General features: G+C 37.6%; 106 protein-coding genes, 2 tRNA genes, 10 pseudogenes and 2 other annotated features (1 of these 120 only partly in view). Of the genes and pseudogenes, 15 read left to right on the top strand and 103 right to left on the bottom strand.

The features are described 5' to 3' along the window. The 8 genes from lacG to SMA_RS05735 all read right to left on the bottom strand — a co-directional run. Positions 1 to 1,055 carry the 5' portion of a 6-phospho-beta-galactosidase gene (gene lacG, locus SMA_RS05700; protein ID WP_014294661.1) on the bottom strand. Its footprint begins 352 nt before the window's first position, so only the first 1,055 of its 1,407 coding nucleotides appear in the window; the start codon lies at positions 1,053 to 1,055; the stop codon falls past the left edge of the window. 102 nt (positions 1,056 to 1,157) lie between these two features. Next, complete coding sequence (locus SMA_RS05705; RefSeq protein ID WP_014294662.1) at positions 1,158 to 2,858, bottom strand: lactose-specific PTS transporter subunit EIIC; 1,701 nt, start codon at positions 2,856 to 2,858, stop codon at positions 1,158 to 1,160. Beyond that, the gene (locus tag SMA_RS05710; protein WP_014294663.1) at positions 2,858 to 3,175 is read right to left on the bottom strand and encodes a PTS lactose/cellobiose transporter subunit IIA; all 318 of its coding nucleotides are present in this window, start codon (positions 3,173 to 3,175) and stop codon (positions 2,858 to 2,860) included. Before SMA_RS05710 ends, SMA_RS05705 begins: the two co-directional genes overlap by 1 nt. A gap of 27 nt (positions 3,176 to 3,202) precedes the next feature. Next, positions 3,203 to 4,183 carry a tagatose-bisphosphate aldolase gene (lacD, locus tag SMA_RS05715; protein WP_007209213.1) on the bottom strand — a complete coding sequence of 327 codons (981 nt, stop codon included), beginning with the start codon at positions 4,181 to 4,183 and terminating at the stop codon, positions 3,203 to 3,205. 2 nt (positions 4,184 to 4,185) lie between these two features. After that, positions 4,186 to 5,118, bottom strand: a complete 933-nt coding sequence (gene lacC / locus SMA_RS05720) for a tagatose-6-phosphate kinase (RefSeq protein WP_014294664.1) — start codon at positions 5,116 to 5,118, stop codon at positions 4,186 to 4,188. Between the two features lie 11 nt (positions 5,119 to 5,129). After that, positions 5,130 to 5,645 (bottom strand): galactose-6-phosphate isomerase subunit LacB, encoded by a 516-nt coding sequence (gene lacB / locus SMA_RS05725; RefSeq protein WP_014294665.1) that lies wholly within the window; start codon positions 5,643 to 5,645, stop codon positions 5,130 to 5,132. Positions 5,646 to 5,678: 33 nt separating this feature from the next. After that, positions 5,679 to 6,104, bottom strand: a complete 426-nt coding sequence (gene lacA, locus SMA_RS05730; protein WP_014294666.1) for a galactose-6-phosphate isomerase subunit LacA — start codon at positions 6,102 to 6,104, stop codon at positions 5,679 to 5,681. Between the two features lie 243 nt (positions 6,105 to 6,347). Next, positions 6,348 to 7,298, bottom strand: coding sequence for an ROK family glucokinase (locus SMA_RS05735; protein WP_014294667.1), 951 nt, complete (start codon positions 7,296 to 7,298; stop codon positions 6,348 to 6,350). 180 nt (positions 7,299 to 7,478) lie between these two features. Here SMA_RS05735 and SMA_RS05740 point away from each other — a divergent pair, with 180 nt between their 5' ends. Genes SMA_RS05740 through SMA_RS12080 form a run of 3 tightly spaced genes read left to right on the top strand, consistent with a single transcriptional unit; the run spans position 7,479 to position 8,962 of the window. Next, positions 7,479 to 8,240, top strand: a complete 762-nt coding sequence (locus SMA_RS05740) for a DeoR/GlpR family DNA-binding transcription regulator (RefSeq protein WP_014294668.1) — start codon at positions 7,479 to 7,481, stop codon at positions 8,238 to 8,240. A 51-nt stretch (positions 8,241 to 8,291) separates the two neighbouring features. Then, a complete protein-coding gene (locus tag SMA_RS12075; RefSeq protein WP_265653206.1) occupies positions 8,292 to 8,675 on the top strand; it encodes an HAD family hydrolase in 384 nt (127 codons plus the stop codon). Between the two features lie 32 nt (positions 8,676 to 8,707). After that, on the top strand, positions 8,708 to 8,962 hold the full coding sequence (locus tag SMA_RS12080; protein WP_318248505.1) for an HAD hydrolase-like protein: 255 nt from the start codon (positions 8,708 to 8,710) through the stop codon (positions 8,960 to 8,962). Between the two features lie 129 nt (positions 8,963 to 9,091). On the opposite strand, the pseudogene SMA_RS05750 reads toward SMA_RS12080, so the two are convergent. From SMA_RS05750 to rplJ, 8 genes and pseudogenes are all read right to left on the bottom strand, one after another. Then, a pseudogene (locus SMA_RS05750) lies at positions 9,092 to 9,618 on the bottom strand (replication initiator protein A); the annotation flags it as partial. Further along, entirely contained in the window at positions 9,615 to 9,788 is a 174-nt protein-coding gene (locus tag SMA_RS11585; protein ID WP_014294671.1) for a hypothetical protein, read from the bottom strand. The gene SMA_RS11585 and the pseudogene SMA_RS05750, both read right to left, overlap by 4 nt. Positions 9,789 to 10,114: 326 nt before the next feature. Next, positions 10,115 to 11,296, bottom strand: a complete 1,182-nt coding sequence (locus SMA_RS05755) for a tyrosine-type recombinase/integrase (RefSeq protein WP_014294672.1) — start codon at positions 11,294 to 11,296, stop codon at positions 10,115 to 10,117. Then, positions 11,286 to 11,546 (bottom strand): DUF3173 family protein, encoded by a 261-nt coding sequence (locus SMA_RS05760; protein ID WP_014294673.1) that lies wholly within the window; start codon positions 11,544 to 11,546, stop codon positions 11,286 to 11,288. The genes SMA_RS05755 and SMA_RS05760 overlap by 11 nt, the downstream gene beginning before the upstream one ends. A 3-nt stretch (positions 11,547 to 11,549) precedes the next feature. Further along, a pseudogene (locus SMA_RS05765) lies at positions 11,550 to 11,828 on the bottom strand (Rep family protein); the annotation flags it as partial. A gap of 214 nt (positions 11,829 to 12,042) precedes the next feature. Further along, the gene (locus SMA_RS05770; protein ID WP_014294675.1) at positions 12,043 to 15,651 is read right to left on the bottom strand and encodes a type IIG restriction enzyme/methyltransferase; all 3,609 of its coding nucleotides are present in this window, start codon (positions 15,649 to 15,651) and stop codon (positions 12,043 to 12,045) included. A gap of 276 nt (positions 15,652 to 15,927) precedes the next feature. Beyond that, on the bottom strand, positions 15,928 to 16,293 hold the full coding sequence (gene rplL / locus SMA_RS05775) for a 50S ribosomal protein L7/L12 (RefSeq protein ID WP_014294676.1): 366 nt from the start codon (positions 16,291 to 16,293) through the stop codon (positions 15,928 to 15,930). A 79-nt stretch (positions 16,294 to 16,372) separates the two neighbouring features. After that, positions 16,373 to 16,876 (bottom strand): 50S ribosomal protein L10, encoded by a 504-nt coding sequence (gene rplJ / locus SMA_RS05780; protein WP_014294677.1) that lies wholly within the window; start codon positions 16,874 to 16,876, stop codon positions 16,373 to 16,375. A 28-nt stretch (positions 16,877 to 16,904) separates the two neighbouring features. After that, positions 16,905 to 17,040: a sequence feature (ribosomal protein L10 leader region), on the bottom strand. 148 nt (positions 17,041 to 17,188) lie between these two features. Here rplJ and SMA_RS11015 point away from each other — a divergent pair. The 4 genes and pseudogenes from SMA_RS11015 to SMA_RS05795 form a co-directional block, all read left to right on the top strand. Beyond that, positions 17,189 to 17,611 (top strand): annotated as a pseudogene (locus tag SMA_RS11015) (helix-turn-helix domain-containing protein); the annotation flags it as partial. Between the two features lie 448 nt (positions 17,612 to 18,059). Beyond that, entirely contained in the window at positions 18,060 to 20,168 is a 2,109-nt protein-coding gene (locus SMA_RS05785; protein ID WP_014294679.1) for an ATP-dependent Clp protease ATP-binding subunit, read from the top strand. A gap of 107 nt (positions 20,169 to 20,275) precedes the next feature. Further along, positions 20,276 to 20,923, top strand: a pseudogene (locus tag SMA_RS05790) (endonuclease III domain-containing protein). A gap of 108 nt (positions 20,924 to 21,031) precedes the next feature. Next, positions 21,032 to 21,699: pseudogene (locus SMA_RS05795) on the top strand (DUF1275 family protein). 43 nt (positions 21,700 to 21,742) lie between these two features. Here the strand turns inward: SMA_RS05795 and mmuM are convergent. The 6 genes from mmuM to SMA_RS05830 all read right to left on the bottom strand — a co-directional run bounded on the left by mmuM (position 21,743) and on the right by SMA_RS05830 (position 27,852). Then, the gene (gene mmuM / locus SMA_RS05800) at positions 21,743 to 22,690 is read right to left on the bottom strand and encodes a homocysteine S-methyltransferase (RefSeq protein ID WP_014294682.1); all 948 of its coding nucleotides are present in this window, start codon (positions 22,688 to 22,690) and stop codon (positions 21,743 to 21,745) included. 12 nt (positions 22,691 to 22,702) lie between these two features. Beyond that, positions 22,703 to 24,079, bottom strand: coding sequence for an amino acid permease (locus SMA_RS05805; protein ID WP_014294683.1), 1,377 nt, complete (start codon positions 24,077 to 24,079; stop codon positions 22,703 to 22,705). Between the two features lie 298 nt (positions 24,080 to 24,377). Next, on the bottom strand, positions 24,378 to 24,971 hold the full coding sequence (gene yihA / locus SMA_RS05810; protein WP_014294684.1) for a ribosome biogenesis GTP-binding protein YihA/YsxC: 594 nt from the start codon (positions 24,969 to 24,971) through the stop codon (positions 24,378 to 24,380). A 10-nt stretch (positions 24,972 to 24,981) separates the two neighbouring features. Next, complete coding sequence (gene clpX / locus SMA_RS05815; RefSeq protein WP_012962047.1) at positions 24,982 to 26,211, bottom strand: ATP-dependent Clp protease ATP-binding subunit ClpX; 1,230 nt, start codon at positions 26,209 to 26,211, stop codon at positions 24,982 to 24,984. Positions 26,212 to 26,430: 219 nt separating this feature from the next. After that, positions 26,431 to 26,925 carry a dihydrofolate reductase gene (locus tag SMA_RS05825; RefSeq protein WP_014294685.1) on the bottom strand — a complete coding sequence of 165 codons (495 nt, stop codon included), beginning with the start codon at positions 26,923 to 26,925 and terminating at the stop codon, positions 26,431 to 26,433. Between the two features lie 87 nt (positions 26,926 to 27,012). Further along, the gene (locus SMA_RS05830) at positions 27,013 to 27,852 is read right to left on the bottom strand and encodes a thymidylate synthase (RefSeq protein ID WP_014294686.1); all 840 of its coding nucleotides are present in this window, start codon (positions 27,850 to 27,852) and stop codon (positions 27,013 to 27,015) included. A gap of 321 nt (positions 27,853 to 28,173) precedes the next feature. Here SMA_RS05830 and SMA_RS05835 point away from each other — a divergent pair, with 321 nt between their 5' ends. The 4 genes from SMA_RS05835 (at position 28,174) to trhA (ending at position 31,875) form a co-directional block, all read left to right on the top strand. After that, the gene (locus tag SMA_RS05835; RefSeq protein ID WP_014294687.1) at positions 28,174 to 29,352 is read left to right on the top strand and encodes a hydroxymethylglutaryl-CoA synthase; all 1,179 of its coding nucleotides are present in this window, start codon (positions 28,174 to 28,176) and stop codon (positions 29,350 to 29,352) included. After that, on the top strand, positions 29,327 to 30,610 hold the full coding sequence (locus tag SMA_RS05840; RefSeq protein WP_014294688.1) for a hydroxymethylglutaryl-CoA reductase: 1,284 nt from the start codon (positions 29,327 to 29,329) through the stop codon (positions 30,608 to 30,610). Before SMA_RS05835 ends, SMA_RS05840 begins: the two co-directional genes overlap by 26 nt. Positions 30,611 to 30,785: 175 nt before the next feature. After that, the gene (locus SMA_RS05845; protein WP_014294689.1) at positions 30,786 to 31,229 is read left to right on the top strand and encodes a DUF1836 domain-containing protein; all 444 of its coding nucleotides are present in this window, start codon (positions 30,786 to 30,788) and stop codon (positions 31,227 to 31,229) included. Beyond that, positions 31,219 to 31,875, top strand: a complete 657-nt coding sequence (gene trhA / locus SMA_RS05850; protein ID WP_014294690.1) for a PAQR family membrane homeostasis protein TrhA — start codon at positions 31,219 to 31,221, stop codon at positions 31,873 to 31,875. The genes SMA_RS05845 and trhA overlap by 11 nt, the downstream gene beginning before the upstream one ends. Positions 31,876 to 31,914: 39 nt before the next feature. On the opposite strand, the gene fni is transcribed toward trhA, so the two are convergent. From fni to SMA_RS05905, 11 genes and pseudogenes are all read right to left on the bottom strand, one after another. Further along, the gene (gene fni, locus SMA_RS05855; protein ID WP_014294691.1) at positions 31,915 to 32,913 is read right to left on the bottom strand and encodes a type 2 isopentenyl-diphosphate Delta-isomerase; all 999 of its coding nucleotides are present in this window, start codon (positions 32,911 to 32,913) and stop codon (positions 31,915 to 31,917) included. 41 nt (positions 32,914 to 32,954) lie between these two features. Next, positions 32,955 to 33,962 carry a phosphomevalonate kinase gene (locus SMA_RS05860; protein WP_014294692.1) on the bottom strand — a complete coding sequence of 336 codons (1,008 nt, stop codon included), beginning with the start codon at positions 33,960 to 33,962 and terminating at the stop codon, positions 32,955 to 32,957. After that, a complete protein-coding gene (mvaD, locus tag SMA_RS05865) occupies positions 33,949 to 34,899 on the bottom strand; it encodes a diphosphomevalonate decarboxylase (protein ID WP_014294693.1) in 951 nt (316 codons plus the stop codon). Before mvaD ends, SMA_RS05860 begins: the two co-directional genes overlap by 14 nt. Beyond that, a complete protein-coding gene (gene mvk / locus SMA_RS05870; RefSeq protein ID WP_014294694.1) occupies positions 34,881 to 35,759 on the bottom strand; it encodes a mevalonate kinase in 879 nt (292 codons plus the stop codon). Before mvk ends, mvaD begins: the two co-directional genes overlap by 19 nt. Positions 35,760 to 36,050: 291 nt before the next feature. Then, a pseudogene (locus SMA_RS05875) lies at positions 36,051 to 36,761 on the bottom strand (glutathione S-transferase C-terminal domain-containing protein); the annotation flags it as partial. A 2-nt stretch (positions 36,762 to 36,763) separates the two neighbouring features. Beyond that, positions 36,764 to 37,327: pseudogene (locus SMA_RS05880) on the bottom strand (transporter substrate-binding domain-containing protein); the annotation flags it as partial. Positions 37,328 to 37,472: 145 nt separating this feature from the next. Beyond that, on the bottom strand, positions 37,473 to 38,231 hold the full coding sequence (locus SMA_RS05885) for an amino acid ABC transporter ATP-binding protein (protein WP_014294697.1): 759 nt from the start codon (positions 38,229 to 38,231) through the stop codon (positions 37,473 to 37,475). 20 nt (positions 38,232 to 38,251) lie between these two features. Beyond that, positions 38,252 to 38,932, bottom strand: coding sequence for an amino acid ABC transporter permease (locus SMA_RS05890; protein WP_014294698.1), 681 nt, complete (start codon positions 38,930 to 38,932; stop codon positions 38,252 to 38,254). A 9-nt stretch (positions 38,933 to 38,941) separates the two neighbouring features. Beyond that, entirely contained in the window at positions 38,942 to 39,634 is a 693-nt protein-coding gene (locus SMA_RS05895) for an amino acid ABC transporter permease (protein ID WP_014294699.1), read from the bottom strand. 9 nt (positions 39,635 to 39,643) lie between these two features. Then, a complete protein-coding gene (locus SMA_RS05900; RefSeq protein WP_014294700.1) occupies positions 39,644 to 40,522 on the bottom strand; it encodes a transporter substrate-binding domain-containing protein in 879 nt (292 codons plus the stop codon). A 26-nt stretch (positions 40,523 to 40,548) separates the two neighbouring features. Further along, positions 40,549 to 41,553 carry a uroporphyrinogen decarboxylase family protein gene (locus SMA_RS05905; protein WP_180267067.1) on the bottom strand — a complete coding sequence of 335 codons (1,005 nt, stop codon included), beginning with the start codon at positions 41,551 to 41,553 and terminating at the stop codon, positions 40,549 to 40,551. Positions 41,554 to 42,129: 576 nt separating this feature from the next. Here SMA_RS05905 and SMA_RS05910 point away from each other — a divergent pair. Further along, a complete protein-coding gene (locus SMA_RS05910; RefSeq protein ID WP_014294702.1) occupies positions 42,130 to 43,035 on the top strand; it encodes a LysR family transcriptional regulator in 906 nt (301 codons plus the stop codon). Between the two features lie 63 nt (positions 43,036 to 43,098). Beyond that, positions 43,099 to 43,938, top strand: a complete 840-nt coding sequence (locus SMA_RS05915) for an aldo/keto reductase (protein ID WP_014294703.1) — start codon at positions 43,099 to 43,101, stop codon at positions 43,936 to 43,938. A gap of 79 nt (positions 43,939 to 44,017) precedes the next feature. Here SMA_RS05915 and SMA_RS05920 read toward each other — a convergent pair whose 3' ends face one another. Both SMA_RS05920 and SMA_RS11680 read right to left on the bottom strand, forming a co-directional pair. Beyond that, positions 44,018 to 44,644 carry a restriction endonuclease gene (locus tag SMA_RS05920; protein ID WP_044563054.1) on the bottom strand — a complete coding sequence of 209 codons (627 nt, stop codon included), beginning with the start codon at positions 44,642 to 44,644 and terminating at the stop codon, positions 44,018 to 44,020. Then, the gene (locus SMA_RS11680; RefSeq protein ID WP_044563056.1) at positions 44,607 to 44,918 is read right to left on the bottom strand and encodes a DNA methyltransferase; all 312 of its coding nucleotides are present in this window, start codon (positions 44,916 to 44,918) and stop codon (positions 44,607 to 44,609) included. Before SMA_RS11680 ends, SMA_RS05920 begins: the two co-directional genes overlap by 38 nt. 250 nt (positions 44,919 to 45,168) lie before the next feature. On the opposite strand from SMA_RS11680, the pseudogene SMA_RS11025 reads away from it, so the two are divergent. Next, a pseudogene (locus tag SMA_RS11025) lies at positions 45,169 to 45,294 on the top strand (helix-turn-helix domain-containing protein); the annotation flags it as partial. Between the two features lie 278 nt (positions 45,295 to 45,572). Here SMA_RS11025 and SMA_RS05935 read toward each other — a convergent pair. The 19 genes and pseudogenes from SMA_RS05935 to gdhA all read right to left on the bottom strand — a co-directional run bounded on the left by SMA_RS05935 (position 45,573) and on the right by gdhA (position 66,961). Further along, positions 45,573 to 47,228 (bottom strand): type I restriction-modification system subunit M, encoded by a 1,656-nt coding sequence (locus tag SMA_RS05935; protein ID WP_014294704.1) that lies wholly within the window; start codon positions 47,226 to 47,228, stop codon positions 45,573 to 45,575. A 95-nt stretch (positions 47,229 to 47,323) separates the two neighbouring features. After that, entirely contained in the window at positions 47,324 to 48,499 is a 1,176-nt protein-coding gene (locus SMA_RS05940; RefSeq protein WP_014294705.1) for a restriction endonuclease subunit S, read from the bottom strand. A 55-nt stretch (positions 48,500 to 48,554) separates the two neighbouring features. Beyond that, positions 48,555 to 51,641: a type I restriction endonuclease subunit R gene (locus SMA_RS05945; RefSeq protein ID WP_014294706.1), complete on the bottom strand. Its 3,087-nt coding sequence runs from the start codon at positions 51,639 to 51,641 to the stop codon at positions 48,555 to 48,557. Continuing rightward, positions 51,634 to 52,233, bottom strand: coding sequence for a restriction endonuclease subunit S (locus tag SMA_RS05950; protein ID WP_014294707.1), 600 nt, complete (start codon positions 52,231 to 52,233; stop codon positions 51,634 to 51,636). The genes SMA_RS05945 and SMA_RS05950 overlap by 8 nt, the downstream gene beginning before the upstream one ends. Positions 52,234 to 52,881: 648 nt before the next feature. After that, on the bottom strand, positions 52,882 to 54,111 hold the full coding sequence (locus SMA_RS05960) for a sensor histidine kinase (RefSeq protein ID WP_014294708.1): 1,230 nt from the start codon (positions 54,109 to 54,111) through the stop codon (positions 52,882 to 52,884). 8 nt (positions 54,112 to 54,119) lie between these two features. Further along, a complete protein-coding gene (locus tag SMA_RS05965) occupies positions 54,120 to 54,800 on the bottom strand; it encodes a response regulator transcription factor (protein ID WP_014294709.1) in 681 nt (226 codons plus the stop codon). A gap of 29 nt (positions 54,801 to 54,829) precedes the next feature. Next, complete coding sequence (locus tag SMA_RS05970) at positions 54,830 to 55,453, bottom strand: GTP pyrophosphokinase (protein ID WP_014294710.1); 624 nt, start codon at positions 55,451 to 55,453, stop codon at positions 54,830 to 54,832. Between the two features lie 135 nt (positions 55,454 to 55,588). Continuing rightward, complete coding sequence (locus SMA_RS05975) at positions 55,589 to 56,215, bottom strand: ABC transporter permease (RefSeq protein WP_014294711.1); 627 nt, start codon at positions 56,213 to 56,215, stop codon at positions 55,589 to 55,591. Further along, entirely contained in the window at positions 56,208 to 56,981 is a 774-nt protein-coding gene (locus SMA_RS05980; protein ID WP_014294712.1) for an ABC transporter ATP-binding protein, read from the bottom strand. Before SMA_RS05980 ends, SMA_RS05975 begins: the two co-directional genes overlap by 8 nt. 12 nt (positions 56,982 to 56,993) lie before the next feature. After that, positions 56,994 to 57,914, bottom strand: a complete 921-nt coding sequence (locus tag SMA_RS05985; protein WP_014294713.1) for a glycine betaine ABC transporter substrate-binding protein — start codon at positions 57,912 to 57,914, stop codon at positions 56,994 to 56,996. Continuing rightward, a complete protein-coding gene (locus tag SMA_RS05990; RefSeq protein ID WP_014294714.1) occupies positions 57,904 to 58,539 on the bottom strand; it encodes an ABC transporter permease in 636 nt (211 codons plus the stop codon). The genes SMA_RS05985 and SMA_RS05990 overlap by 11 nt, the downstream gene beginning before the upstream one ends. Further along, positions 58,529 to 58,981, bottom strand: a complete 453-nt coding sequence (locus SMA_RS05995; RefSeq protein WP_014294715.1) for a MarR family winged helix-turn-helix transcriptional regulator — start codon at positions 58,979 to 58,981, stop codon at positions 58,529 to 58,531. The genes SMA_RS05990 and SMA_RS05995 overlap by 11 nt, the downstream gene beginning before the upstream one ends. Beyond that, positions 58,971 to 59,905: pseudogene (locus SMA_RS06000) on the bottom strand (zinc-binding dehydrogenase). Before SMA_RS06000 ends, SMA_RS05995 begins: the two are co-directional and overlap by 11 nt. Before the next feature lie 313 nt (positions 59,906 to 60,218). Continuing rightward, on the bottom strand, positions 60,219 to 61,991 hold the full coding sequence (locus tag SMA_RS06005) for an ABC transporter ATP-binding protein (RefSeq protein ID WP_014294716.1): 1,773 nt from the start codon (positions 61,989 to 61,991) through the stop codon (positions 60,219 to 60,221). After that, entirely contained in the window at positions 61,981 to 63,795 is a 1,815-nt protein-coding gene (locus SMA_RS06010; RefSeq protein ID WP_014294717.1) for an ABC transporter ATP-binding protein, read from the bottom strand. Before SMA_RS06010 ends, SMA_RS06005 begins: the two co-directional genes overlap by 11 nt. Before the next feature lie 3 nt (positions 63,796 to 63,798). Further along, on the bottom strand, positions 63,799 to 64,239 hold the full coding sequence (locus tag SMA_RS06015; protein ID WP_014294718.1) for a MarR family winged helix-turn-helix transcriptional regulator: 441 nt from the start codon (positions 64,237 to 64,239) through the stop codon (positions 63,799 to 63,801). Positions 64,240 to 64,414: 175 nt separating this feature from the next. Then, entirely contained in the window at positions 64,415 to 64,825 is a 411-nt protein-coding gene (locus tag SMA_RS06020) for a peptide deformylase (protein ID WP_014294719.1), read from the bottom strand. A gap of 74 nt (positions 64,826 to 64,899) precedes the next feature. Then, positions 64,900 to 65,331: a GNAT family N-acetyltransferase gene (locus tag SMA_RS06025; protein WP_014294720.1), complete on the bottom strand. Its 432-nt coding sequence runs from the start codon at positions 65,329 to 65,331 to the stop codon at positions 64,900 to 64,902. A gap of 277 nt (positions 65,332 to 65,608) precedes the next feature. After that, entirely contained in the window at positions 65,609 to 66,961 is a 1,353-nt protein-coding gene (gene gdhA / locus SMA_RS06030) for an NADP-specific glutamate dehydrogenase (protein ID WP_014294721.1), read from the bottom strand. 430 nt (positions 66,962 to 67,391) lie between these two features. On the opposite strand from gdhA, the gene SMA_RS06035 reads away from it, so the two are divergent. Beyond that, a complete protein-coding gene (locus SMA_RS06035; protein ID WP_014294722.1) occupies positions 67,392 to 67,889 on the top strand; it encodes a DUF308 domain-containing protein in 498 nt (165 codons plus the stop codon). 55 nt (positions 67,890 to 67,944) lie between these two features. On the opposite strand, the gene queF is transcribed toward SMA_RS06035, so the two are convergent. The 49 genes and pseudogenes from queF to SMA_RS06270 all read right to left on the bottom strand — a co-directional run bounded on the left by queF (position 67,945) and on the right by SMA_RS06270 (position 115,300). Continuing rightward, positions 67,945 to 68,436, bottom strand: a complete 492-nt coding sequence (queF, locus tag SMA_RS11685) for a preQ(1) synthase (RefSeq protein WP_014294723.1) — start codon at positions 68,434 to 68,436, stop codon at positions 67,945 to 67,947. Between the two features lie 12 nt (positions 68,437 to 68,448). Next, entirely contained in the window at positions 68,449 to 69,162 is a 714-nt protein-coding gene (gene queE, locus SMA_RS11690) for a 7-carboxy-7-deazaguanine synthase QueE (protein ID WP_014294724.1), read from the bottom strand. Next, positions 69,155 to 69,601, bottom strand: coding sequence for a 6-carboxytetrahydropterin synthase QueD (queD, locus tag SMA_RS06050; protein ID WP_014294725.1), 447 nt, complete (start codon positions 69,599 to 69,601; stop codon positions 69,155 to 69,157). Before queD ends, queE begins: the two co-directional genes overlap by 8 nt. Continuing rightward, complete coding sequence (gene queC / locus SMA_RS06055; RefSeq protein WP_014294726.1) at positions 69,594 to 70,253, bottom strand: 7-cyano-7-deazaguanine synthase QueC; 660 nt, start codon at positions 70,251 to 70,253, stop codon at positions 69,594 to 69,596. Before queC ends, queD begins: the two co-directional genes overlap by 8 nt. A 244-nt stretch (positions 70,254 to 70,497) precedes the next feature. Then, complete coding sequence (locus tag SMA_RS06060) at positions 70,498 to 72,264, bottom strand: ABC transporter ATP-binding protein (protein WP_014294727.1); 1,767 nt, start codon at positions 72,262 to 72,264, stop codon at positions 70,498 to 70,500. 2 nt (positions 72,265 to 72,266) lie between these two features. Then, entirely contained in the window at positions 72,267 to 74,006 is a 1,740-nt protein-coding gene (locus tag SMA_RS06065) for an ABC transporter ATP-binding protein (protein WP_014294728.1), read from the bottom strand. A gap of 77 nt (positions 74,007 to 74,083) precedes the next feature. Continuing rightward, positions 74,084 to 75,955, bottom strand: a complete 1,872-nt coding sequence (locus SMA_RS06070) for an ABC-F family ATP-binding cassette domain-containing protein (RefSeq protein ID WP_014294729.1) — start codon at positions 75,953 to 75,955, stop codon at positions 74,084 to 74,086. Further along, on the bottom strand, positions 75,952 to 77,157 hold the full coding sequence (locus tag SMA_RS06075) for a CCA tRNA nucleotidyltransferase (protein WP_014294730.1): 1,206 nt from the start codon (positions 77,155 to 77,157) through the stop codon (positions 75,952 to 75,954). Before SMA_RS06075 ends, SMA_RS06070 begins: the two co-directional genes overlap by 4 nt. Continuing rightward, entirely contained in the window at positions 77,154 to 77,921 is a 768-nt protein-coding gene (gene dapB / locus SMA_RS06080; RefSeq protein WP_014294731.1) for a 4-hydroxy-tetrahydrodipicolinate reductase, read from the bottom strand. The genes SMA_RS06075 and dapB overlap by 4 nt, the downstream gene beginning before the upstream one ends. Before the next feature lie 19 nt (positions 77,922 to 77,940). Continuing rightward, entirely contained in the window at positions 77,941 to 78,789 is an 849-nt protein-coding gene (locus SMA_RS06085) for a DegV family protein (RefSeq protein ID WP_014294732.1), read from the bottom strand. After that, the gene (locus SMA_RS06090) at positions 78,789 to 79,169 is read right to left on the bottom strand and encodes a DUF1149 family protein (protein WP_014294733.1); all 381 of its coding nucleotides are present in this window, start codon (positions 79,167 to 79,169) and stop codon (positions 78,789 to 78,791) included. The genes SMA_RS06085 and SMA_RS06090 overlap by 1 nt, the downstream gene beginning before the upstream one ends. Positions 79,170 to 79,295: 126 nt before the next feature. Then, a complete protein-coding gene (locus SMA_RS06095) occupies positions 79,296 to 79,964 on the bottom strand; it encodes a glucosaminidase domain-containing protein (protein WP_014294734.1) in 669 nt (222 codons plus the stop codon). Positions 79,965 to 80,389: 425 nt separating this feature from the next. Next, positions 80,390 to 80,842, bottom strand: coding sequence for a low temperature requirement protein A (locus tag SMA_RS12085; RefSeq protein ID WP_230937597.1), 453 nt, complete (start codon positions 80,840 to 80,842; stop codon positions 80,390 to 80,392). Between the two features lie 17 nt (positions 80,843 to 80,859). Continuing rightward, positions 80,860 to 81,081: a hypothetical protein gene (locus tag SMA_RS12090; RefSeq protein WP_223246295.1), complete on the bottom strand. Its 222-nt coding sequence runs from the start codon at positions 81,079 to 81,081 to the stop codon at positions 80,860 to 80,862. Positions 81,082 to 81,166: 85 nt separating this feature from the next. Next, positions 81,167 to 81,340 carry a low temperature requirement protein A gene (locus tag SMA_RS12095; protein ID WP_223246296.1) on the bottom strand — a complete coding sequence of 58 codons (174 nt, stop codon included), beginning with the start codon at positions 81,338 to 81,340 and terminating at the stop codon, positions 81,167 to 81,169. Positions 81,341 to 81,545: 205 nt separating this feature from the next. Continuing rightward, the gene (locus SMA_RS06105) at positions 81,546 to 83,402 is read right to left on the bottom strand and encodes a bifunctional homocysteine S-methyltransferase/methylenetetrahydrofolate reductase (RefSeq protein WP_014294735.1); all 1,857 of its coding nucleotides are present in this window, start codon (positions 83,400 to 83,402) and stop codon (positions 81,546 to 81,548) included. 13 nt (positions 83,403 to 83,415) lie between these two features. Continuing rightward, positions 83,416 to 85,650, bottom strand: coding sequence for a 5-methyltetrahydropteroyltriglutamate--homocysteine S-methyltransferase (gene metE, locus SMA_RS06110; RefSeq protein WP_014294736.1), 2,235 nt, complete (start codon positions 85,648 to 85,650; stop codon positions 83,416 to 83,418). A 216-nt stretch (positions 85,651 to 85,866) separates the two neighbouring features. Further along, entirely contained in the window at positions 85,867 to 87,837 is a 1,971-nt protein-coding gene (locus tag SMA_RS06115; protein WP_014294737.1) for a PTS fructose transporter subunit IIABC, read from the bottom strand. After that, entirely contained in the window at positions 87,834 to 88,745 is a 912-nt protein-coding gene (gene pfkB / locus SMA_RS06120; RefSeq protein ID WP_014294738.1) for a 1-phosphofructokinase, read from the bottom strand. Before pfkB ends, SMA_RS06115 begins: the two co-directional genes overlap by 4 nt. After that, the gene (locus tag SMA_RS06125; RefSeq protein ID WP_014294739.1) at positions 88,742 to 89,491 is read right to left on the bottom strand and encodes a DeoR/GlpR family DNA-binding transcription regulator; all 750 of its coding nucleotides are present in this window, start codon (positions 89,489 to 89,491) and stop codon (positions 88,742 to 88,744) included. Before SMA_RS06125 ends, pfkB begins: the two co-directional genes overlap by 4 nt. A 251-nt stretch (positions 89,492 to 89,742) precedes the next feature. After that, complete coding sequence (locus SMA_RS06130) at positions 89,743 to 90,753, bottom strand: NAD(P)/FAD-dependent oxidoreductase (RefSeq protein WP_014294740.1); 1,011 nt, start codon at positions 90,751 to 90,753, stop codon at positions 89,743 to 89,745. Then, positions 90,754 to 91,266, bottom strand: coding sequence for a GrpB family protein (locus tag SMA_RS06135; RefSeq protein ID WP_014294741.1), 513 nt, complete (start codon positions 91,264 to 91,266; stop codon positions 90,754 to 90,756). 51 nt (positions 91,267 to 91,317) lie between these two features. Then, positions 91,318 to 92,055 (bottom strand): tRNA (guanosine(37)-N1)-methyltransferase TrmD, encoded by a 738-nt coding sequence (gene trmD / locus SMA_RS06140; RefSeq protein ID WP_014294742.1) that lies wholly within the window; start codon positions 92,053 to 92,055, stop codon positions 91,318 to 91,320. After that, complete coding sequence (rimM, locus tag SMA_RS06145; protein WP_012962097.1) at positions 92,045 to 92,563, bottom strand: ribosome maturation factor RimM; 519 nt, start codon at positions 92,561 to 92,563, stop codon at positions 92,045 to 92,047. The genes trmD and rimM overlap by 11 nt, the downstream gene beginning before the upstream one ends. Positions 92,564 to 92,644: 81 nt before the next feature. Further along, positions 92,645 to 92,716, bottom strand: a tRNA-Glu gene (locus SMA_RS06150). A 30-nt stretch (positions 92,717 to 92,746) separates the two neighbouring features. Further along, positions 92,747 to 92,818: transfer RNA gene (locus SMA_RS06155), tRNA-Gln, on the bottom strand. A 191-nt stretch (positions 92,819 to 93,009) separates the two neighbouring features. After that, positions 93,010 to 95,616: a cation-translocating P-type ATPase gene (locus SMA_RS06160; protein WP_014294743.1), complete on the bottom strand. Its 2,607-nt coding sequence runs from the start codon at positions 95,614 to 95,616 to the stop codon at positions 93,010 to 93,012. A gap of 228 nt (positions 95,617 to 95,844) precedes the next feature. Further along, on the bottom strand, positions 95,845 to 96,087 hold the full coding sequence (locus SMA_RS06165) for a KH domain-containing protein (RefSeq protein WP_006531222.1): 243 nt from the start codon (positions 96,085 to 96,087) through the stop codon (positions 95,845 to 95,847). A gap of 24 nt (positions 96,088 to 96,111) precedes the next feature. Continuing rightward, positions 96,112 to 96,384, bottom strand: coding sequence for a 30S ribosomal protein S16 (gene rpsP / locus SMA_RS06170; RefSeq protein WP_014294744.1), 273 nt, complete (start codon positions 96,382 to 96,384; stop codon positions 96,112 to 96,114). A 153-nt stretch (positions 96,385 to 96,537) separates the two neighbouring features. Continuing rightward, a complete protein-coding gene (locus SMA_RS12100) occupies positions 96,538 to 96,744 on the bottom strand; it encodes a hypothetical protein (protein WP_223246297.1) in 207 nt (68 codons plus the stop codon). A 214-nt stretch (positions 96,745 to 96,958) separates the two neighbouring features. Beyond that, positions 96,959 to 97,255, bottom strand: coding sequence for a hypothetical protein (locus tag SMA_RS06180; protein ID WP_223246298.1), 297 nt, complete (start codon positions 97,253 to 97,255; stop codon positions 96,959 to 96,961). A gap of 248 nt (positions 97,256 to 97,503) precedes the next feature. After that, complete coding sequence (locus SMA_RS06185; protein WP_014294745.1) at positions 97,504 to 98,253, bottom strand: class I SAM-dependent methyltransferase; 750 nt, start codon at positions 98,251 to 98,253, stop codon at positions 97,504 to 97,506. A gap of 53 nt (positions 98,254 to 98,306) precedes the next feature. Further along, positions 98,307 to 98,860 (bottom strand): annotated as a pseudogene (locus SMA_RS06190) (TVP38/TMEM64 family protein). Positions 98,861 to 98,944: 84 nt separating this feature from the next. Then, on the bottom strand, positions 98,945 to 100,177 hold the full coding sequence (locus tag SMA_RS06195) for an ABC transporter permease (protein WP_014294746.1): 1,233 nt from the start codon (positions 100,175 to 100,177) through the stop codon (positions 98,945 to 98,947). Positions 100,178 to 100,188: 11 nt separating this feature from the next. Next, the gene (locus SMA_RS06200; RefSeq protein ID WP_014294747.1) at positions 100,189 to 100,899 is read right to left on the bottom strand and encodes an ABC transporter ATP-binding protein; all 711 of its coding nucleotides are present in this window, start codon (positions 100,897 to 100,899) and stop codon (positions 100,189 to 100,191) included. After that, positions 100,899 to 102,128 carry an efflux RND transporter periplasmic adaptor subunit gene (locus SMA_RS06205; protein ID WP_014294748.1) on the bottom strand — a complete coding sequence of 410 codons (1,230 nt, stop codon included), beginning with the start codon at positions 102,126 to 102,128 and terminating at the stop codon, positions 100,899 to 100,901. The genes SMA_RS06200 and SMA_RS06205 overlap by 1 nt, the downstream gene beginning before the upstream one ends. A 244-nt stretch (positions 102,129 to 102,372) precedes the next feature. Further along, positions 102,373 to 105,552 (bottom strand): carbamoyl-phosphate synthase large subunit, encoded by a 3,180-nt coding sequence (carB, locus tag SMA_RS06210; RefSeq protein WP_014294749.1) that lies wholly within the window; start codon positions 105,550 to 105,552, stop codon positions 102,373 to 102,375. Between the two features lie 168 nt (positions 105,553 to 105,720). Beyond that, positions 105,721 to 106,809: a carbamoyl phosphate synthase small subunit gene (locus SMA_RS06215; protein WP_014294750.1), complete on the bottom strand. Its 1,089-nt coding sequence runs from the start codon at positions 106,807 to 106,809 to the stop codon at positions 105,721 to 105,723. A gap of 79 nt (positions 106,810 to 106,888) precedes the next feature. After that, on the bottom strand, positions 106,889 to 107,815 hold the full coding sequence (locus SMA_RS06220) for an aspartate carbamoyltransferase catalytic subunit (RefSeq protein ID WP_014294751.1): 927 nt from the start codon (positions 107,813 to 107,815) through the stop codon (positions 106,889 to 106,891). Positions 107,816 to 107,819: 4 nt separating this feature from the next. Beyond that, complete coding sequence (locus tag SMA_RS06225) at positions 107,820 to 109,082, bottom strand: uracil-xanthine permease family protein (protein ID WP_014294752.1); 1,263 nt, start codon at positions 109,080 to 109,082, stop codon at positions 107,820 to 107,822. A 31-nt stretch (positions 109,083 to 109,113) separates the two neighbouring features. Then, positions 109,114 to 109,635, bottom strand: coding sequence for a bifunctional pyr operon transcriptional regulator/uracil phosphoribosyltransferase PyrR (pyrR, locus tag SMA_RS06230; protein WP_014294753.1), 522 nt, complete (start codon positions 109,633 to 109,635; stop codon positions 109,114 to 109,116). A 254-nt stretch (positions 109,636 to 109,889) separates the two neighbouring features. Continuing rightward, positions 109,890 to 110,786 carry an RluA family pseudouridine synthase gene (locus SMA_RS06235; RefSeq protein ID WP_014294754.1) on the bottom strand — a complete coding sequence of 299 codons (897 nt, stop codon included), beginning with the start codon at positions 110,784 to 110,786 and terminating at the stop codon, positions 109,890 to 109,892. After that, entirely contained in the window at positions 110,770 to 111,243 is a 474-nt protein-coding gene (lspA, locus tag SMA_RS06240) for a signal peptidase II (RefSeq protein ID WP_014294755.1), read from the bottom strand. The genes SMA_RS06235 and lspA overlap by 17 nt, the downstream gene beginning before the upstream one ends. Beyond that, positions 111,240 to 112,157, bottom strand: coding sequence for a LysR family transcriptional regulator (locus SMA_RS06245; protein ID WP_014294756.1), 918 nt, complete (start codon positions 112,155 to 112,157; stop codon positions 111,240 to 111,242). The genes lspA and SMA_RS06245 overlap by 4 nt, the downstream gene beginning before the upstream one ends. Before the next feature lie 221 nt (positions 112,158 to 112,378). Then, positions 112,379 to 112,672: a 50S ribosomal protein L27 gene (rpmA, locus tag SMA_RS06250; protein WP_003065365.1), complete on the bottom strand. Its 294-nt coding sequence runs from the start codon at positions 112,670 to 112,672 to the stop codon at positions 112,379 to 112,381. 21 nt (positions 112,673 to 112,693) lie between these two features. Next, positions 112,694 to 113,029, bottom strand: coding sequence for a ribosomal-processing cysteine protease Prp (locus tag SMA_RS06255; RefSeq protein WP_014294757.1), 336 nt, complete (start codon positions 113,027 to 113,029; stop codon positions 112,694 to 112,696). A 12-nt stretch (positions 113,030 to 113,041) separates the two neighbouring features. Next, positions 113,042 to 113,356 (bottom strand): 50S ribosomal protein L21, encoded by a 315-nt coding sequence (gene rplU / locus SMA_RS06260; RefSeq protein WP_014294758.1) that lies wholly within the window; start codon positions 113,354 to 113,356, stop codon positions 113,042 to 113,044. Positions 113,357 to 113,389: 33 nt separating this feature from the next. Then, positions 113,390 to 113,465 (bottom strand) — a sequence feature (ribosomal protein L21 leader region). 84 nt (positions 113,466 to 113,549) lie between these two features. Beyond that, positions 113,550 to 114,095 carry a GNAT family N-acetyltransferase gene (locus SMA_RS06265; RefSeq protein ID WP_014294759.1) on the bottom strand — a complete coding sequence of 182 codons (546 nt, stop codon included), beginning with the start codon at positions 114,093 to 114,095 and terminating at the stop codon, positions 113,550 to 113,552. Further along, entirely contained in the window at positions 114,086 to 115,300 is a 1,215-nt protein-coding gene (locus SMA_RS06270; RefSeq protein ID WP_014294760.1) for a CapA family protein, read from the bottom strand. Before SMA_RS06270 ends, SMA_RS06265 begins: the two co-directional genes overlap by 10 nt. Between the last annotated feature and the right edge of the window lie 43 nt (positions 115,301 to 115,343).

Raw genomic sequence — 115,343 nt, forward strand, 5'->3', positions numbered from 1 at the left:
TGAGGGTAGATGATCCAGTCCCAATCCGTCCGAGGTACATAGTCAGGAGCTACACGACGTCCAACACCTTTGATTTGGTATTTAGAGCTTCCTTTTTCCCCTTTACCATTGTGGATGATTTCAGTTTCGCCATCAAAGGCTTCCATCCAGTCACTCATGTAGTAGTTAATTCCAAGGAAGTCGTTCAAATCTTTAGCTGCTTCAAGCGCTGCAAAGTCTTCGTCCCGAAGATCCAGACTACCACCATTAACAGACAAAATGTGGTTTACACCTTCCATGGTTGCATCTGAATAGTGTCCAAGGTAGGTTGCATCCAAGATAAATTTGTTGTGGATGATATCTTCCAACTCAGCAGCACGTACGTCTGCAGGATTTTTAGGATCCAATGGATACTTAGTTGGAAGGGCGTGAACAACCCCGATTTCACCTTTGTAGCCTTTGTCTTTGTACAATTTCACAGCACGTGCATGAGAAACCATCATATTGTGGTGTGATTGGAAGACTTTGGCAAGGTCATATTGAATACCTGGTGGGAATTTACCTACTAAGTATTGACCATCACCGATTGGGCCGATTTCATTGAAGGTTGTCCAGTAGTTTACTTCTGGGAATTCTTCAAAACAGAAAGCAGCATAATCTACAAAGTGTTCGATATTTTCACGATTTAAGAAGTCTCCATTTGAGTGAAGAGCTTCAGGAGTATCAAAGTGGTGAAGAGTTACGAATGGTTCTACATGACGTTTATGACATTCTGCAAATAACTTATGATAGAATTCTACCCCTTTTGGATTGACTTCACCATAGCCAGTTGGGAAAATACGTGACCAAGCAATAGAAATACGAATTCCGTTTACGCCATATTCTTCCGCCAACTGTAAGTCTACTGGATATTTATGGTAGAAATCACTCGCTGGTTCAGCAGTATACCAATAGTTGTCTGCTAAATATTTATCCCATGCAACTGGTCCTTTTCCGTCAGTATGAGTCGCACCTTCTGCCTGGTAAGCTGCTGTTGCGCCACCGAAAATAAAATCTTTAGGTAATGTTTTTGACATAAGTTTCCCCTTCTCAATCATAAAATAAAAATAAAGCAAGATGGAGAGGAGTAAGTGAGCAATCCTTCTCCATCTCACTTTAATCAACAGTAAATGTATTTATTATTGAAATTGTTCTTGAACGAATGCAAGAGCGCCTTTACCATCACGAGTCAACTTGATGTATTGAGCTCCTTCAGTCTTAGCCAATTTGATTCCAAGTTTATCTGTTTCAGCCTTCATATCTTCATAGTTTGAAGCTACTTGAGGAGCAAGAATAACAAGGTCAAATTCTGGCAACATTTCACGGTGAGCACCGTAACTACCAGCAGCAGCCTTCACAGGAACATTGTATTCTGCAGCAGCTTTATTCAAAGCGTTGGCAAGAAGTCCACTAGTTCCACCACCGGCACAAAGAACCAATACGTTAGTTTCTTTTGTGATATTGTTTTGAACTGGTTCACCTTCAACACCAGCTTTTTCAAGAATAGCATCTGCTTTTGCAGTGTTAAAGTTTGCAGCAACTTTTTCTTTCAAGCTATCGTTTGATTTACCAGAACGTTCTTCTTCAAGAATTTGTTCATCATAAACCTTCACGAATGGGTAGTAAATGATCACGTCAACTACTACTAATAGCGCAGCAAGGATGAAGGAAAGAACTTGGAAGTTTGTACCAAGGACAATTCCGAGAGGAGCAGGTGTTACCCATGGAAGGTTAGCGGAGAATGAGTTCATTCCCAAGGTATCAACAAAGAATTTGAAGATCCAGACGTTTGCGATTGGAGCAAAGATAAATGGAATGAAGAAGGTTGGGTTCAATACAATTGGAGCCCCGAAGAGAATTGGTTCATTGACCCCAAAGAATGTTGGAACAACTGAGGCACGTCCGATGGCACGGTTACGTTCTGATTTACAAACCCACATGAACAAGAATGGAACAATCAATGTAGCTCCTGTTCCACCCATGGTAACAATAAACATTTGAGTACCAGAAGTGATAACTTTATCTGCATGTTGTCCAGCTTGGATAAGATGCAAGTTGGTATCGATATTGGCATAAGTGATAGCAGCGATTGCTGGTTCGACAATTGAAGGACCGTGGATACCAACAAACCAGAAGAAGGCATAAGCACCAAAGATAAATGTAATTCCAAGGTAACCATCTGCAGCTGAGAAGAGAGGAGCAAGAAGGGTACCGATTGATTCTGCAACGGTTACACCAAGAGTTCCCTTAACAATGAGTTCAAGTCCATAAAGGAGAATAACCGATACAGTGAATGGAATCAAGTCTTTAAATACTTGAGAGATATTTGGTGGAACCTCTTCAGGCATACGAATAGTAACATTATTTTTCACACAGACCTTGTAAACATTAACTGTCACAAAGGCTGCAATAAATGCTGTCAAAAGACCTTTTGTTCCCATGAAGGCTGTCAAGAAGCCTCCTTCTTTTGCAGGCTCAGCTGCCATCAAAAGGAACCCTACCATAGATGCTAGCATCGTAGATAAGAAGTTAATCTGATTGGTCGCAGGTAGGTCACGGTTCATTGAGTCCGTCAAAGCTTTAGCGGTAGTACCACCAACAAAGAATGCTAGGATACCCATCGAATAGCTATAAGGAGTCATCAAGAAGGTCTCAATGTCTTTTGACCAGTGGAATCCCCAAGCATTTGGGACATAGGCAATAAGGATAAAGATAGATGAGAAAAGGATGACTGGCATACCAGCGATAAATCCATCACGAATAGCACGAAGATAGATGTTTCGAGAGATTTTTTCAAAGAACGGTTTCCCTTTCTCAATAAGTTCAATGAGTTTATGCATTATTTTGCTCCCCTTTTATAAAGTTCGATGAGGTGAGGAATCACATCTTTTAATAAGATAGCAGTCATTAAGTGGTCCTGACCATGCATCATGGTAACGCTGTATGGAAGTTCCTCCCCAGAAGCTTCTCGAGCCAACATAGCTGTCTGAGAATTGTGAGCCTCTGCAATACAGCTTCCTGCTTCTACTACAAGACTATCTGCCTTAGCAAAATCACCATTTTCAGCCGCTTTAAGCGCTTCTAAAAGTTTAGAGCGAGCATCTCCAGCATAAGCAACAATTTCAAACCCTAAGAGAGTCATCTCTTCTCTGTTCATAACAATATCCTCCGTTTTATGTTTTTACTATACTTTATCAGTCCATGGACTAGCTGTTTTAACAAGAACTTTGTTAAGTTCATCAATATTTTCGAATCCAGTAGTACGCAACCATTCACGTGCTGCTTTTTCACCTTCTTTGATGTAAGGTTCTACAGATCCTGCCCAAGTAGCACGTCCACAAAGCACACCATTAAACTTGGCACCTGAGTCGTGAGCAAACTGCAATGTTTCTTGGAACAATTTAGCAGATACACCTGCACTTAGGTAGATGTATGGAAGGTTAGTCGCTTCTTCTTGTGCTTTAAAGAAGTCAGCAGCTTCAGCTTTACTGTAAACCACTTCACCATCAGCAAAACCTTCGACATATTTAACGTTAACTGGTACTTCTACTTTAAGAACATCAATGTTAAAGCGTGGATCAGAGAAAACTTTCATCGCTTCAATGACTTTGCGAGGTTTCACTTTTGCATATTCGACAGAACCTGCATCTGAGATTTCTTCATCATAAGCAAGGATTTCCAAGAAGAAAGGAATATCTTCACCGACACATTCAGAACCAACACGTTCAATATAAGCTTGTTTTTGTTGGTTAAGTTCATCTGAGCTGTCTACATCATAGTAAAGTAAGAACTTAACGGCATCAGCGCCTTGCTCTTTGATACGTTTTGCAGACCAAACATCCAAGCAGTCAGGCAAACGTTTTGTACTTGATGTATCATAACCTGTTTTTTCATAGGCAAGAAGAAGACCTGCTTCTTTATCCAATGCTTTTGTTGCTGGAAGTCCATATTCAGGGTCAAGCAACATTGAAGAAGCGTATTTTGTAAGTTCATCAGCAACCAAAACCTTTAGTTCTTCCATTTGAGCTACAGTTGGTTCTGTATCTTGATACTGTGCCATCAAACGTTTCAAAGCACCACGTTGGTCAAATGCCAAAGCTGAGATAACACCGTTTTTATCTGAAATTTTTTCCAAAGATTTGCGTTTCTGTTCTGTAAGTACCATTTTTATACCTCTGTTACTTCTATCTGATTAAATAAACTATCGTAATTATTAAGATTGACATAGCCTGTTAGTGCTTCTTGAGCATTCAACATACCAAGTACATTCGCTTTTTTCAATAAGTCTTTATCATCCTCACCGTGAACTAAAGCTGACGTAATCCCTGCAACAGTTGAATCGCCAGACCCAACAGGATTGACCACTTCAATTTTGGGAATAGATACCTTATAAAAAACATCATGATGTTTTGCAAAGGCTCCTTTTGAACCAAGTGAGACAACCACCCATTCAATCCCATCAAAAAGAGAATTTTCAAGAACTGATTTCAAACTACCAATATCATCTGTTACTTCAATGCCAACTAGCTGAGAAAGTTCCTCAGTATTTGGTTTAATAACTGTCGGTTTATTGTCTCCATCCAATACGCTCAATAGTGCGATTCCTGAGCAATCTAATACAACCGGAATATTATATTTATTACAAATTCCTATCATACAAGAATAAAAGTTTGTATTGAGACCTTTAGGAAGACTACCTGAGATGGCTACAATCTCTAAATCTGGAACCAACTTTTCAAAATAGCTTAAGAATCCTGTTGCTTCTTCTTCACTAATCGTTGGACCTTGTTCAAGAATCTCTGTTTGATGTCCATCATGCAAAATGGCAATACAGTTTCTCGTTTCTCCAGCAATCTTATAAAAGGAGTGTTTCACACTTGACTTATCTAGTTCACTCTCTATGAATTCTCCAATTTTACCGCCTAACAAACCACTTGCAATCACATCATCTCCCAGTTGGGAAAGAACTCGAGTAACATTCAAGCCCTTTCCACCAGGAGTTTTATGCGTTTTAGCAACACGGTTCACGGTATCTAATTTGAAGTGTTCAAGCGGATAAGAAATGTCAACTGACGGATTCATTGTTATTGTCAGAATCATAACCTTACCCCTTAGTCGTGATATTCACCACGATCCCATTTTTCTAGGAATTCATCAAAGAAGTGTGGATCCGCGTGTCCTTGATTGTGCGTTTCAACATGTTGAATTTTTTCAATCAATTTTTTATTTTCTTCTGTTGGTTTATATTCTGCATGGATAAATGCTTCAATAATATCTGTCATCAATAAACCACCAGTGATTTTACCACCAAAACCAATTACATTGGCATTCAATTCTTCTTTGGCGTAGATAGCTGATGTCATATCACGAACAAGAGCAGAGCGAATACCAGGAACTTTATTAACAGCATTGTTAATTCCAACACCAGTCCCACAAATACATACACCAAGGTCTGCCTCACCACTCGCAACTGCCTCACCAACTTTTTTACCAAAAATTGGGTAGTGTGTGCGAATGTGATCGTAAGTTCCGCAGTCAATTACCTCATAACCTTGTGTTTTCAAATAATCTACGACAGCAATTTTATCGTCTGTTACAATATGGTCACAGCCTACAGCAATTTTCATTTGTTTTCTCCTCTAAATCTAACTTTCGAATTCTTAACACATTTTATTCAACATATCAACACGGATTTGGTGGCGGCCTCCATCATAGTCTCCCTCAACAAATCCTTTAGCGATATTTTTAGCAACACCAGGACCAACAATTTCAGAACCAACTGTAATGATACGCGCATTATTATGTGCACGTGTCATATAAGCGGAACGTTCGTCAGAAACTTCCGCAGCAATCATTCCTTTAATTTTTGTTGCAACCATAAAGGGACCAACACCATAAGCATCAATCACTATTCCTAAATTCTCTTCATTTGATGTTACTTCTTTAGCTACTGCTAAAGTTACATCAACGAAGTCTTGACCCTCTTTACTAACATCAACAACTTCTTTACCAAGTTCAATCAAGTATGATTTAACTGTCTCTTTAAGTTCTGTACCTGCTTTATCAGCACCAATAATTACTGCCATTTTCTTTCTCCTGTTACTTTAGAAAATAATTGAATGTAGCTACATCGACGATATTTTTTTGCAAAACTGTTTGAAATAACGCTTTCATTATTTCTACACCATTATAATATCACCATTAAAAACAAAAGTCAACAACTTTATGTTTTTTTTTTTTTTTATTTTAAAACCGACAGTGTTTATTTTGTTTGTTTTGCAAAAAAAAAAAAAAAACACCAACAAACTTAATATTTGTTGGTATAACTATTATAAAACTAGGCTTGCAGCTCCAATCACTCCAGCATCATTCCCTAAAGTAGCCAAAGCCAGTTTAGTAGAATTTCTAACTGTTGGAAAAGCAAATTTATCAAACTCTTCTTTTACTTTATCTAAAAGAAATTCTCCTGCAGCAGAAACACCACCACCAATAACATTATAATTGGGATTAAGTGCATTAGCCAATTGACTCAATGATTTACCTAAATAATTGGCAAATTGCCATACAATTTTTTGGCCAAGAGAATCGTTTTTCTTAGCGTAATCAAAAACATCCTTTGCAGTTACTTGATGTTCTAAAATTAACCTCCTTAATTCACTTGTTTCATCAAATTGACTAGCAAAGCTTTTTGCAATATTGACAATCCCTGTGGTGCTAGCAACGGTCTCCAAACACCCAATGTTTCCACAAGTACATGAAAATCCATCTTCATCAACAACCATATGACCAATCTCACCAGCACTTCCATTGACACCATGAAGTAATTGACCTTGAGCAATAATTCCTCCACCTACACCTGTTCCAAGTGTTACAAAAATAACATCAGGTGCGTTATCTCCGGCCCCCTTCCATCGTTCACCAAGTGCAGCAACATTAGCATCATTATCTATATAAAAAGGACGACCAAATGCTTCTTCAAATTGTTCTCTGATGTTTTGTTCTTTCGACCACCCTAAGTTATAAGCTCCTGTTACTGTTCCTTTCTCAAAATCAATCTTGCCAGGACTTCCCATGCCTATGCCCTTAATATCGCCTAAAGATAAGCTATTTTCTAATAGATATTCTTGAATGGACCTGATAATGTCAGATACAATATTTTTGCCATTATCACTTATATCTGTTGGGATTGACCATTGATATTCTATATTTCCTAAAACATCTAAAATGGCTAATTTTACTGATGTTCCACCTAAATCAACGCCTATTATTTTTTTCGTCATAACTTATTCCTCCTCTGTTACACTTTCAATGACGTTTACAAACATATAATATAATCATTTTTTGTTATATTGTCAACTGTTTTTGTGTTTATTGTGTTCTATTTTGTTTGTTTTTATCTTTTTGTTATGATAAAATACTAACAGATAGTTATTTTATAAGTACAGAAAGGAAATATAGTTATGATAAAGAAAGAAAGGCACGAACGTATCTTAGATATGTTAAATATTGACGGTGTTATTACTGTCAAAGATATGATGAAAGAGCTAAATATCTCTGATATGACTGCAAGAAGAGATTTAGATGAACTTGCTGAAGCAGGATTCCTGACTCGTATACATGGAGGAGCACAACGACTCTATAAAGATGAAGAACCGCACGAAAAAACTCATATTGAAAAAAAGGTACTTCAAACTAAAGAGAAGAAACTTATTGCACAAAAAGCCAATTCAATCATTAAAGATGGTGAAACCATTTTTATTGGTCCTGGAACAACTCTAGAACATCTAGCAGTTGAGTTAAAGACTCGTAATATTCGTGTAATTACAAATAGTCTTCCTGTTTTCCTTATATTGAATAAGAGTAAAACTGTTGACTTATTATTGATTGGCGGAGAGTACAGAGAAATTACAGGTGCTTTCGTTGGTTCAATGGCTACAACCAACTTAAAAACCTTACGTTTTTCTAAAGCATTTGTAAGTGCTAACGCCGTATCAGATAACACTATCGCAACATACAGTGATGTTGAAGGAGAAATTCAACAATTAGCACTAGACAATTCTGTTGAAAAAATCTTATTGGTTGATAGTACCAAATTCAATCGTTATGATTTCTTTAATTTCTATACTCTAGAACAAATTGATACCATTATCACCGATAATCAAATATCCCAAGACCAATTAAATGAATTTGGCCAACTAACAACTATTATTCAAGCTAATTAAACTAACTTATGACTTATAAAAATATCGTTTTTGATCTTGATGATACCTTGTATGATCATCTTTTACCATTCAAAAATAGTATCATACAATGTTTTCCTGAACTTGCAATGTTTTCCTGAACTTGATATTTCTGAAATTGAACTTATCTATAAACGATTCAGGTATTGGTCTGATATTGCTTTTCCAAAATACACTAATAAGCAAATTTCAATTGAAGAACTACGTATTTTTCGTTGTAAACAGATAATAAGTGAATTTGGATTTTTTAGTATTTCTGATGATTTAGCACTCTCTTTCCAAAAAACATACGAAAAAGAACTCAGTTCAATTAGCTTGTTTCCTGAATTAAAAGAGATTCTTGAATACTGTTCTGTAAAAAAGATTCCTATTGGAATCATAACAAATGGTCCAGTTAAACAAAATTATCACAATTAGACGTTCTAAAATACTTTGATAAAGAGAAAATTATCATTAGCAAAGCAACAGGTTTCCAAAAACCTCAAATTGAAATTTTTGATCTCGCTTCTAAGAATTTCAATTTTCTCCCCAATCAAACACTTTATATTAGTGATAACTTTAAAAATGATATTGAAGGAAGCTTAAATGCTGGTTGGAAATCCATTTGGTTTAATTACAGGAAACGCAAACTACCTATTGATACTAAAATTCATGAAGTTCAAACTGCTAAAGACTTAAAAGAACTAGTCTACCGATTACTTTAACTTCAATATAATATTTTTTGACCAGTCAATAGACTGGTTTTGTTTATTCTAGGGAAATATCTCCTTAAAATTCGTTTTCTGTCTGTTTATTAGTATTGAGAATCTTGACAAATATTTCCAACTTCCTATTAGACTTTCTTTCTCCTCCTCGTCCTCAATAACTGACTCACTCTCTTTAATTTCACTAACATCAATCTCACTAACTTCAGTCTCACTAACTTCAGTCTCACTAGTGGCTGATTTTGACACCCCCTAGTTTTTTTGAACACTACCCCCGTTTGAATTTGAGACTGGGGTAGGCTCATGTTCCAACTCCCCCAAATAAATTTTATTGCCATTCGTCCTTTTTCACTGGAAGACTGTTGGACTTCATCTATCAAGCCATACTCTCGTGAGGTTTTCTTAATAGTCAGTAATTTTGACTTGGAACAGCCAAGTAGTGCCATGAGTTTGGAGTTGGAATAGACCAAATAAATAGCCCCGTCTTCATCTATCCAACCTTTACTCAAAGACAACTCTAAACGGTCTTTTAGAACAGCATAAGCAACCTTAACCTCAAGTTTCATGTCCTTGTAGCGTTCGCTGTCAAATAAGAGTTTAGGGAGCTTATAATAACGCTCTGACGTTTGATAGTGATTTGCGGTAATACGTTTCATGATTGTCCCTCCAACACTAACAGACCAACATTCCCCATGTCATCAAACTGGATTAAGCCATCCTCTTCCATTTCAACAACAATCCTCTTTGCTTTCTCAATATCAATTCTCATTATAGCCATGAGATGACACATCACAATTTGTCGTGATGACTGTTCATTCTTCTGCATGATTTTCCTCCTGAAACTAAAAAAGCGAGAACACTCATTAAAATGTTCTCGCTCACATAAAAATATATTCCTAGTAATAAGAATGTTTAAGAAATAGCAACTTTGCACAGTTTATTTATATAAAAACAAAAATCCTGCCAAAGATTTTTTGGCAGGATTTTTGGCAGGAAACCAAATCAAATTATCAGTTTCTTTAAATCGCTATAAGCTATAAAAGACTGGTAAATCGGGCTTCCGCTCTCAAATTGCTATGTGCTTCTTATTTAAGAGTAACAGTTACACAATGCCTATAAACGCTGATATAATCAGGTTTGTCTTGCTCTTATCTAGTTTAGTGGGGTTTTGGTGGGGTTTGATGATACTCCAAACTTATGTAGTGCTTGGGTTATCTCTCTTCCACCACTAGCTTTTTGACTTTCATACAGATGAGAATAGGTATTCAATGTAGTTGCCTTGTCAACTCGTCCGGAACGTTTAGAAACATACAGAACATCTTTTCCCAGTACGTTTATCAAAAAACTGTCGTGAGAATGTCGTAACCCTTTTCCAGTAATTACTTCTACTCCTGCTTTTTTAGCATGCCTTTTGAGAATACGGCTCAAAGTACATTTACTTAATGGTTTTCCAAATCGTGCTAGAACGTAATCATTATCATTGTTTTCTACCTGTACGATTCTCCATTGTTGTAGTACTTCTACCGTTTCATCATCAAGCTCAATCCATCTAAGCCCTGCCTCTGTTTTGGTCTGATTTTTCCGTGTGAAAATGCCATTTCCCTCATACTCAAGTGTACTTTGAACATGAAGCAACTTTCTTTCAAAATCAATATCAGACCAAATCAAACTTAACCCCTCAGATACTCTAAGTCCAGTAAAGAAATATAGCCAAATTGCAGTAAATCTATGTAGTTCCTCGTAGTCCGATAGGTCAAAGGTTGCAATAACTTTTCTAAAGTCATCCAGTGTCCAAAATTTTGTATCTGGTCGTGAACCCTTAGGGTTATCAAGCGATTTACAAGGAAACTCATCTATAATTTGAAGGCGTTCAGCATAGCCCAGACATTGCTTAAATCGAATCCAAACACCTTTAGCATAGTTAGGGGAGTATTTATCAATCAGATAGATTCTAAATTGCTCGCACTCTCTAATCGTTATAGATGATAATTTCTTGTGACCAAAAATTTCTACAAACATTTTATGATGAGTAAGTGCCGTCTTATAGGTAACCGCTTGAACTGTTTGCCTATAATAAGGTAGATAAATTTCTTCCATATATTCAGCAAAGGTCATGTAATCTCCGTTCCTATTTTGGGAGATTTGAAACTCTGCTCTTACTCGGCACAATTCATTATAAGCCTGTTTTTCACTCCTGAATGGATTTCCAAACTGGTCTTTATAGCTTTTCTTTCGTTGTCGCTTACCAGTTAAGTCATTTGCTTTAAACTCTGTTTGATAATAAATTTTGCCTTGTTTATCTCGCGATACTCCACGATATTTTTTAGTTGCCATTCTTTAAGTTCCTTTCTTTATCAAAAGGTAACTCAAAGCCTAGTAATTCTTCTACGATATAAGTAGGGGCAAGGTCAAGTCTTGAATTGTCAAAGGGCGATTTTCTTAATTCTAGCACATTATCCAAAGAATTGCTAGTTTCTTCAAACTTTGCCACTGCAATCGATTTAGCTTGATGAATGATATTCCTTGCTGTATGCTTTGGAAAACCAAGCTCCATTAATCGTTTATGATTTATTGTCCTTGTCAAGATTTATTCCCTCCTTGCATATCTTCTTGAATCCAGATATTTAGCAAAGAAATAGGTTTTATCCATTATCAAGTTAAGCAGTTGAGGATTTTCAGTTCTCGCATACCTAACCAGATTATTAAACTCAGTGAAATTGTGTTCTTCGATAATATCAATTATCAGAGATAAAAATTTATCATGGTTATTGCTAGTGAGAAATTTGTCTAATTCAAATCCGCAACCCGATTCAATATCATTTATATCATAGAGTGTTTTATCTGGATTCTCCGCATGAATAAAAAAATATTTCGGAAAAAGTAAACCAGAATTAATATTTGGAAATGATGCAGAGATAGAAAATACTTTATGTTTCATGTTCCTACAAGTATTTGTCAAAATAATTCCTGATGTTATCTTCTTATTAGCACTCTTCACCATTTTATTCGTTTCTCTAACCAAATTTCTCTCAATACCTCGTAATTGACTTTTTAAACTTTTTGCCATTTATACCTACTTTCTATACCTCAAACTCTCTAACTGTCTGCTTTTCCTCTTCTGTCAATTCAAACAAGTCCATAACCAAGTCGTCTATCGCTAGATTAAGCTGATTGACTTTTTCAGTGTCAGGAGAATCTTTTTTCATCTCCTCCATCAGTTGCTCAACGACTTGTGCTATGTCTTCTTGCTGGGAATCAGTAGCATCTGGAATTGGGAAATCTCCTAATTCATTAACTTTGAACTGTGGGAATAGGCGACGTTGGAATTTATCAAACTTCATGAAAAACCAAAGAGAGATTAAGCGAGAGTTTAAAATACCCAAAAGATAAAACGGATTAACCTGAATATCTGTAATAACCATTGAGTTTCTGTCATTAATAACATCACTGTCAACATAAACCGCTTCTATACTATATTCTATTTTACTTGGAATTTGACGAACTAAAATTCGTGGCTTTTCAAATAACTTAGGGTCACGCATAGCAGCTAAATTTTCACCATACTTGACATATTCACCATTCCAAGTCAGTTTATAGCGTGACACATTCTCGCCATCAAGATAGGGACGATAAGAATCATCTAACTTTTCTCTTGCGTGATAAATGCGATTATCTTTATCTTGAGCGGTCATTTTGGGTTTACCTTTTCCAGTCTCATAAGCCATAATTCCTGCTTTTACAGTCGAAATTTCTGGTCGTCCTAGTATTGGAAAATTGTTGACTTTCCAGAAGATGTCAATCGCCTGACGATACTTGACCATCGAGATTGAAAAGGTAGGGATTTCTCCAAAGAAATCTGGCGCAACTCGTCCGATAGTACTATATTCTCCATGATACAATTCTGCTACTTCAATCCAGTTTGGCGCATTCTTCTTGAAGAAAATGATACAGTTATCCACGCTAGCATCCGCAAAAATCTTATCCAGAGAATTGATCAGAACAACATCACTCGTCTGCTCCGTGATAAACTGACGAACTCTTGAATTGGTCTGAATGGTCAGAAAATTATTTGGAATGATATAGGAGAATGTCCCGCCTTTACGCAAGAGTTGATAAGCCAATTCCATGAATATAGTATAGGTATTGGCTTGGTATTCACTTACTTGATAAGTCCTTGAATAGTAGGCTTTCATCTCATCTGTAAAGGACTGATTACGAGCAAAGATATAAGGCGGATTCCCAATTACAAGGTCAAAGCCGATAAATTCGCCAGCTTCTCCCAAAATCTCAGGAAATTCCATTCGCCATTCCATACCTTTAGCGAATAGTGGATTTTTCAGTCTGTATTCCAATTCCTTTTCAGCTTTTGCTAGTTGCTTATTTAATTCCGCTACTTCTTTAGAGTTTTTATTTTCTTCCTCAAATAAGCTAATGGCACCAGCCTTATTTCGTTCAGATATGAGCCGAGATAATTTCTTTAATTCAGGGCTTGAAGCTGTGTCATCAAAGGAATGTTTGAGCCTTTCGATTTTCTCCCAGATTTCTGCTTTAACTCGTTTATTATTCGTCTCCTTATAGTCTTTAACTAGAGATAGATAGTCCTTGAAATCTGTTTTTCTCATATCAAATTCATAGTCAAATCCAAACTTATGTAAGAGACTATCGCCTACTTTAATATTGATATCAATATTTGGCAAAGTCGTCAAAACAGGTTGGTTGGTATCAGTATCCTGATAGTAATAAGAAGACTTCAAGAGTTCAATCCAGAGACGCAAACGGCAAATATTGACCGAACTTGGGTTAATATCCACTGCAAAGAGCGAATTTTCCAGAATATGTCTCTTCTGGTTGAAAATTGCCTTTTGAATTTGTTCTGACTGCTGATTACCTGTCTGATACAAAAAATTATTTCCAGACATATCTTGAATGACTAGCTCATCATTGATAACATAACATTGAATCAGGTTTCCAATATAGTTGCCATCAGCGTCAAACAAGACATTTAAATCACTTTTAAGAGCAATAATTTCATTCAGGACTGATACGAGGAAGTGACCGGAACCAACCGCTGGGTCACAAACCTTCAAACTGTCAATCGCATCTGATACCTTTTTAGCAATCTGAGCATTACGTATATTAAACTTTATATCTTCGATTGTTTCACACTGCCAGTCGAGTGCCTCATTAACTTTGTCCACTGCTGCTGTACGAATCGCTTTACGTGACATATACATGGTAATATTGCCTGGCGTATAAAAAGAGCCGTCACGGTAGCCGTTGATTTTCTCAAAAATTAATCCCAGAACTGACGCATTGATAAGGTCATTCTTAGATTTCTCATGGTGGCTGATGGAGGTCGAGAAGTCATAAGAATCCAAAAACTCAAAGAGATATTCAATAAAATTGATGTTCCCTTTTTTACGCTTTTTATCTACGCCTTTAAGAGCTGTTTTGGAGAAAATTTCAATATCTCCCTCTGGTAATCTATCAATACCAATCCCATCTCTAGAAATTTCTAATTCTGTTTCTTCAAACAGTGATGAGTTCAGATAAGGGACATAACCGAACTTTTCTTGCACTCGAACATTTCTTTCCGATACTTTCTTAGCAAGTACAGCAAAGAATAAGCTATAAATCTCCTCAAAGTTAGGCAGTTTTTCATAGGTCAAGAACCTATAAGATTCATCTTTGTTGAACAACACCAGCTGAGATTCTAACAGTTTCAAAAATAGAATTCTATTTGTCCAGACAACTGTTAGTTGAATAGCAATGTCTTCCTGCTTTTCTTTTGGAACATCTTTCATCTCCAATTTATCAATGATATTCTCAACAAAAGAATACCGTTGGCGTTTAGCAGGTTTCAAACGTGAAATAATTTTTGAAGTCCCTGACTTCGTTTCTTCTAGCCCCATCAAATAAAGCAATTCATCATAGAAATTCTTATTAAGCTTGTTTGAATCAGTAAAAATCTCTTTATTGAGAAGATTCTCTGCTGTGAAGAATCGATAAAGCTGAGTCAGATTATTTTTCTTGATTTCAATAGACTTACTGGTCTTAACTAGAGCTTGACTAAGGTCAAAGTGAGCAATAACGATTCCCTTTTCAATTGCTTTGTCAATTTCTGGTGCAATAACCTCACTATAAAGGAAATCTGTTTTATTGCTAGAAAGTTGATTATTTCTAAACTTTGTCACGAGGTCAACTAGCTTTTTATTTTTGAAAAAATGTTTTTCAAATTCTTTAGTCTCTATCACAAACCAAGATAGGCCATTTGTGATAATACACTTTTTGATTTCTAAGTTTTTATTAAATAGGCGTTCTTGTAGGTAATAATAAACAACTTCTTGAAGTGCTTTGGAATTGATTTTTTCCGTTGACATCATTTCAGACTTGTTAGTCAAACTCTTGCATTCAAAAAGAATACCTAGTGACGAATTTGCGTCTTTACCATTATAGATAGCAAGGTCTATTCTACTAGAAGTATTTATAAAATTATAAGGCAATACACTTTCTAAAAATCCCTTGAGAAGATTTTTCTGGTATTCCTCTGACTCATCCTCTTTGTCTTTTAAATGAGTCAAATAACTAACCAATTTTTGATTAAACACCTCTTTTTCTTCATCAAGTGGCATAATTGCTTGAACAGAGCGATTCATACTCTCTTTTAATGTAATTCCCTTTATTGCCATGAAATAGACTCCTAAACAGATTAATCTAAGAGCTGATAGTATTAGTCTATTGTGTAAGCAATAGACTAAGGGTACCCTTAGTCTATTGTGTAAGCAATAGACTAAGGGTACCCTTAGCGATATATATACATATTATACCATAAATAAAACCCCACCAAGATTAAATCTTGGTGGGGTTTTGGTGGGGAATAATAACATTCTCCCGATTTTTTATCGCTCTAAGCAATTCTAAAACCTTGATTTACTAGGCTTCCGCAATCAAATTGCGATACTCTATTATTTAAGAGTAACTGAAGCTCCAGCTGCTTCAAGTTTTTCTTTGATTTCGTTAGCCTCTGCTTCTGAAGCACCTTCTTTGATAACTGATGGTGCGTTGTCAACGATAGCTTTAGCTTCTTTAAGACCTTCGCCTGTGATTTCACGAACAACTTTGATAACGCCAACTTTTTTGTCACCAGCAGCTGTCAATTCAACGTCAAATGAATCTTTAGCAGCAGCAGTTTCAGCACCAGCTGCAGCTACAGCTACAGGAGCAGCTGCAGTTACACCAAATTCTTCTTCGATAGCTTTTACAAGGTCGTTCAATTCAAGGATTGAAGCTTCTTTAATTTCAGCAATAATGTTTTCAATGTTCAATGCCATTGTTATTTCCTCCAAATATGTTTTTAATTTAATTAATTTTTATAGTAACACTAGGCTACTTGTTAAAGAGAGCTTAGAATTAAGCCACGTCTTCGTCTTTTGCTTCTGCCACAGCCTTGACAGCGTATGCAACGTTGCGAACTGGTGCTTGAAGTACAGAAAGGAGCATAGATAGAAGTCCTTCGCGGTTTGGCAATGATGCAAGGGCAGCGATTTCTTCTTTTGAAGATACAGAGCCTTCGATTGCTCCACCTTTGATTTCAAGTGCTTCAGCATCTTTAGCAAAGTCACTAAGAATTTTTGCTGGTGCAATAACATCTTCGTTAGAGAAGGCTACTGCAGATGGTCCAACGAAAAGATCTTTCATTTCGTCAATACCTGCTTTTTCAGCTGCACGAGTCAAAATTGAATTTTTGATAACTTTAAATTCAACACCGTTTTCACGAAGAGTACGGCGAAGAACTGTATCTTGTTCAACTGTAAGACCGCGTGAATCAACAACAACGATAGATGCAGCAGCTTTCATTTTTTCAGCAACAGCATCAACTTGTTCAGCTTTTTTAGCAATAATTGCTTCACTCATTAGTTTTACCTCCGTTATTATTTTTGGGCTAGGTACAAAAAAATTCGCACCTAAACCTAGACACGAAAGTACAAATACGTTATTTCATCATTACGTTTTGTGCCTCGGCAGGAATATTATGAGCACGGCTCCCCTGCTGTCTTAGGTCAGTTTCATTACGAAACCTTAATTATTATATCTAACATTTCTCCTTGTGTCAACACTTTTTATAAAATATTTTATTTTGCCGCGTTGTAAAATGAAGTGCAACAAAAAAGGCATGTTCGTCTGATATACTAGAATTCCCCAGCTCAGTATAGAAAGGCGATGAACATGTCCCAAACTCATTCTACCAAAAAGTCTCGTTATTCTCACTTATCGCGCTCTGAGCGAGGTGAAATTAGTGCCTATTTGAAGATGGGGAAAAAGCCTGCTGAGATTGCCCGTCTATTAGGGTGAAATCGTTCGACAATTACCCGTGAGATTAAGCGTGGCACAGTAACACAAGTCCAAAATAAAAATGGAAAACAAATTTATTATCAAACCTATTTCGCTGACAGTGGTCAACGTATCTATGAAGAAAATCGGAAAAAGAGTACCTACCTGAAATTGGAGCAGTGCTCTCCGACTTTCTTTGAAAAACTAGATAAGGCTGTTAAATCCAATGTTCGCCGACATAGTGTAGATACGTTTGTTCACGAATACAAAGAGGAACAGCCAACAGAAACCATTCCTTCAACGAAGACATTATATCGAAGCTATCAACGAGAGACCTAGACGACTTCATCATTAAAAGACTGCAAAATTTCTGTTTGGGCTAGCCCAAACAACCTAACAATGGAATTCTAGCCTATTCAAGAACTTGTTGCACTTGACTTGACAATGTTCTTTTTTTCATTTCTTTTCATGTTTTTAAATATCCTTTAAAGATAGGAAAGTTCAAAAACAGATTATAGTATCGGTTTAGTTTTGTATAAAACGCTTTCTTTTTAAAAAAATCAGATTTTTTGCATATAAATATTTGACTTTTGCTAAAAAATAGTATATTATAGTATCGGAGGATGATTGATAGGAACAATTAAGAAATCTCTTTAAATACGACCTCTCTACTACGATTTGTAAAGAGTAAAGAGATTTAAACTTCCAGGTACTCAATCGTACAATAGTATCATTTTAAAAATATGATTGAAAAGAGGTAATATTTATGGCAAATAATAATTTTTACGGAAGAGATCCTTTTGGAGATATGGATGACATTTTTAATAGACTTATGGCTAACATGGGCGGCTACAATTCAGAAAACAGACGCTATTTGATTAATGGGCGCGAAGTTACTCCTGAAGAATTTGCACAATATCGCCAAACAGGTAAGCTCCCTGGAAACGCGGAATACCAAGAAGGGGCGCCTACTTCTGCTCCTAAAGAAGATGGCATCTTGGCAAAATTAGGAACAAACTTGACCGAACGCGCACGCGCTAACGAACTCGACCCTGTTATTGGACGTAACAAAGAAATCCAAGAAACTGCTGAAGTCTTGTCACGTCGTACCAAAAACAATGCTGTCCTTGTGGGGGATGCAGGTGTTGGTAAAACAGCCGTTGTCGAAGGATTAGCGCAAGCTATTGTCAATGGTGATGTGCCAGCAGCTATCAAAAATAAAGAAATTATTTCTATTGATATTTCTGGTCTTGAAGCTGGCACACAATATCGTGGTGCTTTTGAAGAAAATATCCAAAACCTTATCAAAGAAGTTAAAGACGCTGGTAATATCATTCTCTTCTTTGATGAAATCCACCAAGTTTTAGGCGCAGGGTCAACTGGTGGCGACTCTGGTTCGAAAGGTTTAGCTGACATTCTCAAACCTGCACTTTCTCGTGGCGAATTGACCGTTATCGGTGCAACAACTCAAGATGAATATCGTAATACTATTTTGAAGAATGCTGCGCTTGCTCGCCGTTTCAACGAAGTCAAAGTAAATGCTCCTTCTGCTCAAGATACCTTTAATATTTTAATGGGAATTCGTGATTTATATGAAAAACACCACAACGTTATTCTCCCTGATGATGTGTTAAAAGCCGCTGTTGATCTTTCAATTCAATATATCCCACAACGTAGTTTACCAGATAAAGCTATTGACTTGATTGATATGACTGCTGCTCATTTGGCTGCTCAACATCCTGTAACTGATGTCAAATCTCTTGAAAAGGAAATTGCAGAGCAAAAAGAAAAACAAGAAAATGCTGTAGCTAATGAAGATTACGAAGCAGCTCTCAAGGCCAAGGCTCGTATCGAAGAATTGCAAAAACAAATTGACAACCATACGGAAGGGCAAAAAGTTACAGCTACCGTTAATGATGTGGCAGAATCTGTTGAACGATTAACTGGTATTCCTGTGTCAAATATGGGAGCAAGTGATATTGAACGCTTGAAAGATTTAGCTAGCCGTTTGAAAAGTAAAGTCATCGGACAAGATGAGGCTGTTGAAGTCGTCGCACGTGCCATTCGTCGTAACCGTGCTGGTTTTGATGAAGGTAATCGACCAATTGGTAGTTTCCTCTTTGTCGGTCCTACCGGTGTTGGTAAGACAGAGCTTGCTAAACAATTAGCCCTTGATATGTTCGGCTCAAAAGATGCTATTATCCGCCTTGACATGTCTGAATACTCTGATCGCACAGCCGTTTCTAAATTAATCGGTACAACCGCTGGTTATGTTGGCTACGACGACAATAGCAACACGCTTACTGAACGTATTCGTCGTAACCCATACTCAATTGTTCTTCTTGATGAAATTGAAAAAGCTGACCCTCAAGTCATCACACTTCTTCTCCAAGTTTTAGATGATGGTCGTTTGACAGACGGTCAAGGTAATACGATTAACTTTAAGAATACCATCATCATTGCTACCTCTAATGCTGGATTCGGCAACGAAGCTTTGACTGGTCAAGATGATAAAGATAAGAAAATTATGGATCGTATCGCTCCATACTTCCGCCCAGAATTTCTTAACCGTTTCGACGGTATTATCGAATTCTCTCACTTGACTAAAGAAGATTTGAAACACATTGTTGACTTAATGCTTGACGAAGTTAACAAGACCATTGCCAAGAAAGGCATTGATTTGGTGGTTAGTGATGCTGCTAAACAACACCTTATCGAAGAAGGTTATGATGAAGCTATGGGCGCTCGACCACTCCGCCGTGTCGTTGAACGAGAAATCCGCGATAAAATCACTGATTTCTACCTCGATCACCCAGATGTTAAACACCTTAAAGCTGACATGGTTGACGGAAAACTAGTCATCGGCGAAAAATAATTACTATTTTGAAACACTCCTAATAAGCTCAACTCATAGAAGTTGGGCTTTTTCTATGGTATTTTGATAAAATAGAATAACTAAAAAAGTTTACAAAGGATAATGATATACAACTCACACTTTATAATCCTTATCAAAAAATGCTAACACATATGGGAGCAACGAATTGGTAGCCTGCTGATTCCAAGCAACAAATTATCATTGAGGCTATTCTCATTTAAAACACGACTGAATTAAATGCTACTAGGGCGTCATAACTTATCAGAGAAGCTAGCAAATATGATTTGCAAGTTCTGGTGAGTATGCCTAAAGAAAACTTAGAAGAACTTGTCCGCCCTGCTGGTTTTATGAAAAATAAAAGCAAGGCTATTCAAGAAGTGGCTAGTTGGTATTTGGCGCATGAGGAAAATCCTACAAAAATTGTTCAACAATATGGTAGCTCACTGCGAAAAGTCTTATTGTCTTTGCACGGTGTTGGACCAGAAACTGCTGATGTTCGCATGGCTTATATCTTTGACCAACCGCAATTTATCGCTGATAGATACGCTCGTACATTATTTACACAATTAGGAATTAATGATTTAACTGACTATAACAGCTTAGCAATGTTGCTTGCAGAACTTCCGCAACCATTTACCTTTGCGGATGCACAAGAATTCCACGGATTAATTGATGAATTTGGCAAACAATATTTTCATCCTGTCGAGGACTTTCAGAAAAGTTTTCTGGCAGGCGACCAGTTGATTTTGAAATAAGTGTCTTTTTTTCTAAAAATGAGCTAGTTAGCTATTTGAGAGAGTGCTACAATAAAAGTATTGAGCTTATTGTAGAAAGAAGAAAATGATGTGAACGAATTAGAATATATGCCCCAAAACAGTCGCTTTGAAGCTATTTTACTTGGCTTTTTGGGAGGCGCTTTAGATGTCTATTGTCAAATACAATTCGACACCTTGGTCGCAACTCAGACTGGTAATATTCTTTTTCTAATCGCCGATATTAGTCATAGTCCATTGCAGCGAACGCTGATTCGCTTGTTTTCTGTTCTTTTCTTCTCGATTGGTTTCATGTTTGGTTTGCATGTGCGTGCCAATGCCAAAACAGCCTTTTGGAGAGTTTATGCTCTGCTACTGTTGTTGATTGTCACAATGATTTTACCACTATTGCCATATATTCGTTTACTTTGGGTTGTCTTGCTGGCACTAGCAACTGAGCTATTAACCTTGACATTTTCAGGTAGTCAGATTGAATCACACTCTTATTCTATTCTGATGACGTCTGGGAATTACCGTAAAATGATAACAGCTTGGCATCAGTATTTTAATGCTGATGAAAAAACGTGTGCTATGAAGCGCCAAGCTATCAATTACTCCCTTGTTGTTATTAGTTCTGTCATCGGCGCTATCACAACAGCTATTTTATATCATTTTACACATGAAAAAACTATCTGGATAGTAACGCTAAATCTCGCTTGCATTATCTACCATTATTAAGTGTCTTTGTCCGCTATCGCTTGCAAGCTTGTAATATTTGATATTAAAAAGGTCAGGAAATTATCTTGACCTTTTGTTATGTTATTATTCTCGAAAGGCTTGGGCTAGACATGCGATATCTTTTGGGCTTGTACGACAGCAACCGCCGACTATTTTTGCGCCTAATTGGTGCCAAGCTCTGCTATTTTCAAGAAGAGTGTGTGAATTATCTGGTATGGATTTCCAAGTTTGTGTTGCACCATCGTAAATCTCGCCAGAATTTGGATAGGTCACCAAAGGCTTGGGCGAAACCGTTCGAATCCGTTTTAACAAGCCAGAAATAACGGCAGGGCTACTGCAATTGATGCCAAAAGCCAAAATTTGCGGGCTTTGTTCACACAGATCCGCTACTTCTTCAATCGGCGTTCCGTCCGAAATATGTTTATCATCCTGTGCCGTAAAAGAAATGTAGGCTTCTGTTTGTGGAAATTCTGTCGCCAATAAATCAAGCAAAGCTTTAGCTTCAGCAACATTAGGAATCGTTTCAATTCCTAAAAAATCACTTCCAGCAGACAGTAAAGCTTGAATGCGTGGGCGGTGAAATACCTGATATTCTTCTTGCGTCTGCTGATAATTGCCATTATATTCAGAGCCGTCAGCTAAGTAAGCTGCATAAGGTCCGACATCCCCAGAAATCAAGGGATAAGGGCGTTTTTTCTTTGCCTCATCAGATAAACCATTCCAAAAATTATCTCGTGCTTCTCTAGCTAAAGTCACTGTCAAAGAAATAATATCCAACGCTTCTTTTTCAGATAAACCAAAATCCTCTAACCCTTGAACAGTCGCTTGATAACTAGAAGTTGTTAAAATATCAGCACCAGAACGTAAATACACATCATGCAAATCTTGGATAACGCTTGGATTTTCTAATAAATATTTAGCAGACCAAAGTTTGCCCGAAACGTCATAACCACGCTTCTCAAGCTCAGTTCCCAAAGCACCGTCTAAAATCACATAATCTTGACTGGCTAGCAATTCTTTAAATGTTCCCATAGTAAATCCCTTCTACCACTTCTTATAACGCAAATAATGGTAAACATAACACAAAATGACAAATGGAATCCCAAAATACAAGCCTGCACGCTGCGAAGCATCCCAAACAATTCCGATAATCGAAATCACCAAAAGAATAATGGTAATATAAGGCAAAACTGGTGTAAAAGGCGTTTGATAAGACAATTCATCAAGAGAATGTTCTTTCAAAAATGCCTTGCGAAAATTAATTTGTGCCATTGGAATGGATAACCAAACAACCACAACCGCAAAACCTGCAATCGATACCAAGGCAAGATAAACCGTATCTGCCGCATAAATACTTGAAAATAGTGACAAGACCGCACCCGCCATCGACAACATAAGAGCACGCATTGGGACACCGTGTTCATTGATTTTGACGACCTTTTTTGACAACATTCCTTCGTTTGCCAAAGACCAAAGCATACGGCTAGAAGCATAAAGTCCTGAATTTCCCGCCGATAAAATCGCTGTTAAAATGACAAAATTCATAATATCTGCAGCAAAAGGAATTCCCATTTTATCAAATACATCAACAAATGGCGCTGTCGAAACCCCAGCTTCCTTCATTGGTAATAGCGAAGCGAGAACCACGATTGTCAAAACAAAGAAAATCACTAGACGACCAATCGTTGTTTTGATTGCCTTAGGCACAGCTTCTTTTGGATTGTCTGTTTCACCAGCTGCAATACCGATTAGCTCTGTCCCAGAAAAGGCATAATTAACCGCCAACATGACAGAAATAACAGCTGTAATTCCCTTTGGAAAAGCACCGTTTGCCGTTAAATTCGTAAAAAGAATTGCTTTATGTTCTCCGTCAAATGAGACTAAACCAAGCATCGCTCCCAGCCCCAAAATAATGAAAATAATAATCGCAATTACCTTGATTGAGGCGAAGAAAGATTCTGCTTCAGCAAAACTGCGCACGCTTAGAGCGTTAATCGCAAAAATAATCACCGCAAATAAAGTCGCAAAAAACCACGTTGGTACGTTTGGAAACCAGCGTCCCATTAGCATAGCCGCACCGAGGAATTCTGTCCCTAGCGCAACCGTCCAACAAATCCAGTATAGCCAAGCAACTGTAAAACCTGTCCCAGAGCTAATAAATCTTGTGGCATAAGTGTGAAACGAACCTGTAACTGGCATAGCAACAGCTAATTCACCCAAAGATAACATGACGAGATAAACAACCACTGCTCCCACTAGATAAGAAAAAACAGCTCCCAACGGTCCAGCTTGAGCGATAGTATAGCCCGAACTTAAAAACAAACCTGTACCTATCACACCGCCAAGTGACAACATAAATAAATGACGACTGGTCATTTTTCGCTGAAACTGACCTTCGTTTTCAAAATTATGATTTTCCATATAACCCTCTCAATTTTTAATACGTTTATGATAGCACAAGATTTTGAAAAATGATAATAGTCATTATCTATCAATTTATTAGTTAAAAACTATAACAAAAAACTGAAACAAAAGTGTTCAGCTTCTTTGCTTGTGTCATTATAATTCCAAGACTCAATACAATCTGGATTGTTGAAGGTCTCTGTCAAAAAATATAAAAGCAATGATTGTCAACTTTAGAGAACTTAAAATTTCCCATACGCATACAAATTTGCATCCACATAGAACAAACAAAAAAGACTGGAGACCCAGCCTTTTATCACAATTTATCTAAAATACTATCCCAAGATTCTTCTAAACCTGTGCGGTCAACGGATGAAAAGATAATAAATTTATCTGAATTATCAAAGTTTAATTTCTTTTTCATTGCTGATTCATGCTTGTTCCATTTACCACGAGGAATCTTGTCAGCTTTTGTGGCAACAACAATAACAGGAATTTCATAATATTTTAGGAAGTCGTACATTTGAACGTCATCAGCACTTGGGTCATGACGAAAATCAACCAAGCTGACAACGGCACGCAAATTATCACGACTTACCAAGTATTCTTCAATCATCTTGCCCCATTTGGCGCGTTCTGATTTAGAAACTTTGGCATAGCCATAACCAGGCACATCAACAAAGCGCAATTTATCATCAATATTATAGAAATTAAGCAATTGTGTTTTTCCTGGCTTACTAGATGTACGAGCTAGATTTTTACGCCCTAAAAGGGTATTGATAAAGCTCGACTTTCCAACATTTGAACGCCCAGCAAGCGCAATTTCTGGTAAATCATCTTGCGGATAATGGGATTTATTGGCTGCGCTCAACAGAAGCGAAGCGTTTTGGGTATTTAAATACTCAGTCATCGTCAGCTCCTTACGCAATTTCCAAAATTGGTTTGTCTTTGCCTTCAACAGCCGCTTTAGTGATACGAACCTTAGTCACTTCTTCTTGGCTAGGAATTTCAAACATGATATCCATCATAGTTTCTTCAATAATTGAGCGTAAACCACGAGCTCCTGTCTTACGTTCAATGGCTTTGTTAGCAATAGCTTGCAAAGCATCTTTATCAAATTCTAGTTCAACACCGTCGTATGATAATAGCGTTTGATATTGTTTAACCAAGGCATTACGTGGTTCTGTCAAGATACGAACCAAATCATCAGCCGTCAACTGTTCAAGTGCTGCTACAACTGGCAAACGTCCGATAAACTCTGGAATCAAGCCAAATTTTTGAATGTCTTCTGAAATGATTTCTTGCATATAAGAAGCATTTTCATCAATTTTACGGTTATTTTGACCAAAACCGATAACCTTTTCACCTAAACGTTGTTTGACAATATCTTCGATACCATCAAAAGCACCGCCGACAATGAATAAGATATTTTTAGTATCAATTTGAATCATTTCTTGGTTAGGGTGCTTACGTCCGCCTTGAGGTGGTACGCTAGCAACGGTTCCTTCAATGATTTTAAGAAGTGCTTGTTGAACACCTTCACCTGAAACATCACGTGTAATTGAGACATTTTCACCTTTTTTAGCGATTTTATCAATTTCATCCACGTAAATGATACCGCGTTCGGCGCGTTCGATATTAAAATCAGCTGCTTGAATTAATTTCAAGAGGATATTTTCAACATCTTCACCAACGTATCCTGCTTCTGTCAATGATGTCGCATCAGCAATTGCAAACGGTACATTCAATGTTTTAGCCAAAGTTTGAGCTAGGAATGTTTTTCCTGAACCTGTAGGACCAATCATCAAAATGTTTGATTTTTGCAAATCAACATCTTCTTCATTGCGACTTTCCGCAAAAGAAACACGTTTGTAATGGTTATAAACAGCTACGGCAAGCGCGCGTTTGGCACGGTCTTGACCAACGACATATTCGTCAAGAGTTGCTAACAACTCTTTAGGTTTTGGAACTTCCGCTAAATCTGCAAGAACTTCCTCAGCAAGTTCTTCTTTGATAATTTCTTGTGATAAAGCCACGCACTCATTACAGATAAAAACATTGTTTCCTGCAATGATTTTTTTCACTTCATCTTGGCTTTTTCCACAGAATGAGCAATAAACTTTTACATCATTTGTTCGATTTCCAACCATTTTTTATTCTCTCTAATTCTATTCTCTCTAAATTAAAATAAGGTACCATACACGGCATGAATGGTATTGACTATATTTGTAAAGGCATTTAAAAACAAAAGAACTGCCAATCCATATCGTTTTTTTCTAAGTGCTGGGAGGGCACATAAAATACAAATAACCGCTAAGAAAGCCGTGAATACACCAAAAATACTTCTTTGCATTCCTATCTCCCTATTTTTATTTTTCTAAGACTGTAATGGTAAAGTCGTAGGTATTTTTATCATCTTTTTCGTTGAAGGTTTCAGACACTTTTCTAAAGCTTGTCAAATCAACGTCTGGGAAATACGTATCACCTTCAAAAACACCATGAACCGTTGTTTTAATAATAGCATCACAATGCGGTAGAAAAGCTTTATAGATACTAGCCCCACCAACGATATAAAGGGTCTTATCCTGCTTTTCAAACCAATCAAAAACCTCATCCATGTCATGAACGATTGTTACACCATCTGCCTCAAAGGACTTGTCTCTTGTTAAAATCAATGTTTCGCGTCCTGGAAGAATACGGCGATTCATTCCGTCAAAGGTGACACGCCCCATTAAAAGGGCTTGTCCCATGGTTGTTTCTTTAAAGTGTTTTAATTCTTTTGGTAAACGCCATGGCAAGCCATCATCTACTCCGATTAAACGATTTTCATCTTCTGCCCAAATGGCAACGATTTTCTTTGTCATACAGTCCTCTCATTTCGTCTATTTCATTTTATCAGATTTCCCTAAAAAATGCAGAAATGTGATACGGAAACGACCACAAAAGAGGGGTTAAATAGCCAAATCAAATTTTAATTGTGGTTTAACTGGCTCATAATCAACTAATTCAAAATCTTCTGGTTTAATATCAAAGAAATCTGTTCCGTCTGGCACGTTGAGTACCAAACGTGGTTTACAATCCGTAGATTCGCGAGAAAGCAATTCTCGAGCTTGTTCGAATTGATTATCGTAGATATGCAAGTTATTGACAAAGTAGAAGAATTTTCCCACTTTCCAACCAAAATGCTTAGCAATCATCATTTGAAGGGCAACATATTGCATAGCATTGATGTGGTGTGAAACAAGCATATCATTTGAACGTTGAGTCAAAGTTGCATCAAGGTAAATCTCACCGTCAACACGACGCACATCATACATTGTCTGAAAAGCACATGGCAAAAGTCCGTCTGTATTTTCAAAAGCTTCGTAATCCCAAAGTGAGATGACATTGCGACGATTCCATGGATTTTCCTCTAATTGTTTCAATATTTTACGGATAATGTCGTGTTTTTTGACAACAGCACCATAACGTTCACCAATCGTTCCAGAGTTGGCAACTTCCCAGTCATTCCAATATTTGACATTGTATTTATCATTTAAAACTGATAAATCATTCGTTTGGTCTTGATAAATCCAAAAGATTTCGCGAATAGCACTTTTAATTGGAATAGGGCGGAGGGTTGTAATCGGAAATTCCCCTTTAGTCAAATCATATTCAGCAAACGCTCCTGTAACGTATTTTGAATTAGCTTGTTCACCGCTTTGGTAAACAGGGCGAGCATTTTCTGAAAAGACACCTTCTTCCATAATTTTTTTGATATTTTCTTTAAAAATCACATCAGATTTTGTCATGCCATTCACTCCTTTGGATTTTTTGATTTTATTAAAAAAATCATTCCTTCCCATTTTATCTGAAATAAACAAAAAAAGCTAGTATTTTTCTTGTATTCAAAATATTTCGCCCATTACTTTGACGAATGAAATAAATAATTTTTTTGTAGAGCATTTTCACAACTTTATGGTAGAATTATGAATGGACATTTAGTCACTCAATTAATAATAATCACGAACTCACTATGCCATAAGACATTTGAGCTCATTATGAGTTAGCTAGGCAGGTACTCGTAAACATTGTAGTATCAGGTGAGTTCAATCATTCAGAAAGGTTTATTCATGAAAATTGGTATTGATAAAATCGGGTTTGCGACATCACAATATATGCTAAACATGGATGATTTAGCTGAGAGTCGTCAAGTTGACCCTGAAAAGTACAGCAAAGGTTTGCTGTTAAGAACGCTTAGTATTACACCTGTCAATGATGACATTGTAACTCTTGGTGCTTCTGCTGCTGACAGCATTCTTACTGATGATGACAAAGAAGCCATTGATATGGTTATCGTTGCGACAGAATCATCTGTTGACCAAAGTAAAGCGGCAGCAACTTATATTCACAGCCTTTTGGGAATTCAACCTTTTGCACGTAGTATCGAGATGAAAGAAGCTTGTTACAGTGCGACAGCAGCGCTTGATTATGCTCGCTTACATGTTGAAAAACACCCAGAATCAAAAGTCCTCGTTATTGCTTCTGACATTGCTCGTTACGGAGCCCACACTTCAGGGGAACCAACGCAAGGTGCTGGTAGCATTGCCATGCTTATCTCACAAGACCCACAAATTTTGCTCTTAAATGATAATTTCGTTGCTCAAACACGCGACATTATGGACTTCTGGCGTCCTAATTATTCAACAACGCCTTATGTCAATGGTATTTATTCAACCAAACAATATCTTGATATGTTGAAAACGACATGGGCAGAATTTCAAAAACGCTTTAATACATCACTTTCTGATTTTTCAGCTTTCTGTTTCCACTTACCATTTCCAAAATTAGCTCTTAAAGGCTTTAATAAAATTATGGATAAAACATTACCAGCTGATTTGCAAGAAAAACTTAAAGCTAATTTTGAAAGCTCTATCCTTTATAGTAAGCAAGTCGGAAATATGTACACTGGTTCACTCTTTCTTGGACTCCTTTCACTTCTTGAAAATGGTGAAAACTTGGTAGGTGGTGACGATATCGCTTTCTTCAGCTATGGAAGTGGTGCAGTTGCTGAAATTTTCACTGGAACATTGGTTGAAGGTTTCAAAGACAAGCTTAAAAATAGCCGACTTCAAGAACTCAAACAACGTATTGCTCTTTCTGTTGAAGATTACGAAAGAATCTTCTTTGAAGAACCTGTTTTAGATGCTGACGGCAATGCTTCTTTTACAAATTACAAAACTGGAACATTTGCCCTCAAAGAAATTCGTGGACACGAAAGAATTTATGGAAAAACAAACGAAATCGACTAAAGTTAACTGGAGTGGATTCTCCAAAAAAACAATAACTGAACGTCTTGAACATTTGGAAAATAATCATCTTTTAAGCACTAAAACACTTAATAACTTAAAAGAAAATACCTTGCTATCGCTTGAAACAGCCAATCAGCTAACAGAGAATGTTTTGGGAACTTTCTCTTTGCCATTTTCAGTTGCTCCTGATTTTCAGGTTGATGGTGCTACTTTCAACGTTCCAATGGTAACTGAAGAACCTTCAGTGGTAGCGGCGGCTAGTTTTGCAGCTAAAATCATCAAACGTTCAGGTGGTTTTAAGACCAAAGTTCATTCTCGAAAAATGATTGGCCAAGTTGCCCTTTATGATGTGGTAGACAAAGCTATCGCAAAAGAAACTATCTTGAATCATTCTGCGCAGCTATTGACTTTAGCAAATGAAGCTCACCCTTCTATCGTAAAACGTGGTGGCGGCGCTAGAGAATTGACTGCGGAAGAAAAAGGTGAGTTTCTGATTGTTTACTTGACGGTTGATACACAAGAAGCTATGGGAGCCAATATGGTCAACACCATGATGGAGGCTTTAGTGCCTAGTCTGGAAGAACTTTCTGGCGGAAAAAGTCTAATGGCAATTCTTTCAAACTATGCAACGCAGGCGCTGGTTACCGCCGAATGTCGAGTTGACCTTCGCTACCTCAGCCGCAACAAAGAGGAAGCTCATGAGTTGGCTCAAAAATTTGAACTGGCAAGCAAACTTGCTCAAGTTGATGTTTATCGTGCCACCACACATAATAAAGGGATTTTTAATGGTATAGATGCCGTTGTCTTGGCAACTGGAAATGACTGGCGAGCTATCGAAGCAGGCGCTAACGCCTATGCTTGCGAAGACGGACAATACCGTGGTTTAGCAACTTGGTTATTTGATAAAGAACAACAAGTGCTTCGCGGTCAATTAACGCTCCCAATGCCAATCGCAACACGTGGTGGTTCTATCGGACTTAACCCAACCGTTAAAATCGCTCACGAACTATTAGGGCATCCAGATGCACAAACACTTGCAAGAATCATTGTTTCTGTTGGGCTAACACAAAATTTCGCTGCCGTGAAAGCATTGACTTCTACTGGTATTCAGGCAGGACACATGAAATTACAAGCCAAATCATTAGCACTTCTTGCTGGTGCCTCTGAAAACGAAGTTGGCAAAGTGGTTCAACAACTCTTGCAAGCACCACATATGAATTTAGAAACTGCAAAAACAATTCTAAAAAATCTGAAATAGACTAAGCGTCTGGAACCTCCCAGACGCTTTTTTATAACTGTAAATGAAAGAAAAAGATTAAGTTTTCTGATTTTTTTGACATTATTTCTCCAAAATGAAGTTTTTACTTGACAATATTTTTTAGAGATTATATAATATAGTTATTGATACTAGATAAAAAGGTAAATAAAACTTTATGATAATGTCTTATCCAAAATGGTCTGAATTACCAGATATAGATTTATATTTAGATCAGGTACTGCTGTATGTCAACCAAATCGGCGAAGCCAATCATCAAAACGAAAAAGGATTAACGGCTTCTATGATTAACAATTATGTTAAACATGGGCATCTCGAAAAGCCGATTAAGAAAAAATACAGTCGTAAGCAGGTGGCACGATTAATTGTCATTACAAGTTTAAAAAACGTCTTTTCTATTCAAGAAATTAGCCAAACATTGGCGGTTTTAACAGCGGACAACCAATCACAAAAATGTTATGATGATTTTGTTGCTTGCATGAATGGTGAAAAGATAGACGACTTACCTCCTGTTGTCGTTTCAGCTTGTCAAACATTGCAGCTGTATTACCAAACTCACCAATTAGTTCAAGAATTAGAAGGAGAAAAGGATGAATGCTAGCATGACTAAGAAATTAAGTAAACGTCTTTCATTCGGCGAAGAAGTCGCAAATAGTGTCACTCACGCTGTTGGAGCTGCGGCAATGCTTGTCCTGCTTCCTATCACTGCCATTTATAGTTATCAACATTATGGTATAGAAGCAGCTGTCGGTATGTCTATCTTTGATATTAGCCTTTTCTTGATGTTTCTATCATCAACAATTTATCATTCTATGCAATATGATTCACCACAGAAATTCATTTTGCGGATTATCGACCACAGTATGATTTACATTGCTATTGCAGGGTCTTACACTCCTGTCGCTCTCTCTTTAGTAGGTGGCTGGCTCGGATACGTTATTATTATCTTGCAATGGGGTGCAACTATTTTTGGTATTTTATATAAAATTTTTGCCAAGAAGATTAATGAAAAATTCTCACTCTTTCTCTACTTACTTATGGGCTGGCTAGTGATTTTCATTATTCCAAGCATTGTTAGCAAAACTGGTGTTGCTTTCTGGCTACTAATGCTTGCTGGTGGTCTTTCATATACTATCGGAGCAATCTTCTACGCTAGAAAACGTCCTTACGACCACATGATTTGGCATCTCTTCATTTTACTAGCTTCAATGCTACATTACATTGCCATTGTTTATTACATGTTGTGATAAATTTAGTTATATATAAAAAACGTTGATTCAAAAGAATCAGCGTTTTTGGTTTGCTTCGTTTAATTTTCCGTATAGGAGATAATCTACCTGTCTAAGTTCGGCAATTGTTTTGCAATTCAGAGCACACATGATGAGGCGCAAGTCGTCTTTCCAGCCATTAATGATTATGATGACTTCTTCAACAGAATATTTTTCGACAAGTTCTAGGATTGCTCGCGATACTCCTACCGCTTTTGCTCCTAAAACCAAGCATTTTACAATATCCAAAGGATGACGAACGCCGCCAGATGCCAAGATTTCAATTTTATCAATCATAGGCTGAGCATTTAACAGCGTTTGAACCGTGCTTTGTCCCCACTCATCGAGATAAGAACGATTATGCCCACGTTGATTTTCAATATAGGCAAAACTTGTGCCACCACGTCCTGAAATATCGACAGTTTTAATGCCTAACTTGTGAGCCATTTCAATTGTTTTCAAATCCATGCCAAAGCCGACTTCTTTAAGAATGACAGGAACTGGCATCTTTGTGGCATAATCGGCGAGATTTTCTTTCCATTGGCGGAACTCACGTTCACCTTCTGGCATTAAAAGCTCTTGCATTAGGTTGACATGAACTTGGAGAAAAATAGGTTGCATTTCGTGAATAGTTTGTAGCCCTAATTCATAAGGTTTGTCAATTCCGATATTAGTCGCTAGCAGCAATTCTGGAAATTTCTCTTTGTTAGGATAAGAATCATCATGAGGATTTTTCAGCGCAGCACTATAAGAGCCTGTAACCATGACAAGCCCCGTTGCTTGTGCAATTTGAGCCAATTTTTGATTAACAGCCCTGCCTTTTTCTGAACCGCCCGTCATGGCATTGATATAAAAAGGAAACTCAAAATCACGCCCCGCAAAATGGGTATGCAAATCAATCTCACTTAAATCATAATCAGGAAGAGAATGATGAATCAACTCCATATCGTCAAAAGAATTATAAGGAGATTGATATTTTAAAGCGTACTTAATGTGTTCATCTTTGCGATTAATCATTCTTGGTTACCTCAATCCAAATTGGTCTGACTAAACTTAATTTATCTTTCATCACTTAATCTTTCTTGATATAGTATTTCAATACCAGCTTTCTGCCAACGTTGGGCGAGTTCGTGACTGTCGCTTTCTGAGAATGATATTGCAATACCACAGTCGCCGCCGCCTGAGCCAGATGATTTTGCAATGACATCTAAACCTTTTTCAGCAGATTTCAACGCCTTTAATTTGTCATTGTAAATAGCTGAGCTTAAACCGAGCAACAAATCACTAACTTTTTGCAGGCTTACCTTAACAGCCATCTTGTCACCGGTTTGAAGGGCTTGCTTACAGATTTGAACATTTCTTTCTGTATCCTCAAGAAACGCTTTTGTAATGGCTGATTTGACTAAATTAATCATATCTTTTGAAATGGACGGTTGTTTTGTCCAGCCTACCAAGAAGTCACATGGTAACGCAGATTTGATGATTTCGATACGATAGCCCCAGTCTTTAGCAAGTACAGTTTTGATGTCTTTTGTTGCAATCCAAGTTGACACTTTTTGACGGTCAAAAGAGGTGAAAGCCACCAAATCATCGTAAGCAATACAAGCTATGTCGCCCATAGAACCATTGTCCCCCATTTTTAAAAGCGAATAGGAAGCAAGCTTGAAAATGGTATCTGCTGATAAATTTAGCTCATAAAATGCGGACAAGGCTTTGAGCGTTAACACCGTCACTGAGCCACTTGACCCAATGCCAAATTTCTTACCGCCACGCTCTAACTTTCCAGTAATATCGAGTTTAAACGCTGGTAAATTATGCAAAGATTTGTCAAGGTAAGTAGCCAGAGTTACAATGGTTTGCTGAATGAGCGCATAATTCTTATCTACTGTCATATCAGTAGCGTAGTCAAACATGTCTGAAAAAAGGGTAATTTTTTCGGCTTCTTTGACTGTCGCTGTCATATGAATGGGAATATTTTTCAAAATAGCAGTTTGCCCAGGGGTTAGTATGGCATATTCGCCTGCAATATAGAGCTTTCCACCTGTCTGCACACTAATCGTTTTCATCTGGTAACACCTTAGTACGTGATGCAATCACACGATAGTTTTCTTCAAAACGTTTTGTTAAGCACTCTAAATCTTCTTCCAAACAAAGAACTTTAACATTTGGACCTGCATCCATTGTGAAATAGCATTTTTCACCTTGAGCGCGCAGCGTTTTAACAAAATCCATAGCTGCATAGGTCTCATCTGTCAAATAATTGAATGGTGGATTAGCGTGTGTGTTAGTATCGTGCATGGCAAGCGCATTGCGTTCTGTCAATTCTCCAACTTTCTCAAAATCATTGGCTTTCAAATAAGCAAGCATATCCTTATAATCTTGCTCAGATTGTTTGACCCAATCCGCAAAAGTTGTTGACGTTTCAGCACAGCGTTTCATGCCTTCACGACTAGAAATTGGTTTCTTGCTATCGCTTAAAACAAGCATAATCATTGCTAATTTGAGATCAGTTTGCACTGGATAAATGTCTCCGCTGTCTTTATCCCACGCAGCAATCGGTCCAAAGAATGAACGCGATGATGACCCTGAAGCAAATTTGGCTTTTTGTGCCAACTCTGATTGATTTAAGCCAGTTTCGAAAAGTTCATTACAAGCCTTTACAAGTGCTGAAAGTCCACTTGAACTTGATGATAAACCTGCAGCGGTTGGCATGATATTGCTAGTTTCAACTTTGACGAAATTGGAACGTCCACCACGGTATTGGTCGATAATGGCAGAAATTTTTGCGTGTTCTTTTTCATCCTGCAAGATGCCATTGATGTAAAATTCATCATGACCAACCGATTGTGGTAAAAAAGAAACAGTTGTTGTGGTAAACATATTTTCCAGAGTCAAAGAAATACTGCTAGTTGCTGGAATCATCTTGACAGTGTCAGCTTTCCCCCAGTATTTGATAATAGCAATGTTGGCATATGATTTTACCGTTACAATTTTTCGATCCACGTTTGAACCGCTCCTCCTTCTTTTAATGCTTTACTTATTTTTTCTGCGTTAGCTTTGGTACTTGCAAGGGCAATAATACAGCCTCCGAGTCCGCCACCACTCATCTTGGCTCCAAGGGCACCACTTTCCAAAGAAATCTTAACCAGTTGGTCGGAAATGTCAATGCTGACACCAATAGCTTGTAAATGAGCGTGTGCTTTGGTCATCATGTGACCAATTTTTTGAATATCTTTGTCTTGAATAGCTTTTTGAACAATTTCGGTTAAATCGCCGAGGACTGCTAGATGTGGTAAATTCGCCTCTTCTGCCTGTGCAACCTTCTCAACAGCTTCACGCGTATTACCATAAATTCCCGTATCTGCAATAACCAAATAAGCATCCAAATCTAAATCAAGGGTACTAAAACCGATGTTACGGATAAAAGTAATGGCTTTATCACTCAAACAAGTCTTGGCATCAAGCCCACTTGGATTTGAATGTGCAATAATCTCTGCTTTATTCACCAAAATTTCCAGAGTATCTATATCAATGCTCTGCTCAAAATAATCAAAAACAGCACGGATAGCTGCGATAGAAACCGCTGCTGATGACCCCATGCCACGTTTTTGTGGAATTTCAGAACGAATCGCATAGGTAATGGAAACATCTGTGTGATTTAGGTACTCTAACGCCGCATAAACGGCAGTTGATAACGTGTCATAAAAATCAAAGTGAATCTTTTCTTCAGCTGGATAAATATGACATTCAACCTCAATTCCTTGAAGCGGAATCGCAATGGCAGGATAGCCATAAACAACGGAATGTTCACCCATCCAAATAATCTTACTATGCGCTTTACCGACGCCAATTTTCTTAGTCATGTTCTTCTCTTACAATTTTTAGTTTACACTCCATTTTATCATTGTTCCACAAAAAAAGCGACTTTTACTGGAAAATAAATGCCGCTATAAAAAACAAACAAAGCTGGAAAAGTGCACTCAACTTCGCTTGTTTATGTCAGTAATAATTGTTAGAGGTGAAGAAAGCGATGAAGCTATAAAACAGACTTCCTATTAGCCAACTTATATTATTTCAATGTACAATTTATTAGCCACTTTTAACACTGTAATTATGAACTGAATTCTTAATTTCAATCAACTATGCTCGCAAACTCAATCAATCAAAAATTTTTGTTCTGGTGTTTTTGAAAGGTATTTGCGTTTTTGTTGTGTTGACCAAATAGCATCGAAATCAATATCATCAGCGAACCGTGAGTTGAAATCGACAAATAATTTTTCTTTCTTGGTATCCCAACCACGCGCTATATCATGAAAATAAGTATTGTGTTTAAAGGCTGGAATTTCATACAAATCACGCGCATAGCCCCAAATATTAGTGTACTCGGAAATTCGTTTTTTGATTGCACCTAAATTTCGGTAGTAATGTGTATCAAAGCGTGCTAAGGTGACAAAAAAGCGCACGTCGCTATCTGTAACATAATCACCAAATAAAAATCTATTATTCTCCAATCGTTTTTCAAGCACATCTAAAGTTGTGAAAAAATCATCGAATGCTTCCTCGTAAGCAACTAAGGATTGTGCAAACATCATTCGATAAACGCCATTGTTAACAAATGGAAAAAGAACATTATCATTCAAATTATCAATATCAGCACGCAATTCTTCTGGGTAGAGATTAGGCGCATTTACTTTTTGGAATGGTTTAAAATTAATTTCTAAATAATTAGTCAATCGATGATAATCATTATTAACAACTGTATAAGTTTCTAAATCTACAAGAGCTGGTACAGTAAAACGTCCCTGATAAGCAGAATCAGTTTTTAAATACAATTCACTTAAATAACGAACACCGAGAACTGGATCTACATTTCCTCAGAAGAATAATTGAGTTCAATCGTATTGTCTGGATTTGATTTATTATATTCTTCGATTGCTGTTGTTGAATTTACACCTGATGACCCAACCGTTGATAAACCAGCTAAATCTGACCATTCATCGGCTGTTTTGGTTTTGTCGCTACCGTTTTTAAAAATAACAACGTAAGAGTTTTTAAAAATTGGATCTGAAAAAAGATAATTTTTTTCACGTTCGGCGTTTTTGGCTAAATTATTCACTGCAATTTGATAGCGTCCTGAAGTTAGCCCAGAAAAAATAGATGAAAATTCAACCTTGACGATTTTTAATTTATACTGAGGCAATTTTTCAAAAACAGCTTTGATTAATTCAATATTTTGTCCAGTTAGTTCACCGTCTTCCTCATAAGTAAACGGTTTTGGCGAGCCGCTTGTTGCCGCAACAATGGTGATTTTTTTACTAGAGTCGGACTTGGCTTCACTAGTATTTTTAGTTACTTTATCAAAAATCAATAGCCCTACTAACGCTACTACAATAATAGAAATAATCCATTTTAGTTTTTTCTTCATTCTCATTCCCCCTAAAGGTTTTATTAAGTACAACTATCTTACCACCATCTCATAAGTCTGCATAATCTATCTTTTTTATAGACCGCCATAGATTTCTTTTATATTCATCTATTCACAAAAAACATCGGTACGTTGCCATACCGATGTTTTTTCAAATCACTGGATCAATATTAAGTTCTGGGATGATGCGGGTTAAGAATTGTTTGGTGCGTTCTTCTTTTGGTTTGCTGAAGAATTCTTTTGGAGCACCTTCTTCGATAATGTGTCCGCCTTCCATAAAGATGACGTGTGTTGCCACATCACGCGCAAAGCTCATTTCGTGAGTGACGACTACCATAGTGACCCCTTCTTGGGCTAATTCTTTCATAACATCAAGAACATCTCCAATCAATTCTGGATCAAGGGCAGATGTCGGTTCGTCAAATAAAATGACATCAGGTTTCACAGCGATAGCACGCGCAATTCCAATCCGTTGCTGTTGCCCACCAGACAATTGACTAGGATAATAGTCTTTTTTCTCTAAAAGCCCAACTTTTTTCAGCGCGTTTTCAGCAATTGGGATAGCTTCTTCTTTTGGAATCTTGCGAGCAATGACTAATCCTTCCAAAATATTTTCAATAGCCGTTTTGTTAGCAAATAAATTATAATTTTGGAAAACAAAGGCTGTTTTTTTGCGAATTTCAAGGACATCCTTGCGACTGATTTTTGCCAAATCGTAGGTTTTGCCATCTAGTATCAACTCCCCAGCATCAGCTTTTTCAAGATAATTAAGAGACCGCAAGAAAGTTGTTTTTCCTGAACCCGAAGGTCCCAAGATGACAACAACATCACCTTGATTAACTGTCAAACTAATCCCGTCTAAAACTTTTTTATCTCCAAATGATTTTTCGATATTTTTAACTGATAACATAGAAAACTCCTAACTTGACCTCAAACAATTTGAGCACGTTTTTCTAAAAATTTAAAACCGTATTGAATAAGTCCACAAATCACAATATAAATAATGAAAATAACAAAATAGGATTCAAAATAACGGTAACCATAAGCGGCTTCAATCTTAGCAATTGCCGTGATATCTTTCACCGTCATCACAAAAACAAGAGAGGTCCCCTTGACGAGATTAATCACCAAGTTGCAAAGATTTGGCAGCGCTTGACGAATAGCTTGCGGAAAAACTATTCTAATATAAGCTTGACTGGTCGAAAGCCCAATCGCCTGTGCAGCTTCTAACTGTCCTTTATCAACCGTTAAAATGGCAGAGCGGATAATCTCAGATAAGCTTCCAGTAGTCATAAGCCCAAAAATAATGTAAGCGTAATAAATAGGATTAATGTCAAAAATATTAAAACCTGTGGCTTTCAATAGCTGGTTAATCAAACTTGGAAAAAGACTATAAAAAAATAAAATCAGTAAAATAGCTGGTGTCGAACGAATAAAGGCAAGATAAATAACTGAAAATCCCGTAACACCTTTCACCTTATAAATGCGACCTAAAGCTAGAAAAAGAGCTGGAAAGAAACTCAAAAGAATGGAAACAACCATAATTCCCAAGGTTACTGGAATCCCAGAAAGAGTTTTGACAAATGTTTCTAAAATGTAAGAAAAATCCATAATCCCTCCTTAACCTCGTGTCGTGTCTAACTCATTCTCAATGAAATGTGTTCCAACAGCTAAAATTAACGCTAAAACCCAGTAAATAATGGCAACCGCTGTATAGGTTTCAAGCGAATAATTGCCCAGATTTCGTGAAATAACCAAATTTCCAGCACCCATTAAATCAACCAGACCAATCGTATAGGCTAAAGCAATGTCTTTTAATAGATTAATAATCGCTGTCGTGATATTGGGGAGTGCAATCCGAAACGCCTGTGGCAAAAGAATTCTGACAAATGTCTGATAATCTGTTAAACCAATACTAATCCCTGCTTCTAATTGACCTTTAGGAAGTGCTTGATAAGAGGATTTAAAAACTTCTGAGATACTAGCTGCAAACAACAATGTCATCGCTAAAATAACAAACACTGAACGAGACCAACCATTGACATCGATGCCTAACCACCATTCTAAAAAACGAGGTAAACCATAAAAAACCAAAAAGATAAGCACAATAGGTGGCGTACATCTTAAAATAAAGACATATCCTCTTGCAAAAGAGGATAAGCTTTTTTCACCTGACAACTGTGACCAAGCCAAAAACAGTCCTAACAGGCTTCCAAATAAAATGGTCAATACTAAAACCCATGAAGTCAGAGGTAAAGCTGATAAAATTTCCGGAAGAAACGTTATCACACGAGACGGTTCATAAGAAACCATAGGCACCTCCTAGTCTGTGACGTAACTAAAGACATCTTCTCCAAAGTATTTTTCAGAAAGTTTTGCGATTGTACCGTCCTCTTTCAACTCTTTAATAGCTTTATCATATTCTTCGGTAAAGGCTTCATTAGTAGCATTTTTATGAATCAATGGATAAGTTTCAATGCCTTTATATGGGAACCATGTTAATTGGTCAGCATATTGATGATAAGCACCGTCTTCGTCTTGAACAGCTTCTTCAAATGACAACTTGATTGAGAAATAAGCATCGTAACGTCCTTCAAGAACCCAAGCATAGGCATCCGCAACAGAGAAACTTTCTGATTCTGTCAATTCAATCGGATTTTTAGCTGTTTTATTGTACTCTTGAATCACATTATATTGAGCATTTTGTGGTGAAATTGGAACTAGTTTACCACCGCTATTAGCAAATGAATCGATATCTGTGTATTTTGATTCATCTTCTTTACGAATGGCAAAGCCAATCACACTAGCACCAATGGCTTCGTCTGGAATCACAAATTTTTCAGCACGTTCAGCGGTGTACCATGCACCTTTAATACCAATATCGTATTTTCCAGATTCAAGACCAATCAGCAAATCTTCGTCACTTGTTCCTGTGTATTCGAATTTATAATTTTTCAATTTTTTATCGACAGCCTTCAAAACAGCAACTTCAAATCCGTCACTTTCACCATTTTCATCGACGTAATCGTATGGCACATAGTTTTGTGTATGAGCGACTTGAAGGGTAGTCACCTTGTCTGAATCGCCAGATGAGCTTTGAGCACTTGCGGTCGTCTTACCTGTTAATTGACGTCCAATTACTGTCGCTGCAACAAGCGCTACAACAACTCCACCAGCAACAATCCATTTTTTCTTACTCATATAAATCCATTCCTTTTCCTAAAAACTTATAAAACTGCCGCTTCTTTCACCCAATCAATACGTTCTGACGAAATATCACTTGGTACGGTACAATCTGCTCCAATCACAACGCCTTGACGTCCTGCTTCATCAAGCAATTCTTTGACTTTTCCTTGAATAGCTTCTTTACTGCCAAGGTACAATAAACCTTTTTCAGTATTTTCAAAGCCACCAAGAACTGTTTTGCCACCGAACAATTGACGTCCTTCTGATAAGCTGACACCTTCCAATTCAACTGCCCAGTTAATGACATCTGCGGGATAATCTGTGTAATACGTAATGTCATTTGTTGCGCCTTCATAACCACAGATGTGAAGAATATTCGTACCACCAGCAGAAATCGCACGATTCAAAATGTGAAGCTCACCTGGTTTAATCACTTGGTTGTATTCTTCTTTGCTTGAACGTGAATCTTGCAAATTTTGAACGCTGAGGTAAATACCGTCAACTCCTACTTCTTTAATTAAACGTTTTGTTAGGATGCCAATGTCGCCAGCAACCACGTCCAAAACTTTTTTAGTCAACTCAGCATCTTCCTTGATAAAGTTTTCAATGATTTCATCACCATTGCCGCCTTTTCCTGCCAATTGCCACTTCAAATAAGTCACAGGAGCAAAAATATTATAGAAAGAAGCAATATCTTCTGGGAAATCTTCACGTATTTTTTTGGCTAATTCAACTTGTTGTGTAATCCAAGGATGACTTTCACCGATAGAGATAATTCCTTCTAATTCTTTGATAGAAGTGACACCTTGATGAATTTGTTCATTAGGATAAGTGAAGAAGCCGTCACTCATCACCTTGACAAAATCTGGATTGATGTCTGAAACGAATTTCTTATGTCCTGCGATATTTTTATTGAAAATTTCAGGATTAAAACCGTCGCCTCTTTCATCATCCGTTGTGAAATGATACCAAAATCCGACAGGAACTTTGTCGACTTTTTCATTTTTAAATGCTTTTAAAACCCATTCTCTCTTTGTTGTCATAATCTGTTTCTCCTTTACTTTTGGTATGACAATTATACTATCATGCATTTTTATACTTGAAAAATCTATATTTTTTATGAATAGCCATAAGATTTGCTTATAGCAAAAATCAAAGAAAAAGCCAGTCAAGATATCTCTCGACTGACTTTTTATCTTCAAGGCAAATGTGTCAAACTTTTTAAGCAATTAAGATACTGTAAATTTTCTTTCGTGATTTCAGAGCTCTGATAATCAGAAATCAATTGGTTAAAAGGAGATATTTTCAAAAAAATAAGAAGAGATAAGACAAAAATGATTAGTGTTACTATTGAAATATTTCTTAACTGCTTTTCGGTTACTATCATAGACACGTCTTCCTTCAAGATTTTTAGTAATCCTATCTTATCACGTCTTTTTTAATTCGTATAATATAAATTTTTTATTATTATCCATAAAATCTACTTATAATATAGAAAACTAATGACGGGTTATTAAAAAATCTTATCACGGCTTTATTTTTTTCTATCAGAAATTTACTGATTTTTTAATCTTATTTTTGCTATAATGACAACAACTATTATGAAGAAGGGATGAGGTTTTATGAATTTTCAACAATGTCGTTATGTTGAAGCAGTCGCTCGTGTAGGTTCTTTTAGTCAGGCAGCTAAGGAATTATTTATGACTCAACCCAATTTATCAAGTTCTATTAAGGATTTAGAAAATGAATTAGGGGTTCAACTGTTCACACGTTCCAATACAGGCACGCGCTTAACTGAAGATGGCTATGATTTTTTGAAATATGCCAAACGTATTATTGGTGAGCTTGATTTGCTTGAGCAACGTTACCATGACCAATTTAAAAAGAGTTTCACGGTAGCGTCGCATCATTATGATTTCTTGTCAATTCCGTTGGCTAAGGTTGCCCAACAATTCAAGCAAGATTATCAAGAATTTCAAACGATTGAAACGACTACTAAGAAAGCCTTAGAAAGTGTTGCTCGTTTTGAAGCTGATTTGGGTATTATTTATCTGGATGACGAAAATAAGCATATTTTGGAATCTTCCTTGGAACACCAAGACTTGGAGTTTACGTCTTTAGGTGATTTTCCAACACGTGTCTTTCTTAGACGTAATCACCCATTGGCACATAAGGATGTCATTTCTGAAAGCGACTTAAAAGGTTACGACCAAATTCGCTTCCGTCAGGAACAATCAGGTTTGAATTTTGACGAGGATGCCTTGCAAATTTACGATGAACAGCGCGTGCTTTATAGCAATGACCGTGGAACAGTCATGAATTTACTTTGTGCAACAGACGCCTACGCCTCTGGTCTTGGAATTGTAAATAGCTTCGTTCGTGACCAAATTGTTCTCATTCCTCTACAAGATAGTCTTAAACATACCCTTGGATATGTGACCAATAAAAAGAAAAAAGTTTCAAAAATTGGAACAGTCTTTATCCAAGAAATCAAGAAAAGCCTCAATGAATTTCCTGAAGCAAAATAAAGCAATCTTCATACCTTTATTTTGCTTTCTTTTGTGCTATAATGAGGCTAAGGAGGAAACATTATGAATTTTAAAACGTTAAATAATGGTATCCAAATCCCTGTTTTAGGCTTTGGTGTTTGGCAAATTTTCGACCAAGCACAATGCCAAGAATCAGTCGAAAATGCCCTTGAAGTGGGCTACCGTTTAATTGATACTGCCGCTATTTATAAAAATGAAGAAGCTGTCGGGCGTGCGGTGAAGGCTTCTGGTCTTTCACGTGAAGATGTCTTTCTGACTAGTAAAGTCTGGATTGACCATCTTGGTTATACCGAAACGAAAAAGGCTTTTGAGGAAACGCTACGCAAACTAGATACTGATTACCTTGACCTTTATCTCATTCATCAACCATATGGTGATACTCATTGTGCTTGGCGTGCGATGATTGAGCTTTATAAGGAAGGATATATCCGTGCTATTGGGGTTTCTAACTTCTCTACTGGACGTTTAACAGATTTTGCGCTCAATACAGAAGTTGTGCCAGCACTCAACCAGATTGAGCTTCACCCCTACAAACAACATCCTATCATTCAAGCTGCCAATGCCCAATTTGGCATAGCTACCCAAGCTTGGAGCCCTTTCAACCGTGGAGAAGATAATATTTTTAAGGACGCTACGCTCAATAGCATAGCTGAAAAACATGGCAAGACTGTGGCACAAGTCATTCTACGTTGGCAAATTCAAAATGACATTCTTACCATTCCAAAATCCGTTCACTTAGAACGCATGAAAGAAAACTTTGATATTTTTGATTTTGAACTCACACCAGATGACATCAAGCAAATCCAGTCACTCGACCGTTTTCCAAACAACTACGGACCAAACGAAAGCCCAGAACTCGTCAAACGCTTATTGGGCTTGTAAAGTTTATATACAGACATACTAAAAACAAGACGACTTCCAAACGGAAATCGTCTTTTGTTGATGTACTTTTAAGGTACGACTATTCTGTTTTTGCATTTAGGAGATCATCAATCTTTTGATAAACATCTTGTGCATCAATAGCTAATTGATATTCAATCTTAAATTTATCCAGCTGCTCAAAGAATTTTTCTTGACCTTGAATAACCAGACGATCACTTTCACGCTTATCTTCTGACTTACCTTCCACCAAAAGATAAATTGACGAAGTATCACCTTTTTCTAAAACATAGATAAAATCAGGTGTCGTAGTACCTCCTGTAAATTTAGGGAGTTTTATGGCACTTTTCGGTAATTTACCAAATACTGTTACACCATTTCCATAACCATGAGTCAACAAGTCTTTTTCAGGATGAACACTGTCATAATAAACAGGTGGCATATCATAAAGATTTCTTTCATCTTTTGATATCTTCTCCTCTACTTGGTTAACGCCTAATAAACCTGAATTCACACTTTCTACAAAAGTATTATCTTTAGGATTAAAAATAGATGTTCGAGCTTGAAAATCTAGGGCTTCATAATGGTAAGATTGACTATACGTTTTTTCAAATTCAGCTTTAAAATTCCTAATGAGTTTCTTAACACTAGAATAACTTAGATATTCAGAATTATTCAGTCTTTTTATAGCCTTTAATACGTATCTCATCAATAGACTGATAACCAGCTTTAAAAGCTGATTCACTTCCCTTGCGAGCCACTTTTGTACCATCACTATTTTGCGTAAAAGTCGGCTCTGGTAACTGAACCATAATAAATTGACGATTACCACCATCTTCCGCATTTAGTTGCATAACAGCATCTGCTGTTGTGGCTGACTCTGCAAAGAAATCGAGGATGGTAGCGCCTTTTTCATCATAAGTGGCTGCATCAAGTAAGTACTTTATAAGAGCACTTGGCTTAGGATTAGTGAAAATAGCCACATCATCAAATATTTTTTAACTCTGTGGTTGCATCAGTATTTGTAGGTAATTCATTGAAAGATTTAGCAAAAATAGATATCGGGGGTTAATATTTACCTCATCAGAATTTCTATATAGAGTTGGTCTAAGAGTTTTAATAGATTTTATTTCTATTGTAGCTCCATTACTGATAGCATCTTCTATTTTTGATTGAACCCACTTGAATCTTCCTTTCATTTTAATATCTGTTGTAGGAGTTCCATTTTCCACCGGCATCAGCTCTGCTTCTATTGCAAATCTGGGTAGGGGTGATAACATCACAACCGATATCCTGCTTCGCATTTGCGTAGCACTTAACTGCAATTTGCAAGATATCCTTGAAATCGTTTATGATTAAATAAAAAATGGATGACCACTTCAATTTTCGGTCATCCATTTTTTCTATTGATATGATTCAGTTACTTCAGCGATTTTTGGTAAATCAGCAACAGCGATAAGGAGCTGTCCGCTGCATTGCTTTTTAACATAGTCCTTGGGGGAATATTGTTTTAACATAGCGTCTCCTTCGCTTGCTTTTACATGAATTTATTGTACAGCCGTTAAAATAGTATTGTGGTCACTTCGTTTCATCATTTAGCACCAACGCTTGGGAACAGCGTTGACCTAAATGATTGTCTATTTCCCTAACAAGCGAATAAATTTATTCAATTCTTCTTGTGCTTCTGGAGTTGTTCCTTTCAATGAACCAACCAATTCAAATAGCTCTTGTGTTGACTTCTCAATATCAGCTTTGACTTCTTTTAGTTCTTTTGCGACTTCATCCAGTGGAATAACTTCTTCTTCCTCAAAAGTATCCACATAGCGAGGAATATTCAAGTTATAGTCATTTTCCTTGATTTCATCAAGCGTTGCTACGTGAGCGTATTTTTCAACGTCTTCACGATTACGGTAGGTTTCAATAATCTTATCGATATTTTCAGCTGACAGCTTGTTTTGGTTCTTCCCTTTTTCAAAATCATTGGAAGCGTCAATGAACAAGATGTCTTTGTTTTCTGCGCGTGCTTCACGTCCTTTAAAAACTAAAACGCAGGTTGGAATACTTGTTCCATAGAAGAGATTGGCTGGCAAACCAATCACCGCATCAAGTAAATTCTCATCAATGATGTTCTTTCGAATTTTGCCCTCAGATGCACCACGGAATAGGACACCGTGAGGAAGAACAATCGCCATTGTTCCAGTTTTTTCTAGGTGATATAGACCATGCAAGACAAAGGCATAATCTGCTTTAGAGGCTGGTGCTATGCCATAACCTTTGAATCGCGTATCTTTTTCACGGTCAATGTTCTTAATATCCCATTTTTGAGAGTAAGGAGGGTTGGCGACAACTGCATCAAATTTCAATGGGATTTGGATCCCATCTTTTTCAGCAAACGGCCAATCAGCGTCAAGCGTATCCGCACGTTTCAAATTCATATTGCGATAATTCACCCCATGCATCATCAAGTTCATGCGAGCCAAGTTGTAAGTGGTTGTATTCAGCTCTTGACCATAGAAATCAACACTGCCTTTTGCTTCCCCATTTGGCAATTCTTTTTGAACGGTCAACAATAATGACCCAGACCCCATTGTAGGGTCATACACGTGAAATTGTCCTTTTTGATCTTTTGGGTCCAACGTGACAAGCTTAGCCAAAATTTGACTGACTTCATGCGGTGTATAGAACTCCCCACCTTTTTTACCTGCGTTAGCGGCGAATTGTCCAATCAAGTATTCATAAACATCGCCTAAAATGTCATGCCCTGACTCATCTTTGAAATTAAACTCATTAATCATCAAGACAATATCATTTAAGGCTTTGGCACGTTCGTTCGTTGATGACCCAAGCCTTGTATCGCCAAGATTGACATCTGAGAAGACATTGGCAAAGTCATCTTCTGCCTGTTCGTTACGTTTGGCATTCGTGTTGAACGAATCAAACATATCTTGGAAGTCACTGGCTTTGATTTTGTGGTTTTCAATTTTTGCGACAATCTTCTCCCAAACATAGTCAGGACTGATCGCATAGCCGATACCTTTTGAAATTTCCTCTAGGTATTCTTCTTTTTCTGCGTCATCTTCGACTTCATAGAAGTCCTCCAAGTGATTCACCTTCAAATAGTCATCTTGATTTTCTGAAAGGTAGCGGTAGAACATGAAAGGTAAGATATAGTTCTTATATTCGCTAGCATCCATTGTCCCACGCAGGGTGTTCGCCATTTCCCATAGTTTTGAAGTAATGTCTCTGGCGGTTGCACCTTTTACTTTGATAGGTTCATTATTTTCTTTTGCCATGTTATTTTATCTCCTTTAAATAAACATTTGTTGTGACGGGGCGGGCGACGGTCGGCCCTAATCCTATCGGGCTGAAAGTCCGAAAATGATGTGAGTTACACGAACATCATTTGTAGTAGTGATTTTTTCATTTTTTTGAGTGAATCTAACTCACGCTGATGAAGAGTGATGAGACTATCTAGACTTGAAAAGTAATCTCCAATTTTTTCCTGCTCTTTTACGCTTGGTATCATAAAAGGTATTGTTGAGAGAACAGGATATTTTAAATTCCATGTATCAGAGGTGAGACCTTGAGACCATCTTTTAAAGATTTCAAGTGTTGGTTGCTTTTTAAATAATTCCATAAAGAATTTACCATTGCAGTTATTTTTAGGAATTAGAACCGTATAGGCAGGACTTACAATACCGTCATAATCAGAAGTTCCAACAGCACCCTGCCACATTCTCATAGAGTTATATGGAACATCACCTTTTTTTACAACTTTATAATTACTTTTATCTTCAGATGCAATATTTCTCTTTTCAGAATCAATTTGCCTAATTACTCCATTTGAAATAGTAACAGACAATAACTCTTCGTTTCCTGATGCTCTTTCAGAACGCTCATCAAAGACATCTCCCAACTTACGCTGTTCCCAAGCGTCAGTGAATCCTGCAAAGCGAATTTCTGGTTTATCTTCCCCATTTTTCGGAAACATTTTTTGTAAGTAACTTTTCTTCATTTTTGCAAGCAAATCACACTCACGCTGATGAAGAGTGATAGTGTTATCTAACGTTTTGAAGAAGGTACCGATTTTTTGTTGTTCTTCAAGACTTGGTAAAAGAATTTGAGCTTCTTTAATATCATTTGAGTTGATACTTTCAAAAGTTGATCCTGTACTTAATTTCGTCCAGTAGCCATTTTGCTTCATTCTTCCAAGTGATTGAAACAGAAATTCATTTCCTTTAATCGCTGCAACTCCACGACCTAAAACAACGTCATAATCAGTTTTTCCAATATCTCCAACTGGTGCACGAACACTCAAAATCAAATCACCTTTATCAGCAGTTTTTGTTACTTGTGTAGTCCAAACTCTAGGAACCACTCTGCCATCTTTCATATCTGCATTACCTTGAACGAGAATATAATCAGACGGATTTTCTGTATAGTTTTCAGAGTTAGGCGATTGACCCATAGTAATTTTTGCTACATTTCCAAGCTTACGCTGTTCCCAAGCGTCAGTGTATCCGTCAAAGCGAATTTGGGGTATTTTTGTTGCTTTTTCACTCATTTGTTTCTTCGTCCCCATCTTCTGTGTTATATAAAATCATATCATTCCCCAATTTTTACTCTCCTTTCTTAATCTCGTCAGCCATCGCATAAAAAGCTGTACGGAATTGTATGCGGTATTTCACCCATGAAAGTTTTTTGATCTCATCTGCTGCAATCTTTTGATAGTCACTCCTTGCCTCATTCATGATGGCTGTCAATTCGCCTTGTTTGTCCATATCGTCAGTGCCTACACGATGTTTTTTGATAAGACTTTCAAGCTCTTTTGGCTTAGTGCTATTGTCAAGCCCCCATCTGCGTATAAAAGCAGTCACCAATTGAATGTTTGAATCCTTTTGAGCCCGGTCCATAGCCTGATTCATCTTATCAACATCCCTGGGTGCTGGATAGTTGTCAAAGACAAATTCTTTATTAAAAATCTTAGTGACAAAATTGCGCATTTTAGACTTCTCTTTATCGTTGTCAGATTTGGCAATTTCCAAGTGAATCTCTTCTTGCGTCGCAGCTGCTTGGTCTATTTGGTTAGCATGGACTTCATCTGCCATCTTGGCAATCAAATCAATCAGATAATCATAGCTGATGGTGACGTTATGAATATGCACCATGTCCAAATCGACTTGTGAAACATCAATATCATCGCGTTTGGCTCTTCTCTCCTTCAACTCACCCGCAATCACAGTCGTCAAGAGAACTTCTTGTTCTTCTGTAATTCCAATCCCCGCATAGAACTCTTCAGGATTATCATAGGCTGAGACAGGATTGCCTTCATCATCCGTTGTGTATTGCTTCAACTGACTCAATAAGCTGTTGTATTCCTTCAGTTTATCAAAGACTTCATCTTGTGCCTTTTCACTTGGCGGAAGTTGAATAAACTCATCCGTTAACTCAGCAAGTTTCTTGACGACCCCTTGCATTTCTTCTTGCACTTTGCTAAATGGTTTGGAGATGATTCCAGACTCCACATTGCCTTCTTTCAAGTCCTCAAGAGAAAGCTGCTCATCAGCAGAAGCACGATTAGAGTAAATGGCAAATGCTTTATTCATCTCATACTCATTTTGAACTGGCCAACGGTAGTTGACGACATTTCCCCACGGCTTATCGACTAAGTTTTGCATCCGGTTCGTACGTGAATAGGCTTGTATGAGATTGCCGCCTTTCAAAGTACGGTCAACATAGAGCGTGTTTAATTCTGGCGCATCAAATCCCGTCAAAAGCTGGTCGACAACAATAACCAAGTCCAAGAAGTTTCCATCATCAGCTGTCTTATTCAAACGTCTTGCTAGGTCTTCGGTATATTGCTTCACAGTGGACATATCATAGGTAGTCCCAAAGAGCGCATTATACGCATTGATGGCACGATGCAAGTTTTCGTTGGTTTTCAACTGATGCACGCTATTGGACGTATCCGCAGAAAAACTTACGGCAACTTTTAAGCGTTCTTCTTCCGGCTTGCTGCTATTTATTTCAGCAAATTTATCGAAGTATTCCATGGCTCTTGGTGTGCTGGCTTTGCTCCCTCCAACATGAACGGTTAGGAGTGCATTATACTTCCGATTGTTTGAACGTTTTTTCCAGTTATCAAAGATATCTTCAACTACCTTCGTGACATGATCAGGATGGGTATCATAGACTGAACCTTTGATATTATCGTCAATATCTTCTTCTGTCGGATTTTCTGGCGCTTTGATCGTTTCTTTAAATTCAACGTTAAACCCAAGTACATTCTTGTCAGCAATAGCTTCCTTAATTGTATAGGCATGAAGTAACTCACCAAAGATTTCACGTGTTTCTGGGAATTTTGGCGTCCCAGTATAGCCTATCCAAGCAGAATTAGGGATAGCATCTCGAATCGTTTTCAGCATTGGGGTTTTTTCTTCCCCATTTTTCTTAATCACATCTTCACTCGTCGAACGATGCGCCTCATCCACGATGAATAAAATCTTCTGATCTAACTTTTTAAAACTCTTATGAGACACATAACGAGACATCTTTTGAATACTGGTTACAATAATGTTCTTGTCGCTCTTGAGTGTGAGTTTTCGATGTAAGTCAGAAATATTGGCTGTATCACTCACAACTCCTGTTTTTCCTTCAAAACTAGCAACGGGGTCATAGGCTTGATAAGCGTCTGACGTTTGATTGGTTAAAGCGATACGGTCCACCAAAAAGACAACTTTATCAACGTTTGACATGCGACTCGCAAGCCAAGCAGTCTTAAAGCTCGTGATGGTCTTTCCAGACCCTGTGGTATGCCAAATGTAGCCCAATTTCCCGTCATTATAGTTAAAATCAAACGTGCGAACTTTATCCAGTACACGCTTTGTAGCGTACACCTGATACGGTCTCATCACTTTGATACTTTCCTTATTTTTTGTGCCATCAAGAACCATGTATCTGGTTGCCATATCATGCGCCATTGGGATAGACAAGACTTTATCCGCAAAAGTTTTCCAAGAGCGAACTCGGAGTGCAGTTTCTTCATCTTGCCAATGAAAGGCAAAAGCTTGGTTGAATTTATCCAAAGTCGTATTGGCCATATAACGGATGTCAAATGGCGTCATTGCTATCAAGAGCTGCAATGTAGAAAAAATGCCACTGTATTGCTTCTCAGCGATATACTGCTGCATTTGATTCAACGACTCCGAAGTACTATGAAGAGCTTTCTTCAATTCGATTTGGAGGATTGGAAGACCATTGATGAGTAGAGTTACATCAAAGCGGCGATTTGGCTTTCCATCAACCACTTTAGGTCGCTCAATCTGATTGACAATTTGATAAACAGTGCTTCCTCCCCCAACTTGCGCTTGGTCAAAAACCGTTAAGAAAACGTGCTTGCCGTTGTCTAAGTCCACTTCAATTTCTGATACACCATTCACGCCATAAAGAAACTGACCTGCTTGGTAGGGTGTTTCAATGGCAGTAATGACTTTTTTCACTTGATTGAACTCGGTAACGGACAAGGGATTATCCAGTCTAGCACGGTTGTTTTGCTCTAAGATTTGTTTGAAATTATCCCAAAGTTGGTCTGTTGTCTTGATGTTTTCCTTGTATTCCCATTGCTTCACACCACCGATTTGGGTCAAATACTCAATGACTTCTTTTTCAAACGCCAATTCTGATTGACTTTTAATTGGACTATTCATGGTTTTCATTCTCCTTTAGGGTTTCTTCAAGCACGCCATTTGTGAATTGTTCTATAAACTCTGAGTACCTGTTTAATTTTGCTTGTAGTTTAAGGGTATCGGTGTATATCCGACCTATTTTAATTTGTTCATCTATTGGGGTGATTGGAACTTTCAAATCATTCAATGCTCTGATTGGGATTTTAGGAATGATGTTCCCTTGTACTTCTCGTTCCTTTTGACGCTTCACCAAGCTATAATTGTTAAATAGATAAATGAAATATCGTTTGTCGATTTCACCATCTTTAAAATCAACCTTGGTAAAATTTATAGAAGGAACTTTTCCAGCATTTGTTTTCCCAACCATTGTTGCTTGTTGGAGTGAGTTACTAATGACGATATCACCTTCATTTAGCGAGTAATCATTTAACGGCACTTTATTCATGTTGGGGGCACAATCACCTTCATAGTTGTAATCTTTTTCAAATGATGCATGGTCGTAATATATAACATCTACTAAGCCATACTGTTTTTCTGCACGAGCTGAATTCACACCTTGCACGAACGAAACCAAGTCTCCTAATCTATATTGTTCTATTGCAGTTTTCCTCAAATAAATTGCCTCCAAGTTTAACGGAAATCAATTTTATGAAATTGCGTTATATTTCTACATAACCTATTCTATCAAAAGAAATTAACTTTGTAAGAATAAAGTTTGAAATTGGATAAAATTTCCAAATATTATTTTAGGCTTACACTGATGAAGGGTGAGGAGAAAGTCGAGTTCTGTAAAAAATTCTGGTAATTTATCTCTTAGCGTTTTTAGAAAAGCAGTATTTGAGGTAACCTGTGCATTATAATTTCGATTATCTTTAAGCATAGGTTACCTCACTTCCGTTTTCACACAAACAGGCTTTTTCGCATTTTAGCGAAAAAGCCTGTTTTAGAGGTTGACAAAAAACACTACTGATTACATAGTGTGCTGTTCTCATGGATTATACCATATCAATCTCCTTAATAAGGTCTTTTTAATTGAACTGTTCAAATTTCAGTTTATACATATGTTATTATACCATAATTAGCCTTTATGTTACTTTTTTACGTATCTTTGCTAAAACATCATCACCTCCTCAATGATAAACCTATTTATCAAATTTTATAACAAATAAATTGTAGCTTTAAATAAAAAAAGGCTGATAATTCAACCTTTAAAAGATATATTTAGCTATTGATAAACAATTTTGTATAAACTATTTTTCCCCTACAAACTTACTAAGAATGTAATGGTATCTCTGCTATAAGAAACGCTAATGCTTCCTTTGAAGAGTTTGACCATGGTCTGCGCCATTGACAATCCGATACCATAACCTGATTTTTTGTTATTATGTGATTCATCTTCACGGTAAAAACGTTCAAAGAATTTGCTATAATCAACATTCTTGCCTTCGGCGTAGGTATTGGAAATTTCCAAACGTGCTTTTGAGAGGCGATTAGCTTTGCTTAATTTAACTGAAACCGTTCCTCCTGCATCACAATATTTATTGGCATTATCAACCAAAAGAGTCACCAATTCAAAAAGTGATTTTTCTTCTGCTTTGACATGAATATCAGGTTGAATTTCCATGACAAATTGCTTGCCGTCTTTGATGACAGGACCTTTAAAGTCCTCGGCAGCATCTTCAGAAATTGCTGAAAAATTCAAATCGGTCAACACGACTTCAGGTTGTTCTTCTAGACGAGCCATAGCCACCAAACTATTAATCAAGCCAGTCAAACGTTCAACTTGATCATTGGTACTTTTTGTCCATTCTGATTCACCGTTCATCATCTCAACCAATTCATTATTAGCCGAAATAATTGCCAAAGGTGTCTTTAATTCATGCCCAGCATTCGTGATAAAACGACGTTGTCGCTCATAATTTCGGATAAAAGGCTCAATAACCCTACCAGAAAAAATAGAAACCATGAGAACAAAGAAGACAAAACTAACCCCTGACATCCATAAAGAAAGATGAAGCAGTGTCATATTTTCTTCAACTTGATTTGTTGAGTCTAAGACAACAATCAATTTCGAATCATCTGATTCATCCGTTACAAGATAAGAATAGGTGTGATTATTGTAACGAAAATCACCGCTCCTATCACCTGATTTATTAATCTTAGTCAGGTAACTTTCCACTTGCTCATCGGTCAAATCAGAAATACTACTCGAATTTAACGAGGTGATATTTCCATCTTTATCAATAACAGCACTAAAATACCGATATTGAAAGAGCGTATCGACAGAAACCGTGTTGCCTAATTCGCTGGTTGCCTTGGAAACACTTGGAAACGTTCCGTCATTATCTGAAATCAAGGTTAAAATCTTGTTGATTTCATTTACCGTTTGAATATGACGGGCAGAAATAAGCACCCCAACCACTGAAAACAAGACAATCAGAATGGCTAAAGAAGCAATCGCAATAAAACGAATCCTTAATTTTCGAAACATGGCATTACCTACAATTTTTTCAACTCATAATCACCCATTTCCTCACCCTCAATCACTACATTTGCGCCGATTGATTTCAATTTTTGACGAAGGTAGGAAACGTAGATAAAAACATAGCCATTATCAATCTCTGGGTCATCTTTGTCATTTGCCCAAACATGGTTAAAAATTTGGTCGGTTGATAATTTCTTGCCTACATTGAGCATGAAGAATTCCAGCATTTTAGATTCTTTAACTGCTAGGCGAATGGTGTTTTGACTGACAAGTTCCTGTTCACCAACATTCAAAGTAACTGTTCCAACGGTCAAAATATTAGACGTGAAATTGGTATCCACACGACGTGACATTGACCGCAAACGCGCTAATAGTTCTTTTAATGAAAAAGGTTTGGTCAAATAATCATCTGCTCCAGCATCTAAGCCTGTCACACGGTCATCAACTTCAGCCATAGCAGTCAACATAATAATGTGTGACTGGTTGCCTGTTTGACGAATTTCTTGCACAGCTTCAATGCCAGATTTGACAGGCATCATAATATCCATGACCATAACATCATAGGCATTTTCATTTGCCATATCAATAGCTGCCTGTCCATCATAAACCGAATCTACATCATAACCTTCATGGGTTAACGCCGTAGTCAACACACGATTCATTTGAATTTCATCTTCTGCAACTAATATTTTCATATGCTATCTCCTATCATAGCTCATATTCATTAATCTTGGGAGCTTTCTTGGATGAGGTTTCGAATGGTTTGCATGGTCAAATCACAAGACGCTAATTCATCTGCGCAGCGTTTGAGCTCACGAACAATCCGTTTCGGGTCTTTAATATCATGCTTATAATTCATTTGATGTTCCAAACTAGCCCAAGAATCCATAGCAATGGTGCGAAGCTGTATTTCAATAAAGTATGAGCCCTGCTTATTTCCCAAACAATCAGGATAAGGCGTCACAACTTCTACTATCAAATGGTAAGAACGATAGCCATTTGGTTTCGCATTTTTGATGTAATCTTTTTCAGCAACAATGGTGCAATCATCAAAAGAACGGATAAGGTCCACTAAGGTATAAATATCATCAACAAAACCACATACTATCCGCAGACCAATACTATCACGCACTTTTTTCAAAGCAGACTCGGTTGTTACTGGAAAATTTTTGCGTTGACACTTCTCTGTCATACTTTCAGGTGTCTTAACGCGAGCGATAAAATGTTCAAACAGCTTATAACCAGTCTCTTTTTTTACCTCATCATTTTTCTTGCAAATACGCTGACTAAAGTCCTCCAAAATCAAAGGTAGGTAATCAGCATATTCTCCATAAATCATATCTGTCATAACTTTTCCTAACTAGATGATAGTTTCATTATAACAGAATTCCTTATAAGAAGCTAAAAGAGGCATTTAAAAGAACTAAAAAGTTGAGCAAAATGCCCAACTTCTTGGTTTGTGTTCTTATTATTGCAAGACGCATTAACTCACGCTTTCGTTCTTGACTAATTCTTCAACAAGATACAAGATGAGGTTGACTAATAAGCTTAGGGAAACAGTCAAAATGATACCCCAAAGCAATTTAGGCAAACTCATTGTGCGGAGTCCATCAAACAAAATACTACCTAGACCGCCTGCATTAATCGTTGAGGCCATTGTTGCGATAGCAATCACTGAACTTGCTGCCAAACGTAATCCTGCAAAAATAGAGGATTGCGCCAATGGCAACTGAATTTTTGCTAATATTTGCCACCTTGTCATCCCCATACCAGTCGCCGCTTCAACAATACTGTCATCAACTTGTGTCAATCCTGCTAAAAATGTGCGAACTAACGTATATTGCGCATAGATTACCAAAGCTATTATGGCTGTTCGCGTCCCCAAACCTGTCACAGGAATCAACAGGGCAAACAGGGCAAAACTCGGAATAGCGTACAATAGTGATAAGACGTAAACAGAAGCCTGCCTTATTTTAGGGTAAAACAGCAAAATCACCGTGATGACACTAGCAAATAGCAAAGCAAATAGTAGGGAAAAACTCGTCAATTCAATATGTTCAATGAACGCTGTGATTAACTTATCAGAAGATGTCTTAAAATAATCAATCATAGCTAGTCCTCCACAGTTTTTCTTGTTCCTGCGCGGTTGTTATCAATTTTTGGACAAATTCATTTCCTGGATTTTTGATAATATTTTCTGGTGTGTCAAACTGGCAAATGATACCATTATCCATGATAACCACGCGTGTTCCCAGTTTAAATGCCTCATAAATATCGTGAGTAATAAAAATAAATGTCTTTTGATTTAATTTCTGATGAATCGCTTGCAATTCCTCTTGTAAATCATTACGAGTAATGGCATCGATGGCACCAAATGGTTCATCAAATAACATGACATCAGGGTCAGCAGCTAAAGCACGCGCAACACCTATCCGCTGCTGCTGACCACCAGATAATTCACTTGGATAACGTTCGCCGTAATCCGCTGCAGGCAATTGCACCAAATCTAAAAATTCTCCCACACGATTTTCAATGCGTTCCTTATTCCAGCCCAATAACTTGGGAACAGTTGCAATATTTTCAGCAACCGTCATATGTGGAAATAAGCCGATTTGTTGGACAACATAACCAATCTGACGACGAAGGCTAACGGAATCCATCTGCTCAATATCTTGCCCAGCAAAGAGAATCGTCCCTGACGTTGGTTCAATCAGCTTGTTAATCATTTTTAGCATGGTTGTCTTACCAGAACCTGATGTTCCCAAAATGGTGATAAATTCGCCATTTTCAATGGTTAAGTTAATATCATTAACAACCGTTTTATCACCATAAACTTTGCTTATATGCTCAAATTGAATCATTGTCTTTTCTGTCATAAATCTATCTTTCTAACCTTTTATGCTATCGTAGTATTCTTTTGCGACATCTGTATATTCTTGACCGTCAACATCCACTTTAGCATTAAGTTCCGTAACTGTTTCAGTATCAAGTTTTGCCGAAATATTATTTAAAATGGTTTTAATATCTGGATTGTCATCCAAAATATTATCTCGCACAACGGGCGCTAAATTATAAGGTGGCCAAAATTGTTTATCATCTTCCAATAAGGTGAATTCATCCGTATTGACCAACTGACCTTCGGTCGTGTAAGCTGGCGTCACATCCGCCTCATCATTTTCAAGCACACTGTATTTCAAACTATTGTCATATACCTTTGAAGACTTCCAATTAAAGGTACCATAAGTCTTTTCAAGTCCTGGTAAACCATCTTCACGTTCATCAAATTCCCCTTGTGAAGCAAAGCGCAGTTCACTAGCATGAGCTTGCAAATCAGAAATCGTCTTGATGTTAAGTAAATTGGCAGTTTCTGTACGAATAACCAAACCTTGGCTATCATTTGCTGACGCGTAATCAAGCCAAGTCAGGTTAAATCGTTCCTCATACTCTTTTTTAACAGTCTTATAAACTTTCTCTGGGTCTGTTTCCATATCCTCACCCAAAACTGACAGCAAACCAGTTCCTGTATATTCTGGATATAAGTCAATCTCATCATTGACAATCGAATTATGAATCAAAGAACTTGAAATATTTGACACACGCTTAACGTTATAACCATTGTCCTCAAGCGCAAGCGCATAAATTTCAGCAATGACTAGATTTTCCGTAAAATCTTTCGACCCCACACGAATAGTAGTTGACGATTGCTGCGCTTCAGAAGGTTGATTATTGTGCCACGCCCAAATTCCACCAACAATTGCCACCAAAATGACTACCAATAACACTCCTGAAACCACCTTTTTATTTTTCATAATGTTTTACCCCTTTTATGCTTAAATCAAAAATAATCATACTAAGGAACGACAATATCGCAACCGAACCACCACCAATTAGCAATAAGTCATAACGATAAAGTCCTAATCCTGTAAAAATCAAAGTACCAAGTCCACCTGCTCCAATATAGGTCGCCAAGGTTGCGCTAGCAATAATTTCCACCAATGCCAATTTAATGCCATTTAAAATATGTGGCAGAGCTAACGGAAATTGGACTTTTGTTAACAATTGCGACCTTGTCATTCCAAGTCCCAAAGCTGTTTCCAGTAAATTTTCTGAAACCGACGCAAACCCAACAATCGTATTTAATAAAATGGGTGGTATTCCCAAAATCACTAAAGCAATCAATGCAGGTAAGCGCCCCACTCCAATGAATGGAATCAGAATAAATAGTATTCCAAGGCTTGGAATAACGCGTAGCCCTTGCGTCAAAAGCATTGACAATTGTCGTACAAACGGCTTTTCATAAGAAAAATAACCAAGTGGTAGAGCGATGATCAAAGCAGTCAACAAAGCTTCGAAACTTAGGCTAATGTGTTGCCAAACGTATCCTAAATAAGTATTTCCATTATCTGCAAAATATGCAGCTATATCATTTAACATGTTCCTTTACCTGATGACTTTCTAAAAGTTCTTTTAACCTATCAGTGAACATCCCTGTCGCTGACAATAAAACTTTCTGTTCTTCCAAAGTCAAAGCGCTCATTACTTGCGCTTCAAAATCTGTTAACAGCTCCAATAATCCAGCAGCAAATTGCTGCCCTGTTTCAGTTAAACGAATCAACTTCTTGCGCCTGTCAATTCGGGAAGGCTCCAAATATAATATTCCTTTTTTTATATAAGTTTTAACAATTGCTTGAATCACTTGTTTCGTTAAAAATGTTCGCTTTGCAATGCTCTCCTGTGTCATCCCATGTGGATTATGATAAATCCACATAAAAACTAATAACGATTTACTATTTAGCCCATGCTTTTTAGCGTAGCTTTCATAGAGGGAAAATTGCTCATTACGCAAACGAGCATATTTTCTAGCATTACTTATCACTAAAATTTTCCTCCTTATTTAAAACAATGACCTTACCAAATGCCGCAACACTATCAAGATAATCATGCGCAGCTTGAATACTATCCAAATCAAATACACGCTCAGGGCGAACTTCTACTTGTTCTTGCTCAATATAAGTTAACATTTTCTGAATCTTATCTTGTGAAATATTGCCTGAATAAAATGTTGTTAAATAGACATTATTTTTAGTTCCATAATTGGATCAAATTCTTCCAGATACCATTTTCGTCCCAATAGACCGCAGGAACAAATAATTCCGTTTTCTTGCAAATGCCCTAGACTGTCTTTTATGGTGGCAAGTCCAACTAATTCTAAGATTTTCGTATTTTCGTAAATGACACATCCGTCTTTAGCACACCATTATTATCAATAACCAAATCATCATATCCAGCGTCCAAAAGTTGCGCTTTTTTAGCAGTATTGCGCACACTTGCATAGACGTTCACGTCAGGAAATTTAGCTTTTACCAATTTTACAAAAGCCGTCCCGACACCACTAGCACCAGCACGCACCAAAACCGTATCATGAGAAGTGATTTTTAAATTTTGATAAGCACCAAAGGCAGTATAATAAGTCTCTGGAATCGTTGCCAACGTTGCCCAATCCAACTGCGTTGAGATAGGATAAATCTGCTCATTTGACAAAAGGTCATATTCAGCATACGAGCCATCAAAATCACGTCCCATTTCTCCCATAATCGAAATGATTTTTTGACCAACTGGCAGACGTTGCTCGTCCGTCGTCTCTTCAATGACGCCAACACATTCTATCCCAAGAATCCTTGAAAAGGTGACACTCGGCGACAAGCCTTGTCTGGTAAAATTTCAGAACGATTAATCCAAATCCCATAATTTTCACCAAAGACCAACCTGATTTCACTTGCGTTTTAGCAACCTGAGTCACCTCTAAAACACTATTATCTCCTGCTTTGCTGACAACAACATCTTTTACTTTTTTCCCTCCTTTTAAACGTTTTCACAATTTTCTATCATTATGTCACAATCACCAAAAATAGTCAAAAAATTTGACTATTTTCCAATTCTTAAACAAATTCCACTTTTGCTTTAAAAATTGATTGTAAGTTATATAAATGCTATTGCAAAATAAAAACAAAAGAAAAAGCTAGGTACTTGCCTAACTTTTTAAAATCTTTTTAACTAGAATATGCAAACAACAAAAAACGAGGCTGAGCACTTGTCCCAGACTCGTTTTAGTTTTAAGCTGCTTCAAATTGTGAATTGTAAAGGTCAGCATAGAAGCCACCTTGTTGCATCAAATCATCGTGATTGCCTTGTTCGATGATGTTACCATCTTTCATCACAAGGATAAGGTCAGCGTTTCTAATCGTTGACAAACGGTGAGCGATAACAAATGATGTACGACCTTCCATCAATTTATCCATGGCTTTTTGAATCAATTCTTCAGTACGTGTATCAACTGATGACGTTGCTTCATCCAAAATAAGGAGCGGTGAATCTTTCAAAAGAGCACGCGCAATCGTCAAGAGTTGTTTTTGACCAATTGAAAGCGTTACAGAATCATCAAGATAAGTGTCATAACCTTTTGGAAGTGTCATGATAAAGTGATGAACACCAACAGCCTTAGCCGCTGCAATAACTTGTTCATCTGTAATATTTTCTTGATTGTAAATCAAGTTTTCTTTGATTGTTCCTTCAAACAACCACGTATCTTGAAGCACCATTGAGAATTGGTCATGCACTTCTTCACGTGTCATCAAACGTGTATCCACACTATCAATAGTGATTTGACCTTTATCGATTTCATAGAATCTCATGAGCAGGTTAACAATGGTTGTTTTACCAGCACCTGTTGGTCCAACAATGGCAACTTTCTGACCAGGTTTCGCTACAGCGGAGAAATCATGGATAATTGTTTTATCCTTAGAATAACCAAAGAAAACATTATCAAAGGTAACTTCACCATTAACATCACTAAGTTGACGTTCCTTGTCAGACTCGTCTTCCATTTCATCTTCTTCAAGGAATTCAAAGACACGACTCATGGCAGCTGTTGCTGATTGCATTTGTGTGAAAGCTTGCGCAATTTGTGACAATGGTTGTGAGAAGATACGAACATAAGTCATAAAGGCAACCACATCACCCATGGTAATATCACCATTGATAACTTTAATAGCACCAACCACACAGACCATAACATAACCAAAGTTCCCAACGAAAATCATAAGCGGCATCATAATACCTGACAAGAACTGTGATTGCCACATTGATTTATAAAGATTGGTGTTTAATTTTTTAAAGGTTTCGCTTGTTTCACCAACAGCGTTATAACTTGTTACCACATTATGACCAGAGTAAATTTCTTCAACATAACCGTTAATCGCAGCCAAGTTATTTTGTTGGCGTTTGAACAATGGTTGTGATGAGCCCATGATAACCATAACCAAAACAAAACCAATCAGAACAGACCCAATCGCTGTTAAAGCCATGCTGACATTTGAATGGAACATCATGAAAATTGAACCAATCAATAACATGGTTGATGTCACTAAAGTTCCCAAACTTTGGTTAAGCGATTGACCAAGCAAGTCAACGTCATTTGTCACACGAGAAAGGGTATCTCCTTGTGAATGACTATCAAAGTAACTCAATGGAACCTTGTTAATTTTGGTCTGAATAGCTTTACGTAAACGTTGTGAAAAACGTTGAACGATAGTCGCTACAGTAAAGCTTTGAATATAACCAACTACTGCTGAAATAACGTATAAAATTGCCAAAGTTAATGCAATTTTACCAACTTTATCCAAGTCGATTCCTGGAATCATACCAGTCGCCGTTGGTGTCAAACCTTTGGTGATTATATTGGTGATTTCTTTTAATTTATCAGGTCCAATAACCGTAATCGTCGCAGAAACAATTGCTCCAATCACTGCAAGAAGAAATGGAAGCTGGAGACCTCTAATATAGGGCTTCATTCTGCCATAGAAAGATGTTTTTTTCTTATTTTCCATTTTCTAATTCCTCCTTAGATAGTTGTGAGTAAGCAATTTCACGATAAACATCGTTGTTTGCGAGCAATTCTTCGTGCGTACCTTGACCAACAACTCTACCTTCATCCAAGACCAAAATTTGGTCAGCGTCCATAATCGTTGAGATACGTTGTGCCACGATTAGTTTTGTCATATCAGCTGTACGTTCTTTCAACTGTGAACGAAGGATTCGGTCAGTCTTGTAGTCAAGTGCTGAGAACGAATCATCAAAGATGATAATTTCAGGCTTACGAGCAAGAGCACGCGCAATTGCCAAACGTTGTTTTTGACCACCTGAGAAGTTTTGACCACCTTGAGCAACAGGTGCTTTTAACTTACCGTCTTTCATTTCAACGAATGTCTTAGCTTGAGCTAAATCAAGAGCTTCCCACATCTTGTCATCATCAAGTGGCGAGTTGTTGCTTTCTCCCATATCCATATTTGAAGCGATATCCCCACTAAAAAGCACTGCTTTTTGCGGAATATAACCAACAATCTTATGAAGCGTATCGTGGTCATATTGACGAACATCAATGCCATCGACTTTAATCGTTCCTTCTGTCGCATCATAAAAACGTGGAATCAAGTTCACCAACGTTGATTTACCAGAACCAGTTGAACCGATAAAGGCAATCGTGTCTCCAGCTTTCGCTTTAAAGGAAACGTGTTCCAAAACAGCTTCAGAATTTTTGCTGTAACGGAATGAAACATTGTCAAATTCAACAGAACCTTTTTCAGTTGGTTTAGCTTGATTTGTTTCTGGATATTCAATTGAAGATTTTGTTTCAAGAACTTCATTAATACGCCCAGCAGCAACAACGGCACGAGGTAAAATGAAGAATACGACAATCATCATCATTAATCCTATAACAACTTGCATGGCATATGATGAATAAACAACCATATCTGAAAACAAATCAACTTTATCTTGCATAGCGCTAGCAATTTTCGTTGGGTCTGTCGGAATGGCAATATTTTCAATCAAATGCGCTCCAATCCAATAAATAGCAAGTGTCATTCCGCTTGAAATTCCTGTCATTACTGGAGATAACAACGCCATTGAACGTCCAATAAAGAGGTTAAGATTGGTAACATTATCATTGACTTGTGCAAATTTGGCATCTTGATAATCTTCGGCATTGTATGCACGCACCACACGGATACCTGTCAATGATTCACGCGTAACACTGTTCAATTTATCGGTTAATCTTTGAATCATACGTTGCTTAGGCATCACCATCATCAACAAGAACATAATCATCAAGAACATAACTGCAACTGCGACGATAAGAACCAATAACCATTCATGATTTTTATCAGCAATCTTGGTTATTGCCCAAATTGCCATGATAGGTCCTTTAGTAATGACTTGGATTCCCATTGTGAAAACCAATTGAATTTGTGTAATATCATTGGTCGTACGTGTCAAAAGACTAGGAATTGAAAATTTCTTGATTTCAGCATCTGAAAAATTCAAGACACTATGGAAAATATCATCACGTAGGCGTGTACTAAAACTTGCCGCAATACGAGCAGCTAGGAAACCGACAACAACAGATGCTGCAAAGCTTCCCAAAGAAAGCAAGACCATACGCATACCTGGTGCATCAAAGTTCCAAGCAAAAATATCTTTTACTTTTGTTCCTTCTGTTGATAGCAAGGTCGTGATATTCGACATATAATCTGGAATTTTCAACTCAAGATAAACATTCAAACACACAAATAATACAGCAAAAATAAGCATTATAACTTCTTTTGCTGTTAAGCGTTTCAAAATTTTTAACATGCGTTACTCCTTGTTTTCTAAATTTTTCAAAATGCGGTTAAAGACGCGAAACGAGATTTTGAGATCCTCATGGTCAACACCAGCTAAGATTTGCCTATGAATTTCATCATGGAAATCTTGAATATTCTGAGCCTTTGATTTTCCAAGTTCAGTCAACACCACTTGCTTATAACGCTTATCTTCTTTCGACGAAACAACTTGGATAAAACCATTTTTCTCCATGCGCTTAATCAAATTACTAGTCACTGACTTTGAAATTCTTAGTCTCTTCTCAATGTCCTTGATATAAATTTCTTTATCGGGATTATCACGAAGATACAATACCGCAAATCCCTGTGGGCCAGCCAGATTTTCAACACCATAACTTTCCGCAAGGGCATGGACACGATTTTCCATTAAATTGATAAAATCCCTAAACTGTGAAAACGGATCTTTCTTGTGCATCTTTTCCTCACTTTCTGAAAAATACAAAGATTCATTCTTGTAGAACACATTATAGTTCTTATGAGAACTATTGTCAAGAAAAAAAGCTTCGCTTCTGCTTATTCTTTTTAACTATTTTCTGAAAGCAAAAACAAACGTTGATATATCAACGTTTGTTTGAGGTTGTTTTTGAAAATTAAATGATAATACCTTCCAAGTGGTCTAATTCGTGTTGGCAAATTTGTGCTGGCAAACCTGTCAAAGTTAAGGTCTGTTGGTTCCAATTTTTGTCTAAAAAAGACACTTCAATTTTCTGGTAACGACGTGTTGGTCGTGCTCCTGTCAATGATAAACAAGACTCTTTCGTGTCAAATGGAAGTGATTTGTTAAGCAAAACTGGATTGAACATCACCAAATCTGCTACCCCCATATTAACAATAATTGCTCGCTTTTTAACGCCAATCATATTAGCAGCCATGCCGACACAATTATCACGGTTTGCTACTAAAGTATCTTGCAAGTCTTGTGCCAAATATAAATCTTCTTTTGTTGCTTCTTCTGACTTTTGCGCCAAGAAAAATGTGTCTCTTACAATCTGTTTAATCATTTTTTCTCCAATAGTAATTCCATAATATCAAAATTAATAGCTTGGTCATCAATTTCCATAAAGTGCTTAAACGTTCAAATCTTTTGAAAACCAAGACTGTCATAGAGATGAATCGCTCGGTCGTTATCAGACCGAACTTCAAGTGAGACGACTTTTAAGCCTGATTGCTGCACTTCTGCAATCAATCGCGTTAATAGCTGACGCCCAATCCCTTGGTTCCAGTAGGCTTTTTTCACCGCGATACCAATTTCTGCACAATGCGCCAATCGTTTTTTACGAAAAGCACTACAATTACACGTTCCTACTATCTCACCAGCCTCTTCGCCTACTAAAAAATGTGATGTCTTAGATTTTTGAATCTCACTTAATAAAATTTCCTCATCTGCAACAGAAATAGTCAAACCTTCTTCTCCATAAGACAAGTTATCTGTTTCTGAACCAATCTGCTGGCAAAATGCCAAAATAGCCTCGGCATCACTAGCCAAAGCACTTCTCACTATAAGCATATCAAGCCCTCGCTTTCGCTAAAAACATTATAACAAAATAAATGAAACCTTACTACAATGCACTTTCTCACATTTGCCTCAAGATTTTATTGCACCAACAAAATCGAGAATAACTCATTCTCAAAAGAAAATGAGTTGAAACGATACCAACCAAAAGAGCCCACACTTCGTGGACTCATTTTCGGTTATTTGATATTAGAGAGATTAATTAAAGATTATAAAAAATTGTTGATTAAGTCATTAAGAGTTATACAACAGTCTTGTGAAAGACAAGATTTTAAACGATGCCTTGTGCTGACATTGCTTCTGCAACTTTAAGGAAACCAGCGATGTTGGCACCTACTACGAGGTTACCTTCTTGACCGAATTCTTTAGCAGCAGCGGCAGCATTTTCGTAGATACCTTTCATGATATCGTAGAGTTTGCTATCTACTTCTTCAAATGTCCATGAAGTGCGTGCGCTGTTTTGTGCCATCTCAAGAGCTGATACAGCTACACCACCAGCGTTAGCTGCTTTGGCAGGACCAAATGATACACCAGCTTTAAGGAAGACATCAATAGCTCCCAAAGTTGAAGGCATGTTAGCACCTTCTGAAACAGCAAGAACACCATTAGCTACAAGTGTTTCTGCATCTGTTTCATCCAATTCATTTTGAGTTGCACATGGGAAAGCCAAGTCAGCTTTGATAGACCAAACTGTCTTTTCACCACCAGCAGGTGTGTAAGTTGCATTTGGACGAGCTTCTGCATATTTCACGATACGTTCACGTTTAACTTCTTTGATTTCTTTCAACAAGTCAACGTCGATTCCGTCTGGATCATAAACAAAACCAGATGAATCAGAACATGTCACAGCTTTAGCACCTAGGCTTTGCAATTTTTCAATAGCGTAAATCGCAACGTTACCAGCACCTGAAACAACTGCTGTCTTACCGTTAAAGTTTTCACCACGAGCTTTAAGCATTTGTTCTGCAAAGTAAACAGCACCATAACCAGTTGCTTCTGTACGAGCAAGAGAACCACCGTAAGTAAGTCCTTTACCAGTAAGAACACCTGTGTATTCATTGCGGAGGCGTTTGTATTGACCGTAAAGGTAGCCGATTTCACGTCCACCAACACCGATATCACCAGCAGGAACGTCAGTGTCAGCACCGATATGTTTGCTCAACTCTGTCATAAAGCTTTGGCAGAAACGCATAATTTCGTTGTCTGATTTACCTTTAGGATCAAAGTTTGAACCACCTTTACCACCACCGATAGGTTGACCAGTCAATGAGTTTTTAAAGATTTGTTCGAAACCAAGGAATTTGATGATTGATTGGTTTACTGATGGGTGGAAACGAAGACCACCTTTGTAAGGTCCAATAGCAGATGAGAATTGAACACGGAAACCGCGGTTTACTTGAACTTGACCTTTGTCATCAACCCAAGGAACACGGAAAGAAACGATACGTTCTGGTTCAACCAAACGTTCGAGAAGATTTTCTTCAATGTATTTTGGATATTTATCAAACACTGGAACAAGTGATTCAAATACTTCTTCTACTGCTTGTAAAAACTCTGGTTCGTGAGCATTTTGCGCTTTGACTTTATCAAAGACACCAGCTACATACTCTTTACCTGTTGTCATATATATTTCCTCCGAAAATCAGATTATAAATCGTGTAATCAATAGACTACAAAAATATTATAAATTTTCTGAAAATTCTTGTCAAGTATTTATTGTACTTTTTTTTTGAAAAAATACGTTTTTATGTTACAAAATATAACATTGTATGTGAAGTTGTGTGGGAAATTTCGTCATTCTGGCAGGCTTTATCCCCTCCTTTTCGCGAAAATTATGGTAATATAGGGGTATATTATTAGGAGGTATATTATGAAACGTTTATCACTATGGTCAAGTATTTATTGTACTTTTTTTGAAAAAATTAGTTTTTATGTCATAAAATATACCATCGTATGTGAAGTTGTGTGGGAAATTTCATCATTCTGGCAGACTTTATCCTCTCCTTTTCGCGAAAATTATGGTAATATAGGGGTATATTACTAGGAGGTATATTATGAAACGTTTATCACTATGGTCAAGTATTCTGGCACTACTTATTGGCATTTTTCTTTTTGTGCACCCTTTTACCACGACTGCAATGATTGGTTGGACAATCGCTTTATCAGTTTTTATGTCTGGAATCACCAGCCTTTTGATGTATACCAACAGTGTCGAGCGATCATTTTGGTATTTGTTGCAAAGTATTTTATCGATTATTTTTGGAATTATTCTCCTATCAAGCTCAGCCATGTCTTTATCAAGTGCTGTTATCACGATTGCTGCTTATTGGATTCTTATTAGCGGTATCCTTCGTTTAATTGGTGGCTTCCAAATGCGAAGAGCAGGTTTTTACGACGCTAATCGTTTCCTAAGCTCTGCGGTCCTTGCCATTCTTCTAGGGCTTTTCCTCTTATTGAATCCTGCACTTTCAGCTATTTTTATTGGGCGTCTAACAGGATTACTTTTAATGGCAGTTGGTGTTTCAGGAATCGCTTTTTCATTCCGTATTTAACTAAGACTAAAAAAGGACTTCGTTCAAAAAAACGAAGTCCTTTTTTAGTTCTCAATTAACGATTATCAATGATTTCTGGGTACAAGTCGTGGTTCATTAGGCGATAATCTGCCATTTTTTCATACTTGGTATTTGGTTTTCCGTAATTAAAATATGGGTCAATTGATAAGCCACCACGTGGTGTGAATTTTCCCCAGACTTCAAGATAGCGTGGCTGAAGCAAGTCAATCAAATCTTTACCAATCGTATTAATGCAATTTTCATGAAAATCACCGTGATTACGGTAGCTGAAAAGGTAAAGTTTCAATGATTTTGATTCCACGCAAAGTTTATCTGGAATATAAGAAATATAAATCGTCGCAAAATCTGGTTGCCCAGTAATCGGACAAAGTGATGTAAACTCTGGACAATTGAATTTGATAAAGTAATCATTGTCAACATGACGATTATCAAATGATTCCAGAATACTTGGGTCGTATTCGTAAGTGTAAGTCGTCTTTTGATTTCCCAAAAGGGTCAAATCTTTCATTTCATCTGTTCTAGTCATCTCATTCTCCTTTTAAACACCACGTTGGTTGTCATATAAAAGCGTGTGTAATTGTGGCAACACGCGCACGCTTTGCCATTCTGGGTCAGCTGCTACTGTCTCCCATAGTTGTCGCAAACGGTCGAGCTGGTGCTCCACGATGTTACCGTTGGCGTGCGGTTCTGGATTACCAGCTGATAAATACAAAACATCAGGCTGATAACGTTTTTGAATCATTTTAGCAAATGCCAAATCTGCATCATCAAAAACTGGAATTTTAAAGGTCATTTGGTCTTTTTTTAATTGCGAAACAATAAAATCAAGCGTTTCAAAATTAACTGTCATCTTACTTGACGGTGGCTTGGGACTAAGCGTTACTTGGTCAATGTCCTTTAGCCACGTTTGCCAGCGCGAGCCTTGCGTTTCAATAGCTAAGGTCACCCCGAGCGCTTTTAATTTGGCAACAAGTTCTGCCATATTATTCGCTAATAAACATGGATTGCCACCTGATAAAGTCACATGATTGTAGGTTCCCAATTGGTCAAGCTGCTCAATCACTTCATCAACAGTCATTCGCTTAGGCTTTTCCGAACCATCCCAAGTAAAGGCAGAATCACACCAATCGCAATGATAGTCACAGCCACCCGTTCTCACAAACATGGTCTTTTGCCCAATCTCTCTGCCTTCACCTTGAAAAGTTGGACCAAAAATTTCAAGAATCGGAAGGGTTAACTGACGTTTAGTCATCAATCTCCCACTCCCTTCTAAATTCCGCAAATGATGTCGGCGTTTCATACAAGCGGATATATTCTACACGAATCTCACGTTCTTTTGGCAAATACTGCGCGACTTGCTTAAAAATCCAGTAAACCATATTTTCTGCTGTGGTGTTCATATAGGGCAGGCTTTCATTGAGGTAATGGTGGTCTAAACTTGGTTCCAAATGTTTTTTGTAAATCTGTTTGAGGTCGCCAAAATCAACTGCCATACCACGGTCATCAAGCAGTCCAGAAACCGCAATTTGCAAACGATAAGTATGCCCATGCAAAGCCTTACATTTACCATCATAATTGAACAAATGGTGTGCCGCATCAAAGGTGAATTCTTTTGAAACCATGACACGACGTGGGCAATAAACCAAGGATTCACCCGTTGGGACTTTTAGCTCTTTTGGTATTTCAAACATTAGGTTGCCCTTTCTTTGCAAGGTATTTTTCAAGACCTGCCTGACGAAGCTTGCAAGCAGGACATTCACCGCAACCACTTCCTTTAATACCGTTGTAGCACGTTAGCGTATTTTCTCGAACATAATCAAATTTGCCAAGTTGGTCAGCTAATTCCCATGTTTCTGACTTATCAAGCCACATCAGCGGTGTTTGAATAACAAAATTATAATCCATTGCCAAATTCAGCGTAACATTGAGTGATTTGACAAAGGCATCACGACAGTCTGGATAACCTGAAAAATCCGTTTCACAAACGCCAGTAATAATGTCTGTGATACCAAGATGCTTCGCGAGCACAGCCGCAAACGATAAAAACAAATGATTTCGACCATCAACAAAAGTATTTGGCAAATCATCATCTGGATTTTCGATTGCAATATTACGAGTCAAGGCATTTTCAGTTAATTGTCCCAATAAAGACATGTCTAGCAATCGGTTTTTAACCCCTTGTTCGGCAGCGATGTGTTTGGCTACTTCAATTTCCAAACTGTGACGTTGACCATAATTAAACGTGACAGTTTCCACGTGGTCGTAGTGTTTCAAAGCCCAAAATAGGCAAGTTGTTGAATCTTGTCCGCCACTAAAGACCACAAGTGCAGATTGACGTTTCATCTTATCTCCTCTATATTTTTTTCAGATATTTGGGCAAAAGAAAAGCCCTCATGGGAATCCACAAGGGCGCTAATTCAGTCATTAGGCTGGTTTTTTTTAGCGATGGCCTTTCCCAAACATCGTTATTATTAACGTTACTATCATATCATCTTTGTAACAGATATTCAATGACTAAAAAATGCAAGAATAAGAAAACAGGAGTTGCTTAAAACAAAATCCTGTTTTTTATTAATAATTATGCTTATTAGCTTTTGGCAAACTGGCTATTGTAAAGGTCATAATAGAAACCTTTCGCAGCTAATAAACTTTCATGATTGCCCTGTTCAATGATTTGACCATTATTAAGCACCAAAATCTTATCAGCCTCTTGAATGGTTGATAGGCGGTGAGCAATGACAAAGCTTGTACGCCCTTCCATTAATTTAGCCATAGCTTTTTGAATCAATAATTCCAAACGTGTGTCAACAGATGACGTTGCTTCGTCCAAAATCAGGATTTTAGGGTCAGCAAGTAAGGCACGCGCAATGGTTAACAATTGTTTTTGACCAAGTGATATGTTGCTTGATTCTTGGTTTATTTCCATATTGTAACCACCAGGTAGCGTGCGAATAAAGTGGTCAACATTAGCAGCTTTAGCAGCTTCAACAACCTCTTCATCTGTCGCATCCAAGTTCCCAAAACGGATATTTTCCTTGATACTTGCCTCGTAGAGCCACGCATCTTGCAAGACCATTCCAAATTGTTTGCGATATTCTTGACGTGACAAGTTGCGAATATCATGGCCATCAATTTTAATCGAACCAGAGGTAACGTCGTAGAATCGCATTAAAAGATTAATCAGCGTTGTCTTACCAGCCCCAGTTGGACCAACAATCGCCACCATTTCCCCTGGTTTGACATCAAGATTGAAATTTTGAATCAATGGTTTGTCTGCCACGTATTGGAAGGAAACATCTTCAAAGCTAACTTGACCTGTTAAATCATGTGTCAAATGCTCTGTTACATAATCAACTTCTTCTGGCTCATCTAGAACTTCAAAGATACGCTCAAGTGATGACTTGGCACTTTGAAGAATACTTGCCAACTGTGTAATGGTTTGAACGGGTTGACTGACTTGCCAAGCGTATTGAACGAAAGCTTGCATATTACCAATCGTCAAGTTCCCAGAAAGAACTTGCAAAGCTCCCAAGACTGCCACAATAAGGTAAGCCATATCAGTAATTGCACTAAGAACTGGCATCATAATTCCTGAAATAAAGCTTGCCTTGAAACCAACTTCTTGCAAATTTTGAGTGATTTCACGAAATTCTTCACTTGAAATTTCTTCACGACAAAAAAGTTTGATAACGTTAAAACCAGTTAGATTTTCCTGAACAAAACCGTTCATATCACCGAGAGCGTCAGCTTGTTTCTTGAAATAAGGTTGAGATTTTTTCAAAATAAACTGAGCACTGATATAAGTGAGTGGAATGATTAAAATAACTACTAAAGCTAAACGCCAATTGAGATAAAGCACCATGCAAATAACCAAGAAAATGGTTAAAAAGGCGTTGATAATTTGAAGGAAACTTTGTTGTAAAGCGTTTGAAACTGTTTCAACATCTGACGTAAAACGTCCCAAGACATTTCCAAATTGTTGACTGTCAAAATAAGAAACTGGAATTCTATTGATTTTTTTACTTAAATCTCGGCGTAAATCATAAATACTTTTTTGCACAGCGTCAGTCATGAAATAGTTTGACCAATAGCTTCCTAGCCCACAGCCCAAACCTCGCAAGAAATAAAGGGCTAAAATCATTGCAATATAAGAAATATTGATATGAGCACCTGCTACACCGTGCGCCATGTCAAGAAGGTTTGCTGTCAATTCTGTAATGGCAAGCCCTAAAACAAAAGGTTCCAATACACTCATGACACTACTGAAAATTTTCAAGAAAATGGCAAGAAAAAGCGCACCTTTATAGTGTTGGAGATAATCCCATAAACGTAGAAAAATGTTGCGTTTTGACATTGTTATTCTCCTTTCATCTCGTCTGCATTTTTCAATTGTGAGTTAGCAATTTCACGATAAATCGTGTTTGTTTGCATCAATTCATCATGTGTGCCATGTCCCACAATTTCACCTTTATCGAGGACGATAATTTGGTCAGCATCCATGATCGTTCCCACACGTTGTGCCACAATAAGAACAGTCGCTTCTTTAGTAACTTCTTTCAAACGCGCACGTAATTGCGCATCCGTTTTATAATCAAGAGCTGAGAACGAATCATCAAAAATATAAATATCAGGTTTCTTAACAATCGCACGCGCAATGGACAACCGTTGTTTTTGTCCTCCTGATAAATTGCTACCGCCTTCTGCTAAATGTGTTTGGTAACCCTCATCAAGGCTTTCGATAAATTCTTTTGCTTGTGCAACATCTGCTGCTTCTTGTAATTCATCAATTGTTGCATCCGGTTTACCATATTTTAGATTTTCGGCAATGGTTCCCGTAAACAAGAGCGCTTTTTGAGGCACAAAGCCAATCTTCTGACGTAGAGCTTTCAATTGATATTCTCTAACATCAACACCGTCAACCAAAATTTTACCAAATGTGACATCATAAAATCTTGGAATCAGATTGACCAAAGAAGATTTCCCAGAACCTGTTGAACCAATAAAGGCAATGGTTTCACCAGGTTTGGCTTTAAAGGAAATATCTTTTAGGACTGGATTTTCTGTCTCACCAGGGTAAGCAAAGGTCACCTTGTCAAATTCCAAATAACCTTTTGTTTCAGTCTCAGTTACACCATTTTCGTTAGGTGTGATTGAAATTGGCATTGCCATAACTTCTGAAATACGCTCGCTTGAGACAACAACACGAGGATACATGGTAAAGAGATTGGCAAAAAGTAAGAATGAAAAGAGCGCATGGAAGCTATATTCAATAAAAGCAACCAGATTACCAATCTGAAAATCACCCCTTGAGAGCGGATCTAAGGCAAACCAAACAATAGCAACAATCATTGAGACGATGATAAAGACAAAGGATGGCTCTGTTAAACCAGTTAGTTTGAACAGACGACTTGAAATGCCTTTATACTCTTCGTTTTTACTATCAAAGCGTTCTTCTTGAAAATCTTCTCTAGCAAAGGCGCGAATGACACGCAAACCAGTCAAATTTTCACGAACATATTGGTTAATTTTATCAAGGGTGGCTTGTTGTTTTTCAGACAAAGGACGTGTGCGTATCGCAACGTAATAAACCACAAGTGCCAAAAAGGGAATAGCCACCGCAACAATCCAGGCTAAGGACGGACTTGTTACCAAAATCATGACAACACTAAAAATAATCATGAGCGGTGCCACAATCCCCCTGCGCAAAGATTGTTCAGCAAATTGCATAAGAATAAATGTATCACTTGTCATCCGAGTGACAAGTGATGACACACCGATTTGTTTGTATTCATGGTATGAGTATTCCAGCAATTTATCGTACATGTCATTACGCATGTCTTTAATCATATTAGTCGTGATTTTTCCTGCCGCATAAACTAAAGTAACACTACCAATCGCTCCAACAACAATCACGATAAACATAACAATTGCCCAGAAATAAACCTTATCTTTATTTCCAACTATTATCCCTTGGTCAATCATACGAGCTAGTGCTGTTGGCAACCCAAGGTTAACCACGACAAATGCAAAAGCTCCTAATACATCCAAAATGAGCCATTTGGGATATTTTTTCAAATAAGTCCAAACTAGTTTCATAGTAACTTTCCTTTCTAATCTGTTCTCTATTTTTAAGTAACGAAATACCTTCTTTCTACAAGAAAGAGTGACCATGCTTATTCAGCTAAGTCACTCAAATAATCGTATCTTTCATATTTTTCAAGTAGGGTTTCATTAGCTTCGTCTAATGAACGTTGAAGCTCTGCTAATTTGCCATAATCACTGGCATTTTCTTGCATTTGCGCTTCAATAGTTTCGATGTCCTCTTCAAGTTTGGCAATCTCATCTTCGATGACTTCCCATTCTTGTTTTTCAAAGTAAGACATGCGTTTTTTCTTCGTTTTTTCCTTCTCGGTCTTTTGTGACGGCGCTTTTTTAGCTTGTTCCGCTACGGCATTTTCTTCAAACGCTTTTTCATCAAGATAATCCGTATAATTTCCGAAGAATTCGCGAACACGCCCATTTTCAAATGCTAAGATTTTATTAGCCACTTTATCAAGAAAATAACGGTCATGGCTAACCGTGATAACTGGTCCTGAAAATGTTTGCAAGAAACTTTCAAGAACTGTCAATGTTGCAATATCAAGGTCATTGGTTGGTTCGTCAAGAACAAGCACATTTGGTTTTTCAATCAAAATTTTCAACAGGTAAAGGCGTTTTTTCTCACCACCAGATAATTTTGAAATCAATGTGCCATGTGTTGAACGTGGGAATAAGAATTGTTCTAACAAATCTGTGACGCTTGTTGTTCCAACGCTTGTTTTGACCTCATCAGCTACTTCTTGCAAATAATTGATGACACGTTTGTTTTCATCCATGTCTTTTGTCAATTGTGAGAAATAGCCAATGCGAACCGTTTCACCAATTTCAAGATTTCCAGCTGTCGGCTGCAAATCACCTTTTATCAAATTAAGAAGCGTTGATTTGCCGACACCATTATCACCAACAATTCCAATTCGGTCCTTATTTTGCACCAAAAGGTTAAAGTCAGTCAAAATCTGTTTATCAGGATAAGCAAAGGAAACATTTTCAAAATTGATAACTTTTTTACCGATTCGGCTTGTTTCAAAATTAATCTCAAGCTCTGTTGATTGTGTTGCTCCTGACAAATCAGCTTTCAAATCATTGAAACGATTGATACGAGCTTGCTGTTTTGTCGCACGCGCTTGTGGTTGCGTACGCATCCAAGCCAATTCTTGCTTGTAAAGTTGTTTTTTCTTGTGAAGCGTTGCGGCGTCACGCTCATCTTGCTCCGCACGCAAACGCACATAATCTTGATAATTTCCTTGATATTCAGTCAATTGACTATTAGCCAATTCAAAAATACGCGTTGCCACATTATCCAAGAAATAACGGTCGTGGGTGATGAAAAGCACTGTTTTCTTAGAATTTTTTAGGAAATTCGTCAACCAAGCAATGGTATCAATATCCAAGTGGTTGGTTGGCTCGTCCAATAATAACAAGTCTGCATCATTTAACAAAACTTGTGCCAACTGAACACGACGACGAAGCCCACCAGACAAAGCACCAACTTTTTGTGACAAATCGTCCAAACCTAGCTTTGTAAGAACAGTTTTGACTTCACTCTCAATCGCCCAAGCGTCAAGCGAATCCATTTCTGCCATGACTTTTTCAAGTTTAGCTTGACTAGCTTCATTGTAATCAGCCATCAAGGTCTCATAGGTCTTAATCAAAGTCATCTCACGCAAATCAGACGACAAAACTGTATCCAAAATAGTTTTATCATCATCAAATTCAGGCTCTTGGGTCAAATAAGCAATTTTATAACCATTCTTAGCTGAAAACGGCGACACGTCGCCATCAAAGCCAAGACGACCAGAAATGACATCAAGGAGCGTTGTTTTCCCCGTTCCATTGACACCAATAATCCCAATGCGGTCAAAATCATGAATAATAAAGGAAATATCACGAAAAACAGTCTTATCACCGACTGATTTTGTTAAGTGTTCTACGATAAAATCACTCATTTGTTTTCCTTTCTAATAAAGCCAAAAATAGCTTCTTTGTCATTGGCAAGCTCACCAAGAACAATTTTTTCCTCGATTTCTTTTAATACCTGCCCTAATTCTGGACCAGGTTTGTATTGTAATTCTTTGATTAAAACTCCGCCATTGACAACAATTTCGTGTTTATCATGAATGGTTAATTCTTTATCTAAACGCTCAATACGCTCAAAATCAACTGGCAAACCAAAACCAACACGCAAATCTTCTGCTTGTTCAATCAAACAACTGCCATAACGGTACATTTCCATCTTATCAAGCTCATTTTCTAGACGGAAACGGTAAATCGCCACAATCTTTTCGACATCTTTTTGGAATTGACTTGATGTTTTCCATGCTTTCAAAAAGACACGAACGTCTTTGACATCTAAAGCTAATAGCAAAGCTGACCAAGCTTGTTCAGACGTTTTAAAGTGATAATCACAAGCCAAATCGTTAAGTAATTGCTGTAAATTATCATAAGCATTCTCAAGATATGGTAAATATTTTTGAGCTTGACTAGCAATCATGGCTTTAATCCCTTTACGCCAGAAAGGTGCCATCAATAATTTATCAAATTCAATAAAAGAGCGCTCTACCGAAATTTTTTCAAGCAAGGGCGCATGTGCTGCCATAGCAGCAAACGTATCAGGTTCAATATCAAAATCAAGACTAGCCACAAAACGGAAACCGCGCATAATACGCAATGCATCTTCATTAAAACGCTCCGCAGGATTTCCCACCGCACGTAATAACTTAGCTTCCAAATCTGCCAAACCGTTGAACTTATCAATAATTGAACCTGTCTCATCAAGTGCAAAAGCATTGACTGTAAAATCGCGACGTTTCAAATCTTCCTCTAGAGAACGCACAAATGACACGCTGCTAGGTCTGCGGTAATCCACGTAAACATCTTCTGTACGGAAAGTGGTGATTTCATACTCGCCACCTTCTTCTAAAACAAGAACCGTGCCATGCTCAATCCCAATATCAACCGTACGATGAAAAATGCTTTTAGTCTCTTCTGGATAAGAACTTGTTGCAATATCAACGTCGTGAATCGGACGATTTAGTAGAACATCACGAACGCTACCACCGACAAAATAAGCTTCGTAGCCAGCCTCGCGAATTTTTTTCAAGATTGGTAAAGCCTCCTGAAATTCAGAAGGCAGATTGTTTAATCTCATAGTAATTTTTCCAAACCATAAACGAGCTTATCTCGTTTGACAACTGCTTTAATCCCAATATTAACACCACTCATAAACGAAATACGATCATAAGAATCATGACGAAGTGTTAATCCCTCACCTTGGGCACCGAAGATGACTTCTTGGTGCGCAACCAAGCCAGGTAAACGAACACTATGGATACGCATACCATCAAAATCAGCTCCGCGCGCTCCTTTTAACGTTTCAACTTCATCTGCAGCCCCTTGTTTTTTAGGTCGACGAACTTCACGAATCAATTCCGCTGTTTTCACAGCTGTACCTGAAGGAGCATCTTTCTTATTGTCATGATGTAATTCAATGATTTCAAGATCCGGAAAATATTTGGCAGCCTTAGCGGCAAATTCCATGAGTAAAACAGCACCAATTGCAAAGTTTGGAGCAATCAAACCACCTGTTTTCTTTTCTTCAGAAAGAGCGATTAATTCAGCGATTTCATCTTCTGAAAATCCTGTCGTTCCAACAACGGGAGCGAAGCCATTTTCTAAAGCAAAGCGGGTATTTTCATAAGCAACTGCTGGCATGGTAAAATCAACCCAAACATCTGCATCAAACCCAACTAATTGTGATTTGTCTGTGAATACTGGGACACCATCCACGTCTGATTCTGTCGCAAATGGGTCAAGTAATGCGGCTAAGGTTAATTCGTCACCTCCCTTAACCATATCAACTGCTGCTGACCCCATTCGTCCCTTAAAACCTGCAATGATAACTTTAATACTCATGTTTTTTCCTCTCTAACACTTAAACAATTGGTGTGAAACCAAATGCAACTGCACCTTCCCCTAAATGAGTAGCAATAACAGCATCAAATGTAACAATTTTAAGATTTTCAGCCTGACCTCTGTCAGCTAAAGTCTGATAAAACTGTTGCGCTTTTTCTTCTGCTCGCGAATGAATGATGAAAACTTCGTAATCACCATTAACAGTCACTTCAGACAAAACATCAACTAAACGCTTGATAGCTTTTTTCTCAGTTCTCACTTTTTCGAAAACTTCGATGACACCTTCGTCATTAAAATAAAGAATCGGCTTGATGCTAAGCAAATTTCCGATAAGTGCTGAGTTATTTGACAAACGTCCACCTTTTACCAAGTGATTCAAATCATCAACCATGATAAAGGCGCTCGTTCCGTCAATTTGTTGTTGGAATTTGGCTAAAATATCGTCGAAATCCATACCAGCTTCTGCCCAATTCAACGTATTTCTTACCATGCTACCAAGTGGTGCGCAAGTAATTTTGCTATCTGGGAAAGCAATGGTCAATTCTGGATAATCGTCAACTAGAAATTGAATATTTTGCCAAAATCCTGAAATTCCTGAAGATAAGAATAAACCGATGACATGTGTGTAACCTTCTGAAGACAACTGTGACAAAATCTCGTCTAATTTTGCCAAACTTGGTTGGCTTGTTTTCGGAAGAACAGGCGACATTGCCATTTTCTTGTAAAAATCATCCAAGCTCAAGTTCTTACCTTCAACGTAGCTAATCCCACCAATCATGATTGGAATATCCAAAATGTGAAGGTTCTCTTTTTGTTTGATGTCATCTGACAAAACGGCGGTTGTATCTGTAATAACTGCTAATTTCATTAGTTTCTAAACTCCAATTTAACCCCTGGACGGTCTAGGGCAATTTCGGTTACTTCATACGTTAAGCGTTGCACAATGTCTAATAGCGGTGCGGCTAAATTTTCAACTTCTTCTTTGGTGAATTCACTTGGTTCGTTAACAATACGATTTTTAATGTGAACCATTTGTGACACGACACCACTGATAACGAATTCTTTTTTAACGACCATAAATTGTAATACTGATACAATCGTTGTTTGGTTGTTTTCTGTATCTTTTTTTACTAATTGAAAAGTTACTTCAAAATTAGTCTTTGGTGTACCATTTTTCTTTTCCCATTCGAGATTTCTTGCATCATAATGGTACTGGTTTACAAATTCTTTTTCACGTACTAATTCCATACTGGTCTCCTCTTTTGTATATCAGCATTCATTATAGCATAAATAGCCTATATTTTGCACATTTTTCTTTGAAGTTTGAAATAATACTGAACATTCTTTTTATCAAAAAAATGCAACAAGTCACACTTACCAACTATCATAAACAGTAAGTCCGTATTGTTCAATCAGTCGATTAAGTTTTGTCCCATATGAAGTGTCTGTGGCATAAGTACCTGTAAGAGCTGCAGTCGCATCCTTGTAGGAAGTTGTGTTTGATTTATGCACACCAACATAAATATCTTTTTTGAGAAATTGGGCATAATCTTCCAATGACTCTGCTTGGCTACCATACGAGCGAAATTGGGCATCAATGGTATAAACATTACCACTTCCGTCATCTTCCCACGTTTTCATCGTGACTGATTGCCCATTGTAGTCCCCTTTTATGCCAAAAAAGTTATAATTAGGTGCTTGACTGAGAGCTGATTGACCGCTGTTTGATTCTAGAATCGCTTGCGCAATCATCACCGAAGCATAAAGGTCATTTTGCGCAGCAATTTGCCGTGCGGATTCGCCAATACTTTCAATAAAATTTATCGTTATTTGGTCAGATATTATAGTAGAACTTGTGGTGTCAGCAGTTGCCGTATTATCTGCATCTTGTGCTTGATAAGTGGAAATCACTAAAGCGACACAAGCTAAAACTGTCAACAAACTCATGCCGTGTAAAGCCCATTTAGGAACTTTTTTCTGCCGACGATGACTTCTCGCTTTCTTTATAACCTTTCGTTTTCTTGTTTTTGCCAAATCTGTCAATCCTTTCGCAAATTCACCTTTCAGTATAACAAATTTTTAATAAAAAAGAGACTGACAACTGTTGTCAAAAATAAAAATCAGCACCCAAAAAAGTGCCGATTTATCAGCGCATTAAAAACCCAGTAATTGATTGTTTGAGGTTGAAAATCTAGCTTACAAAGCAAATATTAAAAAGTACCTAATCAATTGAGCATGGAAAATCTAAATTAACCAAAGGTGACAAGCGCTGTTTTAATATACCTTGACAGCGACCTTCAACCATCTATTTCTGAATTGTTAAAGTCCAAACCACTGCGTCTTACAGATTCATAACTGCATAAACAAAGAAGCTGAGCACTTGGTCTCAGCTTCTTTAAAGGTGAATTTTGCCTTTTATCGTGTTGACTGTTACTTACACTGAAAAGTCTTTATTTGGTCTTGATTTATTATAATGGTGATGTGCAAAAACACCAAACAGTAAGTAATAGTAGAATCCCAAGATAAAGAAGGCAAATCGAAAACAGATTATGTGCCGCTTGATTTCCTAGAAAACTTAGGGAAACTGTAATCAAACTAAGCCTTAGAAAAATAGGATAATGGTAATAGATTGCGCCATTTCCTGTCACACGGTCTTGGTTGACATCTATCATGTGGTTAATTTCAACAATGTAAATCATAAAAAGATTAGTTACGATGATAAAAATCAATAAAGAAGCCACAGACAAATTAACTACTGAAAAATACGGCGCTATACCGATAATCATTTCACCGAAAGTGATGATAACCAGAAACGATAAACGCTCCACCAAATGAGGAAGATTAATGGCACGTGTTTTCTCTGAGACATGACCTTGTTTAGGATTGGTTAAAATACCAGGTAAAACCCACGTTAATAACACACCAGAAACCGCCAGAATCAGCCCAAATTGATAAGGCGAAAAGATTGAAACAAAATCAGCGAACGTATTCCCAAAATATAAAAATATCGACGAATCAAATCTCGGTCTGCTTCTGCCTTAGTATTGAAATACTCAATCATATATTGCAACAAAAGAAGCAAAGAAATAAACGCCATTGGTAAAATAAATGGCACAAAACTCGTTGACCATTCTTCTGTCCCAGCCGTTGATGAAATCAAAAAGGCACAGCATTTGGGCAAACATAAATAAAATATTGGTTAAACTATTTTGTCCAAAACGATTCGTGAATACCGTCTACACCATCTAAGAATTGACAAAAATAATCAAGGCAATAACAAACGTGAAAAAAGCATATGGTATTACAATACCATGATGAATACGGTGAATTAATATTGTGATTTGACTAATGGCATAAACGAAAACCAAATCATAGAACAATTCGGTCAATTCCACTTTTTTGTGCTTTATCAAGGTCATTTTTTCCCCCTTAAATCCTAATTTATTTGTGTCTATTATAACAAAAAGCGATGAAATTTTACTGCTATAACGCTTCTAGCCAAAAAAACTCAAAAAATATTTTTCTCCACTTTTGCTCTCATCTTCAGATTTTAAAATCCCAATTACCATATCTCACAGCTAAAAAAGCTGGGCACTTTCGTCCCAGCTTTCCCATTCTAAATTTTTAAGATATTCTTTGATTTTTTAACTCAACTTTTTGGTGAATGTAATCAATCAACTCAACTGTCAAGTCATAGCGCATAAATGGTGTGATGAGATAAATCCCCTTAAAATGCTTCAAAGCACGGTCAATTAATTGTTTACTTTCTTCCAAAGCCAATTTTTGGCAGGTTTCTTTATCATCTTTAACAGCTTCTAATTTTGCTAAAAATTCATCTGATAGTTGGATACCAGGAACTTCATTATGAAGGAAAATAGCATTATTATAGCTTGTAATCGGCATGATACCTACAAAAAATGGCGCTTCATAATCTCGTGTTAAATTGGCTAATTCATCAATAATCTCTGTGTTAAAAACAGGTTGTGTGATGAAATAATCTGCTCCTGCCGCTACCTTTCTTTCGATTAAACGACCACAGCGTGATAGATTTTTGACGTTTGGGTTAAAAGCCGCAGCTGCTGTAAAATTGGTCTCTTTCTTGATACTAGCTCCACTGTATCCTTGACCTTTATTGAGCTGTTTTATGAGTGCTAACAATTTAAAGCTTGTGGCATCATAAACACTTGTGGCACCAGGAAAATCACCGATTTTTGACGGGTCTCCCGTAATGGCAAGGACATGATTAAATCCTAAAACGTCCATTCCCAAAAGTCGCGATTGCAAACCAATCATATTATGGTCACGGCAGGATAAATGCAAAAGAAACGGTGTTGAAATTTCATTTTTCAATAGAGCCGCGATACTAACATTACAAATTCGCGTCTTAGCTAGCGAATTATCTGCTAAGGTAATGGCTGAAATTCCTGCTTTGTCTAAGGCTTTTACCCCTTCCGTAAATTTCGCAATGTCAAGCGTCTTTGGTGGGTCTAACTCCGCAATAATCGTAACTTCTCTTTTGACCCTATCAACCAATGTCTCTGATTGTTTAGCCGCTTTGATAAGCTCTGCTTCTTCAACCATTGGTGTCACAAATTTTCGTTCAACAGGTTTTAATCCTTTAACAGCACGTTTTACCGCTCTGATATGATCAGGCGTTGTTCCACAACAACCACCTATCAAACGCGCACCTTCTGCCACAAGAAGTTCTGCACTTTTTCCGAAATAATCAGCATTTTGACTAAAGCCATACTGACCGCTGCCATTATCATCAACAAAAGACAACAAACTAGCATTTGGATAAACAGACAAATAAGACTGAGCAAAAAGCGGAACTTGTTTCAGTGACTTAATCATGTGATAGGGGCCGAGGTGGCAATTCAAGCCAACCACATCAGCACCTAACATGACTAATTTCCCTAGAATTTCAACTAAAGGACGACCATTTTCCGTAATTCCAGCTTCATGGAGAGCAATATTAGTTATAATTGGCAAATCAGTTATCGGTCTAACAGCTTTTAAAACTTCGATAATTTCTTCTTCATCATAATAAGTTTCAAAAAGCAAACCATCAATTTGATTCGTTTCAATCAAATACCCGACTTGTTCCAAAGTCTCCTCAATAATTTCATCAAGGGTTAAATCACATTGTTTAAGCCCACGAAGAGCCCCAACAGTTCCAAGAACAAAAGCATCATCACCTGTAGCTTCTCTAGCAATTTTAACACCAGCCTGATTGATTTCCTTAACTTGGTCATCATAAGCATAGCCTTTCAGACGATGGCGTTTAGCAGCATAGGTATTGGTTTGGATAATGTCTGCCCCTGCCTCAAGATAAGCATGATGAATGGCTGAAATTTTATCTGGATGTGTAAGATTATAAGCTTCGTAGCAATTGTCAAGACCATTGGCGTAAAGAAGAGTTCCCATAGCACCGTCGGCTACCAGAATATCTGTTTTTAAACGTTCTAATAATCGTGACATAGCATGACCTTTCTTATTTTCCGTATTTAGCTCGGACTTCCTTGGTTGCAGCCACCAAAACTTCAAGCGCCGCTACTGTTTCTGGTTCCCGACGTGTTTTAAGACCACAGTCAGGGTTTACCCAGAACTGTTCAAGTGATAATTGACGCAATGGACGTTCAATGTTAGCAATAACTTCTTCCTTAGTTGGTACACGTGGAGAGTGGATATCATAGACACCAAGACCAATTCCAAGCGGGTAAACAGCTGTTTCAAATGATTCAATAACGTCACCATGGCTACGGCTTGTCTCAATAGAAATAACGTCCGCATCCAAAGCACGAATAGAATCAATGATTTCATTGAACTTAGAGTAACACATGTGCGTATGAATTTGTGTTTCTTCTTTCACTGATGATGTTGCTACGTGGAAAGCATGAACAGCATCATCAAGATAAGCTTGTTGTTTACTCTTACGAAGCGGCAAACCTTCACGAAGCGCTGCTTCATCCACTTGAATAATGGCAATACCTGCATCTTCAAGCAATTTAATTTCATCTTTGATAGCAAGACCAATTTGGTTAAACAAATCAGCACGTGAAATGTCAGAACGTTCAAATGACCAGTTTGTAATAGTGATTGGACCAGTCAACATTCCTTTTACTGGACGGTCAGTCAGGCTTTGAGCATAAACGGTTTCTTTCACAGTCAATGGTTGAATGTGTTTAACATCTCCATAAATGATTGGTGGTTTAACAGCACGAGAACCATATGATTGAACCCAACCAAGTTTTGTTGTTGTGAAACCAGCTAGTTTTTGACCAAAGAATTCAACCATGTCCACACGTTCAAATTCACCATGAACAAGCACATCAATGTCCAAATCCTCTTGAATTTTAATCCAACGTGCGATTTCTGATTTAATGAAATCTTCATATTCCGCATCAGAAATATTGCCACGTTTCCAAGCCAAACGTGTACGGCGAACTTCTGGCGATTGTGGGAATGAACCAATTGTTGTCGTTGGAAGAATTGGCAGACCAAGTTTTTCTTGTTGCACTTGACGACGAACTTTATAGTCAACACGTTCAGTTGCAACATCATCCAAATTTTCCAATGTTACATTACGGAAATCAGCTGCTTGCAAAGCATCAAAATCAGCAACGTGTTGTTTGTAAGCATCAGATTCTTTACCGTCTAAACGTTGGCTCAACAATTTGATTTCTTGCAATTTTTCATCCGCAAATGCCAAACCATTTTTAAGAACTGGTTCGAGTTCTGTTTCATTTTTAGTCGTTACTGGCACATGAAGAAGTGAACAAGAAGGTTGAACAAAAAGTGTTTTTACATTTGCTTGAATTTTTTCGAGTAATGCTGATATTTTGACAAAATCTGTTGCCCAGATATTACGTCCGTCAACCACACCTGCAAAAACGTCTTTATCATTAAAATAACCTGCTTCAATAGCTTCAAGGTTTTCATCAAGACCATGAACAAAATCAAGACCAAAAGCTGCTACTGGTAACTCTGACAAATCTTTGGCATCAATCAAGGCTTCAAAATAAGTTTGGAAAATCAATTTAGCTTCTGGTACTTCTTTGTCAAAATAGGCATAAACATATTTTGCTGCTTCTAAAAGGTCAACCCCTTCATCTGTCACAAATATTGGCTCATCAACTTGAATATAAGTTGCCCCTGCTTCAACCAATTCTGCAAAAACTTGTTTATAAAGTGGCAACAATTTTTTCACTGCAGCTGTGAAATCATCAACTTCAGATGAAAGAGCCACATAAGTGATTGGTCCTGTAATGACTGGTTTAGCTTTATCGCCAACCACTTCTTTTGCTTCCAAATACAAGTCAAGCAAACGTGTATTTGTCAATTGTGGTTTAACACCAGACCATTCAGGAACGATATAGTGATAGTTTGTGTTGAACCATTTTTTCATTGATGAAGCAACGTTGTCTTTATTACCACGCGCAATTGCAAAATACAAATCAAGATTAATTTCTTCTTTAGCAAAACGTTTTGGAATGACACCAAATTGTACTGACAAATCCAAAATATGGTCATAAAGTGAAAAATCACCTACAGGAATAAAATCAAGCCCTGCATCAGCTTGTTTTTTCAAAAATTCAAGACGTAAATCTTTAGCTTGAGCTTGTAACTCTTCTTGTGAAATATCCCCTGCCCAATAAGACTCAATTAATTTTTTCCACTCGCGATTTTCACCTAAACGCGGATAACCCAAATTTGAAACCTTTACCATAGTTACCTCCTATACCAGCATTAGTTTTAAACTATACCTACTAATTTTTTTATAATTAAGATTGTAAAGGATAACAAGCATTTTTTCAATACCTTTAACCATTATATCTTTTTATGGGCTGATATAGTTTTTAACTATACATTTAGAATTTATTATAGTTTTTAACTATAACAAAAAGAACTCCCTAAGGAGTTCATGTTAGATTAATAAAATTTATTATTTAGCTTTTCTAAGGGCACCAAATAGTAATCCTGAAACAATAGCACCGATAACAATAGCAACAAGGTAAAGAATCCAGTTACTTGTCAATGCAAAGACGAAGATACCACCGTGAGGAGCCATCAATTTAATGCCAAATGCACCTACTAAAGCACCTGTTAAAGCTGAACCAACCATAAAGCTTGGAATAGCACGAGCAGGGTCAGCAGCACCAAATGGAATTGCACCTTCTGTGATGAACGATAGTCCCATAACAATATTTGTCAAACCAGCGTCACGTTCTTCTGCTGTGAATTTATCTTTGAACAAACGTGTTGCAACAAAGACAGCAAGAGGAGGAACCATACCACCGGCCATAACAGCCGCCATAACAACTGAACCACCATTTGAAAGAGCTGCCGCAGTAAGACTACTTGTACCAAAAACATAAGCAGCTTTATTGAAAGGTCCACCCATATCGATTGCCATCATACCACCAAGGATAAGTCCAAGGATAATAGCAGAGCTACCAGACAAACTATCAAGGAAATCATAAAGTGCACTGTTAATAGCTGCCATAGGAATGTTGATGAAGAGCATCAAGAATCCTGTTACCAACACACCAAGAAGTGGGTAAAGGAGGATTGATTTGATACCTTCAAGTGATTTTGGCAAGAAGGCAAGAGCTTTCTTAAGAACAAGAATAACACCACCAGCTAAGAAACCACCAACAAGAGCTCCAAGGAAACCTGAGGCAATTTGGTTGTCAGCAAGGTTTACTGCGCTATCCAAACTATAAAATGAAATGCGACCAAAGGCAATACCTGAAGTTGCCATAGCACCAGCTGTGAAACCAGCTACCAAACCAGGTTTTTCAGCAATTGAATAAGCAATGTAAGCTGCAAATACCGGAATCATGAAACCAAAAGCTGCATTACCAAGTTGGTTAAAGACAGCTGCAATTTCATGGTAATTACCAAGGTGACTCAATTGGTCATTTGGCACTCCCATAAATTGGTCAATCAAGAATGAAATAGCAATTAAGATACCACCACCAATAACGAATGGCAACATTTGAGAAACACCACTCATCAAATGTTTGTAGAATGCGGCACCAAGACTTAATTTTTCACTAGCATTACTTGAAGATGAAGCTTCATCAGCTGAAGCTGTATAAATTTCTGCTTTTCCGTCAAGAATGATATTGATTAATTCTTCAGGTTTTTTAATACCATCAGCAACTGGACGTGATACTAATGGCTTTCCATCAAAACGTGCCATTTCAACGGCTTTATCAGCTGCAATAATGACACCTTTTGCACGCGCAATTTCATCAGCAGTCAAACGATTACCGACACCTGAAGCACCATTTGTTTCAACACGAACTGTGACACCCATTTCATCACCTTTTTTGATGAGGGCTTCTTCTGCCATGTAAGTATGTGCAATACCAGTTGTACAAGCTGTAACAGCTACGATAAGTGGTTTATCATCTGAAACTGGAGCAGCTTTCGCTTCTTCTTTTACTTTGTTATCCTCTTCTGCTGCGTTAAATATTGCAATCACTTCGTCAGCTGATGTCACTTGACGTAATTGATCAGCAAAGCCATCTTTCAAAAGATATTTTGATAATTCAGCAAGAGCAGCCAAGTGAGTGTCGTTTGCGCCATCTGGTGCTGCAATCATGAAGAATAGGTAAGTTGGTTGACCGTCCAATGCTTCATAATCAACACCTGCAGCAGATTTAGCAAATAAAACAGTCGCTTCTTTAACAGCTGCATTTTTACAGTGAGGTATGGCAATACCATCACCTAAACCAGTAGATGTTTGCGCTTCACGGTTCATGATACCTTGTTTAAAAGCATCAAAATCAGTTACCACACCGTGTTCAACAAGGCTTGTGATCATTTCATCGATCGCTGCTTCTTTTGAAGTTGCTTTCAAATCAAGAATCATGACATCTTTTCTGAGCAAGTCTTGAATTTTCATATTTTTTCTACCTCTACTTTTTGATAAGTTTCTTTTATGAATTCAGCAGTTGCCAAGTCATCTGAGAATGTTGTTGCTGTCCCACATGCAACACCCCATTTAAGAGCTTCGATTGGGTCGCCAGATTTGACATATTCACCTGTAAATCCTGCAACCATAGAATCGCCCGCACCCACAGAATTTTTGACAGTGCCTTTAATTGGTTTTGCAAAGTATGCTGCTTCTGGTGTTACCAACAATGCACCGTCACCAGCCATTGAAATAATAACGTTTTTAGCACCTTTAGCGAGAATTTCACGGGCGTATTTTTCAATATCAGCAAGACCGTTTAATTCAACACCAAAAATATCAGCTAATTCATGATTATTTGGTTTCACCAAAAGTGGTTGATAGTTTAAGGCATCTAAAAGTGTTTGTCCTTCAAAATCACAAACAACTTCTGCACCGGCTTTTTTAGCAATCGGAATCAACATATTATAGACTTGGTTTCCAAGGCTACTTGGAGCTGAACCTGCAAAAACAACAGTATCTTCACTTGAAAGACCAGCAAGAATAGTTTCCAATTCTTCAAGTTTTTCTGTTGAGATATGTGGACCTGCACCGTTGATTTCAGTTTCTTCACCCGCTTTAACTTTGACATTAATACGTGTGTCCTCAGAAACTTCAACAAATTTTGTTGCAATACCTTCATCTACCAAGCTATCTTTCACAAAACGCCCTGTAAATCCACCGATAAATCCTATGGCTGTATTTTCAATATCAAGACGTTTCAAGATACGGCTAACATTAATCCCTTTACCACCAGCGAATTTATCATCACTAATCATACGGTTAACACTTCCAAGTGCTAAACTTTCCAAGCGAACAATAAAGTCGATAGATGGATTAAGAGTGACTGTGTAAATCATACTTCAATTACCCTCGTTTTTTCTTTTATTTTTTTCATCAGTGCTCCGCTAGATTGATTAGTAATGATAGTGACATTTTCAACCTTATCAACCTTGGCAAAGGAAATATGACCAATCTTTGATGAATCTGTAACAATAAATGTTTTTTTGGCATTTTCAATAACTGTTTTCTTGATGACTGCTTCTTCAACATCAGGTGTTGTTAAGAATTGCTCATCGACACCGTTAATTCCTAAAAATGCTTTATCAAAATTTAATTGTTTAATTTGCTCATACGCAACCGTTCCAATACTAGCGTCAGTTGTTTTCTTGACATGCCCACCAATAATAATCGTTTGAATGTTTTTATCAACCAATTTGGCAGCATGGTGAATGGAATTGGTAACTACCGTTAAATTATCTTGGGAGAGATAATTTAGTAGCAACTCATTTGTCGTTCCTGCATCAATGAAAATAACTTCATTGTCAGTAATCAAATCAGCTGCTTTCTGAGCGACTAACATTTTTTCTTGAATGTTTTTGATAGATTTTTGTTGATTGGTAAATTCCTCTTGAAGTGTGTGAGGGAGTTCTGCGCCACCATGGACTCGGTGGAGCTTACGATCACTCTCCAATTCGTCCAAATCGCGACGGACAGTGGACTCCGAGGTATCTAGCATGCTAACTAAGTCCTCAAGATTAACAAATTTATCATGAGACAATTTTTCCATGATTAATTGTTTTCGTTTAGACTTAAGAATATTCATTACCTCCACTGAAATCGTTTACAGATAAAATTATACTATTTTTTCTATCATTGTCAAGCATTTTCTATCAAATTCTATCAAGTTTTTTACTAACTAGTTAGAATGCCTGCAAAATCAGAAAAATAGTGACTGTAACTCAATTTCAACTAAAACAAAAGGATTTAGTCCTGTGCAATACAGAACTAAATCCTTTCAATAATTATCTATCTAACTTTTGGTGTGCAGTTCACACCCGTAATAAGAATTTTGTTTTATTTTTCCTTGTCTTTAATCAATGATGTTGAGTGCACCACACGGTTATCACGGTCAGGGTAAATGTATTTAATCGCTTGATTAATCGCAGTTGGAGCTTCACCAAAACCAGAGGCGATCAAAGCAACTCTACCTTCATAATCAGCGGCATCACCAATCGCATAAACACCTTCTTGACTTGTCTCAAACAATGGCGAAACCGTAATGCTTGAACGTTTATAATCAACGTTCCAATTTTTAAGGTTTTTATTTGATGTTGAAAAACCAAAGCTAACAATCAAAGCATCTAATGGCAATTCAATAGTTTCATCTGATTTAACATTTTGAATCGTTAAACTGTTAGCAAATTGACCATCACCGTCCAAAGCAACTGGTACGTAAGGTGTTATGATTTTCACATTTGATTGTTTTAGCACTTCAACGCTATGTTCGTGAGCACGCAAAGCATCACGACGGTGAACGATTGTCACGCTTTTAGCCAAGCCGTCCAAATGATTAGCCCAGTCAACGGCAGAATCACCACCACCGCAGATAACAACGTCCTTGCCAGCAAATTGGTCTAATTTATGAACATTGTAGAAAAGGTTGTTATCAGCATATTCTTCTTCCCCTTCTAAACCAAGCGTACGAGGAGCAAATGCACCATTACCACAGGCAATAACAATCGCACGTGAAAAATGTTGACCTTTATTGGTCTCAATAGTGAAAACATCGCCCTCTTTCTCAAAAGTCTTAACTTCTTCTTTAAGGCAAATCGTTGTTTGGTCTTCAAAGCGTTCTAATTGTTTGATAAGATTTTCAGTTAATTCTGCTGCTGTGATTTCAGGGAAACCAGCCACATCATAAATGGCTTTTTCAGGATAAAGGATAGCTGGTTGCCCACCAAGTTCTGACAAACTTTCAATAATTTTCACTGAAACACCACGCATACCTGCATAAAAAGCAGCAAAAAGCCCTGCAGGACCACCGCCAATAACGGTAATATCATATATCTCACGATTTTCTGACATTTATTTTTCCAACTCCTTATAAATTTCTTCGATGACTGATGCTTTATAAGCTATGTAACTTTCGATATTTTTGGGAAATAGCTGCGCTGCTTTCATTTTTGTTGCTCCATAAATCTCAACTGCATCAGGATGACTGCTCAAATAATCACGAAAAGCAAGGTGCCGTTTCAACTCAAGTGAATTTTTAGGACAAACATAAAGATGATGACATTGCAAATGCTCCTTACCAGAATAAGCAAAAGCTTCCCTGCCTTCAATCCCTAGATTTCCCTCATGAACATATCCAATACTTGTTAATTTTTCAACAACCATAGATAAATCCGTCTCTTGAGCAATCACAACATCAATATCAATGATTGGCTTTGCTGCTAAGCCTTCAACGGCTGTACTTCCAACATGCTCAATTCTAATAGCTAACTCACCAAGAACAGCACGCAACTCTTGAGTAATTTTTTCAAAATCATCTTTCCAACTTTCTTGGTAGGAAAGAACAATCACCTCTTCTGTCCGCATGAAACCTCCTCAAAAATAAAGAGACATACAGTCCGCATATCTCCTATTATATCACATATTTTTAGCCTTCGCGTCTTTCTCTGCGAGAATATTTTGAAAAATAGCTTCTTCTTCCTTGCTAAAAACATAATTTTCTAATAAATCTGGACGACGTTCTAACGTCTTACGCAAACTTTGCTCAATACGCCATTTTCGGATATTCTCATGATGCCCACTCATTAACACATCTGGAACTTTCATGCCACGAAAATCATATGGGCGAGTATATTGTGGAAATTCCAAAAGCCCTGATGAAAAAGAATCATCTTGATGACTAGCTTCTTTTCCTAAGACATTAGGAATCAAACGAACCGTTGCATCAACAATCGTCATCGCAGCCAATTCTCCACCAGTCAAAACAAAATCGCCCAAAGAAATCTCATCGGTAACCAAGGTTTTAATGCGTTCATCATAGCCCTCATAATGCCCACAAATGAAAATTAGTTCATCTTCTTGTGCTAATTCTTCAGCGTAGCTTTGATCGAATTTACGCCCTGCTGGGTCCAAAAGAATCACGCGCGGCTTTTTAGCGTCAATCTTATCAATGGTATCAAAAATCGGCTGTGCTCGCAAAAGCATTCCTTGACCGCCACCATATGGTTCATCATCAACATGACGAGCCTTCTCTGCATTCTCACGGAAATTATGATAGTTGATTTCCAACAGACCTTTTTCAGTAGCTTTACCAACAATCGAATGCTCAAGCGGTGAAAACATTTCTGGAAAGAGCGTTAGGATATCAATCTTCATCGTCAAGTCCTTCCAAAACGTCAACATCAATACGATTGCCAGCAACATCCACGTTAAGCACAACTGGTGGAATGTATGGAAGCAACAAATCACGTTTTCCCTTACGTTTCACCACCCAAACATCATTAGCACCAGGTTGCAAAATCTCCTTAACTTGACCAATCAAGACATCATTTTCATAAACATCAAGTCCAATGATTTCATGATAATAAAATTCACCATCATCAAGGTCAGATAAATTTTCCTCAGCAACTTTTAAAGTGCAACCTTTGTATTTTTCGATATCATTAATATGATACATGCCTTTAAATTTAACAATATCAAAATTCTTTTGTTTACGGTGACTAGCAATCTCAACTTCAATAATAAAACGGTCTTTATCATCAAAAATTGCTAATTTTGAACCTTTTTTAAAACGTTCTTCTGTAAAATCCGTCACAGACAACACACGCATCTCACCTTGGAGACCTTGTGTGTTAACAATTTTTCCAACATTAAAATAATTCATGTTTACTCCACTTAACTTAGTCTTTACCATTGTACCATGATAGCAATGAAAAAACCAGCTGCGCTCTGCAACTGGTCAAGATAGTCCGTACGGGATTCGAACCCGTGTTACCGCCGTGAAAAGGCGGTGTCTTAACCCCTTGACCAACGGACCAAAATCAATGTATAAAACCAATGAGGTTTACTGGGGTAGCTGGATTCGAACCAACGCATGAGGGAGTCAAAGTCCCTTGCCTTACCGCTTGGCTATACCCCAAAAAACAGTTACTAGTATATCGAAAATACGAGTCATTGTCAACCTATTTTCTGAAAAAATTAGAAAGAAATATTTCCATAATTTTGGGCTAATTATTTGACAAAACTAACTAAAACAAACTAAAAGGATTGAGCTCCACATTATACAGCAGAGCTCAATCCTTCAACTAAATAACATTTCACTTTGTCTTATTATTTGCTGTAACGAATCATTTTAATGGCTTGAACAACCAATGTAGGAGCAAACGCTAGGCCTAAAATTGTCAAAATTTGACTTAGTGATAGACTTACAACACCGAACATGCCACCGATGGCTGGAACAAAGACAATAAGAGCAACAAGAGCAAGACCAACCAAGAATGCATAGACAGTATTCTTATTAGAGAAAATACCAATTTTACTTAATGGAAGGTCACTACGACAACTGAATCCATGGAAAAGACGTCCAAGACAGAGCACCAAGAATGCAAAGGTTGTTGCGTAGCCCTTACCAGTATTAACACCGATGAGATAAGCAACCATAACGGCGATGGCAATAAGAATTGCTCCACTAATAACTTCTTTGAAGGTCTTGGCTGTGAGAATAGACTCATTTGGATCGCGTGGCGCATCATCAAGAACAGCTTCCGTTCCTTCCTCCATACCGATGGAAATGGCTGGAAGTGAATCCGTCACCAAGTTGATGAAGAGCAGTTGAATTGCTAAGAAAGGCACGACAAACTTACTATCAAAGAAAGCCATAAAGGTTGTTAGAATAACTACGATAATAGCTGAGCTATTACCAGTCAAAAGATACTTGATGGCATTCTTAATGTTAGCAAATAGGTTACGTCCAACAGTAACTGCTTTAATGATAGTTGCAAAGTTATCATCCGTCAAAATCATGTCTGCAGCGTCTTTTGAAACCTCTGAACCAGTAATCCCCATAGCGATACCGATATCAGCTTGTTTAAGGGCTGGCGCATCGTTGACACCATCACCGGACATCCCAACAACCTTACCTTTGGCTTGCCAAGCGTTGACAATGCGAATTTTATGCTCAGGCGCAACACGCGCATAAACTGAAATCTTCTCAAGATCGCGTGCCAATTCTTCGTCGGACATTTTTTCAAGAGTAGCCCCGTCAAGAACCATATCACCTTCTTGGAAAATACCAATCTTACGGGCGATAGAACGACCAGTCACGACATGGTCACCTGTAATCATAATCGGTTTGATACCGGCACGGATAGCCTTAGCAACTGCTTCTTTTGATTCTTCACGCGGTGGGTCAATCATCGACGTCAACCCAACGAAAGTCAAATGATCCTCATGTTTAAAATCAAGTTCATCATCGTCAAAATAACGGAAGGCGTAGCCAAGTACGCGAAGTCCTTCTTCAGCAAACTTATTATTTTGATTAAGGATATTAACCTGGTCATCAGATGTGATTTCGCGAACCTCACCATTAATCAAGACGTGAGTTGTCTGGCGAAGCAATTCATCCGGTGCACCTTTGACAAGGAGGACACGCTGTCCATCAATATCATGAAGAGTTGACATGTATTTACGGACAGAGTCGAATGGTAATTCGGCAACACGTGGGTATTTTTCACGATGATTTTGTTCGGTAATACCGTACTTACGACCTAGTTCAATCAACGCAAGCTCCGTTGGGTCACCAACTTTTTGATCACCATTGATAAACGAATCATTAGTCAAAACCATAGTGTTCATCAAGAATTGAGCTGCTTTGTCAGTCAAATCAAGCTGGTCAGGTTTTACCAATGTTTCGTTGAGGTAAATGTCATTGACCGTCATCTTATTTTGAGTCAACGTTCCTGTCTTATCTGAGGCAATCACTGAGACTGAACCCAAAGTTTCAACAGAATTAAGACTCTTCATAATGGCATTTTCTTTAGCCAATTTTTGACAACTGAGAGATTCCACGATCGTAATAATAGAAGCTAGCGCTTCTGGAACCGCTGCTACTGCAAGGGCAATTGCAAACATGGCCGCTGACATGAAATTCCCAGAATTCCAATAAACCAAACCGAAGACAATCACACAGATAATCATGATTCCCATTGACAAATGTTTTGAAAATTCGTCAATAGAACGTTGAAGGGGTGATTTACGGCTAGTAGCTCCCTTGATTAGTGATGAAATCTTACCGATTTCAGTATTTTCACCGATGTCTGTGACAATAGCAGAGCCATTACCATAAGTAACTTGAGAACTAGTGAAGACCATATTGGTCTGGTCACCGATAACCACTTCTCCTGCAATAGGGTCAACCGTCTTATCAACCGCATGGCTTTCACCTGTCAGAGCTGATTCGTTAACCTGAAGCGAACTCGCATCAACAATACGAGCGTCAGCGACAATCATGTCACCTGCTTCAAAGACAACCAAGTCACCAATAGTCACATCCGTAGAATCAATTTCTTGCTTCTGACCGTCACGAATAACCTTAACCTTAGGGACAGACAAAGACTTCAAAGAATCAACTGATTTTTGTGCATTGAGCGTCTGAGTGGTCCCCAAAATCGCATTCAAAATCAATACCGCAATAATAACAATCGTTGACTTTAAATCACCAGTCGCACCAGAAATCAAGGCTGCAACAATCAAAATAATGACAATCAAATCCTTGAATTGGTCAATAAAAATTTGCAATGCACTAGGTCGATCAGCTTCCTTGAGCTCATTAGCCCCGTAGCGCTCTTTGCGTTTAGCTGCTTCTTGCGACGACAATCCGTTCAAGGAAGTATTCAACTCTTCCATTGTCTCATCAGAAGACTTTCGATAAAAAGACATAGCATCCTCCTTCTGGTCTCTTTTGCAACAAAAAAGAGACCTGTTTTACTAAAACAAGTCTCGCTATTTCATATATTGCCAGAAATTTCTTTCGTATTGACGACAATATCACGAACCTAGTTCGCTAGCTACTCCCTCGTATTACCACTATTATAGCATAAATAGGAAAAAATTCAAATGAGAACGTTTTAGAAAAATGTAAAGAGACCGAACCGAAGTTCAGTCTCTCTAGTTTTCCTCATCAATAACGAGTCTTACTTTTTTACCTTGAGTTGGTACCGAATAGACAATCGACCTTATCGCTGTAATGGTACGACCTTTTTTACCGATAACACGACCGATGTCCTGTGCATCCAAATCAAGATGATATTCTAAAAACTCAGGTGTATCTTCAATTTTAATGGTAAGATTATCTGGTTGTGAAATCAAAGGTTTCACAATAGCGATAATAAGATTTTCAATGGTATCCATAGGTTTTCTTCTTAGTGTACTCTATTATTTTGAGAATTTTGATTCGTGGAATTTTTTCATAACGCCTTCACGTGAAAGGATGTTACGAACTGTATCTGAAGGTTGTGCACCTTTTGACAACCATTCAAGAACACGATCTTCTTTCAAAGTTACTTGGTTTTCTTCAACAAGTGGGTTGTAAGTACCAACTGTTTCGATGAAACGACCATCACGTGGAGCACGTGAATCAGCTACGTTGATACGGTAGAAAGGTTTTTTCTTAGAACCCCTACGAGTTAAACGGATTTTTACTGCCATTAGTATAAAGTCTCTTTTCTATATTTTTTGTTTTGGTTAATAGCTCTGCTACTAACTCACTTAACTTATTATATCATAAAAAGATAAGGTGTCAAGTTTTTTTCTTGACACCTTTTAAATTTTTTTGAAAGGTTAAAAATAAGCAGGAGCGCATTATTGTTGAGAATGCAAAATAGCTTCTTTTATTTCCGTAACAGTCACTGCTTGGTCATCTCGATAGACAACGTTGCCATCATCATCCAAAAGTTCTCCAACCAATGGTTCAGCAGCCAAACTTGCTTCATCTTTAAATGAAAATCCTCCGCCCACTTCATCAGGATAACCAATGACAAAATCAGTATCTGAACAATAAGTATCCAAAAACTCCACAAAGCTATTATCTTTTTGATATTCCTCCACAGCAAGCTATAAAGTAATCGGTTCGGCAAAAGTTTTAGGAAGTAAAGCTGTCAATTCATTAGACACAATTGTTTTAGCTGTGCCAACGGATACAATGACTAAAGCACCAACAATTGGCAACATGATTCTTTTTTCATAGCTTCTCCTTAGTTTATTTTAAATATTGATATAAGACCTAACGAGCTTCGCCAACTGTCGTTGATTCTGGACCTTCTAAATCAAGCTCATGAACAGTTCCGTCTTCGTACTGAATATAACTATTTTGTGATTCTTCCTCATCACCGTAACCAACAGCATAAGCCAAAATACCACCTTCTTCATCGGCAATAATACGCTGCTCGTCCGAATAATCTGCAAAATAGTTATCAAACGCTTCTCGCGATTTTCCTTTCCAAACCTTAATCAAACGATTTATAGCCGCATTATCACTTGATGTCTCGCAGGGCTTGACTTGAACATCGTCAGCAACCACATCTTTATTTTTAATTTAATTCATTCCCAAAATACCAGTCACAAGACATGCTAATAACATTAGTGAAAAAATAACTCTTCTTTTCATTCTATCTCCTTTCTAGATATATATATTTTTTTTATTTAAAATAGCATAAAAAGCAAATAAAAACATGATAATTATCTGAAAATAGTGTTTTAAAAACAAAAAAGAGCTGAAACAACTGTTCCAAGCTCTCTCAAACCTAATTTCTGTTATTGACTGTCGTATCACAACTCCATAATGCCATAATGAAATTTTTGATTGGGTCTGACAATTCTTTTAAAACCAAATTTTTCAAAAACATCATCTCTAAAATGAGCTTTAATAATAAGACTCTTTATTGCCACGCGCCTTGCTTCTTTCAAAAACTCATCAGATAAAAGACTAGGATTGGCAAATTGTCGTAAACCATCTAAGTTTTTAGATTCTGAAATCCTATCAGAAAACATTGGGTCGCAATAAACCACGTCAAATGACTTATCAGGCAACGATTTCATATAAGTAATATTGTCAACGCAATAAGTTTTAATGGAACGCATGGCAGCTGTTAATTGTTTATTTTCTGATGAATAAGTTGTCAAGCCATCTGAAACGATAAAGTGGATAAGAGGATTGCTTTCTATCGCTGTTACATCATTGCCTGCTGATGCCATAACAATGCTATCGCTAGCAAGCCCCATCGTTGTATCAAGGATTTGTAACTTGTCATCACCCAATAACGCCAATAAAGCGTCATGCTCACTCTTAATACGCAACATAGCAGTATCAGGATGAAAAGCAAACTCACTACCGTCTTGATTGACCAAGCGCAGCTCATTTTCATAAACCAAAAGAAGCGCTTCTCTAGACTGTAAAAGCTTTGTCACTGATTGTTTTCGTCGTTTAATAACAGGTAAATGAAGTTTTTCGCCAATAGTTTGCGCTCGCTGATGCAAAGCAACATTTTCCCGCAAACTTGTCGTAATCGCAATAATCATGCTTTTATTATAGCAAAATTACAAAAAAATTTAATGAAATGCCCACCGTAAATCTAGAAATAGCTATAAGCCACGATAGAAATAGGCTTACAAAGCAGAATGATATAGAGAAAACGCCTAAACGTCATCTTTGACAGCCTTGTTACCATAACCAAAATATCTGCAGGCGAAATGGGGGACGCCATGTTTAAGGCAAAAACTTTTTCGTAAGTTGATGACATTAATTTTCGCTCATAACGAGCAAATAATTTCTCCTCCATAAATAGCAAAATAAATGGCTTCCCATAGCGGCGTATTAATAGAAAAAGAATAATACTCCCAATAACAATGCCAACATAATTAAGGATAAAGCCCAGTATTGGGCCAAAAGCCATAAAACCAACTACCGTTTTCACCCCACCTGGAATAATCGGAATAAGCACCTGAATAATTTGCAACAGAAGAAAAATAATGCTTCCCAAAAAGAGATGTCCTCGCAACGCATGCGCTAAAGCATGAGGGTTATTCAAAATATCTAAATGTTTAAAAAGATAAACCAAACACAGAAGGGTTAGAATAATAAAAAAATTCCTAAAAACTTGAGTACTCTTTTTAAAGCGTCATACATAACATCACCTTTCATTATTCTCAAAAAAAAAGAGCTGGTGACAGCTCTTTAAATGTCTAAGCAATTTTTATATTAATGCTATTATTATTCATAACGTAATGCTTCGATTGGGTCGAGTTTACTTGCTTTATTTGCTGGTAAAATACCGAAGATCATACCAATAAAAGCGGAGAAAAGAAGGCTTCCTATTGCTACGTTAAATGAAATAGATGGTTTCATATCAGCCATATTGCTATTAAGAATACTTGTCAAACCAGCTGCCAAACCTAAACCGATCAGTCCACCAAGGAGAGTCAGTACCATTGATTCAATTAAAAATTGCGTCAAAATCTTCCTGCGTGTTGCCCCCAAGGCTTTACGTAAACCAATTTCACGTGTACGTTCTGTAACAGATACAAGCATGATATTCATAACTCCAATACCTCCAACCAACAGTGAGATACCAGCAATCGCACCAATAACTGTAGTCATCATGCCATAAGCTGAATTAATTTCAGCAATCTGTTTAGACATATCAAAAATGGTAAAGTGGCCTGTTTTCACACCTGATACTTGTGTCATCACTTTAGCAGCTTCTTCCCCTACGGTTGTTGCTTGCGTTGCATCATTAACATGGACATATGCCGCCTTAATTTCGTTAACATTAAACTCAGCAGCCAGTTGTGTGTTTGTCATGACAGCATTACCACCTGAACTCATTCCGTAGAGAGCTGAACCAGCATTTGGATCTTTATAAACACCAACAACTAAGTATGATTTAGAACCGACTGAAACCTGCTTATTTAAGGCATTATCATTCGTCCCAAATAGTTTCATAGCCAATTTCGTATCAAGCATAATGATACGTGAAAAATGCTCATAATCATCTGAACGGAAATTTCTTCCAGCTACAACCTTGTATTTTTTAACATCAAAATAGGTCTTATTAACACCTATAATGTTAACGTTGTTGGTTTTTTTCTTATTAAGCGAAACCGTTGCAGTCGTACCATTCGTCAAGTAATAGTTTTGAACCCCTGGAACATCAGAAGTAATTTTTTGCAACCATTCTTCCTGAATCTTAGGACCTTTGTCTGATGATGTCGTTTCAACATCATCGTCAAAAATATTTTTGCTGTCAGAATCCTTAGCAACATAATAAATCTCAATGTCACGTGTATCGGCAGAAAACATATCTGTGATTTGTTTTGTCATTCCTTGCCCCAACGCCATGATAACAACAACCGAAGCAACTCCGATAATAATCCCTAACATTGTTAAGAATGAGCGCATCTTGTTACCCATGATTGAACTAAGGGCGAATTTCCAGTTTTCCATAATCTTCCTCCTTAGTCAATCCTAACACTATCTGTCGTGTCTCTTGTGATTTCACCATCACGAATGACAATTTTACGTGTTGCAAAATCTGCAATTTCCGGCTCGTGCGTAACCATGACAATGGTTTTACCTTCACGATTAAGTTCTGTCAATAGCTGCATAATCTGCTCACTGGTTTTCGTATCAAGGGCACCTGTTGGTTCATCCGCCAAAATAATCGAAGGATTATTGACCAAAGCACGCGCAATGGCAACACGTTGTTTTTGTCCACCAGATAATTCAGAAGGCAGGTGCTTCATACGTTCACCTAGTTCAACTTTGTCTAAAAATTGTTTAGCAAGTTGGTGGCGTTTTGAAACACCGACCCCAGCATAAATAAGTGGAAGCTCAACATTTTGCAAAGCATTTAATTTTGAAAGTAGGAAGAACTGTTGAAAAACAAAGCCGATTTCTTCGTTTCTCACTTTAGCCAACTCTTTTTCTTTCAAATCTTCAACTTTTGTTCCATTTAAACTGTAATCGCCAGAAGTTGGTCTATCAAGTAAACCAATAATATTCATAAGAGTTGACTTCCCTGAACCAGAAGGTCCCATTATCGCTAGGAACTCTCCTTCATAAACTGTCAAATCAATCCCTTTAAGAACTTGCAACTCCTGATCACCATTACGGTAGGACTTGACAATATCTTTGAGTTGAATTAAAACTTTTCTTTCTTCTGTCACTACTCGCTCACCTCTGATTCTTCTGTAGTGGCTGTATCATCAGAAGTAACATTGGAAACTTTTTCACCATCTTTCAAACTGCCATCTGGGTTAGAAATAACGATTTGACCAACTTCTAAACCACTCAAGATTTCTTGTTGTTTGGCATCAGCGCTTCCAAGTGTTACCTCAACTTTACTTGCTTTTTGACTGTCCTTATCGTAAACCCAAACATAGTTTTTATCACCTTCATTGACAACTGCATCAACTGGCACAAGTTTGTTTTTATTTTCATTAACAACTTCTACAGATACTGTGAATCCTTGTTGAAGATTAGAAATATCACCAGTCAAATCAACTTTGTAATCATAAGAAGCTGACCCTGAAGAGGAACTTGAACCGCCTGTTCCAGTTGAATCATCAGATCGATTTGGGTAGTTAGAAACGTATGAAATGGTACCAGTCCATTCTTGGTCTGGATAAACTTTAGATTTGATTTTGACATTTTGTCCTGTTTTGATATTAGCCAAATCATACTCAGTCAATGTTCCTTTGATTTGTAATTGACCTTCTGTCGCAACATGGACAAGCGTTTGGCTATTTTTAGATGATGGGTCAATGTCATTATTGACTTCAACAACTGTACCAGACACATCACTCACAATAACGGTTTCGTTTAGAGCTTGTTGTGCTTTATTAACCTCAGCTTGCGCATCTGCATAAGAATCATTTAAATCTTGCAATTGTTGATTGTATTGTGCATTCTCTTGAGCTGTTGGTGGTGTTGTAACAGTTGTTTCTTCGCCAGTTTCTTCATCAGTCGTTGTCGATGTTGTTGGTAGATTACCATAAGTTTTAAGGTAAATAATCTGACGTCCAACCTTATTTAAATTACGAACAGCTGTGTCATAAGCTGCTTGGGCTGTTGTAGTGTCGTATTGAACCAATTGTTGACCAGTAGTAATTTGGTCACCTACTGACACCGTTGGTCTAGCTTCAGTTCCTTTACTGCTGTCATAATAAACGTATTGTTCTTGGAAAGCTTTAACTTTACCAGTCAACAAAGTTGATGATGAAATGGTACCCTCTGTTACAGCTGTGGTATCGTAGGTTGTTTCAACGGTTGATTCTGATGTTTTGGTTTGTTGCCACCAAAGCAGAGCTGCACCTGCAACGACAAAACAAGCTGCCGCAGCTCCAATAATCCCTTTAGTCTTTTTAGACATTTTCATTTTACTTCTTCTAGGCATAATCTTCCTCTTTTTCTTTTGTATAGTTGTATTGTTGCGATAAGACAATTATACGTTTTTGGCATTTTACTGTCAAGAATAAAATGTAAAAACCATCTTTCATATTTATTATAAGAAAAACAGCTCTCAATAACCTTACAGTTTTGTAAGTAGAAATTTTGAGACTCTTTGATAGTGAAAATTTATGGCTAAACAAAAGAAACTGAGCGTTGGCTCAGCTTCTTATTTCTATAATTTGAATATATTAGATAGCTTGTGTTGTAAATCCACGACTTTCAAGGACACGAATCATAGCATCTGCTGTATCGAGTGCGGTAAAGAGAGGAATACCGTGTTCAATAGCAGAGCTACGAATTGTTGCACCATCTTTGTCAAGCGTACGTTTTGTACCAACGGTATTGACGATAGCTTGAACTTTTCCAGTGCGAACAAGGGCTGGAATATCGTTCTCATCATCTTCGCCAAGTTTATTGACAATCGTTGACATCAAACCTTTCTCAGCAAAATATTTGGCTGTGCCTTGTGTAGCAAAAATACTGTATCCGATATTAGCAAAACGTTTCGCCAAACCAAGCGCTTCTTCTTTTGTATCATCAGAAACTGTGAAAACAACATTACCAAATGATGGCAAATGGAAGTATGAAGCTTCAAAGGCTTTGTAAAGAGCTTTTTCAAGTGTTTGATCTGACCCCATAACTTCACCAGTTGATTTCATTTCAGGACCGAGGAGACTGTCAACCTTAGCTAATTTTGTGAATGAGAAGACTGGTGCTTTCACATGCACATAATTAGATTCTGGGTAAAGCCCACCTTCATATCCAAGGTCAGCAAGAGTTTGTCCAAGAATCAATTTCGTTGCAACTTGTGCCATAGGAATGTTAGTCACTTTAGACAAGAATGGCACCGTACGACTAGCACGAGGGTTAACTTCGATAACGTAAACTGTTTCATCTTTGATAACAAATTGAATGTTCATCATACCAAAACAGTTCAATCCAATCGCCAAACGTTTTGTGTAATCAGCAATTGTATCTTGGATTTTCTTAGATAATGTTTGAGGTGGGTAAACTGCCATTGAGTCACCTGAGTGAACCCCTGCACGTTCGATGTGTTCCATGATTCCTGGAATAAGCACATCTTTACCGTCAGAAATCGCATCTACTTCACATTCACGACCAACGATATATGAGTCAACAAGCACTGGGTGGTCTGGACTAGCTTTAACAGCTGTACGCATGTAAGAACGAAGATCTTCTTCATTTTCTACGATTTCCATAGCACGTCCGCCAAGTACGTATGATGGACGAACAAGAACTGGGAAGCCAATCTTACGCGCAGCTTCAACCGCCTCTTCTTCATTTGTTGCAGTTTGTCCTGGTGGTTGCGGAATATCCAATTCTTTCAAAGCTTGCTCAAAGAGGTCACGGTCTTCAGCACGGTCAAGGTCAGCAACTTGTGTACCAAGGATAGTAACACCAGCTTTTGACAATGATTCTGCCAAATTGATAGCTGTTTGACCACCGAATTGCACAATAATACCTTTTGGTTGTTCGAGTTCGATAACATTCATAACATCTTCGAATGTTAATGGTTCGAAGTAAAGTTTATCAGAGATTGAGAAATCTGTTGATACCGTTTCTGGATTTGAGTTCATGATAATGGCTTCATATCCAGCTGCTTGAATGGCTTTAACTGAGTGAACAGTGGCATAGTCAAATTCAACCCCTTGCCCAATACGAATTGGACCTGAACCAAGAACGATGATAGATTCTTTATCAGATTTGACTGATTCATTTTCCCATTCATATGTTGAATAGAAATATGGTGTTGCTGATTCAAACTCAGCTGCACACGTGTCAACCATTTTATAAACTGGAATGATTTTATTTTCAGTACGAATGGCACGCACATCATCGGCAGTCATGTTCCAAAGATCTGCAATTTTACGGTCAGCAAAACCATTGCGTTTAGCTTCTTTCAGAACAGCAACATCTCCGACATGACTTGCTAACTCTTGTTCCAGTTCAAAGATGTGGAGCAATTTATCAAGGAAGAAAAGGTCGATTTTTGTTAGTTTAGATAGTTCTTCGATAGTGTATCCACGGCGGATGGCTTCAGAAAGGTAGAACAGACGGTCATCTTGCGCACGAACAATCTTATTAACCAATTCGTCGTCTGAAACTTCTGCCAAGTCAACCATTTCATTGTGGTAAACACCTATTTCGAGTGAACGACAAGCTTTCAAAAGTGATTCTTCGATATTACGACCGATAGCCATAACTTCACCAGTCGCTTTCATTTGTGTTCCCAGACGACGTTCACCATTTTCAAATTTATCAAATGGGAAACGTGGAATTTTGGCAACCACATAGTCAAGAGCTGGTTCAAACATAGCATATGTTGTTCCAGTAACTGGGTTAACCATTTCATCAAGAGTTAAACCAACGGCAATTTTGGCAGCCAATTTCGCGATTGGGTAACCAGTTGCTTTTGAGGCAAGGGCTGATGAACGTGACACACGTGGGTTAACTTCGATAACATAATATTTGAAGCTATTTGGGTCAAGAGCAAGCTGAACGTTACATCCTCCTTCGATTTTAAGGGCACGAATAATGCTCAAACTTGCATCACGCAACATTTGGTTTTCAATATCTGAAAGAGTTTGTGTTGGTGCAAATACGATTGAATCCCCAGTATGGATACCAACTGGGTCGAAGTTTTCCATATTACAAACCACAAGGGCGTTGTCGGCAGCATCACGCATAACTTCGTATTCGATTTCTTTGAATCCTGCAATAGAACGTTCAATCAAACATTGCGTTACTGGTGATAATTTCAAACCATTTTCAGCGATTTCACGAAGTTCTTCTGCGTTATCACATATACCGCCACCTGTACCCCCGAGGGTAAAGGCAGGACGTACGATAACTGGATAGCCAATTAATTCTGCAAAGGCAACTGCTTCATCAACGGTATTGACGATTTCAGATTCTGGAATTGGTTGATTGAGATCTTCCATTAATTGTTTGAAAAGGTCACGGTCCTCAGCCTGATCAATCGCTGATAGCTTTGTACCTAGTAACTCAACACCAAGTTCATCAAGGATTCCAGCTCTTGACAACTCCATTGCCATATTAAGACCAGTTTGTCCTCCCAATGTTGGAAGAAGCGCATCTGGACGTTCTTTGCGGATAATACGTGTGACAAACTCAAGTGTCAATGGTTCGATATAAACCCGATCTGCGATTTCTTTATCTGTCATGATTGTCGCTGGGTTTGAGTTAACAAGAACGACGCTGTACCCTTCTTCTTTAAGGGCAAGACAAGCTTGTGTTCCTGCATAGTCAAATTCAGCTGCCTGACCAATAATAATCGGACCAGAACCAATCACCATAATTTTTTTAATATCTGTACGTTTTGGCATAATCTATGATACAAAGCCAGACAAGTAATAAAAACCACGATAACATCTATTTCTAAAGATTATCTTTTGGCGCAGCTTGTATGGCTTGTTCAAATCAGCTCATTAGCCAATCTGAACGATGTATCTTCTCCTTTCTATATTATCTAACTCACGGATTAGATTTAAATATTAATTACGAACTTTTTCAGCTTGAAAAGCGTCAATCAATTCAAGGAAGTCATCAAAAAGATAACTTGCATCATGTGGACCTGGCGCAGCATCTGGGTGGAATTGCACTGAAAAGGCTGGGAAGTCACGGTGACGAACACCTTCAACAGATTTATCGTTGATTTCTTCATGCGTCACCATCAGACAATCAGGAAGAGTGTCACGGTCAACGGCATAACCATGGTTCTGACTTGTAAAATCAATACGTCCCGTTGCAATTTCACGAACAGCGTGGTTAAATCCACGGTGACCAAATTTCATTTTGTAAGTTGTCGCACCATTAGCCAAGCTGAACAATTGATGTCCCATACAGATACCGAAGATTGGAATTTTGCCTTGAACACCACGAATCATGTCAAGAGCTTCTGGAACATTTTCTGGGTTACCTGGACCATTTGATAACATGACGCCGTCAGGATTCAAGTGAAGAATTTCTTCAGCCGTAATATTATAAGGAACAACGGTCACATTGCAATCACGTTTTGAAAATTCACGTAGGATAGAATGTTTCAATCCAAAGTCAACCAAGACGATATTTTTACCAACACCTGGTGCTGGGTAAGCCATTTTTGTTGAAACTTGTTCGATGTTATTTGTTGGTAAAACTGTTGCTTGTAATTGCACTTGCAAATGTTCGATAGAATCACCACCACTAGCAAGTGTAGCTTTCATTGTCCCGTGTTTACGGATAATTTTTGTCAAAGCACGTGTATCAATTCCTGAAATTCCTGGAATATTTTTAACTTTCAAAAACTCGTCCAAAGTCATTTGATTACGCCAATTGTTTGCGCGACGTGCATTTTCAGAAACGACGACACCTTTACAAGTTGGTGTGATCGATTCATAGTCATCTCGATTAATACCGTAATTACCAACCAACGGGTAAGTAAAAGTCAAGATTTGACCATTATAAGATTGGTCTGTGATAGATTCTTGATAACCTGTCATACCAGTGTTAAAAACAATCTCACCTGTTACATCAAGATCAGCTCCAAAAGCTTTTCCTTCAAAAATTGTTCCATCTTCTAAAATTAAAAGTCTTTTTGCCATTTTTATTCCTCTCGTTTGCTCTCACGGGAGCACTTTAACGTTTATTAGCAGACACTTCAAACTTAAAGTAAGTTATTAATTAAGCTTTGCCGTTCAGCACAGCTTCTAGAATTGCCATTCGTACAAAAACACCATTTTGCATTTGTGTTGCAATTCGTGATTTAGGCGCTTCTACCAATTGATCAGCAATTTCCACATCACGATTGACTGGTGCAGGGTGCATGATAATCGCAGAAGTTTTCATTTTTTCATAACGTTCAGCGGTTAAACCATATATCTTATGATAGGTTTCTTTTGAAAAACCACGTTCGCTGTCATGACGTTCATGTTGAACACGAAGCATCATCATGATATCCAGCTTATCAACAATATCATCGATTGCAACGTATTTTCCATAAACATCAAATTCACTTGAATACCATTGTTCTGGACCAGCAAAATATAATTCTGCTCCGAGACGTTTTAGAATTTGCATGTTTGATTTTGCCACACGTGAATGGGTAATATCACCAACGATAGCTACTTTCAGATTTTCAAAGCCACCAAACTCTTCATAAATCGTCATTAAATCCAACAGACATTGGCTTGGATGTTGACCTGAACCGTCACCACCATTCACAATTGCTGTTTGAATTGTTCGACTATCAATTAATTCTTTGTAGTAATCTTCCATTGAATGGCGAATCACGCAAATGTCAATTCCCAAAGAACTCATCGTCAAAATAGTATCATACAAAGTCTCACCTTTGTTCACTGAACTTGTTTTAGCGTCAAATTCAATGACATCCAATCCAAGTTTCCTTTCAGCAACTTCAAAAGACTTATGCGTACGCGTTGACGGTTCAAAGAAAAGATTTGCTGCAAAATACTGCCTATCTAAACTAAAGTCTGCTTTATTTGTTTTAAACGCCATACCACGTCTAATCAAGCCAAGCACTTCTTCGTTTGATAATGTTTCCATAGTCACTAAATGTTTTAGTGAAACAACGCCATCTGTAACTGCCATTTTCTTAATCCTTTTCTGGAAGAATTTGATGCAAAATGATACCTAAAAGTGTTGAGAATGCGACACCTGTAATTTGTAAACCAGCAACTTGCAATGTCAAGCCACCAATACCAGATACCAATATGACACTTGCAATCAAAAGATTTTTCTTGTTATCAAAATCAATTTTATTTTCAACTAAGATTTTAAGACCACTTGAGGCGATAACACCAAAGAGAGCGATTGAAATTCCACCGATAACTGGCGTAGGGATTGAAGAAAGCAATGCTGAAATTTTTCCGATAAAGCTCATCACTACTGCAATCACAGCTGCCCCAGCAATAACATAAACTGAGTAAATCTTATTAAGTGCCATAACACCAATGTTTTCACCGTAAGATGTTACTGGTGGAGCACCGAAGAAACCAGCAATAATTTGTGCAATACCGTCACCTGTAAGGGTACGGTCAAGCCCCGGGTCTTTAAAGAAGTCACGTCCTGTCAAACTATTAAGCACCATAACGTGACCAAAATGTTCAGTCATAGTAACAAAAGCAATTGGTGCCATTGTCAAAATCGCGCTTGGATAAAGTTTGAAGTGATAATCCACGAAAGGAATATCAAAACTTGGAACTTGTAACCAAGCTGATTTAGCAACATCTGATAAGTCAATAATTGTTTGACCTGTTACTGCGCCAACAATCAAAGCGAAAATATAACCAACAATCAAACCAAGAAGGATTGGGATAACACCAATAATTTTCTTGCCATACATATTAAATAGAATAACAGCAAGGAGCGTTACCATACCAATCAACAGGTATGTGAAATTATATTCGCCATTTTTCAACATAACGTCATTAACAGCTGTTGTTGCAAGACTAAGTCCGATAACAATAATGATTGGACCAACCACGATTGGCGGAAGAACTTTATCAATCCAAGCATTTCCAGCAAATTTGACAATCAAGGCAACGATTAAGTAAACTAGACCACCTGCGATTGCCCCTTGTGCTACTGCCGCAATACCATCGGTTTTCATTAGCATTTGCATGGTTGCAATGTAAGCAAAACTAGACCCCATGTAAGCTGGGATTTTATATTTGGTTACTGTCAAATGTGCCAATGTTCCCAAACCACTTGAGAAAAGGGCGATTGCTGGGTCAATACCAACTAGAATTGGAACCAAAACCGTTGAGCCAAACATGGCAAATAAATGTTGGAACGATAGTCCAAACAACATCCCTGGTTTAGGCATATCTTGCACATCATATTTTACGTTTTCCACTTTTTATCTTCCTCTTCAATTCTATAACTGCTTAGCTCGGATCAACAATGCTGACGCGATCTTTTCCATCTACTTCAATCACTTCAACAATAACTTCTTCCACAGCACTTGTTGGAATGTTTTTGCCAACATAATCAGCACGAATTGGGAGTTCACGGTGACCACGGTCAACAAGTACAGCAAGACTGACACGCGCTGGACGTCCAAGACTTACCAAGTTATCAATTGCTGCACGGATTGTACGTCCTGTATAAAGAACATCATCAACCAAAATCACATCTTTTCCAGTAATATCAACTGGCATATCAGTTGTATCTTCTTCGACTTTCATATCATCACGGAAAGGTTTGGTATCGAGTTCTCCAATTGGAATATCGATTCCTTCCAATTGTTTCAAGCGATCCTGAATTCGGCGAGCGATAAAAACACCGCGCGTCTTAATTCCTGCGAGAATAATATTATCAAGATTTTTATTACGCTCGATAATCTCATAAGTGATACGTGTAATTGCACGTTTCATTGTTACGTCGTCAATAATTTCTTTTGTTTTCATAAAACAAACCTCTCTAATATACAAAAAATCTCCTCGTTAGCAAGGAGATTCCACAAAATATAGGTACAACTATGCCGGTTGCACACTTCTTTTACCGTTCTCTCCTTGCCTGCCTCACGGGACAGTATTAAAGGATAATATTTACTCTCTATATGATACCAAAACTATGATTATTTGACAAGAGATTTACGATTATCTTTTACCAACTTTATAGTAAAAAAGCAGAATTTGGTTATCCAAACTCTGCTTTATCATCAAGCTTTGCCATTTCTTAGATTTTCCAATGTCTCTTTAAAAATAGCTGGCGCTTCTGCCGTGAAAGTCAATGTTTCACCTGTTGTTGGATGAGTAAAACCAAGTGTTTGTGCATGTAAAAACTGACCATCGCCTTTTAATGTCTTACGTGGTCCATAAAGCGGATCACCAGCAACAGGATGACCAATATACGCCATATGCACACGAATTTGGTGTGTACGCCCTGTTTCCAAAGTCAACTCAACCAACGTATAATTTCCAAAACGTTCCAAAACCTTAAAGTGAGTTACAGCGGGTTTGCCTTTTGCTGTTACAGCTTGTTTTTTACGGTCTTTTTCTGAACGTCCAATCGGTGCTTCAATGACACCACGGTCATTTGGAATATTACCATGAACAATTGCAACGTATTTACGAAGTGATTTTTTATCTTTCAATTCTGCTGCAAGTGCGTTGTGAGCCTTATCATTTTTAGCAATCATCAACAAACCTGAAGTGTCTTTATCAATACGATGCACAATTCCTGGTCGAATCACACCGTTAATCGAAGATAAATCTTTAATGTGGTACATCAAGGCATTCACTAATGTTCCAGACGTATGACCAACTGACGGATGAACTACCATTCCTTGTAGTTTATTGACCACAGCAACGTCATCATCTTCGTAAATAATATCAAGTGGAATATTTTCAGCTGTATATTCTAACACTTCTTCTTTTGGCACTTCGTAAGTGACAACATCACCAACTTTGACAGAATATTTCGCTTTAACAGCTTTGCCGTTGACCAAAACTGTTCCTTTTTTGATTTCATCGTTAGCTTGGCTACGTGACAACTCTGTCAAATCTGCTAGCGCCTTGTCTAAACGAACACCAGCTTCCTTAATGATTAACTCCATTCTCCTCCTCTTTCCAAAGGGCAATGAATAGTATCACAACCCCAACTGTTAAATAAGAATCCGCCATGTTAAACACCGCAAAATTCATAAAATCTAAATGAATCATATCAACAACATAACCAAGGCGCACACGGTCAATAAAATTTCCTAAACCACCTGAGATAATGAGGATTAAACCAAGTAAAAACCAAAACTGACCATTAATATTTTTAACAAAATAATAGCAAGCAGCCCCAACGACCGCAAACGTAATAACCGCAAATAACCATTGTTGATTTTGTAAAATCGAAAAAGCAGCGCCATAATTACGCAAGTAAGTTAAGCTAAAAATACCTGGCAAACACTCTTGAATGGTGTCCAAAGTGATGTGATTAACAATCCATAGCTTACTTAACTGGTCTAAAACAATCAAAACCACAGCAGCAAGCGGAAAATAAACTTTTCTTAATATCTTCATTTAGTCACCTTTGGGCTGAATTTAGCAAAATAATCCTTCATAACAGCGATAAATTTAAGCGCACAAGCTGATAAATTCTTATCACGGCGTTTGATGTAAACCATTTTATTATCCAAATCATCTTCAAGTGGAATGACAGTAATTCCGTTTACGCTACGACTATCTAAGAAACCAGAGCCTGTTGCATAGGCATCTGTTCTTTCCAAAATACCATTCAAAGTAGCACGGTCAGTAACATTGAAGATACAAGAACTATCCGTTGTATCCACAAAATTTTCAGAATAGTAAAGGTACTCATCTTTTTCTTGGGTAAATCGCACAGTCGGAAATCCTAACAAATCAGCCATAACCAAGCTATCTTTTTTCGCTAAAGGATGCTCTTTAGCAAGATAAATATGGGTTTGAAATGGAATTAACTCAACAAATTCCAAACCAAGCTTTTCCATACGCTGCAAAAGACCTTTACGATTTTGATTATTTAAATAGATAATCCCTATCTCACTATCGCCTTGAGCAATTTCATCTAAAATTTGAATCGTCGTTGATTCAAAAATACGAAAATCTTTATGTTCTGGGTGAGCTTGTGAAAAAGCAGTAATTAACGGTGGCAAAAAATCATAGTGCTGACTGGCAATTGAAAATTCTTCTGAATCCATTGCTGCTTGTGAAAATTGTTTTTCAAAGGAATCAAAACTTTTCACAACCTCAAGAGCTTTCTCATAAAAAGCCATCCCATGGCTTGTCAAAACCGCTCCAGTTGTTGTTCGAGTAAAGATTTGAAAGCCAAGTTCAGCTTCCAAATCTCTAATTGCTACTGATAAGCTGGGTTGGCTTACAAAAAGTTTAGAAGCCGCCTCACGAAATGTACCACTATTGGCAATCGCCACGACATAACGCAATTGTTGTATGTTCATTTAAATCATTCTTTCTAAAAATCAATCAACTTTATTATAACAAAAAAACTAGGCTCTTGCCTATTTTCCTAATTCTTTTTGCAAAATGGTTAACAAACTTGCAATAGCCTTTTAGGCTAGTTTCAAAATTTGATAACGCAAGGCTCTCTTCCAAGGTCGTCAGGCAAATAAAAAAGCCCTGCCAAGATTGACAAAGCTTTCAATAATATCTATTTACGCTATTATTTTGCGATAGGGTAAACAGAAACTTGTTTTTTATCGCGACCTTTACGTTCGAAACGTACAACACCTTCAACTTTAGCGAAGAGTGTATCGTCACCACCGCGACCTACGTTTACACCTGGGTAAATGTGAGTACCGCGTTGACGGTAAAGGATTGATCCACCTGAAACAGTTTGTCCGTCAGCTGCTTTAGCACCTAGACGTTTAGCTTGTGAATCACGACCATTTGATGTAGAACCTCCACCTTTTTTGTGGGCGAAAAGTTGCAAGTTAGCAAGATTCATTTTTAACATATGTTGTGTCCTCTTTTCAAATTAGTTTGCAATGACTTGAACTGACACAAACTCTTGAGAGTTTTCTGCCAAATTTGTCATTCCTAAAAGAAAGCTTTCAAATAAAAGTTGAACTTTCTCATCTGTCTTTTTAGTTACATGAGAGATATCAATCTTCATATAACCACCATCAATCTCATTGATAGCTAAATCAGCGTTGCAATCTGCCAAAGATTCTAATGAATTAACCAAGTTAATTGATAAAGTTGAGACAGCTGCACATACGATATCAAAGCCATACTCACCACTACCAGCGTGACCAGTCAGTTCAACACTTTCTAAGTTATCCTTGTGGCGAATAAAAATTGCTTGAATCATAATAATGCCAAATTAAGCGTTGATAGCGTTGATAACAACTTTTGTGTAAGGTTGACGGTGACCTTGTTTACGGTGGCTACCTTTTTTAGGTTTGTATTTGAAAGTAACAACTTTCTTTTGTTTACCTTGTTTTTCAACAGTACCAACAACAGTAGCTCCTTCAACAACTGGTGTACCAACAACAGTGTTGTCACCACCAACAAGAACAACTTCGTTAAATGTTACTTCTGAACCAGCTTCAACATCAAGTTTTTCAATATAGATAGCTTGACCTACTTCAACTTTAACTTGTTTTCCACCAGTTTTGATGATTGCATATGTGCTCATCGTGCACCTCCTATAAATTTTGTTGCGGATTTTCCGCTTGTGAAGACTCGCCTAAATCGTGAACTTCGAAAGTTACTTACGAACGATTTTCGTGCGGTTGCACAGGATGTGCATTTAGTCAACATTCATATTTTAACATGATAAAGTGATTAAATCAAGGAATATGCTATGTTTTTTTAGCAATATTACGTTTTCATTCTGCTTTTTTCTCAAATGAAATAGCAATTAAGCCTAGCACCGCTTTTTTCGTTAATCTTTCCACTACTTGAATGTCAAGTGAGGTATCTGTTGCCATGACTTGATACACTTCTTTTCCTTCATGATAATAATAATCCGTGATATTAAAGCCGTTCTTTTCATAAAAAGCAACTCGTTTAACACGTTGGTGATAATTTTCAGCAGTTTTATCTAATGGTTCCATGGCAAGAATAATCGGACGTTTTCCTGCTAAATTTCTAATGTCTTGTAAAACGGCAGAGCCATAGCCACGTGAACGAATATTTGGATTAACCGCAAGAAAGAAAAGATAGATAACTTCTTCATTCTCCAACAAATACACTAAACCAACAAAGTCATCCTTATCATAGTAGGCATAAAAATTCGCTAAACGCCGATAAGCATTCAAAACTAATGGAAAATAGGGTAACCGTTCTACTGCTGGAAAGGCAGTTAGGTATAATTTTTTAACATCTTCATAACTCTTTGAAAATAGGTTAACTTTTTGACGACTTAATCCCATTGTAAATTCACCAATTCATTCATTTCTTGGTAGGCAGTATCCACTTTTTCTTGCATAGTTGAATCAAGAATATCACGATACTTTCCACCTTCAATAGAATCTTCCAAAACAATCGTTCGATAATCGGAAAGCACAAAGCCTTCTGAACCCGTCACACCCTTGCTCCAAACCCAAACCATTGTCGGATGAGCGGCAACGGTCTTGATTGTTGTTTTATTATTTTTCTTTTCAAAAGTGACGTCCATTAAGAGACCACGTTCTGTCCAGATATTATCAACCGTTTCTAAACGCTGGTTAGAGATAAAGTTCCCCATTGAATAGATGATAAATTTCTTATCACCGTCTTTTTCAAGCGTTTCAGATGGTTCAGCAACGTGAGGGTGTCCACCAAACACAACATCTGCTCCCCAGTCAATCATTTTATGATAAAGCGTTACTTGTTCGTCTGTTGGTTCAAGAGCGTATTCTGTTCCCATTTGTGGCATGATAATTGTGACATCAGCTTTCTTTTCAGCTTCTTGAATTTCTGATTTCATTTTATCTTCATCTAAATCTGACATATGTTTTTCGTAATCTTCATCTGCCACATTTGCTTCCATGCCATTATAGCCATAAGAATAACCCAAAATTGCAATTTTGATGCCATTGACATTTTTAATGAGAATGTCTTCCGTATCACGATTTTCTTTGTAAACACCGATAGTTGATAAGCCAAGATTTTCAAAGGTTTCAACCGTATTGATAGCACCTGAGAGCCCAGAATCCAAAATGTGATTATGCGCTAAATCAACAACATCATACCCCGTGTCTTTCATAGCGTCAGCGATTTCACTTGGTGCATTAAAAAGCGGATAACCACCCAAAGGGTAATCAGGGCTAATCGTTCCTTCGTAATCACCGATAGCCAAGTCAGCACTTGAAATCCAGTCCTTGACATATTCAAAAAATGGCATGAAATCATAGCTTCCGTCAGCTTGTTCAGCACTTCCATAAAGCCCGTTGTGAATAAGAATATCACCATTTGCCATGACTCGCGCTGTTTTCGTCATATTGCTTTTGTTTTGTGCTTGTTTTTCTGTCGTTTGTGTCGTATTAGCGTTCGATTTTTCAAAAGCTAGACTATACACACCCGAACCAAGCAAGGAAATCACCAAAAAACTCAAACAAGCAAGCGTTGTTTTTTTATAAATAATCCTATCAAACATCACTTAATCTTACCTCCAGATACTATTATAGCATTTTCTAGCA

Origin of the sequence: Streptococcus macedonicus ACA-DC 198 (assembly GCA_000283635.1) — a bacterium.
In the GTDB taxonomy this organism is placed as follows: Bacteria; Bacillota; Bacilli; order Lactobacillales; family Streptococcaceae; genus Streptococcus; species Streptococcus macedonicus.

Bases quoted from the DNA above. Each gene is read 5' to 3' on its own strand.
- SMA_RS05705 (WP_014294662.1), bottom strand. From the start codon at position 2,858: ATGCATAAACTCATTGAACTTATTGAGAAAGGGAAACCGTTCTTTGAA.
- SMA_RS05710 (WP_014294663.1), bottom strand. From the start codon at position 3,175: ATGAACAGAGAAGAGATGACTCTCTTAGGGTTTGAAATTGTTGCTTAT.
- lacD (WP_007209213.1), bottom strand. From the start codon at position 4,183: ATGGTACTTACAGAACAGAAACGCAAATCTTTGGAAAAAATTTCAGAT.
- lacC (WP_014294664.1), bottom strand. From the start codon at position 5,118: ATGATTCTGACAATAACAATGAATCCGTCAGTTGACATTTCTTATCCG.
- lacB (WP_014294665.1), bottom strand. From the start codon at position 5,645: ATGAAAATTGCTGTAGGCTGTGACCATATTGTAACAGACGATAAAATT.
- lacA (WP_014294666.1), bottom strand. From the start codon at position 6,104: ATGGCAGTAATTATTGGTGCTGATAAAGCAGGTACAGAACTTAAAGAG.
- SMA_RS05735 (WP_014294667.1), bottom strand. From the start codon at position 7,298: ATGACGAAAAAAATAATAGGCGTTGATTTAGGTGGAACATCAGTAAAA.
- SMA_RS05740 (WP_014294668.1), top strand. From the start codon at position 7,479: ATGATAAAGAAAGAAAGGCACGAACGTATCTTAGATATGTTAAATATT.
- SMA_RS12075 (WP_265653206.1), top strand. From the start codon at position 8,292: ATGATCATCTTTTACCATTCAAAAATAGTATCATACAATGTTTTCCTG.
- SMA_RS11585 (WP_014294671.1), bottom strand. From the start codon at position 9,788: ATGCAGAAGAATGAACAGTCATCACGACAAATTGTGATGTGTCATCTC.
- SMA_RS05755 (WP_014294672.1), bottom strand. From the start codon at position 11,296: ATGGCAACTAAAAAATATCGTGGAGTATCGCGAGATAAACAAGGCAAA.
- SMA_RS05770 (WP_014294675.1), bottom strand. From the start codon at position 15,651: ATGGCAATAAAGGGAATTACATTAAAAGAGAGTATGAATCGCTCTGTT.
- rplL (WP_014294676.1), bottom strand. From the start codon at position 16,293: ATGGCATTGAACATTGAAAACATTATTGCTGAAATTAAAGAAGCTTCA.
- rplJ (WP_014294677.1), bottom strand. From the start codon at position 16,876: ATGAGTGAAGCAATTATTGCTAAAAAAGCTGAACAAGTTGATGCTGTT.
- SMA_RS05785 (WP_014294679.1), top strand. From the start codon at position 18,060: ATGGCAAATAATAATTTTTACGGAAGAGATCCTTTTGGAGATATGGAT.
- mmuM (WP_014294682.1), bottom strand. From the start codon at position 22,690: ATGGGAACATTTAAAGAATTGCTAGCCAGTCAAGATTATGTGATTTTA.
- SMA_RS05805 (WP_014294683.1), bottom strand. From the start codon at position 24,079: ATGGAAAATCATAATTTTGAAAACGAAGGTCAGTTTCAGCGAAAAATG.
- yihA (WP_014294684.1), bottom strand. From the start codon at position 24,971: ATGACTGAGTATTTAAATACCCAAAACGCTTCGCTTCTGTTGAGCGCA.
- clpX (WP_012962047.1), bottom strand. From the start codon at position 26,211: ATGGTTGGAAATCGAACAAATGATGTAAAAGTTTATTGCTCATTCTGT.
- SMA_RS05825 (WP_014294685.1), bottom strand. From the start codon at position 26,925: ATGACAAAGAAAATCGTTGCCATTTGGGCAGAAGATGAAAATCGTTTA.
- SMA_RS05830 (WP_014294686.1), bottom strand. From the start codon at position 27,852: ATGACAAAATCTGATGTGATTTTTAAAGAAAATATCAAAAAAATTATG.
- SMA_RS05835 (WP_014294687.1), top strand. From the start codon at position 28,174: ATGAAAATTGGTATTGATAAAATCGGGTTTGCGACATCACAATATATG.
- SMA_RS05840 (WP_014294688.1), top strand. From the start codon at position 29,327: ATGGAAAAACAAACGAAATCGACTAAAGTTAACTGGAGTGGATTCTCC.
- SMA_RS05845 (WP_014294689.1), top strand. From the start codon at position 30,786: ATGATAATGTCTTATCCAAAATGGTCTGAATTACCAGATATAGATTTA.
- trhA (WP_014294690.1), top strand. From the start codon at position 31,219: ATGAATGCTAGCATGACTAAGAAATTAAGTAAACGTCTTTCATTCGGC.
- fni (WP_014294691.1), bottom strand. From the start codon at position 32,913: ATGATTAATCGCAAAGATGAACACATTAAGTACGCTTTAAAATATCAA.
- SMA_RS05860 (WP_014294692.1), bottom strand. From the start codon at position 33,962: ATGAAAACGATTAGTGTGCAGACAGGTGGAAAGCTCTATATTGCAGGC.
- mvk (WP_014294694.1), bottom strand. From the start codon at position 35,759: ATGACTAAGAAAATTGGCGTCGGTAAAGCGCATAGTAAGATTATTTGG.
- SMA_RS05885 (WP_014294697.1), bottom strand. From the start codon at position 38,231: ATGTTATCAGTTAAAAATATCGAAAAATCATTTGGAGATAAAAAAGTT.
- SMA_RS05890 (WP_014294698.1), bottom strand. From the start codon at position 38,932: ATGGATTTTTCTTACATTTTAGAAACATTTGTCAAAACTCTTTCTGGG.
- SMA_RS05895 (WP_014294699.1), bottom strand. From the start codon at position 39,634: ATGGTTTCTTATGAACCGTCTCGTGTGATAACGTTTCTTCCGGAAATT.
- SMA_RS05900 (WP_014294700.1), bottom strand. From the start codon at position 40,522: ATGAGTAAGAAAAAATGGATTGTTGCTGGTGGAGTTGTTGTAGCGCTT.
- SMA_RS05910 (WP_014294702.1), top strand. From the start codon at position 42,130: ATGAATTTTCAACAATGTCGTTATGTTGAAGCAGTCGCTCGTGTAGGT.
- SMA_RS05915 (WP_014294703.1), top strand. From the start codon at position 43,099: ATGAATTTTAAAACGTTAAATAATGGTATCCAAATCCCTGTTTTAGGC.
- SMA_RS05920 (WP_044563054.1), bottom strand. From the start codon at position 44,644: ATGAGATACGTATTAAAGGCTATAAAAAGACTGAATAATTCTGAATAT.
- SMA_RS05935 (WP_014294704.1), bottom strand. From the start codon at position 47,228: ATGGCAAAAGAAAATAATGAACCTATCAAAGTAAAAGGTGCAACCGCC.
- SMA_RS05940 (WP_014294705.1), bottom strand. From the start codon at position 48,499: ATGAGTGAAAAAGCAACAAAAATACCCCAAATTCGCTTTGACGGATAC.
- SMA_RS05945 (WP_014294706.1), bottom strand. From the start codon at position 51,641: ATGAATAGTCCAATTAAAAGTCAATCAGAATTGGCGTTTGAAAAAGAA.
- SMA_RS05960 (WP_014294708.1), bottom strand. From the start codon at position 54,111: ATGTTTCGAAAATTAAGGATTCGTTTTATTGCGATTGCTTCTTTAGCC.
- SMA_RS05965 (WP_014294709.1), bottom strand. From the start codon at position 54,800: ATGAAAATATTAGTTGCAGAAGATGAAATTCAAATGAATCGTGTGTTG.
- SMA_RS05970 (WP_014294710.1), bottom strand. From the start codon at position 55,453: ATGACAGATATGATTTATGGAGAATATGCTGATTACCTACCTTTGATT.
- SMA_RS05975 (WP_014294711.1), bottom strand. From the start codon at position 56,215: ATGATTGATTATTTTAAGACATCTTCTGATAAGTTAATCACAGCGTTC.
- SMA_RS05980 (WP_014294712.1), bottom strand. From the start codon at position 56,981: ATGACAGAAAAGACAATGATTCAATTTGAGCATATAAGCAAAGTTTAT.
- SMA_RS05985 (WP_014294713.1), bottom strand. From the start codon at position 57,914: ATGAAAAATAAAAAGGTGGTTTCAGGAGTGTTATTGGTAGTCATTTTG.
- SMA_RS05990 (WP_014294714.1), bottom strand. From the start codon at position 58,539: ATGTTAAATGATATAGCTGCATATTTTGCAGATAATGGAAATACTTAT.
- SMA_RS06005 (WP_014294716.1), bottom strand. From the start codon at position 61,991: ATGGAAAATAAGAAAAAAACATCTTTCTATGGCAGAATGAAGCCCTAT.
- SMA_RS06010 (WP_014294717.1), bottom strand. From the start codon at position 63,795: ATGTTAAAAATTTTGAAACGCTTAACAGCAAAAGAAGTTATAATGCTT.
- SMA_RS06015 (WP_014294718.1), bottom strand. From the start codon at position 64,239: ATGCACAAGAAAGATCCGTTTTCACAGTTTAGGGATTTTATCAATTTA.
- SMA_RS06020 (WP_014294719.1), bottom strand. From the start codon at position 64,825: ATGATTAAACAGATTGTAAGAGACACATTTTTCTTGGCGCAAAAGTCA.
- SMA_RS06025 (WP_014294720.1), bottom strand. From the start codon at position 65,331: ATGCTTATAGTGAGAAGTGCTTTGGCTAGTGATGCCGAGGCTATTTTG.
- gdhA (WP_014294721.1), bottom strand. From the start codon at position 66,961: ATGACAACAGGTAAAGAGTATGTAGCTGGTGTCTTTGATAAAGTCAAA.
- SMA_RS06035 (WP_014294722.1), top strand. From the start codon at position 67,392: ATGAAACGTTTATCACTATGGTCAAGTATTCTGGCACTACTTATTGGC.
- queF (WP_014294723.1), bottom strand. From the start codon at position 68,436: ATGACTAGAACAGATGAAATGAAAGATTTGACCCTTTTGGGAAATCAA.
- queE (WP_014294724.1), bottom strand. From the start codon at position 69,162: ATGACTAAACGTCAGTTAACCCTTCCGATTCTTGAAATTTTTGGTCCA.
- queD (WP_014294725.1), bottom strand. From the start codon at position 69,601: ATGTTTGAAATACCAAAAGAGCTAAAAGTCCCAACGGGTGAATCCTTG.
- queC (WP_014294726.1), bottom strand. From the start codon at position 70,253: ATGAAACGTCAATCTGCACTTGTGGTCTTTAGTGGCGGACAAGATTCA.
- SMA_RS06060 (WP_014294727.1), bottom strand. From the start codon at position 72,264: ATGTCAAAACGCAACATTTTTCTACGTTTATGGGATTATCTCCAACAC.
- SMA_RS06065 (WP_014294728.1), bottom strand. From the start codon at position 74,006: ATGAAACTAGTTTGGACTTATTTGAAAAAATATCCCAAATGGCTCATT.
- SMA_RS06070 (WP_014294729.1), bottom strand. From the start codon at position 75,955: ATGAGTGATTTTATCGTAGAACACTTAACAAAATCAGTCGGTGATAAG.
- SMA_RS06075 (WP_014294730.1), bottom strand. From the start codon at position 77,157: ATGAGATTAAACAATCTGCCTTCTGAATTTCAGGAGGCTTTACCAATC.
- dapB (WP_014294731.1), bottom strand. From the start codon at position 77,921: ATGAGTATTAAAGTTATCATTGCAGGTTTTAAGGGACGAATGGGGTCA.
- SMA_RS06085 (WP_014294732.1), bottom strand. From the start codon at position 78,789: ATGAAATTAGCAGTTATTACAGATACAACCGCCGTTTTGTCAGATGAC.
- SMA_RS06090 (WP_014294733.1), bottom strand. From the start codon at position 79,169: ATGGAATTAGTACGTGAAAAAGAATTTGTAAACCAGTACCATTATGAT.
- SMA_RS12095 (WP_223246296.1), bottom strand. From the start codon at position 81,340: ATGACCTTGATAAAGCACAAAAAAGTGGAATTGACCGAATTGTTCTAT.
- SMA_RS06105 (WP_014294735.1), bottom strand. From the start codon at position 83,402: ATGTCACGATTATTAGAACGTTTAAAAACAGATATTCTGGTAGCCGAC.
- metE (WP_014294736.1), bottom strand. From the start codon at position 85,650: ATGGTAAAGGTTTCAAATTTGGGTTATCCGCGTTTAGGTGAAAATCGC.
- SMA_RS06115 (WP_014294737.1), bottom strand. From the start codon at position 87,837: ATGAAAATTCAAGACTTGCTCAGAAAAGATGTCATGATTCTTGATTTG.
- pfkB (WP_014294738.1), bottom strand. From the start codon at position 88,745: ATGATTTACACAGTCACTCTTAATCCATCTATCGACTTTATTGTTCGC.
- SMA_RS06125 (WP_014294739.1), bottom strand. From the start codon at position 89,491: ATGAATATTCTTAAGTCTAAACGAAAACAATTAATCATGGAAAAATTG.
- SMA_RS06130 (WP_014294740.1), bottom strand. From the start codon at position 90,753: ATGTCAGAAAATCGTGAGATATATGATATTACCGTTATTGGCGGTGGT.
- SMA_RS06135 (WP_014294741.1), bottom strand. From the start codon at position 91,266: ATGCGGACAGAAGAGGTGATTGTTCTTTCCTACCAAGAAAGTTGGAAA.
- trmD (WP_014294742.1), bottom strand. From the start codon at position 92,055: ATGAAGATTGATATCCTAACGCTCTTTCCAGAAATGTTTTCACCGCTT.
- rimM (WP_012962097.1), bottom strand. From the start codon at position 92,563: ATGAATTATTTTAATGTTGGAAAAATTGTTAACACACAAGGTCTCCAA.
- SMA_RS06160 (WP_014294743.1), bottom strand. From the start codon at position 95,616: ATGTCTTTTTATCGAAAGTCTTCTGATGAGACAATGGAAGAGTTGAAT.
- SMA_RS06165 (WP_006531222.1), bottom strand. From the start codon at position 96,087: ATGGATACCATTGAAAATCTTATTATCGCTATTGTGAAACCTTTGATT.
- rpsP (WP_014294744.1), bottom strand. From the start codon at position 96,384: ATGGCAGTAAAAATCCGTTTAACTCGTAGGGGTTCTAAGAAAAAACCT.
- SMA_RS06185 (WP_014294745.1), bottom strand. From the start codon at position 98,253: ATGATTATTGCGATTACGACAAGTTTGCGGGAAAATGTTGCTTTGCAT.
- SMA_RS06195 (WP_014294746.1), bottom strand. From the start codon at position 100,177: ATGGAAAACTGGAAATTCGCCCTTAGTTCAATCATGGGTAACAAGATG.
- SMA_RS06205 (WP_014294748.1), bottom strand. From the start codon at position 102,128: ATGCCTAGAAGAAGTAAAATGAAAATGTCTAAAAAGACTAAAGGGATT.
- carB (WP_014294749.1), bottom strand. From the start codon at position 105,552: ATGCCAAAACGTACAGATATTAAAAAAATTATGGTGATTGGTTCTGGT.
- SMA_RS06215 (WP_014294750.1), bottom strand. From the start codon at position 106,809: ATGGCAAAAAGACTTTTAATTTTAGAAGATGGAACAATTTTTGAAGGA.
- SMA_RS06220 (WP_014294751.1), bottom strand. From the start codon at position 107,815: ATGGCAGTTACAGATGGCGTTGTTTCACTAAAACATTTAGTGACTATG.
- pyrR (WP_014294753.1), bottom strand. From the start codon at position 109,635: ATGAAAACAAAAGAAATTATTGACGACGTAACAATGAAACGTGCAATT.
- SMA_RS06235 (WP_014294754.1), bottom strand. From the start codon at position 110,786: ATGGAGTTAATCATTAAGGAAGCTGGTGTTCGTTTAGACAAGGCGCTA.
- lspA (WP_014294755.1), bottom strand. From the start codon at position 111,243: ATGAAGATATTAAGAAAAGTTTATTTTCCGCTTGCTGCTGTGGTTTTG.
- SMA_RS06245 (WP_014294756.1), bottom strand. From the start codon at position 112,157: ATGAACATACAACAATTGCGTTATGTCGTGGCGATTGCCAATAGTGGT.
- rpmA (WP_003065365.1), bottom strand. From the start codon at position 112,672: ATGTTAAAAATGAATCTTGCTAACTTGCAACTTTTCGCCCACAAAAAA.
- SMA_RS06255 (WP_014294757.1), bottom strand. From the start codon at position 113,029: ATGATTCAAGCAATTTTTATTCGCCACAAGGATAACTTAGAAAGTGTT.
- rplU (WP_014294758.1), bottom strand. From the start codon at position 113,356: ATGAGCACATATGCAATCATCAAAACTGGTGGAAAACAAGTTAAAGTT.
- SMA_RS06265 (WP_014294759.1), bottom strand. From the start codon at position 114,095: ATGGGATTAAGTCGTCAAAAAGTTAACCTATTTTCAAAGAGTTATGAA.
- SMA_RS06270 (WP_014294760.1), bottom strand. From the start codon at position 115,300: ATGTTTGATAGGATTATTTATAAAAAAACAACGCTTGCTTGTTTGAGT.